At 42.2% G+C, this 108,230-nt stretch carries 104 protein-coding genes, 1 tRNA gene and 1 pseudogene (1 of these 106 cut by a window edge); 18 read left to right on the top strand and 88 right to left on the bottom strand.

Annotated elements, in window-relative coordinates:
- Positions 1-241: 241 nt before the first annotated feature.
- The 11 genes and pseudogenes from HNR53_RS10885 to HNR53_RS10835 all read right to left on the bottom strand — a co-directional run bounded on the left by HNR53_RS10885 (position 242) and on the right by HNR53_RS10835 (position 9,360).
- Positions 242-703, bottom strand: a pseudogene (locus HNR53_RS10885) (YhfM domain-containing protein).
- 75 nt (positions 704-778) lie between these two features.
- Complete coding sequence (locus tag HNR53_RS10880) at positions 779-970, bottom strand: hypothetical protein (protein ID WP_184525795.1); 192 nt, start codon at positions 968-970, stop codon at positions 779-781.
- A 514-nt stretch (positions 971-1,484) separates the two neighbouring features.
- Complete coding sequence (locus HNR53_RS10875; protein ID WP_184525793.1) at positions 1,485-1,904, bottom strand: GtrA family protein; 420 nt, start codon at positions 1,902-1,904, stop codon at positions 1,485-1,487.
- Entirely contained in the window at positions 1,901-2,905 is a 1,005-nt protein-coding gene (locus tag HNR53_RS10870) for a glycosyltransferase family 2 protein (RefSeq protein ID WP_184525791.1), read from the bottom strand. Before HNR53_RS10870 ends, HNR53_RS10875 begins: the two co-directional genes overlap by 4 nt.
- A 49-nt stretch (positions 2,906-2,954) precedes the next feature.
- Positions 2,955-3,653 carry a polysaccharide deacetylase family protein gene (locus HNR53_RS10865; RefSeq protein ID WP_184525789.1) on the bottom strand — a complete coding sequence of 233 codons (699 nt, stop codon included), beginning with the start codon at positions 3,651-3,653 and terminating at the stop codon, positions 2,955-2,957.
- A gap of 1 nt (position 3,654) precedes the next feature.
- Complete coding sequence (locus HNR53_RS10860; protein WP_184525787.1) at positions 3,655-4,857, bottom strand: MGDG synthase family glycosyltransferase; 1,203 nt, start codon at positions 4,855-4,857, stop codon at positions 3,655-3,657.
- 175 nt (positions 4,858-5,032) lie between these two features.
- Positions 5,033-6,274 (bottom strand): serine hydroxymethyltransferase, encoded by a 1,242-nt coding sequence (locus HNR53_RS10855; protein ID WP_184525785.1) that lies wholly within the window; start codon positions 6,272-6,274, stop codon positions 5,033-5,035.
- Positions 6,275-6,794: 520 nt separating this feature from the next.
- On the bottom strand, positions 6,795-7,358 hold the full coding sequence (locus HNR53_RS10850) for a TIGR01440 family protein (protein ID WP_184525783.1): 564 nt from the start codon (positions 7,356-7,358) through the stop codon (positions 6,795-6,797).
- 53 nt (positions 7,359-7,411) lie between these two features.
- A complete protein-coding gene (rpiB, locus tag HNR53_RS10845; protein ID WP_184525781.1) occupies positions 7,412-7,858 on the bottom strand; it encodes a ribose 5-phosphate isomerase B in 447 nt (148 codons plus the stop codon).
- 95 nt (positions 7,859-7,953) lie between these two features.
- Positions 7,954-8,409, bottom strand: coding sequence for a low molecular weight protein arginine phosphatase (locus tag HNR53_RS10840; RefSeq protein ID WP_184525779.1), 456 nt, complete (start codon positions 8,407-8,409; stop codon positions 7,954-7,956).
- Positions 8,410-8,475: 66 nt separating this feature from the next.
- Positions 8,476-9,360: a selenium metabolism-associated LysR family transcriptional regulator gene (locus HNR53_RS10835; protein WP_184525777.1), complete on the bottom strand. Its 885-nt coding sequence runs from the start codon at positions 9,358-9,360 to the stop codon at positions 8,476-8,478.
- A gap of 293 nt (positions 9,361-9,653) precedes the next feature.
- Here HNR53_RS10835 and HNR53_RS10830 point away from each other — a divergent pair, with 293 nt between their 5' ends.
- Positions 9,654-10,538, top strand: coding sequence for a nucleoside hydrolase (locus tag HNR53_RS10830; RefSeq protein ID WP_184525775.1), 885 nt, complete (start codon positions 9,654-9,656; stop codon positions 10,536-10,538).
- 131 nt (positions 10,539-10,669) lie between these two features.
- Entirely contained in the window at positions 10,670-11,437 is a 768-nt protein-coding gene (locus tag HNR53_RS10825) for a methyltransferase domain-containing protein (RefSeq protein WP_272483568.1), read from the top strand.
- 197 nt (positions 11,438-11,634) lie between these two features.
- Here the strand turns inward: HNR53_RS10825 and arsC are convergent, their stop codons facing one another.
- From arsC to HNR53_RS10750, 15 genes are all read right to left on the bottom strand, one after another.
- Positions 11,635-12,060 carry an arsenate reductase (thioredoxin) gene (arsC, locus tag HNR53_RS10820; RefSeq protein WP_184525771.1) on the bottom strand — a complete coding sequence of 142 codons (426 nt, stop codon included), beginning with the start codon at positions 12,058-12,060 and terminating at the stop codon, positions 11,635-11,637.
- Between the two features lie 44 nt (positions 12,061-12,104).
- A complete protein-coding gene (arsB, locus tag HNR53_RS10815) occupies positions 12,105-13,163 on the bottom strand; it encodes an ACR3 family arsenite efflux transporter (RefSeq protein ID WP_184525769.1) in 1,059 nt (352 codons plus the stop codon).
- Positions 13,164-13,189: 26 nt separating this feature from the next.
- Positions 13,190-13,486, bottom strand: coding sequence for an ArsR/SmtB family transcription factor (locus tag HNR53_RS10810; RefSeq protein WP_246439530.1), 297 nt, complete (start codon positions 13,484-13,486; stop codon positions 13,190-13,192).
- A gap of 247 nt (positions 13,487-13,733) precedes the next feature.
- Entirely contained in the window at positions 13,734-14,741 is a 1,008-nt protein-coding gene (locus HNR53_RS10805; protein ID WP_184525767.1) for an aminoglycoside phosphotransferase family protein, read from the bottom strand.
- On the bottom strand, positions 14,710-15,396 hold the full coding sequence (locus tag HNR53_RS10800; protein ID WP_184525765.1) for a TIGR04282 family arsenosugar biosynthesis glycosyltransferase: 687 nt from the start codon (positions 15,394-15,396) through the stop codon (positions 14,710-14,712). The genes HNR53_RS10805 and HNR53_RS10800 overlap by 32 nt, the downstream gene beginning before the upstream one ends.
- Positions 15,396-16,070 carry a TIGR04283 family arsenosugar biosynthesis glycosyltransferase gene (locus HNR53_RS10795; protein ID WP_184525763.1) on the bottom strand — a complete coding sequence of 225 codons (675 nt, stop codon included), beginning with the start codon at positions 16,068-16,070 and terminating at the stop codon, positions 15,396-15,398. Before HNR53_RS10795 ends, HNR53_RS10800 begins: the two co-directional genes overlap by 1 nt.
- A gap of 17 nt (positions 16,071-16,087) precedes the next feature.
- Positions 16,088-17,110: an ABC transporter ATP-binding protein gene (locus HNR53_RS10790; RefSeq protein WP_184525761.1), complete on the bottom strand. Its 1,023-nt coding sequence runs from the start codon at positions 17,108-17,110 to the stop codon at positions 16,088-16,090.
- Complete coding sequence (locus tag HNR53_RS10785; RefSeq protein ID WP_184525759.1) at positions 17,103-17,918, bottom strand: ABC transporter permease; 816 nt, start codon at positions 17,916-17,918, stop codon at positions 17,103-17,105. The genes HNR53_RS10790 and HNR53_RS10785 overlap by 8 nt, the downstream gene beginning before the upstream one ends.
- 4 nt (positions 17,919-17,922) lie before the next feature.
- Positions 17,923-18,795 (bottom strand): ABC transporter permease subunit, encoded by an 873-nt coding sequence (locus HNR53_RS10780; RefSeq protein WP_221452291.1) that lies wholly within the window; start codon positions 18,793-18,795, stop codon positions 17,923-17,925.
- A complete protein-coding gene (locus HNR53_RS10775; RefSeq protein WP_221452290.1) occupies positions 18,788-20,047 on the bottom strand; it encodes an ABC transporter substrate-binding protein in 1,260 nt (419 codons plus the stop codon). The genes HNR53_RS10780 and HNR53_RS10775 overlap by 8 nt, the downstream gene beginning before the upstream one ends.
- Before the next feature lie 116 nt (positions 20,048-20,163).
- Positions 20,164-20,424, bottom strand: coding sequence for a hypothetical protein (locus HNR53_RS23660; protein WP_184525755.1), 261 nt, complete (start codon positions 20,422-20,424; stop codon positions 20,164-20,166).
- A gap of 24 nt (positions 20,425-20,448) precedes the next feature.
- Positions 20,449-20,925, bottom strand: a complete 477-nt coding sequence (locus tag HNR53_RS23655; RefSeq protein WP_184525753.1) for a glycine/sarcosine/betaine reductase selenoprotein B family protein — start codon at positions 20,923-20,925, stop codon at positions 20,449-20,451.
- Positions 20,906-21,919 carry a lysylphosphatidylglycerol synthase transmembrane domain-containing protein gene (locus tag HNR53_RS10760; RefSeq protein WP_343065315.1) on the bottom strand — a complete coding sequence of 338 codons (1,014 nt, stop codon included), beginning with the start codon at positions 21,917-21,919 and terminating at the stop codon, positions 20,906-20,908. The genes HNR53_RS23655 and HNR53_RS10760 overlap by 20 nt, the downstream gene beginning before the upstream one ends.
- Before the next feature lie 129 nt (positions 21,920-22,048).
- Positions 22,049-23,257 carry a TVP38/TMEM64 family protein gene (locus HNR53_RS10755; RefSeq protein ID WP_184525749.1) on the bottom strand — a complete coding sequence of 403 codons (1,209 nt, stop codon included), beginning with the start codon at positions 23,255-23,257 and terminating at the stop codon, positions 22,049-22,051.
- Between the two features lie 68 nt (positions 23,258-23,325).
- The gene (locus HNR53_RS10750) at positions 23,326-24,063 is read right to left on the bottom strand and encodes a YdjY domain-containing protein (RefSeq protein WP_184525747.1); all 738 of its coding nucleotides are present in this window, start codon (positions 24,061-24,063) and stop codon (positions 23,326-23,328) included.
- A gap of 333 nt (positions 24,064-24,396) precedes the next feature.
- On the opposite strand from HNR53_RS10750, the gene HNR53_RS10745 reads away from it, so the two are divergent.
- Positions 24,397-25,167 (top strand): rhodanese-like domain-containing protein, encoded by a 771-nt coding sequence (locus HNR53_RS10745; protein ID WP_184525745.1) that lies wholly within the window; start codon positions 24,397-24,399, stop codon positions 25,165-25,167.
- Positions 25,168-25,415: 248 nt separating this feature from the next.
- The gene (locus tag HNR53_RS10740; RefSeq protein ID WP_184525742.1) at positions 25,416-26,549 is read left to right on the top strand and encodes an SLC13 family permease; all 1,134 of its coding nucleotides are present in this window, start codon (positions 25,416-25,418) and stop codon (positions 26,547-26,549) included.
- A gap of 89 nt (positions 26,550-26,638) precedes the next feature.
- Here the strand turns inward: HNR53_RS10740 and grdD are convergent, their stop codons facing one another.
- The 9 genes from grdD to selA form a co-directional block, all read right to left on the bottom strand.
- Positions 26,639-27,805: a glycine/sarcosine/betaine reductase complex component C subunit alpha gene (grdD, locus tag HNR53_RS10735; RefSeq protein WP_184525740.1), complete on the bottom strand. Its 1,167-nt coding sequence runs from the start codon at positions 27,803-27,805 to the stop codon at positions 26,639-26,641.
- Between the two features lie 11 nt (positions 27,806-27,816).
- The gene (grdC, locus tag HNR53_RS10730; RefSeq protein WP_184525738.1) at positions 27,817-29,349 is read right to left on the bottom strand and encodes a glycine/sarcosine/betaine reductase complex component C subunit beta; all 1,533 of its coding nucleotides are present in this window, start codon (positions 29,347-29,349) and stop codon (positions 27,817-27,819) included.
- Between the two features lie 74 nt (positions 29,350-29,423).
- The gene (gene grdB / locus HNR53_RS10725) at positions 29,424-30,731 is read right to left on the bottom strand and encodes a glycine reductase complex selenoprotein B (protein WP_184525736.1); all 1,308 of its coding nucleotides are present in this window, start codon (positions 30,729-30,731) and stop codon (positions 29,424-29,426) included.
- 21 nt (positions 30,732-30,752) lie between these two features.
- Entirely contained in the window at positions 30,753-31,226 is a 474-nt protein-coding gene (gene grdA / locus HNR53_RS10720) for a glycine/sarcosine/betaine reductase complex selenoprotein A (protein WP_246439526.1), read from the bottom strand.
- A 36-nt stretch (positions 31,227-31,262) separates the two neighbouring features.
- On the bottom strand, positions 31,263-32,558 hold the full coding sequence (locus HNR53_RS10715; RefSeq protein ID WP_425488700.1) for a glycine/sarcosine/betaine reductase component B subunit: 1,296 nt from the start codon (positions 32,556-32,558) through the stop codon (positions 31,263-31,265).
- A gap of 59 nt (positions 32,559-32,617) precedes the next feature.
- Positions 32,618-32,944, bottom strand: a complete 327-nt coding sequence (trxA, locus tag HNR53_RS10710) for a thioredoxin TrxA (RefSeq protein WP_184525734.1) — start codon at positions 32,942-32,944, stop codon at positions 32,618-32,620.
- 31 nt (positions 32,945-32,975) lie between these two features.
- The gene (gene trxB / locus HNR53_RS10705) at positions 32,976-33,914 is read right to left on the bottom strand and encodes a thioredoxin-disulfide reductase (protein WP_184525732.1); all 939 of its coding nucleotides are present in this window, start codon (positions 33,912-33,914) and stop codon (positions 32,976-32,978) included.
- A gap of 378 nt (positions 33,915-34,292) precedes the next feature.
- Positions 34,293-34,685 (bottom strand): GrdX family protein, encoded by a 393-nt coding sequence (locus tag HNR53_RS10700; protein ID WP_184525730.1) that lies wholly within the window; start codon positions 34,683-34,685, stop codon positions 34,293-34,295.
- Between the two features lie 479 nt (positions 34,686-35,164).
- On the bottom strand, positions 35,165-36,574 hold the full coding sequence (gene selA / locus HNR53_RS10695) for an L-seryl-tRNA(Sec) selenium transferase (protein WP_184525728.1): 1,410 nt from the start codon (positions 36,572-36,574) through the stop codon (positions 35,165-35,167).
- 190 nt (positions 36,575-36,764) lie between these two features.
- Here selA and selD point away from each other — a divergent pair, with 190 nt between their 5' ends.
- On the top strand, positions 36,765-37,817 hold the full coding sequence (gene selD / locus HNR53_RS10690; RefSeq protein ID WP_184525726.1) for a selenide, water dikinase SelD: 1,053 nt from the start codon (positions 36,765-36,767) through the stop codon (positions 37,815-37,817).
- A 70-nt stretch (positions 37,818-37,887) separates the two neighbouring features.
- On the opposite strand, the gene selB is transcribed toward selD, so the two are convergent.
- From selB to HNR53_RS10675, 3 genes are all read right to left on the bottom strand, one after another.
- Positions 37,888-39,771, bottom strand: a complete 1,884-nt coding sequence (gene selB, locus HNR53_RS10685; RefSeq protein ID WP_184525724.1) for a selenocysteine-specific translation elongation factor — start codon at positions 39,769-39,771, stop codon at positions 37,888-37,890.
- Between the two features lie 127 nt (positions 39,772-39,898).
- Positions 39,899-39,995, bottom strand: a tRNA-Sec gene (locus HNR53_RS10680).
- Between the two features lie 106 nt (positions 39,996-40,101).
- Complete coding sequence (locus HNR53_RS10675) at positions 40,102-40,302, bottom strand: hypothetical protein (RefSeq protein WP_184525722.1); 201 nt, start codon at positions 40,300-40,302, stop codon at positions 40,102-40,104.
- Between the two features lie 411 nt (positions 40,303-40,713).
- On the opposite strand from HNR53_RS10675, the gene HNR53_RS10670 reads away from it, so the two are divergent.
- The gene (locus HNR53_RS10670) at positions 40,714-41,256 is read left to right on the top strand and encodes a TDE2712 family protein (protein WP_184525720.1); all 543 of its coding nucleotides are present in this window, start codon (positions 40,714-40,716) and stop codon (positions 41,254-41,256) included.
- 100 nt (positions 41,257-41,356) lie between these two features.
- Here the strand turns inward: HNR53_RS10670 and HNR53_RS10665 are convergent, their stop codons facing one another.
- The 12 genes from HNR53_RS10665 to HNR53_RS10610 form a co-directional block, all read right to left on the bottom strand.
- A complete protein-coding gene (locus HNR53_RS10665) occupies positions 41,357-42,820 on the bottom strand; it encodes an aminotransferase class V-fold PLP-dependent enzyme (protein WP_184525718.1) in 1,464 nt (487 codons plus the stop codon).
- Between the two features lie 139 nt (positions 42,821-42,959).
- Positions 42,960-43,409: an OsmC family protein gene (locus HNR53_RS10660; protein ID WP_221452287.1), complete on the bottom strand. Its 450-nt coding sequence runs from the start codon at positions 43,407-43,409 to the stop codon at positions 42,960-42,962.
- A gap of 22 nt (positions 43,410-43,431) precedes the next feature.
- Positions 43,432-44,601, bottom strand: coding sequence for a cobalamin-independent methionine synthase II family protein (locus tag HNR53_RS10655; protein ID WP_184525714.1), 1,170 nt, complete (start codon positions 44,599-44,601; stop codon positions 43,432-43,434).
- Between the two features lie 13 nt (positions 44,602-44,614).
- On the bottom strand, positions 44,615-45,328 hold the full coding sequence (locus HNR53_RS10650; protein WP_184525712.1) for a sulfurtransferase TusA family protein: 714 nt from the start codon (positions 45,326-45,328) through the stop codon (positions 44,615-44,617).
- Positions 45,329-45,452: 124 nt separating this feature from the next.
- Complete coding sequence (locus HNR53_RS10645; protein WP_184525710.1) at positions 45,453-45,815, bottom strand: DsrE family protein; 363 nt, start codon at positions 45,813-45,815, stop codon at positions 45,453-45,455.
- Positions 45,816-45,858: 43 nt separating this feature from the next.
- Positions 45,859-46,098, bottom strand: coding sequence for a sulfurtransferase TusA family protein (locus tag HNR53_RS10640; RefSeq protein ID WP_184525708.1), 240 nt, complete (start codon positions 46,096-46,098; stop codon positions 45,859-45,861).
- Positions 46,099-46,409: 311 nt separating this feature from the next.
- Entirely contained in the window at positions 46,410-48,380 is a 1,971-nt protein-coding gene (locus tag HNR53_RS10635; RefSeq protein ID WP_184525706.1) for a serine hydrolase domain-containing protein, read from the bottom strand.
- Positions 48,381-48,670: 290 nt separating this feature from the next.
- Positions 48,671-49,225: a manganese efflux pump MntP gene (locus HNR53_RS10630; protein WP_184525704.1), complete on the bottom strand. Its 555-nt coding sequence runs from the start codon at positions 49,223-49,225 to the stop codon at positions 48,671-48,673.
- Between the two features lie 154 nt (positions 49,226-49,379).
- Complete coding sequence (locus HNR53_RS10625; protein ID WP_184525702.1) at positions 49,380-50,723, bottom strand: LLM class flavin-dependent oxidoreductase; 1,344 nt, start codon at positions 50,721-50,723, stop codon at positions 49,380-49,382.
- Positions 50,724-50,836: 113 nt separating this feature from the next.
- The gene (locus tag HNR53_RS10620; RefSeq protein WP_184525834.1) at positions 50,837-51,859 is read right to left on the bottom strand and encodes an ABC transporter substrate-binding protein; all 1,023 of its coding nucleotides are present in this window, start codon (positions 51,857-51,859) and stop codon (positions 50,837-50,839) included.
- 48 nt (positions 51,860-51,907) lie between these two features.
- Positions 51,908-52,732 (bottom strand): ABC transporter permease, encoded by an 825-nt coding sequence (locus HNR53_RS10615; protein WP_184525700.1) that lies wholly within the window; start codon positions 52,730-52,732, stop codon positions 51,908-51,910.
- Between the two features lie 21 nt (positions 52,733-52,753).
- Entirely contained in the window at positions 52,754-53,563 is an 810-nt protein-coding gene (locus tag HNR53_RS10610) for an ABC transporter ATP-binding protein (RefSeq protein ID WP_184525698.1), read from the bottom strand.
- Positions 53,564-54,285: 722 nt separating this feature from the next.
- On the opposite strand from HNR53_RS10610, the gene HNR53_RS10605 reads away from it, so the two are divergent.
- Positions 54,286-55,767 carry an amidohydrolase family protein gene (locus HNR53_RS10605; protein ID WP_184525696.1) on the top strand — a complete coding sequence of 494 codons (1,482 nt, stop codon included), beginning with the start codon at positions 54,286-54,288 and terminating at the stop codon, positions 55,765-55,767.
- Positions 55,768-56,036: 269 nt separating this feature from the next.
- On the opposite strand, the gene HNR53_RS10600 is transcribed toward HNR53_RS10605, so the two are convergent.
- From HNR53_RS10600 to HNR53_RS10510, 19 genes are all read right to left on the bottom strand, one after another.
- Positions 56,037-57,080 (bottom strand): L-threonylcarbamoyladenylate synthase, encoded by a 1,044-nt coding sequence (locus tag HNR53_RS10600; protein WP_184525694.1) that lies wholly within the window; start codon positions 57,078-57,080, stop codon positions 56,037-56,039.
- A gap of 291 nt (positions 57,081-57,371) precedes the next feature.
- The gene (spoIIR, locus tag HNR53_RS10595; protein WP_184525692.1) at positions 57,372-58,310 is read right to left on the bottom strand and encodes a stage II sporulation protein R; all 939 of its coding nucleotides are present in this window, start codon (positions 58,308-58,310) and stop codon (positions 57,372-57,374) included.
- Between the two features lie 217 nt (positions 58,311-58,527).
- A complete protein-coding gene (gene prmC, locus HNR53_RS10590) occupies positions 58,528-59,394 on the bottom strand; it encodes a peptide chain release factor N(5)-glutamine methyltransferase (RefSeq protein WP_184525690.1) in 867 nt (288 codons plus the stop codon).
- A gap of 4 nt (positions 59,395-59,398) precedes the next feature.
- Positions 59,399-60,469 (bottom strand): peptide chain release factor 1, encoded by a 1,071-nt coding sequence (gene prfA, locus HNR53_RS10585; protein ID WP_184525688.1) that lies wholly within the window; start codon positions 60,467-60,469, stop codon positions 59,399-59,401.
- Between the two features lie 249 nt (positions 60,470-60,718).
- Positions 60,719-60,919: a 50S ribosomal protein L31 gene (gene rpmE, locus HNR53_RS10580; RefSeq protein ID WP_184525686.1), complete on the bottom strand. Its 201-nt coding sequence runs from the start codon at positions 60,917-60,919 to the stop codon at positions 60,719-60,721.
- Between the two features lie 186 nt (positions 60,920-61,105).
- Positions 61,106-62,371, bottom strand: a complete 1,266-nt coding sequence (gene rho, locus HNR53_RS10575) for a transcription termination factor Rho (protein WP_221452286.1) — start codon at positions 62,369-62,371, stop codon at positions 61,106-61,108.
- 433 nt (positions 62,372-62,804) lie between these two features.
- Positions 62,805-63,773 carry a class II fructose-bisphosphatase gene (glpX, locus tag HNR53_RS10570; protein WP_184525684.1) on the bottom strand — a complete coding sequence of 323 codons (969 nt, stop codon included), beginning with the start codon at positions 63,771-63,773 and terminating at the stop codon, positions 62,805-62,807.
- A 69-nt stretch (positions 63,774-63,842) separates the two neighbouring features.
- Entirely contained in the window at positions 63,843-65,135 is a 1,293-nt protein-coding gene (locus tag HNR53_RS10565) for a UDP-N-acetylglucosamine 1-carboxyvinyltransferase (protein ID WP_184525682.1), read from the bottom strand.
- Between the two features lie 541 nt (positions 65,136-65,676).
- Positions 65,677-66,321, bottom strand: a complete 645-nt coding sequence (gene fsa, locus HNR53_RS10560) for a fructose-6-phosphate aldolase (protein WP_184525680.1) — start codon at positions 66,319-66,321, stop codon at positions 65,677-65,679.
- A gap of 173 nt (positions 66,322-66,494) precedes the next feature.
- On the bottom strand, positions 66,495-67,352 hold the full coding sequence (locus HNR53_RS10555) for a class II fructose-bisphosphate aldolase (protein WP_184525678.1): 858 nt from the start codon (positions 67,350-67,352) through the stop codon (positions 66,495-66,497).
- A gap of 283 nt (positions 67,353-67,635) precedes the next feature.
- Entirely contained in the window at positions 67,636-67,998 is a 363-nt protein-coding gene (locus tag HNR53_RS10550) for a response regulator (RefSeq protein ID WP_184525676.1), read from the bottom strand.
- A 405-nt stretch (positions 67,999-68,403) separates the two neighbouring features.
- Positions 68,404-70,011 carry a CTP synthase gene (gene pyrG / locus HNR53_RS10545; RefSeq protein ID WP_184525673.1) on the bottom strand — a complete coding sequence of 536 codons (1,608 nt, stop codon included), beginning with the start codon at positions 70,009-70,011 and terminating at the stop codon, positions 68,404-68,406.
- A 265-nt stretch (positions 70,012-70,276) separates the two neighbouring features.
- The gene (rpoE, locus tag HNR53_RS10540) at positions 70,277-70,927 is read right to left on the bottom strand and encodes a DNA-directed RNA polymerase subunit delta (protein ID WP_377802114.1); all 651 of its coding nucleotides are present in this window, start codon (positions 70,925-70,927) and stop codon (positions 70,277-70,279) included.
- A 547-nt stretch (positions 70,928-71,474) separates the two neighbouring features.
- Complete coding sequence (locus HNR53_RS10535) at positions 71,475-72,128, bottom strand: TetR/AcrR family transcriptional regulator (protein WP_246439523.1); 654 nt, start codon at positions 72,126-72,128, stop codon at positions 71,475-71,477.
- 160 nt (positions 72,129-72,288) lie between these two features.
- The gene (locus HNR53_RS10530) at positions 72,289-73,428 is read right to left on the bottom strand and encodes an acyl-CoA dehydrogenase (protein WP_184525667.1); all 1,140 of its coding nucleotides are present in this window, start codon (positions 73,426-73,428) and stop codon (positions 72,289-72,291) included.
- 35 nt (positions 73,429-73,463) lie between these two features.
- A complete protein-coding gene (locus tag HNR53_RS10525; protein WP_184525665.1) occupies positions 73,464-74,594 on the bottom strand; it encodes an acyl-CoA dehydrogenase in 1,131 nt (376 codons plus the stop codon).
- A 219-nt stretch (positions 74,595-74,813) separates the two neighbouring features.
- A complete protein-coding gene (locus HNR53_RS10520) occupies positions 74,814-75,665 on the bottom strand; it encodes a 3-hydroxybutyryl-CoA dehydrogenase (RefSeq protein ID WP_184525663.1) in 852 nt (283 codons plus the stop codon).
- Between the two features lie 68 nt (positions 75,666-75,733).
- Positions 75,734-76,918, bottom strand: coding sequence for an acetyl-CoA C-acetyltransferase (locus HNR53_RS10515; RefSeq protein ID WP_184525661.1), 1,185 nt, complete (start codon positions 76,916-76,918; stop codon positions 75,734-75,736).
- A gap of 380 nt (positions 76,919-77,298) precedes the next feature.
- Positions 77,299-79,404, bottom strand: coding sequence for a (Fe-S)-binding protein (locus tag HNR53_RS10510; RefSeq protein WP_184525659.1), 2,106 nt, complete (start codon positions 79,402-79,404; stop codon positions 77,299-77,301).
- A 266-nt stretch (positions 79,405-79,670) separates the two neighbouring features.
- Between HNR53_RS10510 and cls the strand changes: the two genes are divergently transcribed.
- Positions 79,671-80,873 carry a cardiolipin synthase gene (gene cls / locus HNR53_RS10505; protein ID WP_221452285.1) on the top strand — a complete coding sequence of 401 codons (1,203 nt, stop codon included), beginning with the start codon at positions 79,671-79,673 and terminating at the stop codon, positions 80,871-80,873.
- A gap of 106 nt (positions 80,874-80,979) precedes the next feature.
- On the opposite strand, the gene HNR53_RS10500 is transcribed toward cls, so the two are convergent.
- The 4 genes from HNR53_RS10500 to speB all read right to left on the bottom strand — a co-directional run bounded on the left by HNR53_RS10500 (position 80,980) and on the right by speB (position 86,334).
- Positions 80,980-82,680, bottom strand: a complete 1,701-nt coding sequence (locus HNR53_RS10500) for a methyl-accepting chemotaxis protein (protein WP_184525657.1) — start codon at positions 82,678-82,680, stop codon at positions 80,980-80,982.
- A 421-nt stretch (positions 82,681-83,101) separates the two neighbouring features.
- Complete coding sequence (argS, locus tag HNR53_RS10495; protein WP_184525655.1) at positions 83,102-84,772, bottom strand: arginine--tRNA ligase; 1,671 nt, start codon at positions 84,770-84,772, stop codon at positions 83,102-83,104.
- Positions 84,769-85,221, bottom strand: a complete 453-nt coding sequence (locus HNR53_RS10490) for a YwiB family protein (RefSeq protein WP_343065313.1) — start codon at positions 85,219-85,221, stop codon at positions 84,769-84,771. Before HNR53_RS10490 ends, argS begins: the two co-directional genes overlap by 4 nt.
- 237 nt (positions 85,222-85,458) lie before the next feature.
- A complete protein-coding gene (speB, locus tag HNR53_RS10485) occupies positions 85,459-86,334 on the bottom strand; it encodes an agmatinase (protein ID WP_184525652.1) in 876 nt (291 codons plus the stop codon).
- Positions 86,335-86,625: 291 nt separating this feature from the next.
- On the opposite strand from speB, the gene HNR53_RS10480 reads away from it, so the two are divergent.
- Positions 86,626-88,701, top strand: a complete 2,076-nt coding sequence (locus HNR53_RS10480; RefSeq protein WP_184525650.1) for a PBP1A family penicillin-binding protein — start codon at positions 86,626-86,628, stop codon at positions 88,699-88,701.
- Between the two features lie 152 nt (positions 88,702-88,853).
- Here HNR53_RS10480 and HNR53_RS10475 read toward each other — a convergent pair whose 3' ends face one another.
- From HNR53_RS10475 to HNR53_RS10455, 5 genes are all read right to left on the bottom strand, one after another.
- Positions 88,854-89,360 carry a YwhD family protein gene (locus tag HNR53_RS10475; protein ID WP_184525648.1) on the bottom strand — a complete coding sequence of 169 codons (507 nt, stop codon included), beginning with the start codon at positions 89,358-89,360 and terminating at the stop codon, positions 88,854-88,856.
- A gap of 115 nt (positions 89,361-89,475) precedes the next feature.
- Positions 89,476-90,120 (bottom strand): site-2 protease family protein, encoded by a 645-nt coding sequence (locus HNR53_RS10470; RefSeq protein WP_221452299.1) that lies wholly within the window; start codon positions 90,118-90,120, stop codon positions 89,476-89,478.
- Between the two features lie 145 nt (positions 90,121-90,265).
- Entirely contained in the window at positions 90,266-90,778 is a 513-nt protein-coding gene (locus HNR53_RS10465; RefSeq protein WP_184525646.1) for a YwgA family protein, read from the bottom strand.
- A 136-nt stretch (positions 90,779-90,914) separates the two neighbouring features.
- Positions 90,915-92,237 (bottom strand): HD domain-containing protein, encoded by a 1,323-nt coding sequence (locus HNR53_RS10460; RefSeq protein WP_184525644.1) that lies wholly within the window; start codon positions 92,235-92,237, stop codon positions 90,915-90,917.
- A gap of 157 nt (positions 92,238-92,394) precedes the next feature.
- Complete coding sequence (locus HNR53_RS10455) at positions 92,395-92,619, bottom strand: YuzB family protein (protein ID WP_184525642.1); 225 nt, start codon at positions 92,617-92,619, stop codon at positions 92,395-92,397.
- Positions 92,620-93,084: 465 nt separating this feature from the next.
- On the opposite strand from HNR53_RS10455, the gene HNR53_RS10450 reads away from it, so the two are divergent.
- Complete coding sequence (locus tag HNR53_RS10450) at positions 93,085-93,807, top strand: RsfA family transcriptional regulator (RefSeq protein ID WP_184525640.1); 723 nt, start codon at positions 93,085-93,087, stop codon at positions 93,805-93,807.
- 97 nt (positions 93,808-93,904) lie between these two features.
- Here HNR53_RS10450 and lipL read toward each other — a convergent pair whose 3' ends face one another.
- Together lipL and pta are read right to left on the bottom strand one after the other, a co-directional pair.
- On the bottom strand, positions 93,905-94,744 hold the full coding sequence (lipL, locus tag HNR53_RS10445; protein ID WP_184525638.1) for an octanoyl-[GcvH]:protein N-octanoyltransferase: 840 nt from the start codon (positions 94,742-94,744) through the stop codon (positions 93,905-93,907).
- A gap of 139 nt (positions 94,745-94,883) precedes the next feature.
- A complete protein-coding gene (gene pta / locus HNR53_RS10440) occupies positions 94,884-95,861 on the bottom strand; it encodes a phosphate acetyltransferase (RefSeq protein WP_184525636.1) in 978 nt (325 codons plus the stop codon).
- Positions 95,862-96,245: 384 nt separating this feature from the next.
- On the opposite strand from pta, the gene hemQ reads away from it, so the two are divergent.
- Both hemQ and gerQ read left to right on the top strand, forming a co-directional pair.
- On the top strand, positions 96,246-96,989 hold the full coding sequence (gene hemQ / locus HNR53_RS10435; protein ID WP_184525634.1) for a hydrogen peroxide-dependent heme synthase: 744 nt from the start codon (positions 96,246-96,248) through the stop codon (positions 96,987-96,989).
- 261 nt (positions 96,990-97,250) lie between these two features.
- Positions 97,251-97,775, top strand: coding sequence for a spore coat protein GerQ (gerQ, locus tag HNR53_RS10430; protein WP_246439518.1), 525 nt, complete (start codon positions 97,251-97,253; stop codon positions 97,773-97,775).
- Between the two features lie 46 nt (positions 97,776-97,821).
- Here gerQ and HNR53_RS10425 read toward each other — a convergent pair whose 3' ends face one another.
- Complete coding sequence (locus HNR53_RS10425; RefSeq protein ID WP_184525632.1) at positions 97,822-98,193, bottom strand: DUF423 domain-containing protein; 372 nt, start codon at positions 98,191-98,193, stop codon at positions 97,822-97,824.
- A 53-nt stretch (positions 98,194-98,246) separates the two neighbouring features.
- Positions 98,247-98,531 carry a YwdI family protein gene (locus tag HNR53_RS10420; protein WP_184525630.1) on the bottom strand — a complete coding sequence of 95 codons (285 nt, stop codon included), beginning with the start codon at positions 98,529-98,531 and terminating at the stop codon, positions 98,247-98,249.
- A 326-nt stretch (positions 98,532-98,857) separates the two neighbouring features.
- On the opposite strand from HNR53_RS10420, the gene HNR53_RS10415 reads away from it, so the two are divergent.
- Entirely contained in the window at positions 98,858-99,208 is a 351-nt protein-coding gene (locus HNR53_RS10415) for a hypothetical protein (RefSeq protein ID WP_184525628.1), read from the top strand.
- 74 nt (positions 99,209-99,282) lie between these two features.
- Here HNR53_RS10415 and HNR53_RS10410 read toward each other — a convergent pair whose 3' ends face one another.
- The 6 genes from HNR53_RS10410 to HNR53_RS10385 form a co-directional block, all read right to left on the bottom strand.
- On the bottom strand, positions 99,283-100,302 hold the full coding sequence (locus tag HNR53_RS10410) for a thiazole biosynthesis adenylyltransferase ThiF (RefSeq protein WP_184525626.1): 1,020 nt from the start codon (positions 100,300-100,302) through the stop codon (positions 99,283-99,285).
- Positions 100,303-100,382: 80 nt separating this feature from the next.
- The gene (gene moaD / locus HNR53_RS10405; RefSeq protein WP_184525624.1) at positions 100,383-100,616 is read right to left on the bottom strand and encodes a molybdopterin converting factor subunit 1; all 234 of its coding nucleotides are present in this window, start codon (positions 100,614-100,616) and stop codon (positions 100,383-100,385) included.
- Positions 100,609-101,076 carry a molybdenum cofactor biosynthesis protein MoaE gene (locus tag HNR53_RS10400; RefSeq protein WP_184525622.1) on the bottom strand — a complete coding sequence of 156 codons (468 nt, stop codon included), beginning with the start codon at positions 101,074-101,076 and terminating at the stop codon, positions 100,609-100,611. Before HNR53_RS10400 ends, moaD begins: the two co-directional genes overlap by 8 nt.
- Positions 101,077-101,119: 43 nt before the next feature.
- On the bottom strand, positions 101,120-101,725 hold the full coding sequence (gene mobA / locus HNR53_RS10395) for an NTP transferase domain-containing protein (protein WP_184525620.1): 606 nt from the start codon (positions 101,723-101,725) through the stop codon (positions 101,120-101,122).
- A 517-nt stretch (positions 101,726-102,242) separates the two neighbouring features.
- Entirely contained in the window at positions 102,243-102,908 is a 666-nt protein-coding gene (bshB2, locus tag HNR53_RS10390; RefSeq protein ID WP_184525618.1) for a bacillithiol biosynthesis deacetylase BshB2, read from the bottom strand.
- A gap of 32 nt (positions 102,909-102,940) precedes the next feature.
- Positions 102,941-103,288 (bottom strand): YojF family protein, encoded by a 348-nt coding sequence (locus HNR53_RS10385; protein WP_184525616.1) that lies wholly within the window; start codon positions 103,286-103,288, stop codon positions 102,941-102,943.
- A 397-nt stretch (positions 103,289-103,685) separates the two neighbouring features.
- Between HNR53_RS10385 and HNR53_RS23570 the strand changes: the two genes are divergently transcribed.
- The 5 genes from HNR53_RS23570 to HNR53_RS10360 form a co-directional block, all read left to right on the top strand.
- Positions 103,686-104,135 carry a c-type cytochrome gene (locus HNR53_RS23570; RefSeq protein ID WP_184525614.1) on the top strand — a complete coding sequence of 150 codons (450 nt, stop codon included), beginning with the start codon at positions 103,686-103,688 and terminating at the stop codon, positions 104,133-104,135.
- A 96-nt stretch (positions 104,136-104,231) separates the two neighbouring features.
- Positions 104,232-106,100, top strand: a complete 1,869-nt coding sequence (nosZ, locus tag HNR53_RS10375) for a Sec-dependent nitrous-oxide reductase (RefSeq protein ID WP_184525612.1) — start codon at positions 104,232-104,234, stop codon at positions 106,098-106,100.
- A gap of 189 nt (positions 106,101-106,289) precedes the next feature.
- Positions 106,290-106,856, top strand: coding sequence for a hypothetical protein (locus tag HNR53_RS10370; RefSeq protein ID WP_184525610.1), 567 nt, complete (start codon positions 106,290-106,292; stop codon positions 106,854-106,856).
- A complete protein-coding gene (nosD, locus tag HNR53_RS10365) occupies positions 106,853-108,193 on the top strand; it encodes a nitrous oxide reductase family maturation protein NosD (RefSeq protein WP_184525608.1) in 1,341 nt (446 codons plus the stop codon). The genes HNR53_RS10370 and nosD overlap by 4 nt, the downstream gene beginning before the upstream one ends.
- Positions 108,157-108,230, top strand: partial view of an ABC transporter permease gene (locus HNR53_RS10360; protein WP_184525606.1) — the beginning only. Its footprint extends 724 nt past the window's final position; the window shows 74 of its 798 coding nt (coding positions 1-74); its start codon is at positions 108,157-108,159; its stop codon lies beyond the right edge, outside the window. The genes nosD and HNR53_RS10360 overlap by 37 nt, the downstream gene beginning before the upstream one ends.

Below are 108,230 nucleotides of genomic sequence, written 5' to 3'. Positions count from 1 at the left end.
CATTCCCATCCTCCGTTGTAAAGTTAGGATTAATCTTAGATAATCCCCTGTATTTCATGTAAAACACTTATAACAGAACTTGTCGAACGGCGCCCGTTTCTGGAATACACTTAGTAGTTATTCGAAAAGTTTTTTGTTGTCCTTTTTTGCTTAGCGTATCTGCCTATTTTGTAGATACGCGCCGATTCTGGAATACTGAAAACACGAAAAACTGAGATTCTTGGAAAATTTATACAAAGTCTTAATTAAAGCGTGATTCAACTAATTCAATCAATTTTTCTGTCTTCTCTTCTGAAACAGTATAAATGGTGTGCGTATCTTCCGGTTTCATAAATGTACTTCTTTGTCCTTTTTCACCAATCCATAAATACAAACTTTTTTAACCTTCTTTGCCATAAATGACTTCCAAATAAAATTCGGGGTCGACCATATCAACTACGCCAGGTTCTTTTATTGCGCTTGAAAAGATGTTCTGAAGGGCTTTTAGGGATTCTTTATCATCAAAGGTGATTTCATTGAAGCCTTTTGGTTTTGAAATGATGACGCTTTTAAAATCACTATCGATTGACAGTTTTATATCGTTTCCCGATTCAGTTGATGGATTAACAGTGGTTTCAATAGAAATATTTTCTTTAGATTGACAGCCAAAGAGAAGCGAAAAAATAAAAATTAAAAATAATGCCGTAAGACTAACTTTTTTCAAATCATATTGCCTCCCCAAGTTTACTATCACTAATCATTCTAATTAGACAGTCATACCCTTTAATTGTTTCTATGATTACTTGTTATTATCTAAATCACTATCAAGAAGTGATTTTTTATCCTCTTCAATTTCATACTCCTTTTTGATAAATTCACCAACAACAGACTTATTAATACCATCCTTTACAGCAGTTGAAATTACGATATACAGAATAAATAGACCAAAAATCCAAAGAATAATGGAAAAAACCAAGGTACCGAAAGCCAATTTATAATTCCCCCCAATAATCAGTCTTATAGTCTTATATATATTTTACCATTAAAGAGAACAGCATTTTTTAATAATTCTGTCAAACATCAAAACATTACTTTCCTCCGGAAAATCTAGAATTTAAAAGGACGCCTTCTAATTGAAAGCGCCCGATTGCTGAATAAGGTTATAAAGTAACAAACTTACATTTTCTCTGCTTATGAAGTTTAAAATATTCGCGAAATATATTTAATGTAGTTTAAAATAAAAATGTTAGACTAATAAATTTAGTCTAACATTTTTATTTTATATGCATTTTAAATCGATATCCCATGTAATAAAAGCTTTTTTTGGCTACTATTAAGAATAGAATTAGAAACAAGTTCAGGATAATTTCGAAGCACCGAATTACTTAATACTCTTAAAGGATCTTTACGATCAAGTTCAAGTACTTTTCCGTTATAATTTTGAATATTTCCATCGCAAATAGAATATTCCCCATTCCTTATCACATAAATAAACACCGGTCTCATTAAGCCGGTGTTTTTGCTCTCTGCTGCGGAAAAACAATTAATTTTTGCAAAGCGTAATTTAATAAGGTATAAAAACCAGTACTGACCAATATAGCAAGATCTGTTGAAATAGCGGCAGAAAAGATATGAGTATGGTCTAACACTAGCTGGACGGCGTGTTTGCCAATGTAGAATGAAACGAAATAACAGAACAAAATCACCGCCGCGAAGCGAACCAAACTCTGTGACACAGATGCTTTACTTTTAAAGGTAAAACTTCGATTCAAACAATAGCTGACACACGCCCCTATTGTATTTCCGAAAAAGGTGGCCATCCAATAGGAAAGGCCCAGCAAATGATAGAAGAGAAACATAACGGTCAAGCCAATGATCGTATTAGCTACACCAACGATGATAAAGCGGACAAAGGTAAATTTCATTTTCCCACCGTACTCATTAGGATCCCCGGCTGCTGTTCACTTTGTCCATGATTTGAGAAAGCATCCACCTCAATCGCATACCTTGGGCGCCGCTTTACCTCGCGATAGATTTTTCCGATATATTCGCCAATAATCCCCACAGCTAAAAGCTGCAGGCCGCCGACGAACCAGATGGAGATGATGATGGAAGTCCATCCCGATTCTGTATGTCCGGTCAGTTCTTGAAAGAGGGCATACCCGCCAGCCGCCGCGCTAATGATCACAGCCAGAAATCCCAAAAAGGTGACGAAACGAATCGGGGTGATACTGAAAGATGTGATCCCGTCAAAGGCAAATGCCAGCATTTTCTTCAATGGATACTTGGATTCCCCTGCCAATCTTTCTTTTCTATCATAGAAGACTTTGGTAGACTTGAAGCCGACAAGAGGAACGAGTCCCCGCAGAAAAAGATTCGTTTCCTTATATTTAAATAATTCCTCTAATGCCCTTTTGCTCATCAAGCGAAAATCAGCATGATTCGGAACTAAATGAATCCCGATTTTATTCATAAGACGGTAAAACCCCAATGCCGTTGTCCGCTTGAAAAACGTATCCGTTTCCCGCTTATCCCGTACCCCATACACGACATCAAAGCCATCCCAATATTTTTCCACAAACGTACGGATGACCCCGATATCATCCTGAAGGTCGGCATCAATGGAAACGACGCAATCCGATTTTGCTGCAGCTGTTTCAAGTCCTGCTAACAGAGCATTTTGATGTCCTACATTTCTGGCTAATTTCAGCCCTTTCACGAATGGATTTTCCGCCATCTCCTTTTCAATTAAGTCCCATGTCCGATCCTTACTGCCATCATCGACAAAGAGGATTTTACTTTCCCTTGATACGAGGACATCATCGATTAAATTAGTTAAAACCGCCGATAATTGCTTGGTAGTTTCCAGTAACACTTCTTCTTCGTTATAGCATGGAACAACGATTGTTAAGATAGGTCCTTTCATGATAATGACTCTCCCTTATAATCTAAATTCGATTCATTTTCTTTCGATGTCAAAGCCCCTTCTGTAATTCATCTACACGTACAGGGATAAAACCCTTTGTTTTCACTGTCTTCAATACATCCTTTAGCGCATTAATCGTATTTCTTGGCGCATCAAGCTCTGCCCCAGGTGTATCCCCGCAGTCATGCAGGAGGATGATGTCACCGCCTTTTATGCTTGCTAAACGCTGTTTAATCTTTTCACTGCCGCCGGAGGTGCGCCAATCTTCCGCCATGATCGACCAAAGAATCATCTTGTATGGGCCGCTTTTGACAAAATCAAAAAGATTGAGCATCCCCCATGGCGGACGATAATAAACGGGTCTTTCCCCGGTGTTCATTTCAATAATGGCGGCTGTATCCTCCAGCCCTTTGCGAACCTTCCAAGGAGACATAAACCAGTTCGAATGGTGAACATAATTATGAATCCCGATTAAATGGCCTTCTTGATGCATCCGCTGGATTAACTCAGGGTGCTTCTCCGCTTTGGAACCGACCACAAAAAAGGTCGCCTTGACCTCATTTTTCTTCAATAAGTCAAGCAGGATTGGGGTATAAGTCGGGTCCGGTCCATCATCAAACGTAAAGGCAATCTTTGCTGGATCGTCCCCCCGCTTAAAAACCTTTAGCCCTAAACCACGTGACAGAAAATAGGGGATAACGGTGTAGAATAAAATAAAAAAAATGATCATAGCAGTAATGTATCCCATCCTAAATCTTCACCTCTAATTCCTCTCGCTTTTGCACCACTCTTCTATTGCTTGATTTACGTATTTGCCCTCGTTTAGCCGCCCTGTCAATCACTCGCAGGGCATCCTGAGACGATGTTTTCGTTTGATTTTCTTCCATTCTCTGTTTCATCCGTATTAACGGTGCTGAATCGTGGACAAGATTTTCAATCTGCTCCAACAAATCTTTTTCCGACCTCGAAATAAAGGCGAACCCCGAACGATATAAATATTCCGCATTGTCTTCTTCCTGGCCCGGCAGGGAATGATAAATGAGTAATGGCAAGTCCATCACCATTGCCTCTGAAATAGTGACCCCTCCCGGTTTCGTAATCATAAGATCTGAAATCGCCATTAATTCATTAATATTTTCGCAGTATCCTAAAATTCTTACATCATGCTTAGAATCCTTCAATTCCCACTCTAATTGTTTTTTTAGCTTCTTGTTTTTGCCGCAAACGATAAAGATCTGAAGCGGTGCAGAGATAGATTCCAAGGTCTGGAAGGTTGAAAGTCCCTTACTAAAGAAGCCATCTCCCCCGCCCATGATGAGAATCGTAAATACATTTGCATCAAGCTGATATTTATCTAACAGGGCCGCCTTCGGGGTAACTTCCGTAAATCTTTTTCGCACCGGAATTCCAGTGTGCTTGATTTTATTTTCTTCTACTCCTAGGGCAATCAAACGGTCGCGCACTTGTGTGGAACCTACGATATATTGATCGGTATAGGGATAGATCCAATAAGAATGGTCCGTATAATCCGTGATAATCGTAACCGCAGGAATATCAATCAATCCCTGCTCTTTTAACTTCGATATAATTCCGGCAGCGAATGGATAAGTACTAACCACCACTTTTGGCTTTATTTCTTGAATGATCTTAAGCATCGTTTGCATCCCCAATAAAAAGAGCGAATTTAACCTGACAGAAAAGGAATTTTTCACCCGGGTTTTCCGATAGAAAAAGCTGTACACTTGCGGAAACTTATTGATTCCCCTGTTATAAATGTAATGACTGATTGGATAAAGATGGGGATGAATCCACTCCATGATATCAATCGTGACAGGCTCAGCATCAGCAAGAAAAAAGTCCACGGCCTCACTGATGGCATTGGCTACTTGTTTATGTCCTTCCCCAAATGTGGCGGAAAGGATCAGATATTTATCCTTTTCACGGTCATTCATTCCATGTTCCTCCTCCCACCCTAAGCATATCTACACTTTTAATCTATCACCTAATTTTTTCAAACTTCCTATTTTCATCAATTTTTAATGAAACTGACAGGAAATTTTTAAGATGTTTATCCCCATAGAAAAAAGCACGGGATTGCCCCGTGCCTTTACTGTATCTTTCTATATCTTATAGTTCTGGATATAATACGAATTTGCTTGTTAAGTCTGCTACGCGTTTTGCCGCTTCTTGCAGTTTCGCTTCGTCTTCGTGGTTTTTCAATGTGAAACCAATGATCGATGCGATTTCGTCCATTTCTTCTAAACCGAAGCCGCGGGAAGTAACCGCTGCTGTACCGATACGGATACCGCTTGTGACAAATGGTTTTTCCGGATCAAATGGGATCGCATTTTTGTTCACGGTGATGCCCACTTCATCGAGAACATGTTCGGCAACTTTACCAGTTAAACCGACTGCACGAACGTCTACTAATAATAAGTGGTTGTCTGTTCCGCCTGATACAAGGGTAAGACCTTCTTTTTGCAAACCTTCAGCTAAACGTTTTGCATTGGCGATGATATTTTCTGCATAACCCTTGAAGCTGTCTTGAAGGGCTTCACCAAGAGCAATCGCTTTCGCAGAAATGACATGCATTAACGGACCGCCTTGGATTCCAGGGAAAACTGATTTATCGATTGCTTTAGCAAACTCTTCTTTACATAGAATCATCCCGCCGCGTGGTCCGCGTAATGTTTTATGTGTAGTAGTTGTCACAAAGTGTGCATGCGGCACTGGATTTGGATGAAGGCCTGCGGCAACAAGTCCGGCAATGTGAGCCATATCCACCATGAAATAGGCGCCTACTTCATCAGCGATTTCACGGAATTTCGCGAAGTCAATTTGTCGTGGATAAGCACTTGCACCGGCAACGATTAATTTTGGTTTATGTGCGAGGGCTTTCTCACGTACGTCATTATAATCAATACGGTGGTCTTTCTCATCTACCCCGTACTCAACGAAGTTATATTGAATTCCGCTGAAGTTCACATGGCTTCCGTGTGTTAAGTGTCCGCCGTGAGAAAGGTTCATCCCAAGAACGGTATCACCAGGCTTTAATACGGTGAAGTAAACAGCCATGTTCGCTTGTGCACCAGAATGAGGCTGTACGTTTACATGTTCTGCACCGAAGATTTGTTTGGCACGGTCACGTGCTAAATCTTCGACGATATCCACATATTCACAGCCGCCATAATAGCGTTTTCCTGGATAGCCTTCTGCATATTTATTAGTTAAAACAGTGCCTTGTGCTTCCATAACAGCTTCACTAACAAAGTTTTCAGATGCAATTAATTCAATTTTAGAACGCTGACGGCCGATTTCTTTTTGTATAGCTTGAAAAACTTGCTCATCCTGCTGCGCGATGTGTTTCATGTGTTTTTCCTCCCTATTGCTTTCATATTTTTTTATTTGTCAGGCTGTGCCTTATATAAATATTTCACATTTCCGAAAAATCTTTCTCCATTTTAACAGCTTTATTCGTATTTAGAAAGATGTTATTTTTCAGAAAACCCTTTCATTCTGCATTTTTTGACAATTTACTTGTTTAATTCTTCCTATTCCCCTATTTATCGACATTAGTTTTCACATTCATTCCATGATTCATGCGGAGTATAACCTGTTTCAGGATTATTTTTTCCAATGGCTGTGTTAAAGGTCAATGTTGATTTTTTATCCCTAGTTGATTGGAGTGGAAGGCACGAAGACTCCCGCGGGAGAAGCGAGACAGACGAGACCCCGCAGACACGAAGTGTCGAGGAGGCTCGTCGGTCGCCCGCAGAACCGTGCGTGCCTGGAACGGAAATCAACAATCAAGTTTAACAGAGACATTCCAATAAAAAAGGCAGATAAGAAGTGTTCATATCTGCCTTGACTAATCATAGAATATTCATTTTTAATGGCAGCTTTCATTAGCGGCTGTCTTCTTGTAAACAGCGCGTTCGCCGCCAATGAGCTTTGCCCGCGTTTTAGCCATCGTTACATGGGCATTTCCTATCTCTTTAACTGAAGTACGAAGCGGTACCGCCACATGCTTTAAATGCATGCCAATCAAGGTGTCACCGATATCAATTCCAGCATCTGCTTTGATGAATTCGACGACGACCGGGTCTGATAGATGTTCAAACGCATAAGTGGCCATTGCTCCGCCTGCATGGCGAACGGGCACGACCGAGACGATTTCCAGTGCTTGTTTTTCAGCTGTTTCCCTCTCAACGACCAGGGCACGGTTTAAATGCTCGCAGCATTGAAAGGCAAGGGACACACCTGTTTCTTCACGGAATTTCTGCAGCGCGTTAAAGATCATTTCGGCTGCCTCAAGCGTTCCGGATGTCCCTATTTTCTTCCCGCATACTTCACTCGTGCTGCACCCGATAACCAGGGTATCCTTTTTCCCAAGTTCCGCCTGCTGTTGAAATTCAGACAAAATCGATTCAGTTTGTTTGCGCCATTCCTGCATGGTTGGTCATCCCCTTACATAACTTCTTGTCTTATTGTTCCACTAAAAGCCTATTACATATGCTGGTCTTCGTAAGCAGTAATTTTGCCGACGCGGTTTGCATGGCGGCCGCCTTCGAATTCACCCTTCAGCCATGTTTCTGCGATTAAGCGGGCTAATCCAGGTCCAATTACACGCTCGCCCATTGCCAATACATTTGTATCATTATGCTCGCGGGTAACTTTTGCTGTGAACACATCATGGACAAGCGCACAGCGGATTCCTTTTACTTTATTCGCTGCAATACTCATTCCGATGCCTGTACCGCAAATTAAAATACCGCGGTCATATCCGCCGTTGGCTACAGCTTCTGCCACTGGAATCGCGTAATCCGGATAATCGACAGATGTTCCGCATTCACAGCCGAAATCCTTGTATTCAATTCCTAATTCCTCAAGCAATGAAATGATTTCCTTTCGGATATTCACGCCGCCGTGATCTGAACCTATTGCTACTTTCATCTAGATGTCTCCCTCCATTTTTCATTGAACATTTTTATCCACCTTATTTTGACATAATTTGCACCATAATTAAAGATACAAACCATGCCGCTTTTCTACTGTCCGCCTTCCTCTTCGGTTAAAAAGGGAATGATTTTCTCGATCGCTTCCTTCATTTGCAGGAACGTTTTTTTATAAGTTTCAACAGACCCGCCATAAGGGTCGGCAATGTCAGCATGACCATCCATTTCCGCAAATTCTTTCAACGTAAAGGTTTTTTCAATCGCCCGCGGGAATCTTCCAGCAAGCGCCTGCTTATGACCGGTTGTCATCGTCAAGATATAGTCCGCCCAGGCAATTAGCTCTTCATTCAATTTTGTGGATTGGTGATTATGAGGAATTTGATATTCATCCAGTACTTTCATCGCATTAACAGAGGCATTGCCCCCATTTTCTGCATACACCCCGGCAGACTTCACTTCAATTCCGGAAATATTCATATTCCTCAGCATCGCCTCGGCCATCGCGCTCCGGCAAGTATTTCCGGTACAAACAAATAAAATATGATTCATTTTCTCCCCAACCCCCCTTTTAAAAAGTTAATCAGGTTTCTTATACAAATAGATTATATATGAAATCTATATTAAATCTGACACCTGTTTGATAAATTCCTTCGTTAACAACGATTGGGTTCGATTGATATGATAGGTTAAATAAAAATACCGTTCCATTTTAAAATCTTCGAGGGGATACATATGAATATGATTCATTTTTGCATGTTCTTTTGCGGCAATTTCAGACATAATCGCAACACCAATTTCCTCCATCACAAACTGAACCACGCTTTGACTGCTGTCTGCATAGGCAATCACATTTAGCTTTTCTTTCGCGATCCCATACTTCTTCAGATAACGGTCCACCATTGCATTGGTACCAGAATCTGAGTTTCTCATGATAAACGGATACTTGACTACATCTTTACAATAAACCGGTTCTGTTAATTCTAGAGCTAAAGGAGTAATTAATGCTAATTTCTCCTTTACAAGTGGAATAAAACGCAATTTGTCGTTTCCATACTTTTCCCCTAAGATCCCTAAATCTACTGAACCATTCAACACCCTTTCAGCTACACTTTTTGATGATGACTGATCCACATAAAAGGTTACTCCTTTATGTTCTTTCCTAAAGGCTTTCACCATTTTTGGGATGATAAATTGACTTGGAACCGAACTGGCCGCAATACGGATGTTCCCTTTCATACTACTCATACCCTCATTCAAATCGAGTAATGCTTCATCTTTTAAATGTAATAAGCGCACCGCCCATTTATATAAACGCTCACCGTATGGCGTCAGAATGCTTTCACGGCCAACACGGTCAAAAAGAGCGACCCCTAAGGATTTTTCTAGTGAATGAATATGTGAACTAACTGTTGATTGGCTTAAATATATATCTTCCGCTGCTTTTGAAAAACTCTTATGCTCGACGACCTTTGTAAAAATATAAAGTTGATGTAAATCCATTATTTGCCATACACCTCAAAAAATAAGCAGCCTATCCATAAAAGACAGATAAATACTTATTGTAATATAATATAATTGTAAAGAATATTGCCTTTTAATTCAATTTTATTATGCACAGAGACCGGCATTTGCCATCTATAATTATATCTTATTAAATGAATAGGGGGATATTAAATTATATAAAGTGCCTGACCCTAGTCAATCTAGGGAGGGCTTTTTGAACGCCAAGGAATTAAGCATTTAAGTTAAAATATAATATTCTAGAACCGCAATACATAAGTGGAGGGATTTCTTTGAAAAAGGTACTGTATGATTGCGACAACACAATGGGGCTTCCATTCAAAGATGTAGATGACGGGTTAACCCTTATGTACTTAATTGGAAATCGTAACATTGATTTACTCGGTGTCACCACAACATTTGGCAACAGCCATATAGAAGATGTCTTTCAAGCAACGACCAAACTAGTTAACGATCTCAGCATAGGCGATATCCCGCTCAAAAAAGGAGCCGGGAAAGGTTCTGACAGAAAAAGTGAAGCGGCCGCTTTTCTTGTTCAGATGGTCAATCAATATCCTAATGAAATAACGATACTGGCTACCGGTTCGCTTACGAATTTATATGGAGCTTATGAGCTTGATCCGGAATTTTACCAAAAGATTAAAGAAATCGTATTAATGGGAGGATTAACAAAGCCGCTCATCATCAATGGCAGGAATCTGGATGAATTAAACTTTTCCGTTGATAGCGAAGCAAGCTGCAACGTCCTTCATTCCGGGGCAAAAATCACGACGATGACCGGTCATATTTGTCTGCAGGCAGAATTCAGAAGAAAGGAATACGAGAGACTGATGGAAAATAAGGATATTGCTTCTTATGCCTATATTAAGGAACAATCCTATGCCTGGTATGAAAATTTCAAAGAACTTTTTGCCACAGAAGGTTTCTTCAATTGGGATATTGTCTCAGGCGTATATATTACACATCCAGAACTATTTGCAGACAGTTATCAATCCATTATTTCCAGTGAAAGGGATTTACAGAAGGGATTTTTAAGAATCGAAGGCGAGCATGAGAACGGATCGATCATCAATATTCCAACCGAAATCAAAGATACCGATCTTTTCAACGAAATCATTTTCGAAGCATGGAAAAAGGTTAAAATTAAGGGGATTTAAAAACACGTGCCAATACCTTCAAAGGTGTTGGTCTTTTTTTAAAAAGACAGTTTTTAAGTGATAAATGTTGTTTCCATGATTGCTTTGATTATGTTTAATGAAGGGAGAACAACACGAAAGAAGGTTGTTATATGGGCAAACAGCAAACGCTTGAAGACATTCAGCAAGCAATCCGTGTAAAATATGCAAAAGTATCCCATTCATCCAAAGGAATATTTTCTTATCCTACAGGAGAAAAGGGAGCCAATTTCTTAGGCTATGATCTATCTGAATTTACTAATTTGCCTAAAAAACTATTAGAATCATTCTGCGGCGTAGGAAACCCTTTTTCATTAGGACCAATAAAAAAAGGAGATTCTGTCCTGGACATTGGTTGTGGAGCCGGTTTCGATCTTTTCGTAGCAAGTACAAAAGTTGGAGAAAACGGTAAAGTGTACGGAATTGACCTTACTCCTGAAATGGTCATGAAAGCAAAAGAAAACTTACAACAGACCCCCTGCCGAGCCAAAATTCAGGTCGGGAGTTCAGAAGCGATTCCGTTTGATTCGGAAACATTTGATGTGGTCACCTCAAACGGTGTTCTAAATTTATCACCATTAAAGGAAAAAAGTTTTAAGGAAATCTACCGTGTTCTCAAGCCAGGAGGACAACTACAGTTTGCAGATATCATTTTAAAAGAAGAACTCCCTGAAGAAGTAACGGGAAATCTAGATGCCTGGTCAAATTGAATTGGAGGAGCGATCTCAGGTAGAGATCTTGTCATATTGATGGAAAAGGTTGGCTTTACTCAAGTGGAGTTTGTTAGAGAAACCGGTATTTCTACCTCTAGATATACTGTAGGCGGAATAATCCGAGGAAAAAAAGGGAATCCAACTATCAATAGTAAAGATAGTAATTAAGGTAAAAGACGATTCTCCTACTATAAGGTGGGAAGAACCGTCTTTTTTTTCATAGCATCCTTCTTCATTTGTACAAATAAGAGGAGAAGGGCTAAGACTGAGCAGCTTCCCCTCCTTAATATCATTAAATAAGTATTTGCTTATTTTTTCATGTTAAAGAAAACCAAGAGTGTGAACCACCCGGCTATTTGATTGTGTTATTCTCCTGTTTCAGCAAAACGTTTTATTCTTTCTCCAATTTCATCGCGAACGCGCTGGAAGAATGCCCATTTCTCTTCCTCTGTACCCTGCGCTTTTGCCGGGTCGTCAAAGCCCCAGTGTTCGCGTTTTACATGCGGTGGTGTCATTGGACATTTGTCAGCAGCATCCCCGCATAAGGTAACCACTAAATTAGCATTATTAAGAATATCGGACTCAATGATATCGGATGTTTGACTGGAAATATCCATTCCTGCCTCTGCCATGGCTTTTACTGCATTCGAATTTAAACCATGCGCTTCAATACCGGCACTGCGGACATCCCATTCGTTTAGATCTAAATATTTTTTTGCCCAGCCTTCTGCCATTTGGCTTCGGCAAGAATTACCTGTACATAGAAAATAAATCGTTTTTTTATTTTGCATCAAACTCTCACCTTGCCCTTTAGAAATTAGAATAGCTAATTAGCCTATAATTTAATTACTTTAAAATATTTCTTTTGCCATCTTAAGGCTACATTAACTAGAGCTATGAGGACAGGGACCTCGACTAACGGTCCAATAACAGCTGCGAATGCTTCCCCGCTGTTAATCCCAAATACTGCTACAGCTACAGCAATGGCTAATTCAAAGTTGTTACTTGCTGCAGTAAAGGAAAGAGCTGCTGTAACAGGATAAGTAGCACCTGCTTTGCGTGATGCAAAGAAAGAAACGGCAAACATGATTAAGAAGTAAATCAACAATGGAATAGCAATACGGACAACATCCATTGGTAAAGCAATGATTTGATCTCCTTTTAGAGAGAACATCATCACAATCGTAAATAATAAAGCAATCAGTGTGAGTGGTGAAATTTTAGGCAGGAATTCGCCTTCATACCACTGCTTTCCTTTTACCTTAAGACCAATGAAACGTGTTAACATCCCGGTGACAAATGGAATACCTAGATAAATGAGTACACTTTTTGCTATTTCCCACATTGAAATAACAACAGTCAGATTTTCTAATCCGAACACACCGGGAAGAACATTTAAAAAGAAATAAGTAAAAACAGAATAGAATAAGATCTGGAATACAGAGTTAAATGCTACTAATCCAGCCACATATTCACGATCACCACGCGCCAAATCATTCCAGACAATAACCATGGCAATGCAACGAGCCAGCCCAATCATAATCAACCCGGCCATATATTCTGGTTTATCATGTAAAAAGATAATGGCTAAAAAGAACATTAAGAAAGGTCCTAATATCCAGTTCTGAAATAAGGATAGTAAGAGAACCTTCCAATCCTTAAAAACACGCCACATTTCCTCATATTTTACTTTCGCAAGCGGCGGATACATCATTATGATCAAGCCTATGGCAATCGGAATATTTGTCGTTCCTACTGAGAAGGTATCGAGAACCTCTTTAAAATTGGGTGCTACAACCCCAATTAAGATACCTAAAGCCATAGCTGCAAAAATCCACAGTGTTAAATATCGATCTAAAAATGACAGCTTTTTCGTTAAACTTTGATTTGACATCTTCATCACTCCTCGTATTGATGTCACTAACATTGGTGTTTAATAATTGAAATCTCTTCTAAGTGATCAATAATCGTTTGAATATAGGGTGGCAGCACATCATTTAATCGATAATGCTTCCATGTTCCTGACGATCTTTCAACAATAATTTCTGCTTCTTTTAACTTTTTTAATTGTTGACTGACAGCAGGTTGAGAGACATTTAAAACATCGACGAAATCACAAGCACATAGTTCCCCTTTTTTTAGACATGCCAATAGCTTTAAACGATTAGGATCACTTACGGCTTTTAACTGTTTAGCCATCACCTCTAAATGCTCCAAGCAAGGCACCCTCCTTCCTATATAACCATTCACTTATATAATAATATGCTTATATTTTATACGACATGTTATTTATCTTCAATACTTAAGTGAAATATTTCACAAATGGTTTTTAATCTATATTATTACAATGGCTATATCCCAAGCGATATGACTCGATTACTAAACAAGAAAAAATCCTGCTAAACAGGATTTTTAATCAAACATTATTTCACATCCGCAACGGACCCTTTCATGCATCGATCTCCTAAGACAAATGCCAAAAAGGGCTGCATAATTTTTTCATAAAATCTATTTGCAAAAATGACTTTATTTTTGCAAAGGTATCCATGTTCTTGATTTGTTTATTCGGGTCATGATACTCCACGAAGGCGTAGGCACACCATGCGAGGGCCCTTAAATAGAGGTAAGGTGTATATAACTGAACTCTATCACGAATGTTTTGATCCTCACCCTTTAATCCTTCCATATAGGTGCGCAAGAAAAGGTCTTTTTCCTCTTCGCTAAGAAGATAGTCTGTTTTCCACAAGGTAGTAGTCGGGGCGATAAATTGGGTTAAGTCCTGGGCCGGGTCAGAAATGACCGGTTTTTCCCAATCAATCAAATAGGATTTTTCCTTCCCAATAATAAAATTATGGGAATTCACTTCTGTATTATTGATAACGTGCCAAGGTTCATCGATAAAATACTGCTCCTTGCTTCGATTCACCTTGGCCCATTCTAAAAATTGCGCAAAAAAGGTTTTAACTTCGCTGCTGACATGCGGGCTGTCCCAAATATTCGCCAGAAGTCTTTCCCCTTCTTTAATCCGGTCGCTGAAAATACGATCCTCCACTTTAAAGTGGGTGTCATGCTGAACATCCACTGAATGGATCCTTGAAAAAATAGCAGCCGCTTTGGATAAATCTCTCTCATATCGGAGCGGCTCCCCTTCAAGAAATTCCATGATCAGTATCCCATATGGAAAAAAGGATAACGAATCGTCAACAAAAAACACCTTTGGCGTAACGCCTGACGGTTCCAAATATTTAATCGAATCATATTCATATCTTATTTGGTTTTCGTTTTCCATTTGACTGCCGGTGTTTACTCTAAAAACGTATGTATTTGGCGAAGAATCCAAAGTAAAGTTGATATTATATTCGCCTTGAGCAAGGAACCGGACTTCAGTATTTCGATTGATATTCAAATGACCTAAGTTTTGCTTATCATCGATATATTCCTTAATTTGTTCTAGTAATTTGTCTTTCAGCATCCTTACTTCTCCATTCCAAAATCCATTTCATCGTCTGGGAGGTTTTTGTGTTTTCATGCTTTCCCGCAAATGCGAATAAGTCCTCTTTCGTATCAATATCGCGATATTTCGCCCCCAGCCCAACCGTTAAATTCTGCTCGTTTCCAATATCAAAAGTTGCTTCCAATACGGACTTCCCGCCCCATTTTTTCGGGATATGGAATATCCTTTCATGGGCCGTTTTCATGCCAACGAGATAATATCCTCCATCATAAGTGGGTCCTAAAACGATATCATGCTTATCCAATAGCCAGAAAGAGGTTTGGATATCACTCGCTGACAAATCCGGTATGTCTGAACCAATTAAAACCACCTTTTTATAGCCCTTTTGTAAAACTTCATTTATAGCATTAAACATCCTTTCACCCAAATCCTCACCCTTTTGCGGAAAGGACTCTATCGACTCCGGAATAACATGTTCAAGAATGGACAAGGAATCTTTAGGCGTATAGGTCATAAAAAGATCGATACCCTTTAATTCCGTAAAAGTGGTCATCAGATCCTTCAAGAAAGCCATGTGCAACCCGGCACACTCATCGCCTGTCAGCAAATCCATTAACCTTGTTTTTGTTTTTCCCGCTATCGGGATTCTCGTCATTAGTATTAAAGCATCCATTATCTCACATCTCTATAGATTCTATTTAGTTTTTCCGGCGCTGTTCCTAATAAGTAAAGGACCTTGATTTTATGCATCTTGAGCAGAGTTTTTAACTGCCCGTCCCTTTGGAACCGTCTAGCTGAAGTCCCGATTTCTTTATCAATTATTTTCATCCTTCCAAGCCGGTGGATTCTGCGGGAAAACTCCCAATCCTCCATGAGCTCCATATCGCGGAAACCTTCCAGCTTTTCAAAGATATCTCTTCTCATGAAAATACCTTGGTCGCCGAAAATCAATTTAAAATATTTTGCTCTTAGATTAGAGGAATAAGCTAAAAATCTCATAAATCTTGTATCTAAATCGTAGAAGTAAAGCCTAAAGCAGCCCCCGATATAGTTTTCTGCTATTGTCTTTTCAATCGCACAAATACTGTGTAGATGGAGCTCCGAATCAGAATGAACAAACCAAAGAATGTCCCCCTTTGCGACTCTCGCGCCGGCATTCATCTGCTTGGCTCTTCCTTTTGCACTAGTGATGACCCGCGCATAGCGGCTTGCTATTGCCACCGTGTTATCGAGGCTTCCCCCATCGACAACGATCAATTCTTTTTCTCCGGAAAGCTTCATTATATTGCTTAAACACTTTTCGATTGTCTTTTCTTCATTGAGTACTGGGATAATAATGGTTATCAAAACTTCTCTTCCTTCAACTATTCTGCAAATATTATCGGATCACTTAGATGAACTTCAAGGGAGACTTGATCGCCACTGTTATAAAAAGATGCCGATTGGGAGACAACCTTAAGCTCGATTCCAAAAACAACAACAGTATAATACACTCTTTCCCCTGCATATTTTCTTGATACAATCGTTCCTTCAAGATCCATTGTCCCAGCAGGAAAAATCGCGATATCCTCCGGTTTTATCATAAGCTTAGCTTTACTCGCATCTCCTTTAGCTGTATGTATCGTTACGATGTCTGATTGGAAACGCCCATTTTGAATCCTGCCTGGAATAAAATTTTTCTCCCCGAGGAAATGGGCCACTTCTATTGAGTTGGGCTTTTGATACAATTCTTCCGGAGTCCCAAATTGTTTGATTTGGCCATTGAGCATAAAGGCAATTTTATCCGAAGACATTAACGCTTCCTCTTTATCATGCGTCACTAAAATAGTTGTCATGCGCAAATCCCTTTGGATCGCGAAGGTTAACTCCCGAATCTCCTGCCTAAGCTTCGGATCGAGGTTTGAAAAGGGCTCATCAAGCAGCAGGACTTTTGGGCGGACAGCGAGCGCTCTGGCTAATGCTATTCTCTGCTGCTGCCCGCCTGAGAGTTCATGAGGATACTTACGATTCGTTCCCTTTAGTTTTACGAGGTCGAGCATCTCCTCGACCCGTTCCCTTATTTCCTTTCTTGGATACTTTGCCATCTTGAGACCGAAGCCAATGTTTTGCTCCACATTCAAATGCGGGAAAAGAAGGTGGTCCTGAAAGACAATGACCGCCCCTCTTTTTTCCGTTGCCCGCTTTGTAATGTTTTCGTCCCCGATAAAAACAGCCCCATCATCAGGCTGAAGCAGACCCGCAATCACCTTCAATGTCGTCGTTTTTCCGCATCCCGATGGTCCAAGCAGAGAAACGACTGTTCCATCCTCTACTTCAAAATCAATATGATCCAGCACTTTTCTTTTAGCAAAAGATTTTGCTATGTTTTTCACTGTTATTTTAGACATAATGATATTCCCCTAGTTTCCCCTTATAAAATCGACTCGTCAGTTTTTCAATGATCATTAAGAAGATGAAGGCCGTCAGAATAAATACGACACTGTATACCGAGCCAAGCATCCTGTCACCGCTTTGGACAAACGGGAACATCAGCATGGAAAAGGTAATAATTTTCCCTCCGCCGATCAAAAATGTTAAGAAATACTGGCTGAAGGAGACAATAAAAGCCATGCTCCCGGCGGAAATAATCCCCGGCAGGATCATAGGCAGCGTGACATAAACATATGTCTGAATTTTCCCAGCACCTAACACCCGGGCCTGCAGCTCCATTTTTTCCCCCACTAATTCAAAAACAGATTTAAGAATCCTTACCGTATAGGGGATGCATGGGATAAGGTGGATCAATACCACGCCTATCAACGTATTTGCAAGCCCCATGCGTATAAACTGCACATGGATTCCCATCGCAACGGCCACGGTAGGAACAATAATGGGAGCGAAGGTTAGAATCTCAATCAACCTTTTTCCCCTGAATTGATACAAAGCCAGCGCCTTAGCAGCAGGGATGGTAATCACTAAGACCGCCAGCGTAACAATAAAAGATAATCCAAGACTAAAAAGTAAAACCTGGATGCTTTTTGATGAGGGGGCAATAAAATACTCCCAACCCCGCATCCCAAAATCAGAAGGAAAAATTTTCGGCCAAGGCCAATTCCTGGCGAAACTCCATATGATGATCACTGCCAGCGGTAATAATAAAATGCCGAGAAAAAATCCTACTATCCATTTATAGCGTAAGTTTGTTTTATTCTTCATTTCATCACCTTGTGTATTTCATTACCTTTTCAAAAGCTTTGTAATAGAGCCATGTCAGGATGACCGCAATCAGGGTAATCAGCATATTATAAACCATGGCATAAGGTCTGTTCCCGAGGACCGGGTTGCTGTATTCGATAAAGGCCTGTACCGGCAAAGCCTTTGGCTGCGTCGGTCCCAGCAAAAGAGGCAGCTCGTACGCTCCGAAAGAAAAGGCAAAGATAATAATAAATGAGGACAATACAGAAGGCATGATAAGCGGTAATAGTACATAGAAAAACACTTGTTTTTTATTGGCTCCAAGGTTATAAGCTGCATCGGATAATTTTTTTGAGACATGCTTAAGAACCGTATACGTCGTTAGAGCAACAAAGGGAGTTTCCTTCCATATATAAGCGGCGATGATGCCCACTCCGTTTGCCTCATAAAGGAATGAAGGAAACTGGTCTTGACTGTGAATCAAGCCAATTTCAAATAAAACCCTGGGCAGAATCCCTGTTTGAGAAAAGATATTATAGACAAGCAGTGCCGCAACAATATGTGGCACTGCAATAGGGATCCGGTAAAGGTATTCTACCGTGTCTTTATTCCCCTTCATTTGCAGGATGGAATAGGCCAGTAAAATCCCTAAAACAACCGCTATGATGGAGGATACGGTTGCTGTATACAGGCTGAACCTCAATGATGATAGGAAAGCTGAATCGGTTAAGACTTCCCTGTAGTATTTCAGGGTAAAATCAGTTAAGCCAATCACTTTGAAATATCCAAAGCTCTGCAGAAGCCCGAGTATTATGCCTGCGGCGAAAATCCCGATTAAAATCAAAAGCATCGGAGCCAGCAGCAGATAGGGTTGCAGCTTTCCTCGCCAATTATTCACCAGGTATTTCTTCCAGCCAAATTTTTTCGATAATTGGCACTAGATTAGCTGGCATTTCAGGAACTCTATGCTCTGCCAGTACATCCCCAGGTAATGTTGCTTCGCCCAAATCAACGGATGCTATTCTGTCCTTTTCCTCTTGACTAAGCTTCGCTTGGTCTAATACAGGCAGATCCCCCCATGTCGCCGGGTCGTATTTCGTTGCCTGGGACTCAACATTTAAAATATAGTTGATTAACGCAAGAGCTCCCTCTTTATTCGGTGCATTATGCGGGATGGCTAGGAAATGCGTATTTCCAATTGTCCCTTTATCAAAGACAAATGTTTTTGTGGACTGAGGAAACTCGCCTGTTTCAATAGCACCAGAGGCTGAATTTGGATTATAGGACATCGTCAGCCAAACCTCACCATCGGCATACATATTATCAAGCAGCGGAGCTTCAGCTGGATAAGTGACTCCCTTTTTCCACAAATAAGGCTTTAATTCTTTAAAATACTCAATCGCTGGAGCAATGGCCTCCCTTACGACCGCTTCATCCGCCTTCATATCCATGAACTGTTCATATCCTACGATGTCATAGATCATATTTCTTACAAAAGCGGAGCCGGTAAAATCAGGTGGCGCCGGATAGGTAAACTTGCCTGGATTCGCTTTGGCCCATTCTAATAATTGCTGGTGATCGACCGGTGTTTTGTCGATGTGATGACTATCGTAAACCATGACAAATTGTGCTTTACCGTATGGAGCTTCATACCCTTTAACAGGATAACCAAAATCATATTGTACATCGGGTGATTTCTTATCAATATATTTATTGAAATTCGGCAGTTTGTCCGTAAAAGGACCAAACAGCAAATCATTCTTCATCGCCGTAAAGAAGTTTTCTCCATTAATCCATACAACATCAACGCTGCCTTTTTCAACTTTCAATTGCTTTTCGTTCAGCATAATATTTAAGACTTCATCAATATTCATGCCTACACGTTCGACCTTGATATCGTAGTCCTTCTTTACATTTTCCGTCAGGTAGTTGTCAATCCAGGCATTTGTCTTATCGCTGCCGCCCCACCCGTAGAATCTGACAGTAGTCCCTTTAGCATCTTTAAGGATCTGTTCAAAGTCCTTATCCAGTACATCGGCATGTTTAGTTTCTTCAGAGGTATTTTCTTTTGTATTTTTATTAGAAGTACATCCTGCAGCGATTAGCATCACGCACAGCATTAGGACAAACCATATTTTTTTCTTGAACAACACTTCAACATCCTCTCTTAACTATCTTGATAAAAATCTTATAGATTACAATTCGACTTGCATTGGAAATAACCTTCCAGCTGTCCTAACAAAAAAAGAGACGAAAACCTAGTCGGTTAGTTCACCTTGCCAAATCTTCCTTTCCATTTATATGGAAGCTTGATGATCGTCTCGGACTCTTTTATTTCTTTTAAGTATTGGAGGCAGTCTAATAGAATTTGTCTTTGCATCTCTACCTCACCCGCTTTTCCAAAACTGCGCCCTAAAGGAAACTTCGTCTGCAGCGCACGGGAAACGCGAACCTTTCTCGTTAAATTGCCTAAATGGGTAATAGAAATCGCCGGAATTCCCGCCTTTTCAATTCCATATTGAATCAATCCCACGGATTGATGGCATATATATCAGCCAGGGTTCAACAGAACCGCATCCACATGCTCAGATGTCAGCTGCTGCACGATTTTCGGAATCGTTTCTTCAAGCAAAGGTTTAGTATTTGGGATATACCCCATTAATCCATAATGGGTAGGGGCTGCACCACCAATGACACCTTCAGCTGCTAACTCCTTCAATCTTGTAAGCGGAAAAACGCAGTTAATATCCCGGTCTGCATCACTGCGGTCGAAATGGGTATGACTAATCATTAAATCTGTTTCTATACTAGTATGTGGGATAAACCGGACGGTTGGATCCCCTGCTTCCACATCGAAGACCCCTTGTGATTTCAAATGGACCCCGGACGTTGTCACAAGGGCAATGACGGAATCACCGACATCTTTTGCAAATGGAGTAAGCGGGATTTCCCCTTCAATGGGGTGAACCATATTACTCGCTTTCAAGCCCATAACTGATTCAATCACTTTATTGCCGGATAGCTTCATAGCTCGTTTCCCTCCTTTCCATTAGCCAAAATAGACCGCCAATTAAACTGGAGATCGTGACAAGAAAGAAAAATAACAATGAGACCGATAGGGCAATTCCTTCTGGAACGCCAATACTTTGGAAAAATAACACATAACTGGCTTCACGAACACCCAGTCCATTTAAAGAAACAGGAATCATCGTAATCACTGAAATTAACGTGATAATCACAAGCAAGTGCAGGAACGAGACATGAATCCCAAAGCTGCGGAACAATAAATCGTTAATCCATGCCATTCCGACCTGAAAAAGAAATGATAGAAGTAGAATCATTCCCCACCAGCGCCAGCTTTCATTGCGATAATTTTGTGCTCTTTCCCCAATTCCGATAATAGCCTCTTTCACTTTTGCCAGTAATGTACTTAGTTTCCCCTGTGATAATGAGTTTTTTTCAGGTACATTTGCCTTTTTCATAAAAATTTTAAACATAATATACAGCCCTGCTGCAAGTGCGATTAAAATCAATAATGAAATCAAATACGGTCTGGATTGGTCCATAAATAATGCAGAAATGAGAACAATGCCAACAAGGGCAAATCCGGCGGTAATCCGTTCAAATAATACCGATGTTGTCGCTGTGGCCACGCCTGTCTTTTTTCCTAAAAAAATAATTCGAACGACATCTCCGCCGACACTGCCAGGCATAAAGTTATTAAAGAATAAACCGATATAATACAGTTTCCCTAAGTAAGTTAGGGATGCTTGATTGCTGTGATGTTTTTTTTCAGAGGATTGTATCAGCATTTTCCATTTCCAAATACTCGTTGCGACAGTTATCTGAATCGCAAGAAAGGCGAGGATAAAATAAAAAGGAGAGCCTTCTTTCATGATGCGGAAGGCCTCATCCCAATCAATCATCTTAACTATCCAGACCATTAAACCTGCACTGACTATAAATCTGATGAGAAGTTGTAAATAGGATGACTTTACTTTGTTCTCTTGAGACTTTTCCACCTGCCTCACCTTTTCATGTAAAATATTTTGTTCCGTTACTTGAAATAGTGAAATTATGAGCATTTATTATACAATAATGGTGTGATAAAAGTATTTGCATGCTTTTGTCACACCACCTCGTTTTAGTTATTATACCATTTCTTCTTTTATCTCTTTTTCTTCTATCTTACCTTTACGTTGTTGTTTGTCGTTATATACTCTCTTTGCAACACCTATTAGAATCGATAAGGCAAACAAGGTTAATAATCCGACAAACAATTTCTGAGCCCCGCCTGTAAGGGTTCCTCCAACGTATGAATATACGATTGTCGCAGGTAATTGACCGATACCTGTTGCGATGAAGAATGACCAAAATTTCATATTCGTAAGACCGGCAGCATAACTGACAAAATCAAAGGAGACAAATGGTAAAAGCCTGCAGACCATTATTGTACGGTTTCCGTATTTTTCGAAGAAAACATCTACACTTTCCATTGCACCTTTGCTAGTAAGCTTTTCTACAGCATCTCTGCCAAGTACTCTTGCGATATAGAAGCATAGTGCAGCCCCAGCCATGGCAGAAGCCCAAGATAGTATCGCCCCTTGCCACCAGCCAAATATAGCTGCATTTGAAAGAGTAATAAGGAACGCCGGAATGGGTGCAGCAATTGATTGAAGAACCATAAGAGTAAATGACACGACTATCGCCAATTTTCCATATGATCGCAAATATTCAATTACTACTGCTGTATCCAGCTTAGATATCGTACTAAAAGCATGATTTAATCCATTATGAAGAGTAGGAATGGTAAAGTAGCAAATCATAAAAATGGCTATCCCAACAACTGCAATAATTCTTCCAAGTTTTCTTCTTTTCTTAATTTGTGCAATTTCCTCTTCATCCAGCTCTTCCCTTAATTCACTTAGTTTTACTTGTTTTGCTTTTAAAGCTTTTCTTTCTTCCTTCGTATATTCCTTTTGGTACTTTCCTATCGTACTTACAATATATAGGTTCACTAAATTTATGATTATGGCACATACAATGAAAATAGGTTGTATCTCTGATACAGGATTTGTGATGACTAATGCTTCTCTTGTAATATAAAAGAATTGTTGTAATCTTCCCGTTAGTAAAGCTAATAGGATAGCCGCCAGCTCAATATAAAAAAATGAATACTTCCAATCCAGTCTTTTCTTCGCAATAGCGACCATTAGTCCAAAGCCTGTAAAAATATACATGACTAATCCTAGTCCTATCATCATTTCATATGCTACGTTAAAAAACAGCAGCATATTGATAAGGAAACCGAGCGCTATACCTGCAGTAGTGTAGTAAAAGAGCAGCCTTGCTTTTAACATGAACTCCTGACCTCCTGAATGATTCTGTGTGACAAACCCCCCCATACCAATATAAAACTTAAGCTAAATTATTTTGCAATGGAATATACTGTAGCTACATAAGTTCCATCCTCTGGAAGAACATCTTGATTTCCAGTGAACTTCACTTCTTTAGAATTTTCTACTGCACCATTAGTATAAGTAGAGTTGGATATTATACCAACTGGGCAGCTGTCCAGACAAGATATGCATCCAGTATTCTTTTCTAAAGCTCTATCATGATTTCCGCCAAATTTGAAAGCAATTTTATTTCCGTTGCTATCTTTAATCACATCATTCACATTATATTCCTTATCAGCACCATTCCAAGTAACCTTCATTTCAATAGGTGTACCTTCAACATGAGTAGTTGCAGCATTATCAGGAGTCATGTTGTTTCCTGGCTCAGCTCCAATCTCTACAAGCGCATCATAGAAGTCCATTTGATTTCCATATGCAGTAAATACAGATTTAGCTCCATTAGAGCCATCCTTGAATACTGAAGCGTGACGTGTTGTTTCTGTAAAATACTTACCATTTACTTGAGCAAGAACCGTTACAGTACCAGCTTCTTTGTCAACTTTTATCGGATTTTCTAGTGATACACCGCCTACTTGGTCAGGTGCTTTTGCTGTCTTTTCCTGTTTTTGAGAATCAGTTGTTTTTGCTGTCTCTTCCTGTTTTTTCGTATCGGCTGCATTCCCTCCATTGTTGGAGCCGCATCCAGCCAATCCAATCATGAATACAAATAGTACAGCTGCAATGATTGCCTTTTTGGTCAATTTCATTACTTATTCCTCCTTAATTACAATCCACAAGTAGTAAAATTCAGAGCATAAATATTCCGATATTTTAGACATTATGCTACTATAATATTTTACCTAACTTCATTATAATTAAACGATATATGGTTATAAATTCATTTTATCGATAGATTCACTTAAAGTATATTGATTTTATAGATAAGTGGTATAAAACCCTTATTTTATCACATTTACTGCAAAGGTAAAATACCTCTTTTCACAAAACCTTCATATTATATAAATTGATTATCGTTCGATCGTCATGTAAGCTTAGTGGCAGATATTATTTTTTCGCTATAATAAGGAGGCTTTGCTTTTATGAAGAATAAGTTAAAAATCATTTCAGTTTTATCAACTATTGCTTTAGCTGCGATGCTGACAGCTGCTTGCTCTCAGGATGAGGCAAAACCGGCAAATACTGCCACTAAGACAGAAAGCGCTGCAACAGAGACCACGGCCAAAACAGCTGAAATTAAAACGATGACAGGCGAGGAACTAGTTGCGCAAAACTCTGATAAGAAAAAAGATGAAGTGCTCATCATTGATGTTCGTTCAGCAGATGAGTACAAGGCTGGTCACATCCCTAATGCTATTAATATCAATATTGATGAATTTGAAGGCAGATTGGCTGAACTGAAAGATTATAAAGATAAACCGATTATTGCCTACTGTAATTCAGGTAAGAAAAGCGGCCAAGCTGCTGAAATTCTCGTTAACAACGGATTCCAAGATGTGACCAATGCCCAAGGTGTAAAGGAATTCAAGTATGATTTGGTTCAATATGAGGATGTAAGAGGCGAAGCTTTTCAAACCTTAATTGATGAAAACAAGGATATCGTTTTAGTCGATGTACGCCCGGCAAAACAAGTAGAAGAAGAAGGCATGATTGAGGGAGCGATTAATGTTCCTTTTGATGAAGTTGAAGCCTATTTAGACCAACTACCAAAGAGAAAGACCATCGCATTATATTGCAATACAGGTACAAAAAGTGCTGAAGTCGCCAAACACTTAGAAAGTCTTGGTTATGAAAATATCGTTAATTCCATTGAAGGTGTGAAAGAATACCCATTTGAACTAGATTGTTGTTGATTCATCGAGGTTGAGACATAATTGCTTTACGTAATGAGAAAGGTGAAATTGAGCGTACTCCATTTCACCTTTCTCTATTTCTGCTTATCATTCTAGTTTATTCTCAGCTTTTGGCTGTGAATTTCCGTCAATTCACAGCCATTTAACGCTAGACCCATTTCGTTAGAAAAACTTATTCCCAACCTAAAAGGTACATGATAGAATCATATCATTGTTTTTGCCATATCTAAAGTTGCCGGTGGTGGGTCATGAAAGAATCAGTATTTATTCAAAATAAGAAAAAATTCAATATCAATTTTAGTTTTTTGATAAAAGACAAAGTGTTTACCATTTCGCTGCTATTGGCGATAGTAAGCTGCTTCGTTCATCCTCCAAAGTGGGAGTATGTTAATCTTTCTGTACTGGTCAGTTTATTTAATCTTATGCTTGCTATTAAAGCGCTGGAGGAACTCAGAGTACTAGACAAAATCGCGATTAGCATAGTAAGCAGATGTGATAATAGCAGATCTGTTTCAGCCATTCTCATTTTCTTATGCTTTTTTAGCTCAATGTTTGTCACAAACGATGTGGCGTTACTGACCTTTGTACCACTGACTCTTGTTATCAGCAGAAGGACTAATACGCCCATGATGGAGACGATCATCCTGCAAACCATAGCGGCAAATATCGGCAGCAGCTTTACACCTATGGGAAATCCACAAAATTTATTTATCTATTCTCATTATGGTTTAAAACCGATGGCCTTTTTTATAACTGTTTCTTCTTTCGTAGTTCTAGGGATCGTATCTCTTTATTTTTTAATTCACAGGCTTCACAAAAAGCAGTTGAAAGTGGAGCTGGCTCCGATACAAGTTGAGGATCGAAAAGCAGTAACGATTTGGGGTCTAGTTTTGGCAGTCAGCATTGCATCTATTTTTGGCATCATAAGTTATCCAATTGCGTTCATGGTTACATTGATGACCGTATTTCTTATCAATAAAAAATTATTGATCCAAATCGATTATCTCTTACTGCTAACTTTTATTTGCTTTTTTATTTTTATCGGAAACATTTCGCATACGAATGCTGTACAGGCATTTGCCAGCGCAAGTCTAAACGACTCAAGTTCCGTCTATTTCAGTTCCATATTACTTAGCCAATTGATTAGTAATGTCCCTGCCTCAATCCTTCTTGCAGAATTTACAACCGATTGGAAACCATTGTTATTGGGAGTGAATATCGGGGGACTAGGAACACTCATCGCTTCAATGGCCAGCGTCATCTCCTACAAGCTATATGTTCAGGTAAAACCTGAAGAGACAAAGAAATATATACTAACATTCAGTATCTACAACTTTTCTTTTTTAGCATTTTTTATTTTTATCCAGTATCTTATTATATAGGAAATAGACCGCACCTTACCAGGTAACGATCTAACTTAACTAATATTCGAAAAAGGGCAATGATTAGTCCCCATTGCCTTTTTCGAGGTTTATGACATATAACCTGCTGCAGTTAAAATTTCTTTCGCTTTGTCCGCTTCATCATCAGCGATAAGAACGATAGGACCCGTACATCCCATTCCGCTTTCTGAGTATACGCCTTTTTTCCAAAGTTCTTTTACTGCATCTTCAAGTTCAAGAATATCAATACCAGCAATTGAGGATGTTACAACCTTCTTAGGAGGCGCAACAACTTCTTCTGAACTAGTTTCCTTCTTTTCACTTGCTTGCGTTAGTTTTGCAAGAACATCCTTAAGTCCTGCTTTGTATAGCTTAGCGAATTCATTCTTGGAAACCTCAATGATATTATTTTGCGCACATGTTGCACTGTATCTTAATGCTTCACAAATAACCGGCGCACCAGACGCTCTTGAAATAATATTGATTAGTCTTCCATATCCTTCGCCAACTCCTGGGCCATATCCATAGCCTGAAGCTTCATAGCTTCCTCCTGTAGTATAGGACGAGAACATCTTCATCAGAATGTTTCCTGTTAATGAATCAGTAATCATAACATCAGGTGTTCCTGTAAGAAGGTCATTTCCTCTCATAACAGCCCCGCCATCTGCTCTAACAGATTCAGTAAAGTTCACTTCATAACCCTTTGCGATAAGGTCTTTAAGTGCTCTTTCAACCTGTCTTGCTCCATCAACATTCAGAATACCTACAGTTGGGTTTTCAATTCCACAAGCTTTGGCCGTAATGATCCCGTAAATGGCATTCTTCACCATACCCTCAACCCGGTGAGTGGATGAAGTTCCTGTAGTTGTAGCAAGAATCATCTCCTTGCCTTTTGCCGGAGTAATGACTCTGCCCACTGTTGAAACACCGATTGGGAAGTTATAGTGCATTGTAACGCAGCCTTGAATTTCATTTGCATCAAGGAGTTTTTCCATTACCTTATGAGCTTCGTCTTCACTGCTTACTTCGTAAACAGTAAGCTTCGTATCAACCTTTGGTCCAATTAATACGACTTCGAAGTCTCTGTATTTGTTTGATGCCATTTCAGCAGCCTTGACAAGTTCCTCAACTCCATGCTCACTTCCAAGAGTTGTTAAACCTACTTTCACTCTGCTGCCAAAGCTTCCACTCTCCATAGCATCTGCTATTTCACTAAATACTTGACCAATAAGATTATTAACGTTGTCCTTTGACATGCTATCACCCCTTACTTCTGAAGTAGGTAGGAAGCAAAATCCTTCATAGCCTCTGCAACCATGCTCTTTACTTCATCTTTAGAAACTGCGCCGGCCTCTTCTACTAATCCAGTATTCTTTTCAATTATTAATGAGCAGCCATCAAATAGGTTTGTCATTCTACCAAGGAATAAGCTACCTTTTCCGATAACCATTAATCTGTTAATTGCTCCTTCAAGAATTTGCTCTCTGGCAAATCCTACTGATGGAACACCTGATGGAATATGACCTTGTGTTGGTGCAAATCCCACGTATCCTGCTTGCTTAAAGAATTCAGGAAGCTTAGCTTTTTCTAATTGCCCCTTCTTAACTGCAAGAGCACCGATCATCTTGTAGTTAGCTGTTGGAACGTCTCCAGCACCAGCTGGTTCTGTAGCTTCAGGGTTTTGCATTTCTGAAGAATAGACATCGATATCTGTAAATGAAAGTCCAGCTGCATCAAGTGGTTTCGCAACAAGAGCCTCCATAACAGCCTGTGGTGATGCACCGGCACCTACTGTATGTCTTCCGATAGCGTCTGTTCTGATAATTGGGTTCACTCCATCATTTTCAGAAATAAGAACGGCGAATCCGCCGATTACGTCTTCGATGATTGGCATGTCTTTCTTGACGTGGTCCTTACCGTTCATGGCAAGTTTAGCTGAAGCTCCACCTGCGATGACAAGAACATTCTTGTATATTCCAGACTTTACAAGCCCTGCAGCGCTTACAAGGGAATGTGAAGGTGCAGCACAGAAACCTCTAAGGTCTGAACCAGTAGCATTCGTTAATCCAAGTATTTCTCCGATAGACTTCGCGAAGTTACCGCCGCCTCTTTGGTTCATATCTCCACAAGCTTCTTCTGAACACTCGATAATATATTCGATCTCATCCTTGTTAATGTCATACTTGTCTAATAAATGTAATCCTGCAAGGATACCTGAAGCTTTAACAACAAGGTTTTCTGTCATGATATGTGAAGTTAAGTTCTTATCGAACTCATGTGCTCTCTTGATACATCCTACTAGCTCACCATTTTGATAAAGCGGCTCAGCATGTTGTGTATTAACTGCTGTTTCAATGTCAGCCATTTCATAACCTTCACCAAGTTTTGCTGTAAGGTCCTTTAAAAGCGGGTGTGCTTCAAATTGAGTCTTAACGTTAGCCATATATCCTTTTTCAATTAAAACAAGGTCAAATGCATCTGATACTTTTATCAGACCATAAAACTCTTCTTGAGGCATGATTTCGCCATATTTCCCAAATCTTGAGGCATTTTCAATTTTCTTTTCAAACCATGGCTTTGGCATAGCTGCAAGTTCTAAAGGAGTAACATTACCGATATAAACTTGATTAGCCGGATAAGCGACAGAATCTTCAAACGAGCGAATATGCTCTGGTAATTTCTTTAGGTATTCTGAATCTGGGTGTGTTTCTCTTTCAAGCGTTTGCGTTGAGCCGTTATGAATGATCATATCAGGGGAATTAACAAGGACATAACTTGCTCCTTTAATTACTGGAAACATATGGGCACCTCCAAAAATATATACCATCAATAAAGGAGGTGGAGTTTTCCACCCCCTTTTTTTGGGTTAAACTATTATTTTACTTCAAATACTGTTTGATCTTCCACTGGAGTTTCAAGGGCTTTAAGAGCTGTTTCAACAAGCTTTCTTCTTAATGCCTTTTCCTCTTCTTTTGGAAGACTTGGGTTTCCAAGTGGGTGTGGAATAGCGATTGTCGGAACGATTCTGTTTGCTCCAACAGTCAATGAAATTGGAACAATTGTACACATGTGAACAATTGGTAGTCCCGCTCTTTCAATTTCTTTTAACATAGATGCACCGCATCTTGTACAAGTACCTCAGGTGGAAGTCATAATAACAGCCTGAACTCCGTCCGCTATTAAACGCTTCGCGATTTCTTGACCATATTTCTTAGAGCTTAAAACAGCTGTACCGTTACCGGTTGTTGAATAGAAGTATCTATGAAGACTGCCGATCTTTCCTTCTTTTTCCATGTCTCTTAATACGTCAACAGGAATAACTCTATCTGGGTCATCGTTAGCGTATACTGGGTCATGGCCGCCGTGAGCTGTTTGGTGAGTTTCACCAGTAAGATCCATTAAGCCTTCGATATCATATTCGCCAAATTTTTGCGCGTTAGAAGCTTCGATGTGATCAGGGTTACCTTTTGGAACGATACCGCCTGATGTCACGATAGCTACTTTTGCTTTTGTGATATCAGCAACTGGTGCTGCTGGTGCTACATTATCGAATACAGGCATCTTGAATTCTGTTACGAAATCTTCACCCTTAATCTTTTTAACGAGCATATCAACTGCTCTCTTTGAGCCTCTTTCAGTTGCGAAGTAGTTCTTTCTGATCCCTCTTTCGATGTAACCTTCTTCAGCTGGTGATCCTACTGTCTCACCCTTAGCAAGCTTTAATGCTAGAGCTGCCATCTTTGGAGCTGCGTCTCTGATACCCGCTGCATTGTTCTTTGTAGAAATTAAGTAAAGGTCCTTCTTGAACATATCAGCGCCTGGATTTTCAATGTACATCCCTGATACGACTGGTATGTTAAGATGTTCCTGAACTAATTTACCTACTGCACCGCAGGCTGTACCATATCTTCCTGCGTTGAATGCAGGTCCTGCGATAAATACGTCAGGGTTAAATGATTTAACCATATCAAGTATTTCTTGTTCAGCTTGTTCTTGGTGTTCAGCAAAGTATGAGTCACCACAAATGATCGTTCCAATGATTTCAGCTTCACCCTTGAAACTCTTATTGATTGCTGCTCCTGGTCCTACAATACCTTCTCTTCTTTCAGGAGCAATGTGAGCCATTTCTTCACCACCAATTTGGCCGAAGAACTGATTTATATAATGTACTACACGTATCATTTGTTCTTTCCTCCTGGCGGATTAGTCGTTAAACTTTGTATATTCTTTTCTGACGTTTCCAACTTCTTCTTTGATGGCATCTACATCAAGAACCATTTCCATCATCCCGCATTGTTCTTCATATACAGACTCATCAAATTCAGCCTTCAATTCGTCCTCAACTACATGGTATACTCTAAGGCCTAGTTCAACACTCGCTAAAGGTCCTGCAAATGTTGGGTCTCCCGCTGTTACAGTTTCAGCTGAAAGTCCTGCTGATTCAGCTTCTGCTCCACCAAGAATAACTACTACATTTTCTGCACCTAATTTATCAACTGTATCTTTAACTCTTTGTTGGATCTCCAGATCCATTGCGCCTGCGGCAGTTCAAACGAAGCATTCTGTTGAAGCAAATACAATTTCTGCTCCTGCACTTTTTGCACATTCCTCAATAGCTGGTCCCGGAATTCCGTCTCTGTCTCCGATAGCGATAACATGTCTACCTTTTAAAATCATGATAAAAAACCTCCTAATATCTTAAATTTCTATGAATTAGAATCCTTGAGCTGTTAAATAGTTGAAACCAACTTCACTTGTAGCACCGGTGATAACTTGGATTTCAGCTTCGATTGATCCGTCGGCTCTTAATGATCCGTCGAATCCACCTGAAAGGATATCAACAACTTCCGGGTGCCCGATTACTTTCTTCATCGGCGGAAGAACAATAATTTCGTTTGCATTTCCTCCCGTAACGACTGCGTCACCCTTTGGAGTTGAGTCAGCAAGTGATTGAGATGCTCCATCTCTTCCAGCGTACTCATCTGTTATAAGAACAGTCTTTACTCCCTTTGCAGTAATCTTGTTACAGTTCATAACAAGGTCAGCATCCGGATTACCAAACCCTTCTTCTGAAATGATAACGGCATCTGCTCCAAGGAACTCAACAAGCTTAGCTGTCATGTTTGATGATCTTTCCTTATCGGCCAGGTATACGTTTTCATTTGTAATGACTACGCCAAGGAAGTTAAAGTCCTTGCCATGTCTTTCGTACAGGTCAGTGATGACCGGGTGATTCATATGAACATATGATGGGTTCTTATCGCAAGCTGAAACGCAGTTTCCACTAACTACAGCTCCATCAAATGCTTCAGTTGGGTATAAAAATGTTGGGATGATTTTCTTAGCATCTACACCATACACATATGTGTCATGAAGCAGACCTTGAGTCTGAAGCATGTATACATAAACAACCTTTGGTAATTCTGGGTATTCCTTAGCCTGCTCAAGTAATGGCTTAGTTTCATAAGTCTTTACTTCGTCTGGTTCAACGCTTGCCCCAGCTTTTCCAAGATAAACAGCTGTCTTGTATCCAATCATTCTGACTGCTTCTTCATGTTCGTGCTGTTGAGCTCCCTCAACTGGTTCACAGATCATAACGACATTATGAGTCTTTGAGAATGGAGTGAATTTCGCTCCCTCTCCTGACATATCTACGATACCTTCTTGGAAACCAACGATTTTACCAGTTGTAACAACAGCAGCTCCCTTTAATACATGAGTTCTGCCTGATCCAACTTGTTCTACACCTGAAATAAATCCAGGGAATATTCCACCTTTTCCTTCAACCTTGACTCTTGGCTCGATAACGTCTTTAACAGGGATGATTCTTACTTCATCTCCCGGATGAACGATATCAATATCGATTGAAGCTAATCTTTCGTCGCCGCCAACTTCTTTAAGCAGTTCTTCCTTATTTACATAGAGGACGCCGTTTTCTACCTTAGTATCTGGTCCAAATTGTACATCCTTAATAAAAATATTTCCTAATTCAAGGCGCAAAGCCTTCACCACCCTAAGCTAATTTATATAAAGGCAAAGCCCTTATAACGTTATAAATTGCTGCTAAATTATTTGTAGAATCTCTTAATCATTTCTTCAACATCAGCTACTGAAGAAATTTTGTCCGGTGTTAGAGCCTCAGCCTTTTCTCCATTTACATAGACAATCATTGTTGGCAGGCCAAGTACCTTTTGAGCGATGGCAAGTCTTCTATTGCCGCTTGTATTTAAACTTGTAAACTTAATTTTATCGCCATAGGTTTCTTCTAATTTATGAACATCCGGCATCATAGCGATACAAGTTGTACATTTGTCGCCCCAGTAATCAACGAATACTGGTTTTTCAGTGTAATTTGTTACTTCAGCTTCAAAATTATCTTTAGTTAGTTCTAACATTATGAGCCCTCCTGATTTTAGAAATTATTTATTATGCATGAACCAAAGCTGTTTCATGTTCAGCAATATATTTTTCTGCAGCGATTGAAGCCATTGCTCCGTCTGCAGCTGCTGTTATAACTTGTCTTAAAGACTTAACCCTTACATCCCCTGCGGCGAAAACTCCTGGTACGTTTGTTCTCATATCTTCATCCGTTGGAATGTAACCGCCTTCAAGTTCAACTTGGCCCTTGAAAGCTTCTGTGATTGGGTCAAGTCCGACGAATACGAATACACCATTTACATCAAGGGTTGATGTTTCTCCCGTTTTAACATTCTTGATTTCAAGACCTTCAAGCATTTCATCACCATTCGCTTTAACGGGAACTGAATCCCAAACAAATTTAATTTTCGGATTGTTAAATGCCTTTTCTTGAAGCGATTTTGCTGCTCTTAGCGAATCTCTTCTATGAACAATTGTGACTGAGTCAGCAAACTTTGTTAGATAAATCGCTTCATCAATAGCTGAATCCCCGCCGCCAATAACAGCAACATCTAATTCTTCAAAGAAGTCAGCGTCGCATGTTGCACAGTATGAAACTCCTTTTGCTCTTAGCTCCATCTCATTTTCAAAACCGGCAAGTCTTGGTTCTGCACCTGTTGCGATGATGATAGTTCTTCCTTGGTATTGAGCATTCTTACCGTTAAGTACTTTGATATCTCCTGAGAAATCAACGGAAACGATATCATCTTTTACAAATTCTGTTCCAAACTCTGATGCCTGTTCATGCATTCTTTCTGTCAGAGATGGGCCTGTACAATCAGGGATTGAGCCTGGGTAATTTTCCAGTTCAGAAGTGGTGGCCGTTTGTCCGCCAAACTTCGACTTTTCGATTACAAGAACTTCCAATTTTGCTCTGGAACCATATAGTCCTGCTGAAAGTCCTGCAGGACCCCCGCCTACGATAACGATGTCGTAAATCTTTGACATTTAAATTCCTCCTCGCATATAGTTAGATTCCTCGTTTGAGGTAATTTTTACGTGACTTATTATTGCTAACCTTTTTTACAAAATCATAGTATCATTAATTCTTTACTTTGTTCACAACTTCACAAATAGTTCATTTTTACTTTGCTCACTATTTCACAAATTGTCCATTGTTTTAAATTCATTAGAACGTGCTCAATAATTCACAAATTGTTCATTTTTAAAACCAAGCCCAAAGTGCTCAGTAGTTCACAAATTGTTCATTTTTAAAATTGAGCCAAACGTGCTCAACGGTTCACAAATTGTTCATTTTTAAAATCCGTTTATAGATAAAACGGATTCGCTTGATGCCTGGTTTATTGCGTATTGACTAGAAACTTCTTAAATGTTGAAAGCTTGGTAAATCAAATCAAAATCGATTACTCGATAATCCTCATAAACCCTATCAATAATGTCTTTAGACCACTTTCTTGGAGGCTTATTACTGATTAGTCTTTCCGAGGTCTCGATACTGTTTTCCATTAAATTCAAGGAATCCAGATTAACACTGTTATCGGCTTTAAGTGATATAGCTATAGTCTTATATGGTGTTTCGTTTGGCTTAATACTACCCATAAGAGGATGCGTTAAGAGCCTATGGCCTTTGTGAACATAATCTCTAGCCATTTTCATTACATCCATTAATGAACCTTCTACAAATACTACATCAGATGTTTTTTCAAAACCTTCTTTTGAAAGTACATTATTCGTAATAATGATTGCCTTTTCCCTCAATTTATACACCTCTTATAAGCCCATTTTCATAAAACTTTAACCTTTCAAAGAATGTCACGCACAAGTATTAAAAGCGCTTTCATTCAATCAAAAAAAATATACTCTTTTGGGCGTTCTAGAAGGGAAGTCTTATGAAATAATAAATTTCATCTTCTAACCTCTTGTCATCCCTTTCATCAAAGTTATATTGAAATACCTTATTACTCTGTCAGTATAAAGCTTGCTAAATAGGCTGTCAATGTCTTCCACTAAAGTTAAATCATTCAGATTATTTGAGCATGATCAACAATTCCTACTCCAACTAATAGGTCAGTTTCAGGATAAGTTTTACTGAAATAGTAAATCAGAAAATATACTGTATTTATTAGTTTAACAATATTTATATATTAATATATCAATTTTAAGTGAGAATTTGTCGAGGCATCACGGTGAAAAAAATTTAGAAAGCACCTTCGCCAGTGCTTCCTCCTCATTAAGCTTTATTCTATCGATGCTAATACCTTAATCATTATTTCTTCTTCTTCGATATTCACCGTTCTTAAATCCAGCTGGAACTCATCCCTTTGGATTCGTACAATGATGGAAGGCGTGTATTGCGTCCTTAAGATCTTTGCCAAATTTTCTGCGGATAGAACATGGTGCTTTAATGCAACCACAAATGATGGCAATAATACTTCAGGCATGGTTCCCCCTCCAACCTGGCTTGTTCCTTCCATGATGTTGATAGAATAAGAATTACAGGCTGCATTAAGTTTTTCCTTGAATTCCTCTGAGCGCCGCTGCAATTCTGCTTTACTTTTTAATAAATCTCCAATGACTGGGACTTTGCGGAGTTCATCTTTTCCTTTGAGATAATGCATTAGTGTTCCCTCTAATGCCGCAAGAGTCATTTTATCTACCCTTAAAACACGGGCTAGCTGGTGTTTTTTGAGTTTAGCAATTAACTCTTTTTTACCGGCAATGATTCCTGCCTGTGGCCCGCCTAAAAGTTTATCACCACTAAAAGAAACAAGATCAGCACCCATCTTCAGAACTTCGCCAACAACCGGCTCATCACCAATACCATGCTGGCGAAAATCATATAAAACACCACTGCCTAAATCTTCATAAAAAATAACTTGTTCATGTTGCTTAGCTAAGTCTACTAATTCTTTTGTTTCAACGGATTCAGTAAATCCTTGTATTTTAAAATTACTGGTATGTACTTTTAAGATCATTCGTGTCTCTTCGTTGATGGCACGTTCATAATCATAAAAATGTGTTTTATTCGTGGTACCCACTTCAATAAGCTTTGCTCCGCTTTCTTCCATAATCGAAGAAATGCGGAAAGAACCGCCTATTTCAACTAATTGTCCTCTGGAAACAATCACTTCTTTATTAGCTGCAAATGCGCGAAGAATGAAATAGACTGCTGCAGCATTATTATTAACGACCATTGCGGCCTCTGCACCTGTAATCCTTTTAATGAGCTCTTCCGCATGACTATGTCTGGAGCCGCGCTCCCCTTCTTCTAATTTATATTCTAAATTGGAATATTGCGAGGCAACTTTTGTGACATGTTCAATCGTCTGCTCGCTTAAACGTGCTCTGCCTAAATTTGTATGTAAAATGGTACCCGTCGCATTAATGACATTTTTCAATGTGTACTGAAATTGCTCTTGAATGACCTTTTCCGAGCGGTTAAAAATTTCTGTTATAAATAATTCATTTCCAGGCTCGATTCCAGACCATTGGTTTTGCAAAAGCATTTCCCTTATATCATTTAATACATTTGCCAAAATGGCTGTCATGTTTGTCTGATCAATCCCATATTGATTCATTAACACGGAAAACCTTTCATGCTTCTGCAGTTCATGAATGGGCGGCAGATATTTCAATAATTGTCTCATTAAGTTCCCTCCGAAATAAGATAAAATACCCACTTATTATACCATTTCCCAAACCCTTGAATCCCATGTATACAATAAACCTTTTTCAGGAATCCGTGCAATAGGAATGGTTCCTTTGGAGCAAATTTCATATATTAGTCATGTACATTTAAAGAGAAAAACTTGTATACTATGGTTGGAGGTGTGTTTTATGAATGAGCAAGAAAAAGTTCGTCTTACTTCATTTTCAACAAAGGCTGGTTGAGGCTGTAAAATCGGGCCCGAAGACCTAGCGCAAGTTTTGCGCTTATTACCTGAACAAGAAAGAGTTCCTGAATTACTGGTTGGACATGAAACATCAGATGATGCAGGTGTATATAAATTAACAGATTCGATTGCGTTAATCCAGACGATTGATTACTTTACTCCTGTTGTGGATGATCCATATACGTTTGGTCAAATTGCCGTCGCAAATGCATTGAGCGACGTATATGCAATGGGAGGTAAACCATTAACAGCGTTAAATATGGTGGGCTACCCGGTGAAAAAATTAGGCGGAGAAATTTTAGCTGAAATTTTACGCGGTGGTTCTGATAAGATAAAAGAATCCGGGGCAATATTAGTGGGCGGACACTCGATTGATGATCAAGAACCAAAATACGGTTTGTCCGTAACAGGGATTGTCCATCCGGATAAAGTTTGGCGAAATGTTGGTGCCAAACCCGGCGATGTACTCGTCATAACTAAACCAATCGGTGTCGGTATTCTCACAACCGGAATCAAACGGAGTGCCGTAACAGAAGAACAGGAAAAAATGGTTATCGAAACGATGGCCACGTTAAATAAGAAAGCAGCAGAAGTTTTAAGTGACTTTTCACCTAATGCCGTTACCGATGTGACTGGTTTTGGACTTCTTGGACATGGCAGTGAAATGGCAAGCGGGAGTCATGTAACCTTACGTTTTGATTATAATAAAGTCCCTATTCTTGATGGTACACTAAAACTGGCACAAGATGGTGTTGTTCCCGGAGGTTCTAAATCAAATCATAAATGGCTTGAAAAAGATGTGGAATACCACAACATTGCCCCTGAAGAACAAATCATCCTTTGTGATGCGATTACATCAGGTGGTTTATTAGCCGCCATGAATCCAACTGATGCTGAAAAATATGTCCAAGCATTGAAAAACGAAGGACATGATTCCTGGATCATTGGTGAAGTAATCGAGAAACAAGACAAATTAATTATTGTGAACAAAGAATAGGTATCAAGACAAAAGGCATTTGGGAATAGGAATATTCCCAAATGCCTTTTCGCTTTTGTTCCAATAGAGTTCATGAATGAAGGACGCGATAATCTTCCACTCGTCGCGTTATTTTATTTTTATCTAAGTATTCGAGGATAATCAAAGAATATTTGCGATTAGATCCAATCATATCACGAAATTCGGCGAGCGTCATTTTGCCATTTCCCTTTATGAACTCTGTCACTTTTTCTACTGCAGTATCATAATAGTCTTTATAAATAACCGTTTCAGGATCAAGGCGAATAATCGTTTTGCCTACAAGTGAATCGATTATTTCTTTTCGTTCTTTATGTTCACCAATAAGTTCCGCTTCACTTGGCGGAGTGAAACCGGATTGTTTCAAGCTTTGCTCGATTTCCTCTTTTTCCTGCAATTGAGCTCTGTTATAGGTTACAGTAAATTCACTTAAAGAAATGGTATCATGATGATTCTTAATCAACTTTTCCTCAGCCAGCATTTGTAAAAGCCGATCAAAATCTTTTCCTTTTAGATCTGGTGCAATTCGAGAGCGCAATTCTTCTTTTATGATGCCTGTTCGGAGACTATAAGTTTTGTGAAAATGTTCCAGTATCGCTGCCATCTCTTTTTTAAACTGTTCATACTTCAATGGATGCATATACTGCTGATTGACTGGCAGCAATTGTTTGCTGCTTACCATGTCAGCCATAGTCTCGTTAATTTCTGTTTGAGAAATGCCTAAATAGCTGACTACTTCTTCTTTAGAAGTTAGTAATTCCTCTTTTCTAACAACAAAATCATCAATCATTTCATTTGTTGAACCTTTTGCACGTGTCTCAAGTGTTTGTATGATTTCCTCATTAAAACGGCGATGTTTTGTTGGTGTCGTATCTAAAATGCTTCCTCCCCCAATGACGTGCATAGGGGAATAGGACCGAATAATAAATTTATCGCCCCTCTTGGCCACAATTTCTTCCTCAAGCCGCAGCTGTAAAAAAGCTTCTTCACCTGGCTCGACTATTTTAACGCCGATCGGAACTGTGCGGCAAAGGATCTCTCTTGTTCCTATATGAAGGCGCAGCCGATTCCAAAGTTTAAGCGGCTCCTCTGCATGTGGTAATAGATGTGCTTGTACATCAATCATCCACGTTCTTTGCACAGATTCGGGTACAGCCAGAGTGTCCCCTCTTGAGACATCGTTCACATGTACGTTTGCTAAATTTAACGCTACTCTCATTCCGGCTACAGCCTCATCAACATTTTGTTCGTGAACTTGGATATTTCTTATTTTTGTACGCAGTTCCTTTGGATATATCACTAATTCGTCATTTATGCGTAACGCACCTTCGATCAGCGTCCCGGTCACAATCGTTCCAAAACCTTTGAGCGAAAAGACGCGGTCAATATGCATTCTTGGTGGAACAAGTGAGCTTGCGCGTTCAATCGTTTGGCTGACATGATCAATCTCTGCAATCAATTCATTGATTCCCATGCCGGATAATGAATCAACTTTATAGATTGGAGCATCTTCAAGCAGCGTTCCGTGTAATTGCTCTTTAATATCTTCTTCTACTAATTCCACTAATTCTTGATCAACGGTATTTGCTTTTGTCAGCACAATAATATAATTTTTGATTCCTAGTATTTGCAAAATATCCATATGCTCTTTTGTTTGCGGCATTATGCCCTCTCCGGCATCAATGACTAGGAGTATTAATTGAATACCAGACAGACCAGCCATCATGTTTTTAATAAATTTCTCATGACCTGGAACATCAACAATGCCGGCGCGTTTCCCGCTTGGCAGATCCATATAGGCAAAACCTAAATTAATCGAAAGGCCGCGTGTTTTCTCTTCCGCCGTTGTATCTGTTTCCATCCCAGTCATTGCTTTAATTAAGGTTGTCTTCCCATGATCGACGTGCCCTGCTGTTCCTATTACGAAATGGTCCATTTGATATACACCTTCCAATTTTTCATTCTACTCATCTTTTAATGGATTTAGATTCATAATAACTAAAAAAGACCCGTTTTTAGGGTCTTTTTTTATAGGCTCTGCTAAGCCTTAAGATAGGAAAGTTTGGCGGGAATGTGTGGGAATCGAACCCACCTAAGTAGCTACTAACTCCTCATGCTAGTTTTGAAGACTAGAGGGAACACCAGAACCCATCCACTCCCATGTGAACAGTATCACATAAATAGAAAAACCTGTCAATAAATTATTCTAATAACATTTATAAGAAGGATCCTGGCAGATAAAATCGTCATTATGATGATGAATTGACTACCAACTTGATTGATTAGCTTTCTTCCTTCTCAGCAGCTCCTTGCGCAATTCCTTCATCGAAATGGGTTTCCCCCCATTTTCCTCTTTAAGCTTCTCGATTTTATATCTTCCACATTGCATTTTTAAACATTCACCTTGGGCATCAGGGTTTGTCTTCCGGAACATTTCTAAGCAGTAACATTTTTCAGTAGTTTCCACGGTTTCTCCACCCGCTTCTTTTGAATTCATCTTTAGAATATCACTGATATCGGAGTAGATCTAGTGATACCAATGTGAACTTTTTATGTAATTTTCCCTCTAATGTTTTAGATATGATATATTAAAAAAGTACATATTAAGTTTTTTAGAATATTATTTTAGAATAAGGCTGTGTTAAAGGTCAATGTTGATTTATTGTCCCTTGTTGATTGGAGTGGAAGGCACGAAGACTCCCGCGGGAGAAGCGAGACAGACGAGACCCCGCAGACACGAAGTGTCGAGGAGGCTCGTCGGTCGCCCGCAGGAAAGCGAAGTGCCTGGAACGGAAATCAACAATCAAGTTTAACAGAGCCTAGAATAAAAAAATTGTATTTCGATTTATATTAAAGTTATATGGAGGGATAAGCAAAAATGGTCCAGAGAATTAAATTAAATCTTGAAGAAATCGAGTCGATGCTATATTTTTGGCAGGCTTCAAATGATAAGGAAAAGGTGGCCGAATCATTTCTTCACGAAGTAGCAGCCATGAAAGGAATAACAGCTTCCTACGATGATGAGTTTAATGCGGAATCAGTTCGCAAGGTTTTAAGTGCCATTACAAATAGAGAAATTCTATCACAAAAGACACAGAAAGAAGCTCGTTTTTGGAATAATAACATGTGGATGATGGAAGATTTGAGCTATACAGATACTATGGTAAAGCCGCTTAAACTGCTTAATATTGATGATATGGCGGAAGACGTAAAGAATGCTGAAGGCAGTTCAAGGTATGAAGAACTTGAAGTAAGATTCTCACCGCTTCATATGGATGAATATATCATAAAGGGAAACAGGCTAATCATAAACTTCTTTAGAGTGATGCCATCAGCTGAAGATGGTGAAAGCGCAACCATTGGCGGAAAGCAAATAAAAGAATTTATAAAAGAAAAACTTGAAGAGTTATTAAAAAAATAATTGAAAAACATCGGTGTTATCCCTTGCTAAGCCGTATATGCGAAAAAAACACGGTATACGGCTAGCTGTGATGCGTATCGTTCTTTCCGTTCATTCGGGCTTACACAAAATCAAACCAACCTTCATAATTGATATCACATTCATTCTTATGCTGATATTCATTCAAATCCGGCAGATACGTATAATCTGCTTTGTATGTGTTCATATTGGAAGTTATATCATTTATGGCATGGGCTATATATAGTACTTCTTTTTCCGTCATCGTTGGATGAAGGGAAAGTCGTACCCACCCTGGCTTTGCATAATAATTTCCTTTGTTCATTTCGTCTTTAATAGATTGTGATCGTTGTTTATCAAGACCGAACAAATAATGTCCATACGTTCCGGCACATGAACAGCCGCCTCTTACTTGAATACCGTGTACATCATTTAAAAGCTTTACCAACAGTTGATGATGAAGGTTGTCCACGTAAAATGACAGGATAGGAAGGCGGTCTTTTTTATCTTTTTCCAATAAAATAATCTGTTTATTTTGCTTTAATTGCTTGAACAGTAACTGCAGCCATTTTTTATCTTGTTCGCATATATTCTCTATCCCCATCTCTTCCTTCAAACGGATCACTAATGCTGTGCGGATCGCTTGTAAGAATCCCGGTGTCCCGCCATCTTCTCTTTCTTCCAAATTAGCTATATATGATTTTTCACCCCAAGGAGTTGTCCAATTGACCGTTCCCCCGCCTGGGCGATCAGGCGTTTTTGTTTGCAGGGCTTTCTTAGAAACAATCGCAACACCCATTGTCCCTGGACCGCCTAAAAACTTATGAGGCGAAAAGAATATTCCATCTAAGTATTGCATCGCACTTTTAGGATGCATGTCCATTTTCACATAAGGAGCTGATGCAGAAAAATCAACGAAACATATTCCTCCGTATTTATGCATCACTTCTGCCAACTTATAGTAAGGTGTTACAATTCCCGTTACATTCGAACATGCCGTAAATGAACCAATTTTTAATGGTCGATCTTCATACCGTTTCATCATCTTCTCGAGCATGAGCGGAGAAACATCTCCATTCTCATCCGGTGGAACAATGACGACATCAGCCAATGTTTCTTCCCAAGAAATTTGATTAGAATGGTGTTCCATATGAGTAATGAAGATGACTGGTTTGGCTAAATCCTTTAGTCCGTGCAAACTTTGATAGTTTTCATGAAGAGTTAATCCTAGTAATCTCTGGATTTTACGGATTGCTCCCGTCATCCCGGTTCCTTCAAAAAGGAGAATATCATTTTCGTCAGCATGTACATGTTTTTTGATGATGTTCTTGGCTTCAAGGTAAGCCCATGTCATACTTTTTCCTGTAATATTCGTTTCTGTATGTGTATTCGCTGCATAGGGACCAAATTGATCGAAAATTTTTTCTTCGATGGGTCTATATAGTCTTCCGCTAGCGGTCCAATCTGCGTAAAGGATTTTTTTTCTGCCATAAGGGGTATGAAAAAATTGTTCATTCCCAATCGTATTTTTTCTAAAGAATTGAAAGTGTTTCTCTAAATCATTCATTTCTTTTCACCTCAACCCTCTTCCAACCAAAAATACCTTGAAATTCATAGAATGGTCTTCCTCTGGCTGCTGCATGCATTATTTCTTTAAAAAAATACCGGATCCCGTATGTTACATTCGAGATCCGATCATGTCCTATTTAAACTGCAGCCGCTGCCTTTGCTTTCACCCATTGATTTTCAACGGGAATTCCAGCGTCTTTAATGGTTCTAAAGATCGGACAGCGCAGATCAACAGCAGCCTGCATTTCATTAATTCTCTCTTGAGATTCTGATGTTTCAATGGCTGCTTTAATGACTACTTTTTCGAAATATGGTTTTACTTCCAAATTCCCCATTAGACCGCTAGGATCAATTTCACCTTCTACATCAAATGAGATTCCTTGAAGATCAAAGTTCATTTCTTTGGCAATGATTTGTGCCATTACGTTTTCACAGCCAATAAGTGATGCTAAAAAAGCTGAAAGTGGATCAATTGCAGAATCCTTTCCAGCCATTGTTTCGGGTTCATCAATAGCAATTTTATGCTTTCCTGCCACTGAATCGGTTCTCATTCCATTTCCGATTCCTTCTACTTTTACTGTCAACATTTCATTCACACCTCCAAAAATTTTACACTCTTACCGTTTCGCGTAGTTTTTTTGCCGCCTCAACCATGACTTTTAATTTTTCAAAAGCAATTTCATCACTGTTCATTGGACGCTGTGCAAAGGTTCCGAAACCACAATCCGGATTTAACAGGATCTTTTCATCAGGTAAGATTTTTCTTACTTCTTCTACACGTGCAATAATATCTTCAACAGATTCCACATTTACCGTTCTAGGATTGATCACACCAAAACCTAATGATTTGCTGCCAATGTTCTTAACAGCATCAATTTCTCCTGCCCGTGGTGTTGCATATTCTAAAGCCAGCTGGTCAACATTTACTTTTTCCAGATAAGGTGTTAATGGAAAATATGGGCCGCGCAGTAAGATATCATCATCTGTGCTCCAGTTTCCGCGGCAAATGTGAACACCAATCGTTGTGCCTCTTCCAAGCATGCCAGCGGTCACTTGATTGATTAAGCTTAAGGCAAACGCTAACTCTTCTTCCGCATCTGCTTTTGCTGTTAATGCGCCGCACATGAAGGTTCTATTTGCATTCTTTTTCGTAAATACCACTTCGGTTAAGACAGGCTCATCAAATTGAACAAATTCAACACCCGCTGCAATTAGATCCTCCAATTCCTCGCGCAATACTTTAACAATATCGACAGCCAAATCCTCTTTTGTTGGATAAGCATCAGTAGATAGTCCTTCTACCCACATCGATCTTGTTAATAAATAGGGTCCAGGTATCGTCACTTTCACCGCTTTGTCTGTATGTTTTTTTAAAAATAAAAAGTCATTTAATGCGAGCGGTTTTTTGCGGCTGATTTTGCCTGTCGCTGCAGGATTGGACATGGAAAAGGCTGGTACATCTAATGTCCCTAAGATTTCTTCAAAACTAGATTTATCTTCTACATACTCTAGTAACTCAGAAACACTTAGCATGCGGACATTATGCAAATGCTCTGCAACAAAGGAGATATAATTATCCCTGCGCTGTTCACCGTCGCAAACAATATCAATGCCTGCTTCCTCTTGCCATTTCAAGATCTGCAACGTTGCTTTATCGGCAACAGCTTGAAATTCTTCATCCGTAATGCGGCCTGCGCGTTTATCACGCATGGCACTTTGTACTTCTTTCGCGCGCGGCCAACTGCCAATGACAGTCGTGGGGAATGTTGGTAGCGTCATTTAGAAAACCTCCCTAAAATACAATGGAAAACTGTATATCGATATTCATTGTTTGCTTTAGCGTTTGGTAAATCGGAGACCGTTGCAGCGTGTTTTCCCACAGTTTTTCTAACTCTTCCTCCGGCTGTGGCGAGGAGACATAAAAGGTTCCCTTCATTTCCTGGATTTTCGGACTTCCTCCATCTTCCAATTCCAAATGATACAGAACATTTTCCAATCCTGCTTTAATCGAGACTTCCAGTTGGTCAATTTCGATATTTCTTCGTGAGGCTTGCGCCTTAAAACCAACGGCCAAATCGGATGCCAGCGCTCCAAGAAAGTAATCAATTGCGCTAGGAGCATCCACTTTAGAACCAAAATCAGCAGGCTGTCCGACAATAAAAGTATGATTCCTAGAATGAACTTTAGCGGTTAAAGAGCGTTCAGCCTGAACACGAACATTCCATTTATATCCTTTTGCCGCTTCTAAGTCAGAGGCCAACTCTCCTTGCTGCGAACCTTTGCGGACAAAATATCTTGTCGTATTGTCCCCTGGCTCTGAACCTAGAAATGCGTGATCCACCATCCTGCACCAGGCAGGTAAATCGTCAGCAACCGTCCGCTCACGGCTGCGCACTTCTAATATTTCTCCATTTGATAAAGGATCCATTGCTTTTTTGATGATTAACAATAAACCGGAACCACAATCTAAATCGCCGCCATCGCAAACTGCTTTTGGATTCTCCATAAAATCACCTTTTTCACTTTGTTAATCTTTTCACATAATGATATAGAGCATCATTTTTTACTCCCCTTTCAATTAATAAAAGGGGAGTAAAGTTAATGCATTATTTAATCCTGTTATAAATTTCTTAATAAGTGATGGAAGCAGCGCCTTGACTTAAGAATTCAACAATTTTAGCTCCGCCAACAATGACAGCGCCTTCAATCAAATTCTCTTCGTTCAAATTACGTTTTTTAAAACATGGACTGCATACCCAAAGAGTTCCGCCTGCTTCAACAAATTGGTCCATAAGTTGTTTTAATGGGGCAAATCCCTCTTCATGAATATCATCTGCATAACCTTTTGATGCCAAGTATGCACCTTCAACATTTAAAAAGACAGCAGTATCTTGACCTGATGCAACAGCTGCATTGGCCACAACGAAGCCAACTGTCGCTTTATCTGGATCGTTTTTTGCATTTGTTAAACTTACTAAGAATTTACCTGCCATTTTTATATCCTCCTATTAATCCTTTAATATGTAAAAGGCAAAATCAGCCTTTTTTAATAAAGTAATGACTAATATTTCCATCATCGATTCGTTCCAACAAATGATTATTTTGCAATCGGCACCACGCTGGAAGATCTTCACGTGCGCCTGGATCATAAGAGATAACCTCGATAATCTCGCCCCTATTCATTTTTCTCATGGTTAGAAACAAATTCATAATTAATTCGCCGCAACCCGTTGGACCTGCATCATATGTCATAACTGGTGAATATTGCTGCCCCATTTTTTCGTTCCCTTCATCATTTGCTTTTCTTCATCACTTTGTATCTCCCATACTCTTAAAGTATAAACTAATATTATTCTGATATAAGATTATTTTATCGATACTTCTGATTAATATCCATTGATTTTTTAGATACTAATACCAGAAACATGAATCTACCAACGTTTTCTATATTTCCAAATAGATTCCTAACTTCCTTCATTCACAAAACATTAACATTTTTCCCTATACACCTATATTGCCACTTAACAATACTTAGCGGTGCGTTACAAACTAAATGAATCCTCCTATACCAAAGGCCTTTTTCCATATCAAGTTGCGCTATAAAACTGCCAATAAACCATAAGGATAATCAGAAACAGCGTCATCGCCGCCGAGAATCCATACCAGAATTTCTGTCCTTTCATTAACTCCGCTTTCCGTCCTTTCACGGCCAATATTCCAACACAAATGACACTCAGGGCGGTTAATCCATAGTTTAGGATAATGTGAGGCACCATTTCGGAATAGGAAGCAAAAGGATTGATCATCAATCGAAGGAACATAAGAACATTATTCAGCACGATAGCAGTTCCTGATAAAATAATTCCGCTGTTCCACCGCTGATGTGATTCAGCCGGGATTTTTCTCCTTTTCCTGATGATTCCCCGCACCAAAATCACAAATGGAGCAATGATGAAATAGACAAAGCTCAGAAGCAATAGGCCGACACCTATAATGAGATAAGGGGTTGTTTTCCCTTTTCCAACCGGCAGCAGATCCGTTATTGACATCGATATTTGAGTTGGCTCCCTATCCTTTACATGAACATATATTGGGCTCATCGCATCAAGCATGACATGGCCCTCTGTTTTTTGGTACACGTAAGGACTTGTTTGCACATATTTGCCTTCCATCCCCATCCCGCTTATTTGAACTTCCCGCTCATTCAGCGCTTCCACTTTAAAAGACAGCAGATCGAAATAAATATTCATAAATCCGCCGTATCCTCTGCGTGCCATGGTATAGGTCCCTTCCACTTCTGCAGGATCGGGCAGCTTTTCAGCTGAAGCAGAAATCTCTTTCTCACCAACAAGTTTTTTCGTCAAACCGTAGCAAAGATCGGCTTCTCCCGACTGATTCGTCAGCACAATTACAGCAAAGTTCTCCTCTGGCACGATATGAAGGTTACTCGAGAAGGCTGCGGTATTGCCTCCGTGAGTCAGACCGCGCTTCTTCCCTTGATACTCCCAAAATCCATGGGCAATGCCGGGAATGTTCTCATTCGCTGTATAACTTTGTGCAAGCATTTCATGTAATGTACTTTCTTTTTGAAAAAGCGGCGATTCCTCCCCCGGCTGCGGCATGAACGCAGAAGCGAAATTGGCCAAATCAACCACCGGACCATTGGCCGATCCGGCTGGATACATCGAAACATAGAACCACATTAATTCTTTGAATTGAGACGGCTCTGTATACGTATAGCCTGCCGCCTTATTATCAATCAGTTCCGGTTTATCGCTCCATGTCGGATGGATGGACGAATCCTTACTGCCAATTTTTTCAAGGATATTCCCTTGCACATATTGATAAAATTCCTGCCCCGTCATCCTTTCAACAATAAACCCCGCCAGCGCCGTGCCAAAATTGGAATAGGCAACGACCTCACCCGGCTTATACACCTGCTCTGGCTCGGAAAGCTTCAATCCCTCCTCCAAAGACTTTACTTTGTCTGGCTTATCATATCCTAAATCAAAAACATACTCTTCAAACCCGGCATTATGATGCATCAAATGCAGCATCGTGATTGGTTCATCATATTTCAGCTTTGTTAAAAAACCTTCAGGTAAATACGTGCGGATATCTTCATTTAAATCTATTTTCCCCTGCTCGACCAGCTGCATGACGGATGTCCAAACAAACAGTTTGCTGACGGATCCCCATTCAAATACCGTAGTCTCTGGATTCACTTCTATTTTTCTCTCGATATCAGCATAGCCATATCCCTTCGATAAGACAATTTGGTTGTCCTTCAGCACAACAATCGCGGCTCCTGGAACGGTTTTTCCAATATAATCGTCTACATACCCATCAACGAATCCCTCCACTTCAGAAAGCGGAATTCCTGATGGGGTTGTTTTTTCATTAGCCCTGTTTCCTGTTTCCAGATGCTGCGTTTCTCCTGTTTCAACAGCCGCATTTGTTTCCTCTGCAGCAATAGAAGCGGCAGGGAAAAAGGAAAACAACAAAACAATTAGACAAAGAATAATGGAAACATGTTTCTTTTTCGTATAACGGTTCATGCGAGCACCTCCTCATTATGACAATTCTATTTTCTTTTATGCATCTTCCAATTTTACCCAATAGCCCTTTCGTTTTAAGTGTAGTCCATTATTCAAGGTGAAACTATTAAAAATTATGAAATTTTTGTAAATTCTGAGGCATAATAGGCAATACCCGCTGCTGCAAAACCTATCGAACATAGAAAAAACACCTATTGGTCAGGTGTTTAAATGAGATTATTTTCTGGCTCTGTTAAACTTGTTTGTTTATTTCCGTTCAGAGGCACACATCGACCTTTAACAAAGCCTATTTAAAAAGGAATTAATAGTTTTAGGCTGAAGAGAAAGAGGATTGCTCCACCCAATGCTTCACTGTATTTCCCCAGCAGGCCCTGGACTCTTTGTCCGATTAACAGGCCGAGCCACGCCAAAAGAGTCGCCCCAACTCCAAAGATAATCAGGACAACCATCGTTTTCGCTCCAAATATACCGAGGGTTAAGCCAACGGAAAAGCTGTCGAGACTAACACTCAGGGCAAAAAAAAGCAGACCCAATCCCGTCGGTGTAATCAAGGATTCTTGTTGCTGCGAAAGGCTTGACCAGATCATTTGCACGCCTAAAATCAGCAGCAATGCTCCGCCTATGTATGTGGCAATTTCGCCAAACTGCGCCGATAAAAAGCGGCCCGTGATAATCCCGAGGAGCGGCATAATAATATGAAAAATCCCTATCGTAATCCCAATGTTAAGAACCTGCCTTAAACGCAGCTTATACATGCCCATCCCCAGACTGACAGAAAAGGCGTCCATCCCTAGGGCAAAGGCCATAATGACGATCGTTACAAATTCTCCGATGATTGACGGCATTCCATTCCCACTCCCCCTCGCTTACAGCATATGCATGTCCTCACAAGGATAGAAGCAGAATAAAATAGACAAAATAGTGCCTGAACTTCCAATAAAAAAAGACATTTGTCCACTGGGGGTGAACAAATGTCCTTTTTTGGTGCCAGGCACCAAATTATTGCACATCTATTTGTTTCGCTTTTCTATTCGGATTAACCGGTACAGAGAGTCCCAAGTTTTCTCGTAACGTGTTTCCCTCATATTCAGTCCGGAATAGACCGCGGTGCTGTAGTTCAGGAATGACTAATTCAACAATTTCGTTGAAACCTTGCGGAAAATGCGGAGCCATGATATTAAAGCCATCTGCTGCATCATTTAAGAACCACTCTTCTAGCTTGTCGGCAATTTGTGCAGGTGTTCCAACGATTTCCCTGTGACCGCGGCCACCCGAAATATGCTCATATATTTCACGTATGGATTGCAAATTTTCCCGTTCAGCAAGGTCGCGAATGATGTTATAGCGTATACGCGGATTCGTTTCATCATCAAACTCAGCAACATCCGGCAGCGGTTTGTCTACATCATATCCGGTTAAATCTATGTTCGTAAAGGCTGATAAATAGGCTAATCCTACTTCAGGAGTAATATAGCTGTTCAACTCCCGCTGTTTGGCCCAAGCCTCTTCCTCTGTTTTTGCCACGGTTATAAATACCCCCGGCATAATTTTCAAATCCTCCGGCTTCCGTCCGTATTTTGCCAGGCGCCCTTTTACATCAAGGTAGAAGGCTTGTGCGTCTTCAAGTGTCTGCCAGGCTGTAAAAATAACTTCCGCTGTTTTTGCTGCAAGTTCCTTTCCTGCTTCAGATGAACCTGCTTGCACAATTACCGGATGTCCTTGCGGTGTCGATGGTGAATCGGGCGTGCCATGTACTTTAAACCATACTCCATCATGATCGACTGGATGTACTTTTTCCAAATCTAAAAACTTACCTTTTTCCTTATCGATGACAAGTGCTTCATCTTCAATAGAAAACCATAGTTTCTTGACAACATCTACAAACTCTTCTGCCCGTTCATAACGGAAGGCATGCTGCAAGTGTTTTTCTTTGCCAAAAAGCAATGATTCATTATCATTAGCAGATGTCACAACATTCCAAGCTGCCCGCCCTTTTGACAGATGGTCAATCGCGCTGAATTTACGTGCAACATGGAACGGTTCATTATACGTTGTCGTCAGCGTTGCGGTAAAACCGATATTTTTCGTAACGGCTTGCAGCGCCGAAATAATGATCACAGGATCAAGCTTCAATCCTGATGAGCCGTTCTCTGAAACAGGCTGGCCAAATACATCCGCAAAAAACACCATATCAAATTTTGCCCGCTCTGCTGTTTGAGCCAATTCAGTTAAATAATCTAAATCAAATACGCGGCCGGCACCTGAAGAAGGGTGACGCCAGCTTGCGACATGATGCCCCGGAAGATTGAAAAATGCTCCTAATTTCATTTGTCCCTTTGCCATATTCATCGCTCCTATTTCTCATATTGACTTAATGAGATTAAACTCAAATATTCGAGACCAGCGAAATTTTCCAAGAAAAATTGCTGGTCAAATTTCATGTCGTCACAGTGACTTTATTTCGAAAATGGGTTAAATTCATTTGTGTAAAGGTCTTCCGCTTCTATTTGACCCTCTTTTAATTCACCGCTTTTTACTAACCAATCAATCCAGATTTGAAATTCCTTGTCTTTTATTTGTCCGCCTTCTTCTGCGATACCCGGGCTTTTAAAGAATTTAAGATTAGCTGTCGGCTCGTTTCCTTGACGGGCAGAGACGATTTTTTCATATCGGGCAATAACTTCTTCTCTTGGTGTTGTACGTGCCCACTCAATAGCTTTTGCTGTTCCTTCCACAAAGGTCTTTACCGTGTTCGGGTTCTCTTTTATATATTTCTCAGTAAAGAAGAACTCGCCAGCAGTAAATTCTCCCCCGAATATATCAATATCCGTGAAGATTTCTGTAATTCCTCCCCTTTCAATCGCCAGTTCCTTTGATAGACCGCCTACTATAACTACATCTACTTGTTTCATCCGCAGCCCTTGTTCCAAATTAGACAGTGGAAGTGTCACTAAGGTTACTTGTTCAATTTCTTTTTCCGTCAAGCCGTTTTGGCGTAAATAATCTTTTAAAACAAATTCTGCATGCGCACCTAAAATGTTTACACCTACCTTTTTGCCGATAAAATCTTTAGCAGACTTAATCGGACTGCCTTCAAGGACAAATGCACCGTGATACGTATTTTTATCACTGCCGTAAGAACCAACAACGGATTTTATTTTTATATTTTTCGCATACGATTTTATAATGGCTCCATTAAAGGCCGAACCAAAATCTGTTTCGCCTGTGGCTGTCAGCTGGATACTTTCTGGACCGCCAGCCATATTACTAACCTTTTCCAGTTTCAGATCCTCTAAATAACCTAAGTCGGCCGCTAATTCCGGGTAAATGACACTGCCCACCGTGCTTTGGTATTGCAGTACTTTGTCTTCTGCACTTTTTTCTATTGCGTTAGATGCTTTATCATTTGCGCAGCCGGCTAAGATGCTTCCTGCCAATGCTGTTACGATTAGAAAATGGGCAAATCTGACTTTTTTCATCATGTATATCTCCTTATTGTCTTCATGACTGTATTTTTTGATAGACTCCTATCCATTTACTTGCTGCTTCCATTTTGATAGCTTCCGCTCGGTTGAGGTTAATCCTTGATTAATGAGCAGCCCTAATAATGAAATGGTGAGAATACCTGCGTACATTTGTGGAATCAAGAAATTATATTGGGCATACGTGATTAAATATCCGAGACCTTCTTTGGCCCCAACCATTTCCGCAGCAATTAATACAAGAATCGCTCCAGTTCCTGCCATACGAATCCCCGTAAAAATAGTCGGCACTGAGGCAGGTAAAATAACTTTGTAAAATAGTTTGAATGAAGAGATATTCATGGAACGTGCCGATTTAATCAGTAATGGATCCACGCTTCCGACAGCAGCAATGGTATTTAACAAGATCGGCCATGTGCAAGCAAACAATACAATAGAGATTTTCGATGTTTCACCAATTCCCAGCAATAAGATAAATACGGGCAGTAATGCTAACGCGGCCGTATTACGGAATAACTCTAAAACCGGATTCAACAGGTCTCTTGCTAATGGATACCAGCCGATTAATAAACCTAGTGGAATAGCAATCACAAGCGCCAGCACAAATCCACTGATGGAACGAATAATACTTGCTTTAAAATGGGCAAACAGTTCTCCAGATACTGCCATATCCCACCATGCACGCACTACGTCCGTAAAGGGCGGGAAAAACGCAGCATCGACTAAGCCGGCACGAGGAGCAATTTCCCATAGTAAAAACAAGGCAATGATGACAATGGATTGTTTGATCACTTGTGTAAATCTAGAAAGATTGAATAGCTTTGATTTTTCCGTAGATAATGTTATTTCTGCAGGTTTAACTGTTGTCATATAAAATGACCTCCTCTCCTATTAGATATTGGCACCTAGGTATTCAGGCTCGTGCAATAAACTCCAAACTTCACGGCGTATTTTTACATATTCAGGATTTGAGCGAAGATCTGCGTCTTCTAAACGTGATTTTAATGGTACATTCACAATTTGTTTCACCGTTCCCGGTCCCGCCGTCAATACAACCACACGCTCTCCCAGGTAGATAGCTTCATCGATACTGTGTGTAATGAAGATAATTGTTTTCTTTGTTTTTTCCCAAATGCGAAGCAATTCACTTTGCAGCGTTTCACGTGTTTGTGCGTCCAATGCTGCAAATGGCTCATCCATGAGTAAGACATCCGGATTGAATGCCAAGCTTCTGGCGATCGCAATACGCTGCTTCATGCCGCCAGATAATTCATGAGGATAACGATCGGCAAAATTCTGCAGTCCGACTAAATTTAAATACTCATTAGCTTTTTCTTTCCATTCACGCTTTGGTATCCCTTTGGCCTCTAAACCGAATTCGATATTGCCGCGCGCCGTTTTCCAAGGAAACAGCGCATATTGTTGAAATACAATCCCACGGTCCAGACCGGGACCCTTTATTTCTTTGCCATCAATTAATATCCGTCCGCGGGTAGCCGTCGTTAAACCGCCCAGCAAATCCAATAGTGTAGATTTCCCGCATCCGCTTGGCCCTACTAATGTAATAAACTCACTTTCCCGCACTTTGAAACTTAGATCCTTTACCGCGGTAAATTCGTTAAATGCCCCTTTCTTTTTTGGATCACGGACCGAAAAGGTTTTTGTGATCCGCTCGAAACTAATTTTTTCAGCAGATGTCATTTAGCTACACCCCTTTTTATATTTTATTATTCAAATCGGATTAGTGTGTTTTATTGTTTAAAAACCCGGCAGTTACTGGGGCTTAAGCATCCCTGCCTATGTTCCTTCCAATGAACAGGATGTTTCAGTATTAAACTTTAGACCCCTATTTCACAACAAAAAAGGCCCCTATTTCACAAACATCCGCGCGAACGAATGTCTGATTTTTGAAATAAGGGCCTTTAGTTGTCTAATCAGCCTGTGCCTAATTCATATTAAATTTATAGACTTACTTTATCATAAAAAAACTAATTGTCAATAATATTTGTATAATTTTAAAATTTCTTATATTTACTGGATTCATATCTCCATTTTACATAGAGCCATTTTACGTATAAAGAATAAATACCATACCATACCATAAAATACCAATAATTTTTATAAAACCTAGTTGACAACTATTAAAAGTGTGTTTAAGATAATAGTCAACCAAATATATATTTCCAATTTTCAGCCAACTAGTCAACTAGAGGTTCCTTATTTCTGAGCGGGAAAAAAACCGCAGGAAAAGGAACCTTTTTTATTTCAGTTTATCAAAAGAGGGAGGAATGAAGGGGCAGTAAAAACTATAGCGGTTCAAAACCTTTCTTTAATGGAAAGGGAAATAAGTGAATTTCAGTTTCAAAGGTATTCGCAGAAATCGTTAGGAGTATTTATTTTAGTACGAGGAAGGGGATTATATAATGAGTTCAATTATTCTGCCAAAAACAAAAAGCCGTTCTGCTTTATTAAGAGAAAAATTAGGGTACCCAATCGTGGATACAGATTTCCATACCGAAGAATTTGGTCCGGCGTTTATAGATGTTTTGAAAAAGGTAGGGGGCGCGGAAATAGCCGCCAAGTATGTAGCTGCCATTTCCGGAACCGGACGTGCCCAATGGCTCAATATTTCTGATGAGGAGAAGAAGGAATTCCGCATTTCCCGTACACCTTGGTGGACACGCCCGGCACATAATACGTTAGATTTAGCAACGATTTCTATTCCTTCCCTCACATACAAACGTTTGGATGAGTTTGGGATTGATTTTGCTATCGTATATCCTAATTTGACGTTATTTGCCCCAAGTATCCCGGATGATGAGCTCCGCCGGGCGGTTGTAAGAGCTGCGAATATCTACAGTGCTGAAGTATATCGGGAGTACAGTGACCGACTTTCTCCGGTAGCAGTTATTCCGATGCATACCCCTGAGGAAGCAATTGAGGAGCTGGAGTATGCCGTCAATGTGCTGGGATTGAAAGCAGCGATGATTGCCGGACATGTGAAACGGCCTATTCCGGGGATTGTTAAAAAATATCCTGAATTAGAAAAAGAAGCGTTCTATATTGATACTTACGGAATTGACAGTCCATATGACTATGATCCTTTCTGGGCGAAGGCTGTAGAATTAAAGGTATCCCTATCAACGCATGTTTCAGGACAAGGCTTAGATACGCGCCGTTCCATTTCAAATTATATGTATAATCATATTGGCCATTTTGCCGCTGCCTCTGAAGCACTGGCCAAATCCTTATTCTTTGGAGGAGTTACAAGCCGATTCCCAAGTCTGAAATTTGCTTTCCTTGAAGGAGGAGTAAGCTGGGGAGCGAGCCTTTACCCTGATTTGATTTGGCACTGGCAGCGCCGGAATAAAGCAGCTGTGGAACAATACAATCCGGAAAATATCGATAAAGAACTGCTATATGCTCTTTATGAAGAGTACGGCGGCGACCATGTAAAAGGAAGATTGGATCAACTGCATCTAGGAGCCAATTATCTGATTAACAATACGGTTGTACCTCTTGAATTACGTGATGAATTTGCGGACATTGGAATTGAAAAAGCTGAAGACATACGCGATTTATTCGTACCTAATTTCTATTTCGGAATTGAGGCCGATGATCCGACCATTCATACAGCTTTTGACCGTAAAGGATTGCCATTTGAAACTCCTTTACGCGCTTTCCTTTCTTCTGATGCAGGACATTGGGATGTACGGAATATTGCGGACGCACTTGCAGATTCCTATGAATTAGTGGAAAAAGGTGTTATATCTGCGTCAGATTATAAAGATTTTGTCTTCACTAATCCGGTAAGCCTGTACGCTGGCTCTAACCCTGACTTCTTTAAGGGAACAGTAGTTGAAAAACAAGTAGATGCTCTGTTAAAGGAAAAAGGCGGCCAATGATCAGATAAACTAAACAGCTGTAAAGAGAAAATAAAGCCTGTCTTCGCTTGAATAAGCGTGATAAACCCAAGGATGCCAAATGTGGGCATTCTTGGGTTTTTGCCTTTTTTCAGACATTTACGGCCATCTGCTTCAATATCCGGCATGTTTGCAGGCAAACAGAGAGGTCACCTCGGACATCCGCGGCAATTATCATTGGCCGCTCCATGTAATTCTGGTTCTAACAAAAGGCCGGTTCTAATCCGGTACAACTTGGTATCCATCAAGTGCTATTTTTTCAATACGCGCTGGCCGGCTGCCTTCATTAAGCGGTTCATGATCGCGTTTCCGACGCCTTCATTTGGGAACATTTCGCTGTAGATGACGTCTACATCCGCTTTGTTGAAGCTGCGCAGCGCTTCGTAAATCGAGCTGGCCACCGTTTCAAGCTGTGCTCGTTCACCGCAGGCGAAGATATAATCGGCATCGTAAAAGGCGGCGTTTTCCTTCGTTGTTAAGACACCAATCTTTAAGCCTGCTTTTTTCCCTTCATTAATAAACTCCTGCAGTTCCTCTCTGCTTCCGTCTACGAGATAGAGCGGAGCATCGGGGGCATAATGGCGGTATTTCATCCCCGGAGATTTCGGTTTTTCGGACGTGTCCGTCAGGGCGGGGTCTACGCGCACTTCACCTATTACCTCTTCCAGCTGTTCCTTTGTCACTCCGCCCGGACGCAAGATGACCGGGACCTCTGATGTGCAATCGATGACTGTTGATTCCACCCCGACTCCTGTCGTTCCGCCATCAACAATCGCGGCAATTTTTCCTGCTAAGTCTTCCTTCACATGCAGGGCGCTCGTCGGGCTCGGTCTGCCTGACTGATTGGCACTCGGTGCGGCAATCGGCAGACCTGACTTTTTGATAATCGCTAGGGCAACCGGATGAGCCGGCATCCGTACACCGACTGTATCCAAGCCTGCTGTGGCACCGTCAGATAATGAGCCTTTTTGATAAGGGAAAATAATCGTCAGCGGTCCCGGCCAAAAATGGTCCATCAGCTTCTCTGCTGTTGCCGGAACTTGCACCACAAATTCATGCAGCTGACTCTTTGCGGCGATATGGATAATTAACGGATTGTCGCTCGGTCTGCCTTTGGCGGCGAATATTTTCCTAATGGCATCATCACTTTTCGCATTTCCTCCAAGACCATAAACTGTCTCAGTAGGAAAAGCAACAACTTCATTTTTAGTTAAAAGATCAGCAGCTTGTGCGATTTGTGGATAATTTTCCATATTATCCACATTTTTATCCACTGACCAATAAGTAGTATCCATATTTTTCACCTTCAAGATTTCTTTTATTCATATATTGATAGCGCTGATTTCCTTTGAAAGTATAAAAGAGTTTGTGGGATAACTCAAGTTTTTATCCACAAATTGTGGATAAAAAGAGCCGTTTTGTGGATAATTTTGTGGATATTAACAACAATTTGTGACTATTGTAAAAAAATATCGAGTTATCCACAGCATAGCAGGACACACACTGCGGCTTGTACAGATAGGTCACCCGGCATTCTCTATTTTACATAGAAAAGAAGACGCCGTTTATCGTCCGTCTTCTTCTCATTAGCCAAAGATTTTATCCCATACTTCTTTTATAAAAAATTTCACTTCTACTTTGTCCTCTTCAGCAGCAAAAATGGGTTCCCGCTTTTTTGCAACAGTCTCCGGCTGTCCCTTTTCCTCTGCTTTCCCTTCTGTTTCAGGTTCTGCAGCTGATTCAACCGGTTCTTCCTTGTTTCCCTCTGAAGCTGTTTCAGTTTCAACAGGATTTACTGTCTGCGTCCCAGCATTTTCTGCCCGCTTTTTCGAAGTTTCTTCTGTTTCAGTCTGTTCTTCTGTTTCAGCCGCTTCTACTTTTTTTACCTTTTCCGCTTTGCCTGATTCTGATTCCGATTCCGATGCTTTAGATGCCACAGCTTTGTCCTTTTTCTCCGCCTTATCGTTTTCCTTTGCTTCAGCCTTCTCTGCTGTTTCTTCCTCATTAAAACCCTGGCTGACGGCAACACCGTTTGAAAAGTCTAAGAAACAAAGCGGCGGAAATAGAACGCACCACCAATTGGCGCCGACGCCTTCACCCAACGTAATGAGAATCGCTTCATATTTGCCGGCAGGATATAAAAATTCGCCGTAAAGCTTGGTCGGAAATTCAACCTGGCCAAACTCAACCTTCACATCCTGATCTGAATTCTGCTCCGCAACAACCTTTTCAGCAATCTTTTCAATTTCAGGAAGACCGCTTTTTATAACCTCTCTCGCTTCCTCTTTTGACGTTAATTCAGAGACCCATCTTGTAATTTCTTTATTCACTTCATCTCTGACCAATCTTTTCAACGCCTGATCCTCGGCGCTGTCACTGTTGGCGAGAATGCGCAGGCGGATAGCATCACTAGGGATCACGACAGCGTCATTTGCTGTTACTGCATTTTTGGGAATATAGAGGCTTAAAATAGTACCAAGCGATAATAATAATAAATAAATGATGGCAAGATATTTTCTTTTCATATTTGACACCGTCCCTTCACTAACCCATTGTGGACAGGAAGGACAAGTTTTAAACTAGCAAAAAAAAAATAGTTTAGCAGAGTGGTTTGGCGATGCGAAATGCTTTTATGCCAAAAAGCAGTCCCCGGAAGATGATTCACCCGCTTCAGGAAACTGCATTCAAACATTGTCCACCCTACACAAACAACTGTCCACTTTCGGTGCCAGGCACCAACGATCAGGCACCGCCGATTTCGGCAAATACCATGCGATCCTTGCCGTTGATGTCATAGACAGTTTCGATTTTGGCGCCTGGGAAGTGGTCTTTAAGCAGATCCATGACGGCTTTGCTTTGCCCGGCACCTACTTCAAAGCCGACGAGGGCTTTTGCCTCGAGCACGAGCGGCAGCTCTTCCATAAAGCGGCGGTAGAGGTCTAGACCGTCTGCACCGGCAAATAAGGCCGAATGCGGTTCGTGCTCTGTCACGACGACAGACATTCCCTCCATATCTCCCAGCGGAATATAAGGCGGGTTCGAGATCACGACAGCAAATTTCTGCCCGTTTGCGATAAAAGGCTGCAATAAGTCACCACAGACAAACTCCACCTCCGCTCCAAGGCTTGCGGCATTGCCCGCCGCGGTTTTGAGTGCCTCAGGTGAAATATCGCTGGCTGTTACCTGCAAATCTGGACGCTCTAATTTCAGGGAAACCGCAATCGCACCGCTGCCTGTACCCACATCAAGAACAGCAAGACCCTCAGCCCCGTCGGCAAATAATTTCTTCATTCGCTCCAACGTACCAAGTACAAGCTCTTCTGTTTCCGGCCTTGGGATCAGCACATGTTCGTTCACCTGGAACCTCCGCCCGTAGAACTCCTCAAAGCCGATAATGTATTGCACTGGCTTCCCTCCGGCATGAAGGGCAACAGCTTCGCGAAACCGTGCTTCCGTCACCAAATCCAGCTCATCACGTAAGTCTGCCAGCATCTGGGAGCGGCTCTTTTTTAAGTAAAAACAAAGCAGCAATTCTGCGGCATTTTCATCACGATCGTTTTCTGTTAAAAAAGAAGAAGCCCTTTTGAGAGCTTCATAAATCTTACTCATAATCTTAATCCTCGATACTTTCCAATTTACTTGACTGTTCTTCCATAATCAGAGCACCAATGATTTCATCAAGCTTCCCTTGCAGGATTTGGTCAAGCTTTTGAATGGTTAAGCCGATGCGGTGATCGGTCACGCGGTTTTGCGGGAAGTTGTATGTACGGATCCGTTCAGAACGGTCCCCTGTTCCAACCGCTGATTTCCGCTGTTGATCATACTCGGCCTGTGCTTCACGCTGGAATTTATCATAGACACGGGCACGCAGAACCTTCATCGCCTTTTCTTTATTTTTAATCTGCGATTTTTCATCCTGACACGATACAACCGTGCCTGTTGGAATGTGGGTCAAACGGACAGCAGACATCGTTGTATTAACACTTTGCCCCCCCGGACCGCTTGAAGCAAAGGTATCGACACGAATATCTTTATCGTGAATTTCAATTTCCACTTCTTCTGTTTCCGGTAGACAGGCCACTGTCGCGGTTGATGTATGAATTCGGCCGCCGGACTCTGTTTCCGGTACACGCTGTACGCGGTGGGCACCATTTTCGAATTTCAGCTTCGAATATGCCCCCTGACCGTTAATCATAAAGATCATTTCTTTATAGCCGCCAACGCCGGTTGTACTTGCCTCAATGACATCAGTTTTCCAGCCCTGTGCTTCAGCGTACTTACTGTACATCCGGTACAGATCGCCGGCAAAAAGGGCTGCTTCGTCACCGCCTGCTGCACCGCGGATTTCCATAATCACGTTTTTATCATCATTCGGGTCTTTCGGAATTAAGAGCACCTTCATACGGGCTTCCAGTGCTTCGATTCTGTCATCGAGTTCGGATACTTCCTCCTTGACCATATCGCGCATTTCCGGTTCAAGTTTATCCTCGAGCATTTCTTTCGCTTCTTTTAACTGTTCGCGCGCTTCTTTATATTCGCGGTACGCTTGGACAGTTTCTTGTATATCTGACTGCTCCTTCGAATAATCACGGAGCTTCTTCGGATCATTTACAACAGAAGGATCGCTCAACAGCTCATTTAATTTCTCATAGCGATCTTCAACAGCTTGAAGACGATCAAACACAGTCCTTCACCTCTTTTTCCAACTGTCAGGAGCCGCTGGGTGGGTTTTAAAGTCCTTTTACAAAAATTACCCAGGTCCATAACATTCTAATTATAGTATAGGCTTAAATCCGCGTCAAAACCCTTTCAAAGGGTTGAAGCAGAGAATTAATTGGCGGGTTTATATAAACTTCAAAGAAAATTTCCCCTCATTTTAACATTAAAAAACAGGCAAGAAGGAAACTTGCCTGTTTGATCGCTTAAGTTCAGCTTATTTAAGACCGTATTTTTTGTTGAAACGATCAACACGTCCGCCTGCTTCAGCGAATTTTTGACGTCCTGTGTAGAATGGGTGGCATTCTGAACAAGTTTCAACGCGAATGTTTTCTTTCACGGATCCTGTATCAAAAGTATTGCCACAAGCACATGTCACCACTGCTTTTTTATAATTTGGATGAATTCCTGCTTTCATTCCTGTCAACTCCTTCCGCCCTGAATCTTTCGAAACAGAGTTATATAGTACACGTAAAATAAATTACGCATATTCTTACTCGAAACACACTGTTGTTATTATAGCAAGGACTATTTACAATTGCAACATGGAAATGATCCCTGTGATTCATTCTTTTGGAGACGATTGGCTTTCGCCCGCCCTATTTTATGACCGCTTTGCCTTCACTTCATCACGCAAATTCGCAAAGAATTCTTCATTTGATTTTGTCTGCTTCAGCTTACGCAGGAATTTCTCCGCAAAGTCAGGCGCATCGGACATTGATTTGCGGATCGCCCATAATAAATCCAGCTGCTCCTTCGGGATAAGAAGCTCTTCCTTCCGCGTTCCGGAACGGCGGATATCGATGGCAGGGAAAATCCTTCTTTCGGCAAGAGCACGGTCCAGATGCAGCTCCATGTTGCCTGTCCCTTTAAATTCTTCGTAAATGACATCATCCATCCGCGAGCCTGTATCAACCAGCGCCGTTGCAAGAATCGTTAAGCTGCCGCCCTCTTCAATATTACGGGCCGCCCCGAAGAAACGCTTCGGACGGTGGAAGGCCGCAGGGTCAATCCCCCCTGATAACGTACGTCCGCTTGGCGGAATAACCAGGTTGTATGCCCGTGCCAGACGAGTGATACTATCCATTAAAATGACAACATCGCGTTTATGCTCGACAAGACGCATCGCTCTCTCCAATACAAGCTCGGCCACTTTAATATGGTTTTCCGGCACCTCATCGAACGTCGAACTGACCACATCACCATGAACGGAACGCTCAATATCCGTTACCTCTTCCGGACGTTCATCAATCAACAGAACGATCAGCTCGGCCTCCGGATGATTCGTCGTCACGCTGTTGGCAATCTCCTTAATCAGCATCGTTTTACCCGCTTTTGGCGGTGCCACGATAAGTCCCCGCTGACCAAAACCGACGGGTGCGACGACATCCATAATTCTTGTGGAAATACTTTTTGGAGTTGTTTCCAGCTTCATTTGACGGTTTGGGTACAACGGCGTTAAGCCTGGGAAGTGAACCCGTTCCTTCGCTGTTTCCGGATCATCGCCATTCACCGCTTCAACTTGAAGGAGACCGAAATAACGTTCATTTTCTTTTGGAGGACGTACTTTCCCTGACACTTTGTCACCGTTGCGCAAATCAAAACGGCGGATTTGTGATGCTGAAATATAAATATCCTCTGAGCTTGGGGAATAATTAATCGGTCTTAGGAAGCCGAACCCTTCTGATTGGATAATTTCGAGTACGCCTTCCATGAAGAAATACCCTTCCTGCTCTGCACGCGCCTTTAAGATGGCGAAAATTAATTCTTTTTTCGTTAATTTACTGTAATAGGAAACTTTATATTCACGTGCTAATTCATAAAGCTCCTTTAATTTCATATTTTCTAAGCTTGAAATATTTAATCCCATGATTACACCACTCTTTTGATTTTTCGATTATTCCCTCCACGAGCAGAACCTTGAGTTTGTTAGGTAAGAGGTAAAAGGGAAGAATTTATTGATTAAGAGGCTTTTTACTAAATACCAGCGGCATTAAACCAGTTATCCCCTGAACGGTTTCTTAGGATGAACTAGTCTGTAAAAAGTTGAAGAAATGTTTCTTAATGTGAGTCTTAAGTAAGAGAAGAGACAAAATCATTTACAATTTTACACTCAAAAGTAAAAATGAAGCAATATGTTTTTTTGCAGAAGGGAGTATTTTTTGGATTGTTCTGCAGCCGCACACCAGTCCTGCAGATTTCTCTCTCTAGTCTGAAGTGAAAGTATAGCCATTGAAGGCCGAGAGCGGTTTTGTCTTTATGAAAAAAGACCAGCCGCCCCCGCCCATGTAACTCAAGGCTGTTTAGATTTTATTTGTTACCCAATGAGGCTTCTTGCTTAATGTATGTGTTCCTTCGATGAAACGTACAGTTCCGGATAATGCTCTCATAACAACAGAATGAGTTGTTGCGATTTTACCTTGGTAATTGACTCCGCGGAGCAGCTCGCCATCTGTAATGCCTGTTGCAGCAAAAATCGCATCGTCGCCTTTCACTAAATCTTCCATCAATAAAACTTTATTGACATCCAAGCCCATTTTCTGACAGCGTTCAAGCTCAGCGTCATTTTGCGGAAGCAATTTACCTTGGATTTCACCGCCAAGGCATTTTAATGCTACTGCTGCCAGCACGCCTTCAGGTGCGCCGCCGGAACCTAATAACAGGTCAACCCCGGTATGGCCGAATGCCGTATTGATTGCTCCGGCTACATCACCGTTATCAATTAATTTAATCCGGGCACCTGCTTCACGGATTTGATGAATAATTTCCTGATGGCGTTCGCGGTTCAGGATCGTTACAACGACATCTTCAATATCTTTATTCTTTGCTTTTGCTACTGCTTTTAAGTTGTCAATGACTGGCGCATTGATATCAATCACACCAACCGCTTCCGGTCCAACAGCGATTTTGTCCATATACATATCTGGTGCATGAAGGAGATTTCCTTTGTCGGCAATCGCCAATACAGCCAGTGCATTCCAGCCGCCTGCTGCCAATGTTTCGGTGCCTTCAACCGGATCAACAGCTACATCGACAAGCGGTCCATCGCCTGTACCAAGCTCTTCACCGATATAAAGCATCGGTGCTTCGTCCATTTCACCCTCACCGATGACTACCGTGCCGCGCATTGGCACAGTATTAAATACTTCACGCATCGCAGTTGTTGCGGCATCATCCGCTTCGTCCTTTTTGCCGCGTCCCATCCAGCGGGCTGATGATAACGCCGCACCCTCTGTCACACGTACTAATTCCATTGATAAACTTCGTTCCATTGTTCGTACCTCCAAAATATCCATTCAAATATGCTTTACTATTCTACTGCCTAATCAAACATTTTTCCATTAGGCATTTTTCATTTGGTCCATTTCCTCGGTGGTTAAGGACTCACGCCAGATGGTTGCACCTAGTCCATTTAGTTTTTCCACGATATGGCTGTAGCCTCTCTCAATGTGCTCGAGACCCGTTACTTCTGTGACCCCTTCAGCCATCAGACCGGCAATAACAAGGGCTGCTCCGGCACGTAAATCGCTTGCCTTTACTTTTGCCCCCTGCAGCTGTACCGGACCGTGAATTACTGCAGAGCGGCCCTCTACTTTAATATCAGCACTCATTCTGCGCAGCTCGTCAATATGTTTAAAACGGGCCCCGTAGATCGTATCTGTGACGATGCTCGTTCCCTCAGATTTGGTTAACAAAGAGGTGAACGGCTGCTGCAGATCAGTTGGGAAACCCGGATAGACCAAGGTCTTAATATCAACTGCTTTTAATTTTCGTCCTTCTTGTGAACCGACAAATACTTGATCATCATTGATCTCAATATTGACACCCATTTCACGAAGCTTGGCGATTAAAGATTCTAAATGCTGCGGAATGACATTATCAATTAACACGCCCTGCCCGGCAGCGGCTCCAAGAATAATATACGTACCGGCCTCAATGCGATCCGGAATTATCGTATGGCGGCAGCCATGCAGATTTTCCACGCCATCAATCCGGATAACATCTGTTCCGGCACCTTTGATTTTTGCCCCCATATTGGATAATAATGTAGCGACATCAATAATCTCCGGCTCTTTGGCGGCATTTTCAATAATCGTCCGCCCTTTTGCCCGGACGGCTGCCAGCATAATATTAATCGTGGCTCCGACGCTGACAACATCTAAATAAATCCTTGCGCCACGCAATTCATCGGCACGAAGATAAATCGCACCCTGCTCATTCGTTACACTTGCTCCCAGTGCTTCGAACCCTTTAATATGCTGATCAATCGGTCTCGGTCCAAGATGGCAGCCCCCCGGAAGGCCGATCACTGCTTTTTTAAAACGGCCCAGCATCGCACCCATTAAATAATAGGAAGCACGCAGCATTTTGACTTTGCCATTTGGCAGCGGCATGGAAATCATGGAAGAGGGATCAACGGTCATATCGTTTTGATCGAAGTGAACCTTCCCTCCTACTTCCTCCAGCAGTCCTTTTAATATCTGGACATCAGAAATATCGGGCAGTCCTTCGATTGTGACAGGAGACTCGGCTAGAATTGTCGCGGGAATCAAGGCCACTGCACTATTTTTGGCTCCGCTTATTCGAACTGTACCCTTTAATGGATAACCGCCTGCAATCATTAATTTTTCCATTGTAAACTCCCTTCCAAGCCTTTTTACATGAATACATATCCTTCAGCCTTCTCCTTTGTGCGGGCAAAGTCAAATGATTTCTTTAAAAACAGCTGAATAATGGTTGTCCTTTTTTCAAACTCTATTCAATAGAATTCTTTGTTAAAACCTATCGTCCTTGTTTGGAAAAGACTTTGGTGCACACGTCCATTAAAGCAGTGCTGCCGAGAAAATAGCCGCATACACCAAAGTCCATTAGAAAGACAGAGGCCAAAACAAAAAAACACTAAACTGCCGTTTACTGCCATCCCCACACATTCCTCCTCTATTTTACACAAAAACAGAAGCCGCATGTACTCACTGGAAATATTTAACCCTGCTTTACCTGCATAATTCATAAAAAAGTTGGATTTTTAATAGGAAGAGAATGGTGGATTGAGCCGGCGGTCCGGGGAAACTGCACCAGAACCGCCCGGCCAAACATATAAGAAAGTATAAGGTTTCTGAACTTTGACAGTGTCCAGCTCCAGCGCCTAGCGGCTAGTGTACTTCCGCTTTTCTATTAGGAAAGCTTCTTCCAGTCTGATAAGAAGGCTTCGATGCCTTTGTCTGTTAATGGGTGTTTAAACAATTGCTGAATGACTTTGTATGGAATCGTTGCGATATGTGCCCCTTTTAATGCCGCTGCTGTCACATGCTGCGGATGTCTAATCGAAGCAGCAATGATTTCCGTTTCAATGTCATGAATCGCAAAAATATCTGCGATGGTTGAAATTAATTCTAAGCCGTCATGGCCGATATCATCTAATCTGCCAAGGAATGGAGAAACATAGGTGGCTCCCGCTCTTGCAGCAAGCAATGCCTGGTTCGCACTGAAAATCAACGTTACATTTGTTTTAATTCCTTCCTTTGACAGTGCCGAAACGGCCTTCATTCCATCCGGTGTCATGGGAATTTTCACTGTAATATTCGGTGCAATCGCAGCTAATTCCTTTCCTTCACGAATCATGCCTTCAGCATCGAGAGCGATAACCTCGGCACTTACAGATCCCGGAACAAGAGTCGTAATCTCACGAAGGCGGTCATGAAAGGAAATATTTTTTTCTTTTGCCACCAGCGATGGGTTCGTCGTTACACCTGCAATAATCCCAAGCTCATAGGCTTCTTTAATTTCGTCCATATTTGCAGTATCGATAAAAAACTTCATCCCTATACCCCTCTCAATTAAAAAAATAATCGTTCACGATATAAATCATGCCCAAAAGGCGAATCTTTCATTTATTTCTTCCGCACTGCATTTTCGTCAGTTCAGATATCCGGTCTAGGCTGCCGTTATGTATATGCAGTGAAACCGCTCTTCTTTAAGAGCGGTTTTTCAAATCAGGCTTTGCCGTTTGAACCAAATTCACGTATTTTTCCGATCACCGTTTGTTTGATTGTTTCACGTGCAGGTCCCAAATATTTACGCGGATCGTACATTTCAGGATTAGCCGCTAACACTTCACGAACGGTTTTGGCCGAAGCAATTTGGTTTTCTGTATTTACATTAATTTTTGCCGTACCTAAAGAAATGGCTTTTTGGATATCCTTTGTTGGAATTCCTGTTCCGCCATGGAGTACAAGCGGTACACCAGTAAGATTTCCGATTTCCTCCATTTCCTTGTATCCCAGTTTAGGCTCACCTTTGTAAGGTCCATGGACAGAACCTAATGCCGGTGCCAGGCAGTCAATCCCTGTTCTCTTTACTAATTCTTCACATTCTTTAGCGTCAGCATAAATGATACCTTCCCCAATGACATCATCTTCCTGTCCGCCGACTGTACCAAGCTCAGCTTCTACTGAAACTCCCTTGGCATGAGCATATTCAACAACACTGGCTGTTAATTCTACATTTTCTGCAAATGGGTGATGTGAGCCATCAATCATCACAGATGTAAAGCCTGCATCAATTGCTTCCTTACATTTATCAAAGCTGGATCCATGGTCTAAATGAATCGCAACTGGAACGGTAATTTTATAATCCTCAAGCAAGCCTTCTACTAATTTGACCACGGTTTTAAATCCGCCGATATAACGGCCTGCTCCCTCAGAAACGCCTAAAATAACAGGAGAATTTTCTTCCTGTGATGCCTGAAGGATAGCTTGCGTAAACTCCAGATTATTTATATTAAACTGCCCAACGGCATATCCTTCAGCTTTTGCTTTTTTCAGCATGTCTGACATTGAAACTAAAGGCATAACGGTCCCCCCTCTAAATGATGAATCACAACAATCAAATGATTTCGTAATGTCTGATTAAGATGATCTATTTTTTCCATTTGTAATCATACCAAACTAGTATAGGAAATGCTATCCATACTGATGTATTTTTTACATTCAGAGATTGTTAACCCAAAAATTTTGTCTTGATCATGCTTTAGGTGTACACGAGAAAGACCGCGTACACCCATGACATGTTCCGTAATAATAGTAAAATATGATAAATGTGATCCCTAATTTAAGCGAAAAGTAAAGACTGCAATTATTCAGATACGTATTTTTTTACCGCCTGGCGGATGTCATCAATATCAAACGGTTTAGCAAAGTGGGTCAACGCACCAAGATCTTTCGCTTCTTGAATCATATCGAGCTCCCCGTAAGCGGTCATAATAATGACTTTAATATTTTGATCAATGACCTTCAGCCTTTTCAAGATTTCGATTCCATCCATGCCCGGAATTTTCATATCCAGCAAGACGAGATCAGGCAGACCTTCTTGCACCATTTCCAGTGCTTGGAAACCGTTTGCAGCCTGGTATGTATCATAGCCTTCCTTTTGTAAAACTTCATTCAACAGAATCCTGATTCCCAGTTGATCATCTACTATTAGAATCTTTTCTTTCATAGAGCCACCTCTTTCCTTCTGTAATAAGCGCACCAATCCCGCTCGACGTCTAATAGGGAAAACAAATATTTGTATACACAAGTATAATTATTTGTAATTTCTACTTCCCCACTCCTATTTCCTTCTTTTTTACTGAAAAAGATACTATTGTAAACTATTGGAAGTCGCTTTACAACGATCATTTTTCCCTATAAAAAACCATTCCCGCCTACATAATAGTCTATTTTCCAACAAAAATCACTACCATAACCAATATTAAATAGCAAAAAGTTTCCTCGAATTAGAAAATTCAGTCCCCTCATAGGGCGTTGATCGAGCTAAAACGGAGGCAATGGGCAAAAATAAGCCGCCCTGAGCTGGGATTGTTCCCATTCAGGCCGGCCAATTGGTTTTCAAATGATAAAATTACATTTTCCCGCTGCACTTTAAAGATGCATGAATAAATTCACGGAATAGCGGCTGCGGACGGTTCGGTCTGGAGACAAATTCCGGGTGGAATTGCGATGCAACAAACCAAGGGTGATCCTTTAATTCAACCACTTCAACAAGACGGCCGTCAGGGCTGGTTCCTGAGAAGACAAACCCTGCCTCTTCCATCGTTGGGCGGTATTGGTTATTGAATTCATAACGATGACGGTGGCGTTCATATACCACTTCATCCTGGTAGGCTTCATAGGCCAGCGTATCTTCCTTCAGCTTACATGGATACAGACCTAAACGAAGGGTACCGCCCATATCCTCGATATCCTTTTGTTCCGGCAGCAAGTCAATGATGGCGTGTTCTGTTTCTGGTTTAATTTCAGATGAATGTGCATCTTTTAATCCAAGAACATTACGGGCAAATTCAATCGAAGCCAACTGCATTCCCAAACAGATGCCAAGGAACGGTTTCTTTTGTTCACGTACATAGCGGATCGCTTCAATTTTCCCTTCAATCCCGCGGTCACCGAAGCCGCCTGGTACAAGAACACCGTCCACTTCAGCTAACAGCTCATTCACATTTTCAGCCGTAACGTTTTCGGAATTAATCCATTTGATTTCAATATCAGAATCAAAGGCATAGCCGGCATGTTTTAATGCTTCGACAACGGAAAGATAAGCGTCTTGTAATTCTACATATTTCCCAACAAGACCAATCTTGGTTTTCTTGCTCAAGTTACGTACCTTTTCAAGAAGATTTGTCCATTCTGTCATGTCTGCTTCCTTGCAGTCTAATTGCAGGTGTTCACAGACAATTTGGTCCATTTTTTGCGCCTGCAGCGCTAACGGAATCGCAAGTAAATGGTCCGCATCCTGACATTCAATGACGGCTTCTTTATCAATGTCACAGAAAAGGGCAATTTTGTCCTTTTGATCCTGTGTCAGCGGCATTTCTGTACGAGGTACGATGATATTAGGCTGAATTCCAAGACTGCGAAGCTCCTTCACACTGTGCTGTGTCGGTTTTGTTTTCATTTCACCTGCTGCTTTAATGTAAGGAACAAGCGTACAGTGAATGTACATCACATTGCGGGAACCGACATCACTTTTCACCTGGCGGATTGCCTCTAAAAACGGTAATGACTCGATATCCCCAACGGTTCCCCCAATTTCTGTAATCACGACATCCGCATTGGTTTCTTTACCGGCACGGAAGAGACGATCTTTAATTTCATTTGTAATATGCGGAATAACCTGTACGGTTCCGCCTAAATAATCGCCGCGGCGTTCTTTGCGCAATACAGCTGAATATACTTTACCAGTTGTCACGTTGCTGTATTTATTTAAGTTAATGTCGATAAACCGCTCATAGTGACCTAAGTCCAAGTCTGTTTCTGCACCGTCATCCGTTACGAATACTTCTCCGTGCTGATATGGACTCATCGTTCCTGGATCCACGTTAATGTATGGATCAAACTTTTGAATCGTTACGCTGATGCCGCGGTTTTTTAATAACCGTCCCAATGATGCTGCGGTAATCCCTTTCCCAAGTGAAGATACAACTCCGCCTGTTACAAAAATATACTTTGTCATTTTCAAAAATCCCCCTCCATTACAGTTTGTACATATTTGAGCCTATTTAAAGACAGTTTATGTGATTTATTGAATCTTTACGGGAGCGCCCAAGTATTGAGCGTGCCTGGTGTTTCGACAAATTTCTTCCTGCAAAAAAACAAAAACGCCCCTCTTACTTTCAATCAAGTAAGGGAGCGCTGCTTTTATGATTATTACTCGAATCTCTTAAAGAGCCCAAAAAGTATTCTACAAGTACAATATGAAAAAGTCAAGATGATTATCGTTAATCCTTGTCATCCTCTAAATCATCAAAGTCCTCTTCTTCGTCATCAAGATCCTGTTCTTCTTCATCCATTTCAAATTCATCATCGTCGAGGTCCTCGACTAGATCATCATCGATTTCCTCGTCCAAATCTTCATCAACTAGATCATCATCGATTAAATCATCATCATCCTCATCTGCTTCTTCCAGATCATCATCTAGCAGATCATCGTCATCTAGTTCATCGTCATCGTCATCTAATAAATCTTCATCATCATCGTCGAAATCATCGAATGCTTCCTCTTCCAGTTCTTCGATTTCATCAAAGCCATCCAGCTCGTCGACCACTTTCTTTGCCTTTTTCTTCTTCTTCGCTTTTACAGGGTTTACAATTTCTTCAATGACCTGGTCAACTGGGTACCAGACTCTTAAGCCCCATTGGTTTTCACCAACGCATAAGAAACGTCCATCTATATTTAAGTCCGTATAAAATTGGGCAATTCTTGTTCGTACTTGTTCCTCTGACAATTCTAGTGTTTGCGCCAATTCATCCATTAATTGTTTAAAAGAAATAGCCTGCTTTTTTTCTACTAAAAGTTCATAAGCAACTTCGATTAAGGACATTTCCTGTATTTCTTCTTTTGAGAATTGAGTTAAACTCAAAATCCGCACTTCCTTTCTATCATACACTCCTGGTACGGGAAGTAGTGGAAGGTTGGTGAATTTATGTAAGAATATTCCATCTCCACCGCGTAAAGTACCAAAAAATGCTTATATGTCTCAGAATACATATTCTTCATTATAAACAAATTACTGGTGTTTATGCTAGACCTTGCTGCCGATTCAGGCATATTTTTCTCATTAGCGTACTTTTCTTATCCTGCGAAGGCTTTTGGGAGCATTTGGGCGTGAAAGGAATTTTTTTGCCCTGAGGAAAAAATAGATGGAGAAAAGAAGGAAGGGGATAGCCCCGAGATTTCGTACATATAAATAATGGGCAATAGTCACAGCCCCTGCCCAGCCTATTAATTTGATAAGGATTTGCCTCAAGCTTCTCACTTCCTGAAAACATATTGCCAAGGGTCTGACCCCTGGCTAAATGCTAAAGATCAGCTTGTAAGAAGCCGACCCATTGATCTTGTACTCTTCATTACCGGAAAATCCCGTTCTCATATGAATGATTATACTACAAACCACTCATCATTTCTTTTTAAAAGGATCAATTCAACTGATTGCTTTTTTCCACTTGCAGCCCTTCGAGGAAAAAGGATGTCTGCAACTCAATGTATTCCTCAAGCGTATACATTTTTCCCAATACCCAGCGGCGGAAACCCCACATCTGTCCCTGGACGTAAATATTGTGTGCCGCCATTTTAATTTGTGCCTCGTTTAATTTCAGCTCTTTATTTTCCACACAGCGTTCAAGCATTTTCCGGAACAATTCAACTAAGAGTAATTCTTTTTCAAGGACATAGGCAAGTGCATCCTTTGTCAGTGATTTCAATTCCTGATACATGATTAAGACTTCATCCTGCATCTCGTCCATCACCCGGAAAAAATGCGCAATCGCATGCCTAACCCCTTCAATTGAACCAAGCTCTGTATCGATAATGATTTGCAGCCGGTCGCTTACCTGATCATAAATCCGGTCACAGACGAGATAGAGAACGTCTTCCTTTGTCCGGATATATTCATACAGCGTCCCGATGCTGAAGCCCGATGCCCGGGCAATCTCCCTTGTTGTCATACGGTGGTAGCCCTTTTCTTTAATGAGGGCTACTGCACCATTTATGATTTGGTCACGTCTTTTTTGAATTAAGCGTTCATCTTTTACGGAAGCCTGCACCTCGCGTTTTCTCCTTGTTTTTACCAACCCACTAAACCCCCACATCTGTTAAAAAATGAAAGAGTGCCTGTGTGTCTTTCATAAAGGGTGATGCTGCTGACCTGTCTCCTTCATACTCCATCCTGACATTTCAGTCTCCCTTAGACTTTGACCCAGGCACTTAAATCCGCGGCATCCTTGCCGGGTGTTATTTTGTTAGCATCCGGGAAATAACGAGACGCTGAATTTCCTGTGTTCCTTCATAAATTTGTGTAATTTTGGCATCGCGCATGAAGCGTTCAACCGGATATTCCTTTGTATAACCGTAGCCGCCGAAGATTTGCACCGCTTCAGTAGTCACCTTCATCGCTGCGTCACCGGCAAACAGCTTGGACATGGCGGATTCCTTTCCATATGGAAGTCCTTCAGATTCCAGCCATGCAGCCTGGTACGTTAATAGTCTGGCCGCTTCAACACTTGTTGCCATATCCGCCAGCTTGAAACCAATTCCCTGCTGCGCGGCAATCGGCTTGCCGAATTGGACGCGTTCCTTAGCGTAATCAACCGCAGCATCTAAAGCACCTTGGGCAATACCGACAGCCTGTGCGGCAATTCCATTGCGCCCGCCATCCAATGTCATCATGGCAATTTTAAAACCCTGGCCAACTTCCCCTAATACATTTTCAGCAGGAACGTGGCAGTTGTCAAAAATAATTTCTGTTGTCGGTGAGGAACGAATGCCCATTTTCTTTTCTTTTTTCCCTACAGAGAAGCCAGGGAAGTCTTTTTCGACGATAAATGCCGTCGTCCCTTTGCCCTTCATGTCCGGATCCGTCACGGCAAAAACGATATAGATATCCGCCTCGCCGCCATTTGTAATAAAGATTTTCGCGCCGTTCAGTACGTAGTGGTCCCCTTCAAGGCGTGCTGTTGTTTTCATACCGCCCGCATCAGAACCGCTGCCGGGCTCAGTTAAGCCATAGGCCCCAAGCTTCTCGCCAAGTGCCATTGGTTTCAGATACTTTTGCTTTTGCTCTTCTGTACCGAATTTATACACCGGCCAGCCTGCGAGTGACGTATGCGCCGAAAGCGTAACAGCCGTTGAGGCGCAGACACGCGCTAATTCTTCTACTGTAATGCAGTAAGCGAGGAAGTCGCTGCCGATGCCGCCGTATTCTTCCGGCCACGGAATCCCCATTAAGCCCAGCTCTGCCATTTTCGTAAAAATCTCCCGGTCAAAGCGCTCTGCTTCATCCCGCTCTGCTGCAGTCGGTGCTACTTCATTTTCAGCAAAATCGCGGACCATTTTTCTAATCATCTCATGTTCTTCTGATAATTTAAAGTTCATTGCTTTTTCCTTCTTTCGATCATTATTGTGGTTTTTTAAAGTTGTTTGCTGATGACAATGCGCTGGATTTCGCTGGTTCCCTCGTATATTTCGGTGATTTTGGCATCACGGAAGTAGCGCTCGACAGGGTAATCCTCTGTATAGCCGTAACCGCCAAACACTTGGATTGCTTCGGTTGTGACCTCAACGGCCGTTTTGGAGGCGAACAGCTTGGCGATGGAGGCCTCCTTACGGGCAGCAAGACCTCTTTCTTTTAAATCGGCAGCACGATAGATTAATAGTTTCGCAGCTTCAATGCTTGTTGCCATATCAGCCAATTTGAAGGATATTGCCTGGTGTGCGGCAATCGGTATAGCAAATTGTTTTCGCTCCTTTGCATATTGCACCGCGGCATCGAAGGCCGCCTCGGCAATTCCAAGTGCTTGGGCGGCAATGCCGATCCGTCCGGTTTCGAGGTTTGATAACGCGATGCCGAAGCCTTCACCTTCATGGCCGAGCCTGTTTTCTGCCGGAATCAGCATATCTTCGAAGCTGAGCTGTAACGTCCGTGAGCCGCGAAGCCCCATTTTATGTTCATCCTTGCCGAAAATGAGACCGGGTGTATTTTTTTCAACAATAAATGCCGTTATGCCTTTTGTGCCAAGCTTCGCATCTGTCACGGCAAAGACGAGATAAACATCTGCCTCGCCGCCGTTTGTGATAAAGACCTTTGAGCCGTTTAGGATGTAGGTGTCTCCTTTTTTCACAGCCTTTGTTTTAATATTGGCGGCATCCGAACCTGCCTGCGGCTCAGTCAGGCAAAAGGCGCCTAAGTATTCGCCTGCGGCCAGCTTTGGGATGTATTTATTTTTCTGTGCCTCACTTCCGAAACGGAGAATCGGAAACGTGCCGACGGACGTGTGTACGGATAGGATCACGCCGAGGGCGGCACTGACTTTTGACAGCTCTTCAATGGCAATCAGATAGGAAGTCAAATCCATTCCTGCACCGCCGTATGTTTCTGGAATCGGAATGCCCATGAGACCAAGACTTCCCATCTTCTTCAAAATCTCCCGGGGGAATTCCCCTTTTTCCATGTTTGGCACAAATGGTGCTGCCACATCGCGGGCGAAATCCCGCACCATTTTTCGCATCATTTCCTGTTCTTTGGAAAATTGCAGGTTCATGATGCCCCCTCCTTTTTCACAGGTGTCTATACTTTCGATGTTGCATGGACTTTTGCAGGCTGGGTTTTGATTTCATTCAGCTTGGTCTTGTCGAATTTTGGAAAAATCGATATTCCGCTGAAAGTTGACGATATCTTGGCTAAAGTTGACGATATCTTGGCTAAAGTTGACGATATATCGAAAAGCGGCCGATACCTTGCACCGGACTTTCCCGTCTAATTAGCTATACTCGTAAAACCCGCGCCCGGTTTTCCTCCCGAGCCAGCCTGCTTTTACATATTTACGCAGCAGCGGGCACGGACGGTATTTGTCCTCACCAAGTCCTTCATGAAGAATTTCCATGATCGATAGGCATGTGTCGAGTCCGATGAAATCAGCCAGCGTCAGCGGCCCCATTGGATGATTCATGCCCAGCTTCATCACTTCATCAATTCCCTCTTTCGTGGCAATCCCTTCTTGAAGGGCAAAGATCGCTTCATTGATCATCGGCAGAAGAATACGGTTTGCAACAAAACCAGGGGCATCATTCACCTCTACCGGCACTTTATGCAAAGCTAAAGCCACTGCCTCAACGGATTGGTACACTTCATCTGCAGTTGCCAGTCCGCGGATAATTTCCACCAGCTTCATCACCGGAACGGGGTTCATAAAATGCATGCCAATGACCTTCTCCGGACGCTTTGTCACCGCCCCAATCTCCGTAATCGGCAGGGATGAAGTATTGCTGGCAAGAATCGTATGCGGCGGTGCGATTTCATCCAGTTGTTTGAAAATCCCTGTTTTGATTTCCATATTTTCTACAGCAGCCTCGATCACGAGGTCGGCCGCAGCCGCATCTGCAAGGCTGGTGGACAGGGTGATGCGGGAAATCACGCCCTCCATGTCTTCTGCCGTGATTTTCCCCTTCGCAGCCTGGCGTTCCAGATTCTTGCTGATTCCGGCCATACCCCGCTGGGCAAATTCCTCCTTTATATCATTTAAAGTCACGTTAAACCCTGCCTGTGCACAAACTTGGGCAATCCCGGATCCCATTTGACCCGCTCCGATCACCATAATTTTCTTTATTTCCATTTCTTCTCCTCCATTTATCTATATAGACCTGACGCCTTCATTTGCTGTAACGGTGGACCACTGCGGGTCTAGCCCTTCACTTCAATCATAATGGCGTCGCCTTGACCGCCGCCGCTGCAGATCGCCGCTATGCCGACCCCGCCGCCGCGCCGCTTTAATTCGTGCATCAGTGTAATAATGAGTCTGGCTCCGCTGGCTCCTATCGGGTGACCAAGTGCCACGGCGCCGCCATTCACATTTACCTTTGCTAAATCCAGCCCTGCTACTTCGGCACTGACCAGCGAAACAGCAGCAAAGGCTTCATTAATCTCGATCAAGTCAATTTCTTCTAGCTTCCGGCCCGTTTTCTTTAAAATCTCTTGAATCACGAGACCCGGAGTTTTAGGAAAATCTTTCGCTTCGACAGCGATGGCAGCATGACCGAGAATAGCAGCGTAAGGCTTAATGTTTTCCCGCAAGGCCCTGTCCTCGCTCATCAGCACCAACGCACCCGCGCCGTCATTGACTCCCGGTGCATTGCCGGCTGTAATCGTCCCATCATTGCTAAAAACAGGCTTTAATGCCGCCAGCTGCTCCAAGGATGTATCTTTCCTTGGTGCTTCATCCTGTTCAATCAGCATTGAGCCTCCTTTACGCTGAGGAACAGCAACGGGTACGATTTCCTCAGCAAAGCTCCCCCCTTCCATCGCCTCAATAGCTCTTTTGTGGCTGCGAAACGCCCATTCATCCTGTCTTTCCCGGCTGATGCGCAAATCCTTTGCCGCTTGATTTCCGTAGATGCCCATATGGACCCCGGAGAAGCTGCAAGTCAATCCGTCATGGACCATTAAATCGGTCACAACTGACTGCCCCATCCTTAAGCCCCACCTGGCATTGCTGAGCAGATAGGGTGCCTGGCTCATTGACTCCATGCCGCCAGCAGCAATGATTTCCTCATCACCGGAACGGATAATCTGATCAGCGAGCGTCACACTGCGCATGCCTGATGCACAAACCTTGTTAATCGTCTCTGTCTTGACTTCCCACGGCAATCCTGCCAGTCTTGCCGCCTGCCGTGATGGAATCTGCCCCTGTCCGCCCTGGAGTACACACCCCATGATGACCTCATCCACCATTTCCGGGGAAATCCCCGCTCTCTTTATCGCTTCCTTCAGCACAATGGCTCCCAAATCGGACGCGGTTAACTCCTTTAAACCGCCGCCGAATTTTCCAAAAGGGGTTCTTACCCCGCTTACAATCACTGTTTTTTTCATCAGGAATTTTCCTCCTTTGCTTGAAATAGATCTTTTTGGAACATTTCATCTCATTACGAAGAGAGTCGGTCATGATGAATGAGGGTCTTTTGCGGTACTGCACAATGTGAGGTCAGTGCGGTTACACCGGGTTCCTTCACTGCTCTGAACGTCCGTTCAATCGGAAGGCAAACAGCAGCTGTCATTGTAAAAAATAATCCTCCGGGAACAATGGGAACAATGGTCATGTTGCGATGTTGATGGGTTATGTAATTCTTTCCTCTAATATTATTGTATGAGAAGGATTCATGACCAATAACCTGCCTAATTTAGAATAGGATAATGACACAGGGTGTGCAGCCTGAAAGACTGTGCACCCATTCAACCGCTGTATTTCATCCTTACGATACAGCTTTTTCACCTAAAACAGCCTTTTCTAACAATTCGGCAACGTCATATGTTTTAACACGGTCTTCCACTTCTTTTGCTTTCGTTCCATCGGAAAGCATCGTTAAACAATATGGACACCCGGAGCTGATCACGGTTGGCTGTACAGCTAAGGCCTGCTCAGTCCGTGCCACATTAATGCGGGTTCCTGTGTCTTCTTCCATCCACATCAGGCCGCCACCGGCTCCGCAGCACATACCCGTTTCACGGTTCCGCTCCATTTCCACCAGCTTCACGCCCGGAATCGATTGTAAAATTTCCCGCGGCGGCGCGTAAACTTCATTGTAACGTCCTAAATAGCAGGAATCATGGAACGTAATCGTTTCATTGACCGCATACTTCGGCTGCAGGCGCCCTTCGCGCACAAGAAGAGCCAACAGTTCCGTATGATGGAAAACTTCCGCCTCAAGGCCGAAATCAGGGTATTCATTTTTAAAGGTGTTATAGGCATGAGGGTCAATCGTGACAATTTTCTTCACGCCGGCTTTTTCAAACTCAGTGATATTGTTAACTACTAAATCTTGGAATAAAAATTCATTTCCTAAACGGCGCGGTGTATCACCGGAGTTCTTTTCCTTGTTCCCGAGAATGGCAAACTTCACGCCGGCTTCATTTAACAATTTGGCAAAGGATTGGGCAATCTTTTGGCTGCGATTATCAAAGGCACCCATCGAACTCACCCAGAATAAATATTCAAATTCCTCTCCTGCTTTGGAGACTTCCTTCACTGTCGGCACATGGACATCTTCCCTGGCATCACGCCAGTTTTCTTTTTCCTTGCGGTTTAAGCCCCATGGATTTCCCTGACGTTCAATATTCGTCATCGCGCGCTGTGCATCGGAATCGAGCTTTCCTTCTGTTAAAACAAGAAAACGGCGCAGGTCGATAATTTTCTCCACATGTTCATTCATGACCGGGCATTGGTCCTCACAGTTGCGGCATGTAGTACAAGCCCAGATTTCCTCTTCTGTAATGACATCGCCAATCAAGCTCGGGTTGTATGCAAGCCCTGCCGCAGCTTCATCTGCTCCCTCGCTTGCCGAGGCTAAAGCCAATTGATTCCCTTCTGTTTTGGCAAAAGCAAACGTTGGCACCCATGGCTGCTTCCCGGTTACCACGGCACCGTGGTTTGTTAAATGATCACGCAGCTTCAAGATTAAATCCATTGGCGACAGCATTTTTCCTGTTCCGCTAGCCGGACACATGCTGGTACAGCGGCCGCACTCCACGCAGGCATATAAATCAATCAGCTGATGCTGCGTAAAGTCGGAAATCCGGCCGACACCGTACGATTCCTGGGTTTCATCTTCAAAATCGATTTTTGTGAGCTTGCCCGGTTTTTCTAATTTGTTAAAATAAACATTCGCCGGTCCGGCAATTAAATGGGCATGTTTCGATTGCGGCACATAGACTAGGAATGTTAACAGGATCAGCAAATGGACCCACCAAGCCGTATAAAAGAAGGTTACAGCCGCTGTCTTTCCGATCCAGATAAAGACGATGGAAAGTAAAGAAGCGACAGGTTCTGACCAAGTTGGATCCTCTAAATGCCAAATTCTCCCCATTCCGTTTCCCAGCAGGACGGAAAGCATTAATCCTCCGATAAAAATAAGAACAAGTCCGGATTTAAAGTTTCTTTTTAGGCGGACAAGCTTTTCAATGTAGCGTCGGTGAAAGGCCATCAGGACAGCCGCTAAGATGATGAGCGCAACAAGTTCCTGAAAAAAGGTAAAAGCAGGATAAAGAGGACCTAACGGCAGGTGGACACCAGGCTTAATGCCTTTTATAATAAAATCAATCGCCCCAAATTGAACAAGAATAAAACCATAGAAAAACATGATATGCATAATACCGCTTTTTTTGTCCTTCAGTAATTTCTTCTGTCCAAAAACATTGACCCAAATTTTGTTGAGCCGCCTCTTTACATCGTTATCGAACTCCACCTTCTTCCCTAGTTTTATGTACTGAATCCGGGTTTTAATTAAGTACACAAATAAGCTGGTTGCGTAAGCGGTTACAATTAGAAAAGCGGCTAGATTTAACCACAATAGCAGATTCATTTCAGGTTCAACCTCCATTCCATTTATTTTTTTATTTTTTCTAACAAAACTAAATTTTCTGACTTATATATATATCTTTATTATATACTGAACGCCCGTTCAGTCAACTAATTTCTTCCGCTTTTACAAATATTTCTGAAAATTTTTACGATAAGTTCATGTTTCATTAAAATACCTCCCCTGCCCTCTCTCGCATCCCATCTGACATAGGAATTTACCTGACCGTACATACTAATAAATGGACACAATCGAGGAGGAAATCGCCATTGAATACGCTCGCCATTGTTATATCTATTCTTATCCTGCTTGTCATTTGGCTTCTGCTTGATTTTCTTTTAGGCAGAAGAAAGCATCTGCGCACGTTTAAGCCGCAATTCTTTCCAATCCGGGAAAGTGATATCAATATGTTTGCCGCCGGTCCGGCATTATTTCACGATTATTTTTCCGAGTTAAAGGCGGCGAAAAGGCACATCCACATCTCGTTTTATATCGTTCACGATGATGATATCAGCTTACAGTTTTTTGATATTTTGCAGAAAAAGGCACAAGAAGGCGTCGAGGTTCGCTTAATGGTGGACCGCCTTGGGGCGAAAAAGGTGACAAAGCAAATGATCGAAAGGCTGGAGAAGTCCGGGGCTCAGTTTGTTTTCTCCCAAGAGATTAAGCCCCCGTTTCTCTTTTATTCCCTCCAGGTTCGGAATCACCGGAAAATTACGGTCATCGACGGAAAAACCGGCTATCTCGGCGGTTTTAATATCGGAAAAGAATACATTGATCTCGACCCAAAGCTGACCCCATGGCGGGACTATCATCTTAAATTCAAGGGGGAGGGTGTTCAGGATTTACAGACCTGTTTCCTGCGCGATTGGCAGCGGGATGCAAAGCTTCATATACACGATATGAGCCCTTATTTTCCGCCATTGGAAAAGGGGCAGTACAGTCATAAAATTTTTCCTACCGAAGGGATTCACCTTGAAAGTACCTTTTCCGATTTGATTCACGATGCCAAGCACTCGATTCGCATCGGTACGCCTTATTTTATTCCGGGAAAAAGGGTTTTCCGCGATCTGCAGAATGCGGTAAAAAGAGGGGTGAAGCTGGAAATACTCGTACCGGCGATGTCCGACCATCCTCTTGTTAAGGAGGCATCCTACCATTATTTACGCACTCTGATCCGCTTAGGCGCCTATGTTTATCAGTATCAAAAGGGCTTTTATCATGCAAAAGTAATGGTCATTGATGAGGAAATCTGCGATGTTGGCACAGCCAATTTTGATAAAAGAAGCTTTTATTTAAATCTGGAAATCAATTGCTTTACGTACGACAGAAATTATATTGAACAGGTTCTTGCTGTGTTCAAACAAGACCAGTCCGACAGCACGGCCGTCTCGTTGAACTCTCTGAAAAGCTATAATCCGTGGCAGCTTACGAAGGAGCTCGTCGCCCGCTCGGTCTCTTTGTTCCTGTAGGATGGCACGTGATCTGACAAACACCAAAAAAGGGATGACAAAGGGTCAGGCGCCGCCATACAAACGGCACTGCCTGACACCTTTATCGGACAGACTAATGATTCCTTTATACTTTAAATTTGTTAATCAGATGCTGCAGCTCCTCTGCCATTTTGGCCAGGTAGCTCGCTGAGGCTGAAATTTCTTCCGTTGATGCCAGCTGTTCCTCAGTAGAAGAAGATACCTTTTGGGCGCTTGATGACGATTCTTCTGCCACTTCGGTAATAAACTGCATCGCTTCAACCATTTGTGTTGCTCCTTCGGCCATTTGCTGCGATGCGCTTGAAACCTCTTGAATTTGTGCCGTAACATCCTCAATAGAATGCTGAATTTGCGTAAAGGAATTACCTGCATTATCGACGATTCCAATCCCTTCTAGCACTGCCTTAGAAGCATATTCCATTGATTTAATCGCTTTATTCGTTTCATCCTTTGTTGCAGCAAGTAATTCAGAGATTTCTTTAGCGGACTCTGCCGACTGCTCGGCCAGCTTCCGGACCTCATCCGCTACCACCGCAAAGCCGCGTCCATTTTCACCGGCCCTTGCTGCTTCAATGGCTGCATTTAAGGCCAGAAGGTTGGTCTGGTCGGCAATGCCTGTGATCACCCCGGTGATGTGGCTGATTTCGTTGGAGCGCTCCCCGAGCCCAATAATGACTTCCGATAGTCCCTTTACCGTATCATTTATCGACTTCATTTGCTGTGCTGCCGTTTGAATCGCATTTTCTCCCTCTGAAGCCTTTTCCGAGGTTTCTACAGCTGCCGCCGAAACACTCTGGGCACTGTTTGCTATTTGCTGGACGCCAATCGACATTTCATGAACCGTTTGATAGGTCTCCTCAATACTTTGTACTTGTTTTTCAACACTTGAAGCCATTTGATACATCGTTTGCGTAATTTGCTCTGATGCATGGCTTGACTGATCTGCGCTTGCTGTCAACTGCTCGGAGGAGGACGCAACCTGCCCCGCACTGGTATTAACTTGATTAATCACGTCGCGGAGATTCGCTTTCATCATATTGAGTGTATTCGCTAAATCGCCAATCTCGTCATTATTTTTTATCAAAACATCGGATGCCGCAAGATTTCCATCGGCAATTTGCTTCGAATAATCGATGAGATCGGTAATCGACTTTGTTTTTCTTCTAATCATCCAAATCGTAATGACGCATGCTGCCGCCATTGGCAAAATGCCAAAAAGGAAGCTGCCCCACACAGATGCCAACGTTCTTTCGCTGACAATTTTCGCATTAAAGTCAATCGCATTGATGGCGATGATTTCCTTGCTCGAGTCATGATCTTTAAAAATCGGTGCATATCCTGTCAGGCGCTTCATGCCGCCAAATTCATAAATCTCGGAATAATGCGGATGCTTTGTTTCCTTCATCATTTCGATGACTTCTTTATCTACATAAAACGGATCGCCTGCTTTAAACCCTTGCTCTTTCAGGTTATCATCTGCAGCGATAATCTTACCGTCCAAAGAGATAATATATTGGTCTTCAAAAATCCGCTTATGCTCCGTTGTCCAATCCAACGTATTTTCTACACTGCTTAATAGCCCCTTGTTCCCTTTGATAAGGGCTTCGATATCAGCCGGATTCACTAATCCTGTCGTGATATTGGCACAGCCCACCGCTTCAATCCCAGCTGCTTCATAGGTCTTTCGATAGCTTGACCAGTAATTTGACAAGGAAGTGATTATCATCGAAATGAAAATAACGAATACAATAATAATTCCTAACTGCCACGTAATACTCTTTTTCATTGTTATCCTCCCTTATTTATCCCCTTTACGGACTAATTACCCTGATGTAAACCGTTCCGCAATTTAAATTTGATTCTATTATACTAAACGATTATGAAAATAGTAATAACTTCATATATAAAAAAAGGGGAATTCGAATCATTTTATTTTTTCGTCTTATCACAACAGGACTTTAGTTTAGGGATAGCAGATTGAGGCTTTATAAAAGACCTTTTTTTCGTTCATCTTCAATTTTGTTCTTCATAGCGCCGATGAAAGACCTTTTTCCGGTGTCCCCACTGAATTTTGTCCTTCAGAGCGCCGATGAAAGACCTTTTCCACTTAATTCAGGGCTTTATTGCCCGGGTAATCAAAAATTTCCCCTTCGCTCCTTCCATTCCCGCTAAGATCAAAAAAGCCCCACAAAGGGGGCTTTTTAGCATTACATTTTTTCCGGAGCAGAGACACCGATTAACGCAAGGGCATTTTTCAGCGTAATTTGTACCGTTTTAATTAAAGCGAGACGGGCTTTTGTTTTCTCAGGCTGCTCCTCGTCGAGAACCTTCTCCGCGTTGTAGAAGCTGTGGAACGCAGAAGCCAGTTCAAAAATATAGTTCGTGATGCGGTGCGGTGTTCTCTTTTGTGCAGCTTCACCAATTGCCTGCGGGAATTCACCTAATTTCTTCAGGACATCGATTTCTTTTTCCGCACCGATATAAGAGAAATCAGCCTGACCATCAACTGTCAGATCCTTCTCTTCTGCCTGACGCAGGATGCTTGAGATCCGGGCATGGGCATATTGCGCATAATAAACCGGATTTTCATTTGACTGCGATACCGCCAAATCAAGGTCAAAATCCATATGCGTATCCGCACTTCTCATGGCAAAGAAATAACGGGTGGCATCAAGACCGACCTCATCGACTAAATCCCTCATTGTCACTGCCTTACCTGTCCGCTTGCTCATCTTCATTTTTTCGCCGTTTTTGTATAAGTGAACAAGCTGAATGATTTCCACCTCAAGGGTATCGGCCCCATAGCCTAATGCCTGAATCGCCGCCTTCATCCGTGGAATATAACCATGGTGGTCAGCACCCCAAATATTAATTAATTTTTCAAAACCACGCTCTAGCTTATCGCGGTGGTACGCAATATCCGGCGTTAAATACGTATAAGATCCATCCTGCTTAATCAGGACACGGTTTTTATCATCGCCAAAATCCATGGAGCGGAACCATGTGGCACCATCCTCCTCGAAGATATAGCCGTTAGTTCTTAAAGCGGCTAAAGCATCATCGATTTTGCCGTTTTTGTATAAAGAAGTTTCAGAATACCACACATCAAAGCCAACACGGAAATCCTCTAAATCGCGCTTTAGCTTTGCCAGCTCCTGTTTCATTCCGTATTCACGGCACTCTGCGAGGCGTTCCTCTTCGCCCATATTGGCCAGCTTGTCGCCTGCTTCTTCAGCCAGCTGCTTCCCAATTCCGATAATATCCTCGCCGTGGTAGCCGTCCTCCGGCATCGGCTTATCCATGCCTAAGGCCTGGAAGTAACGCGCTTCAACAGAAAGCGCAAGGTTATTAATTTGGTTTCCGGCATCGTTAATATAGTATTCACGGGAAACATCATAACCCGCTTTGGCTAGAATATTGCATAGGGAGTCACCGACAGCGGCACCGCGCGCATGACCCAAGTGAAGGTCGCCCGTTGGATTGGCCGAGACAAATTCAATCTGAACCTTCTGTCCGCCGCCAACCGTCGTTTCGCCGTATTTGTCTCCAGCTTCTAAAATCGCTGGGATTAAATCAGTTAAATAGCTGTTATTCATATAAAAATTAATAAACCCCGGTCCAGCCACTTCAATTTTTTCAATCGAAGCTTTTGATTTATCAAAATTGGCCACCAGCTCTTCAGCAATCATTTTCGGCGCCTTTTTTGCCACTCTTGCCAGCTGCATCGCCATATTCGTGGAATAATCCCCGTTTGCCTTGTCTTTTGGCATTTCCAAAATGACATCAGGAATCTGCTCCATCGCTGCTAGTCCAGCCTTCACAACCGCAGCCGCAATTTCCTCCCTTAATTTACCTTTTACCTGCTCGACAATATTCATTTTTTTTCCTCCTCAAAAGTAATCAGCAAATGATATGTACCGGCATATGAGCCCTGCATTTTCAAATCATACAAAATGTCAATTTCACCTTGTCTTCTACTCTCGTTAAACTGATGATGGATTCTGCTCGTCTTCGTTCCCATTTCCATCGTTCCGTAAGGTGTTTCGTAGCTGCCGGTCAATTGTTTATTTTTCTGAAAGGGCAGGCGCATCTTAACGGCTCCATTGCGTAAAATAGAACCTTCCCCTTCAGCTATTTTCACCGTTGTTTGAACGCTCCCTTCCTCCATCGCTTCATCGTAGCGGAGAAAAATAGAGCTCGTCTTGCGAATATACTCGCCAAATGTAATCAGCTCGTACGTTTCCTGATCCTGACCGTTACGGATCGTCGTTTTTACCGATATTTTAACAGGCATCTGCCCTGCTGTAGAGTAAAGCAACGGCCGCACCCCTTTTCCTGCCCAATAACCATATTCTTTGGTACGTCTTTATTAATAAATAAATCAATATAACCTTATCAGTATAAATTTTTTACTGCCGCGTTTCAAGCAGTACCCGGTGCCAGGCACCAAAAAAAGACAAATGTCCATTTTCGGTGCCTGGCACGCGAAATGGACATTTGTCTCCCCTGAAGGGACACGCACGCTCATTGCTTGCTCAAGCGCCGGTCTCATCGGTATCCTGCTTTATTTTGCCGCGAAGCCAAGAAGCATTTCGCGGAGCAGCTTGCTTGCGGTGTTGACGGTTTGTTCAGAGTGGTCGTAAATAGGAGCAACTTCGACAAGGTCAGCTCCGACAACGTTGACCTCAGAGCGAGCGATTTCATGAATCGCCGCCAGCAGTTCTCTGGATGTAATACCGCCGCAATCGACAGTACCTGTGCCCGGTGCATGAGCAGGGTCCAGGACGTCAATGTCAATGGTGACATAAACAGGACGACCGGCAAGTTGAGGCAGCACCTCCTGCAGCGGTTTATGGACATCAAATTTGAAAATGCTCATACCTACTTCTTTCGCCCATTCAAATTCCTCTTTCATGCCGGAACGGATGCCGAAGGAGTAAACATTTTTCGGTCCGATTAAGTTGGCAGCTTTGCGAATCGGTGTCGAATGGGACAATTCTTCGCCTTCAAAATGCTCCCGTAAATCGGTATGGGCATCCATATGGATGATGGCTAGATTAGGGTATTTTTTGTACATTGCCTTAATAACCGGCCAGGTCACTAAATGCTCGCCGCCCATGCCAAGTGGAAACTTGCCGTCAGCGAGAATTTTATCTAAAAATTCCTCTATCAAATCCAGGCTCTTCTGCGCATTCCCAAACGGAAGCGGAATATCCCCGGCATCAAAATAGTTATAATCGGCTAAATCCTTATCTAAATATGGGCTGTATTCCTCAATTCCAATGGAAACCTCACGAATACGGCCAGGACCGAAACGTGAACCCGGGCGGTAGCTGACCGTCCAATCCATCGGCATGCCGTAAATCACAATCGGGCTCTCCTCATAAACCGGATGGCTCTTAATAAAAACATTACCAGAATATGCTTCATCAAAACGCATGATTATTCCCCCCTATTTTTAATCAAAAAGCGGCAGACCCCCGCCCCTTTGAAGTAAAGATTATTTTGCATCGTCTTATTTTTTGTCAATCTTACTATTTCCTTATTCCCTTTTAACCAAACAACAGAAAAATTATAGTAGAATGAGCAGTAAATGAAAAGTAAAAGTTGGTTGGCATTTCCCTAAATGTTTAAAATGCCAATTTTTCCCCCATAATGATCTTGTCTGTTTTATGAAGTGAAAAAGCAAATCATGAGCAATACGACAACAAAATTTTCGGGGGTGAGGATAGTGGAAATTGTAACGAATCAGCGGTTCCGCAAAACAGTGAAATATCTTCGGGCCTTGATCATTATGGGCCTGATTGCCTTTTCTATCATGGTACTATTTTTAATTGGAATCATAACATACGCAAAAATACTCGGACCGCCGCTGCTCACCGTCCCGCAGTCAACACTGATTTATGCTGATGACGGCACCATTATCGGGGAAAGCCACAGCGGGCAAAAGCGGTACTGGGTCAACCTGGACGAAATCAGCCCCTACTTGGTCGACGCGGCCATTGCGATTGAGGACCGGAATTTTTATGAACATCACGGCTTTGATTACAAACGGATTGGCGGTGCTGTCCTCGCTGATATTAAAGCGATGGCAAAGGTCCAGGGAGCAAGTACAATCAGTCAGCAGTATGCGCGCAACCTCTACCTTGAGCACGATAAGACGTGGAAGCGGAAGCTGAACGAAGCCTTCTATACGATTCGCCTTGAGCTGAACTATTCGAAAGAGGAGATCCTCGAAGGCTATTTAAATACGATTTATTACGGCTATGGCGCTTACGGAGTCCAGGCCGCAAGCCAGTTTTATTTTGGCAAAGATGCCTCCGGGCTGACACTGGCCGAGGCCTCCATGCTTGCGGGGATTCCGAAGGGACCGAGCATCTACTCTCCGCTCGCTTCTATGGAAAAAGCAAGGCAGCGGCAGCAGATTATTTTAACTGCTATGGAGAAAAACGGGACGGCCAGCAAAGAGGATGCTGCACAGGCGGAAAAGGAAGAGCTGACCATTATTGGCAAGCACCCGCATAATATGCTGGTCACAGCCCCCTATTTTCAAGATGCCGTAAGACAGGCGTTAAAGTATGATCTGCAGCTTGATGAACGCACCATTGAGCTTGGCGGGCTAAAGGTGTACACCACCCTCGATCTCCGGCAGCAGGAAATGGCGGAAAAAACGATGGCCTCACTCATCGATAAGGAGTCAGACATTCAAGTCGGGTTGATCGCGATGGATCCGAAAACCGGGCATGTAAAGGCGATGATAGGCGGACGGGATTATGAGGAAAGTCCATTTAACCGGGCCATCCAGGCTGTGCGCCAGCCAGGTTCAACGATGAAGCCGCTCCTTTACTATGCCGCGCTTGAACAGGGCTTTACCCCGTCAACCGAGATGCGCAGCGAGGAAACGACCTTCTTTTTTGATGATCATCGGACTCAATATACACCGCATAATTTTAATAATAAATATGCGAATGATGATATTACAATGGCCCAGGCCCTTGCGGTATCAGACAACGTCTATGCGGTTAAAACCCATCTGTTTCTCGGGGAGGACACACTGGTAAAGACCGCCAAGCGCTTCGGAATTCAGTCAAAAATGGAACAGGTCCCATCCCTTGCCCTTGGAACATCCGGGGTGAAGGTGATTGAAATGGCCAACGCCTACAGCCTGCTGGCTAACGGCGGGAAAAAGGTACACCCGATCATGATTAAACGGGTTGAAAACCATAAAGGTGAAGTGATCTATGAAAGTGAGAACAAGCCAGAAGCAGTACTGCGGCCGGATTTAGCCTTTGTCATGACCCATATGATGACAGGCATGTTTGATAAAAAATTAAATGGCTACGCCACTGTGACAGGCAGCACAATCGCGGGCGAGATGACCCGGACTTATGCCGGAAAATCGGGCTCCACCAATTCCGACAGCTGGATGATCGGCTATTCGCCGCGCCTCGTCTCAGCAGTCTGGACGGGATATGATAACGGAAGGACCATTGAGCTGATCAGCGATAAAACGTATGCCAAAAACATCTGGGTTCAGTTTATGGAGAAAGCCTTAGCCGGGACCAGTGCCAAGTCCTTCAAAGCGCCAAAAGGAACCATCGGAGTCTACGTCAATCCGGAAAACGGCAAACTAGCTACCGACGACTGCCCGGTCAAACGCTTTACCTACTTTGCCAAAGGTACCGAACCGACAGAGTACTGCACCGACCACCTGACAGACGAAGACGGCAGCAACGCGAAAACAAAGAAAAAGAACGGAGACAAACAGCAAAACCCATGGTACAAAAAAATTCTTCCGTGGACCTAACTTGGTGCCAGGCACCGCAAAAAGACAAATGTCTTTTTTGCGTGCCTGGCACCAAAAATGGACATCCGTCCGCTCACAATGGACAAATGGGATTTTCCCGATTAGACTAGCATGCATGAAAAAAAAGCTTAGGCTCCGGCCTAAGCTTTTTTTCATGCATACAAATCGTTTTTCAGCTGCTCGTCTGATCGTTCCCACATGCCCTCGTCATGCTTTTGCAAAAACCCGCGCAAAATCTCCTTTGATGCAGCATCCATATGGTCCACGATAATATGGCGTTTGATTGATTTATCCATCCGGTTTACATGCTCCGGCAGCGATTTATAGCCGCGGCGCGCCTCGCGGTCAACCGTCATCTCACAAGCCGTTACACCCGCATAATAGGCACCGCCCTCGCCGCGGTCCACCGTGACCCAAACAAGCCAAAACGGTTTTCCATTCGGAACCTCTTCTTTATTCGGCAGGAACTTAATTCCCTTTTCCACTGCACTGCGGGCATGCATCGCCCCGATATCAATAAACGCCTCGCCGCCCTCAATATCAACAAACACCGGCGACACATGATCGAGACTCAAAGCCCCCTTGCCAAACCCCTTATGTCCATCTGCCGGTTCGTTTTTAATAATATTAAACTCCATTTTCTTCTTTTTTTGATCCATTTCATGTTACCCCTTTCTTTTTTGAAAAAAATCCCCCTATTGTCGTACAGTTTCGCTTCCCCTTCGAATGGGTTCCGAACCCAGAGGATTCATGCCCCCCACTTTATTTTTCAGGCTAGAAAAATAAACCATAGAAAAAGTCATTGAGACCCGTAACCACCCACGGCAGCACGACGCTAAAAAGCGGCTGAAATGTATAGCGGTCGAGCGGAGTAATAAAGAGAATCAAGAAAATCAACAATCCATATTGTTCATACTGTGTCATCTTTGCCCGCACATCCACCGGTGCGAGATCCTCGACAATACGGTACCCGTCAAGCGGCGGCAGCGGCAGCAGATTAAAGATAAACAATACGACATTTAACTGAATAAAGACATCGAGAAAATCAGGAACGAACCTCGGCAACGCCATTGTGAGCCCGCCCGCAGCCAGACCATACCAAAGGAGATAAGCAAGCGAAGCCAGCACTAAATTACTGAACGGCCCGGCAAACGACACAGTCACCCCGGCAAGCCGCGGCTTCTTAAAGAAAAAGCGGTTCACAGGCACAGGCCGAGCCCAGCCAAAGCCGGCAATAAAAATCAGGATCGTCCCAATCGGGTCCAAATGCCGCGCTGGGTTTAATGTGAGCCGTCCTTGATTTTTCGCCGTTTGATCGCCAAATTTCCACGCCGTAAAGGCATGAGCAAACTCATGAACACTGAAAGCAATGATAAGCGTTATCGCTACATAGGGCAATTTCTCCAATGGATAGGCCATATATTGGTCAATTGGATTTTCCAAGCCGCACAACTCCCTTTACCTGCTCTTTTGTTAAAGTATACATCATCACCCAGTTAAAGTGAAAAATGAAGCCGCACCTCTCACTTGAAGGATGCGGCTTTCTTTTTGGCTAATCAAGGTGTCACTGTGAAACTTCTGTCTTCGCTTTAAGTTCTGCTATATATTGATAGGCGCTGTCGACTTCTTCGACCGTATAGCGCTGCTTGCTTTTTAAAGTAAATACCTTTTCCTGGACCTCTTCTTTTGGCAGATTATCAAAAAATAATACCGTCGAGACAAGTTCAAGAAACCTTGCATTTTGGCTGTTCATATCGGTAAAGCATTCTTGAATACGGGGGATCTCCGGCTGATTTTCTGCTAAAAATTCCGTTCCGCCCTCTGTTAAGGTGTAACGATATTGAAAATACCCGCCCTTTTTCTCCTTCACTTCCTCTAAAAAGCCCATATTGCATAATTCCTCGACCCGGACGGTCAGCTCCTCAGAATACGGACCATAGAAGTGAAATTGAAATTTTTCACAGAAAGGAAAGGATAATTTTTTCGCGATAAAAATCATTTTCTGCAGTTTCTTTCTTCCGATCACTTCACCGGAAACGGCAATCGCCTGCATCAGTTTAGCATGATCTTTTAACAAAATGGTTCATCTCCTACTACATAATTACAATGTTCGCTGGTTCGTTATCGTAAGGAGTCTAATTGCTTACCTATTCCACCTTAACAGCGAACTATCCTTCTTATGTGCTGATACATCCGCTGATAAAAGTTTCGCCTTATTTCGACTCATCATTGGCATTCTCTATCTCAAGCAGCATGCGGATTTTTTGCTTCGTCTCCTTGTGTGTGCTATCGTCACGAAGAAAATCCATTGGATAATATAATTTATGATCCGTCCGTCTTTTTCCCGAAATAGCATCGACAATCTCCGACTCCCTTGACAGCTCACGGATTTCATTATTTCTCATCAGCAGCTGGATCGGCATCCGTTCCTCTTCTTCGCCGGGACGGTAAAAATCATAGGGCAAATCAGATGAGGAATCGACGACAAGATAATACTCCGGGTCGATTTCAGCCTTTTCAAAAAGCTTATACAGCTCAGTCAACTTTTTATATTCCTTTGCCGGATCAAATTCAACATATTTAAATAGATTCCGATTCATAAAGCGGGCGCAAAGATCCCTTAAAACAGGGTCATCTTCCTCCTGCCACATTTGGAAATAATAGAGAATAATCGATTCATCGAGCTTGATATAATCCTCTAATGTAATGTCCTCTTTGAAAACCGAATAAAAATGGACAGGATTCGATTTAAAGGAATAATGCCGCTCATATAAAAATTTGGCCCGGTGCAGGATTTTCGTTAAAATCACCTCGGCGCTGCGGGTAACCGGGTGAAAATAGACCTGCCAGTACATCTGATAGCGGCTCATGATATAATCTTCCACGGCATGCATTCCGCTTTTCTTAATGACAATTTGGTCTTCTTTCGGGCGCATGACGCGCAAAATCCGCTCCATGTCAAAATGACCGTAGCTTACCCCGGTAAAATAAGCATCGCGCTGCAGATAATCCATCCGATCGGCATCAATTTGACTGGAAATCAAGCTAACAACTAATTTATTTTTATATGTTTTCGCAATTACCTCGGCCACTTTTTTCGGAAAATCAGGGGCTGCTTTTCTTAAAACCTGATTCACCTCTGTATCTCCTAAAATAATGGCCTGGGTAAAATATTCATGGTCAAGCTGAAATACTTTTTCAAAGGAATGAGAAAACGGTCCGTGTCCCAAATCATGGAGCAGGGCCGCGCTAAGGGAAAGCAGACGCTCATCATGGTTCCATCCCGCACGGCCTGCAAACACATCATCGACGATCCGGCGGACAATTTCATAAACGCCGAGTGAATGATTAAAGCGGCTGTGTTCAGCCCCGTGGAAGGTTAAATACGTGGTTCCGAGCTGTTTGATGCGGCGTAAGCGCTGGAATTCCTTCGTTCCAATCAGATCCCAAATAACGCGGTCCCGCACATGGACATAGCGGTGAACCGGGTCCTTGAATACCTTTTCCTCAAGCAGCTTTTCCTCTGCATATGCCATCTCTTCCCTTCCTTTCTTAAAACTCTATCGAGTGTTCCCCGTTCAATAAACATTCACTATACATTATAACGTTTTCTCTCTGTTTATTCTCTACCGTTTTCTACAAATTTCGCCAAAGGAAAAGAAAAATTCCCCAAAGACAAAGTCTAAGGCGAATTTATTTTTTCAGCTTTTTATTTATTTTTTCTTCCAGCTCTGCTTCTGACATCGCAGCAACTGGACGGTTATTTACAAACACAAAGGTTTTCTTTCTGCCTGGTCCGCAATATGATTGACAGCCTATTTCTATTTTGGCTTCAGGGTCAATTTTTTTCAGCATTGGAATCAATGTCTTTAAATGAACTCCCTGACAATCGTCGCAGACACGAAATTCATTGCACATATTCGTCTACAACCCTTTCTATTATATGAAAAATGTTATTCTGCATTCGCTGCAAATCCGATCCTATTTTATGATTTTTCACTAAATGGTATTTTACAGCTTATGCCCGCGTATTGCAAGGTGCTAAGTTACACCATGGATCCTGATTTCACCTTTCCTGGATCATTATAGGGTGATAATATCCTGTTCATTCCACATCCGCGCAAGCGAAAAAATAGGGAGGATTTACAAAATCTACTATCCTTTCAATCATCCTTGTATAAGATGCCTAGATATTGGACAACATGAAACTAACGAATTTCACAAAGAGGCTTGTATTTTATATAACTGCCGCCTTTGGTACATACACCGTGCACCTTTTCCTTGGAATCGGCTTTTTCACACAGTGTACATCAAGGGTTTTTCAATTATAGGCAAAATACAGCCTTAAAAAATAGTTAAATCAAAAATTAGGGAGTTGAAAAGATGAAAATTCGTCAAGATGCTTGGACAGATGAAAATGATTTGTTGCTTGCTGAAACGGTTCTTCGTCATGTGAGAGAAGGAAGTACGCAGTTAAATGCGTTTGAAGAAGTAGGTGACAAGCTTAATAGAACATCTGCGGCATGCGGATTCCGTTGGAATGCTGTTGTCCGCCATAATTATGAAAAAGCGCTGCAATTAGCGAAAAAACAAAGAAAACAAAGACACAGGATACTAGGCAAGGAACAAAGCGGGAAGAAAAAACTATTATACTCACCGCCGGAGCCAAGTTTTGCAGAGATTGAGACGGTGGATCATCTGGAAATTCCGGCAGAGGTTTTTCAGCATGAGATGTCAGAAGAACTGACAAATATACCTGAACAGCCTGTTGCAGGCACACAAGCCGAGACAGGCGCTAAGCTGAACTTGAGTACCGTCATCGCTTATTTACAAAGCATCAATCATTCTAATCTTCATGCTGAGATTTTAAAAAGCGAGAATGAAAGATTAAAACGTGAAATCGCCGATCTAAAGAGTCAAAATGAGGAACTTCGGAACAAACTTGGTAATATCGAGGAAAATGCTACAAGTATGCAGGAAGATTACGAGACATTAATGAAGATCATGAACAAGGCTCGTAAATTAGCATTATTCGAAGAAGAAGAGCGATCGACGACCAAATTTAAAATGGATCGTAACGGCAACCTGGAAAAGGTCGCTGAATAATAGTACAACGGGATCGGTCTCCTATTAAGACAGACTGCTTCCTGCGTATCACACAAAAAGCCGCAGCTGTCATGCTGCGGCTTTTCTTTTCCACCCTTTACTCCTCCATGAACTTCTCATTCCGCTCCAGCACCCGATCATAGTAACTCTCAAACAGCGGCATCTCCATAGCCGAAAGCGACGCGGTATAAATGTGCCCCGATTTTGCCTTCATTGTCCGGAGGAAGCGGAGTATCACATCCTGAATATTCAAGGGTATTTGCAAGAGCTCAGACAGGGAAGCCATCACCCCTGGGACAATACGGGGATAGATGAATTTCGTCTCAGCGGTTTTTGTACTTTTCTCGTAAAATTGTCTGATTAGCTCAGCACGCTCACTGCCGCTGCCATTGACGCAAAGATAGATCTGCACCGCTACCCCTTTGCGAAGCCGGCGCTGCGAAATTCCGGCAAATTTTTTTCCCTGAATGCTCAGATCATAGCTTCCCGGACAGTAAGAGCCCACAATCTCCCTGGCATCAATTTCCAAGGCGAAATCAGCGAACATTTCCTGAATAAGACGCCACATCGCGTCATATCCGCGGTTAATATCAATACCCTTGATGTTTTCCGAGAAAACAAGGGTCAGATTCAGCACCTCGTCATCAAGAACGACCGCTAACCCGCCGGAGTTCCTTACTATAACGTCATAACCCTGTTCTTTTAAAAAAAGCATTCCTTCCTGCAAAAAAGGAAGCTTTGTGTCCTGTATTCCAAGTACTACCGTCTTCTGGTGCACCCAGACACGCGCTGTCGCCGGTGCTGTACCGCTCCCGACCGAAGCGCAGAGCGTATCATCCATGCCGAATGAGTTTAGGGCGCTCATGTATCGGCCTGACACAGACTGGTCAATGACCCGCCATCTATCCTGAACTATAATGTCCTCAGTTGCTGTCATGAAAGTTTCTCCTTATTATCACTTTGTCCTCATTATAGCATTTTCGTGTTTTGAAAAAGAAGGACACCCGGAAGCGGCAGATCAAAAGAGCCGTCCCAAAAGCACAAAACCCCTTTTGAGACGACTCTTTATAGTTGATTTAGTCAGCGATTGCTTGTGTAGCCGTAATTAACGCTAATTTATAAACATCCTCCGCATTACATCCGCGGGAAAGGTCGTTTACAGGAGCATTAAGTCCTTGCAGGATCGGTCCGACTGCATCAAAGTTTCCTAAACGCTGGGCAATTTTGTAACCGATGTTTCCAGCTTCAAGGCTCGGGAAGACAAATACAGTAGCCTGTCCTTTAATGACTGAATCCGGTGCTTTCTTTTCGGCAACAGATGGAACGAATGCTGCATCAAATTGTAATTCACCGTCAACCACTAATTGCGGATCGCGTTTCTTTGCTTCTTCAACTGCGGCAATCACCTTTTCTGTTTCAGGTGATTTTGCCGAACCTTTCGTTGAAAAGCTCAACATCGCCACACGCGGGTCGATATCAAACATTTTGGCTGTTTTCGCACTTTCAATTGCCGTTTCCGCTAAGTCATTGCTGTCTGGAACAATGTTTACCGCGCAGTCAGCAAATACATATCTTTCCTCTTCACGTACCATAACAAATGCGCCGGAAACCTTGCTGACACCCGGCTTTGTTTTAATAACTTGCAATGCCGGGCGAATCGTATCAGCAGTAGAGTGCGCAGCACCGCTGACAAGACCGTCTGCTTTGTTTGTATAAATCAGCATCGTCCCAAAATAATTTTCATCTAATAAAAGCTTGCGGGCCGCCTCTTCTGTCGCTTTTCCTTTACGGCGTTCAACAAATGCTGCAACAAGCTCATCCATTGCCGCATATGTTGCCGGATCATATATTTCAAGAGAATCACTGGAAAGATTTAATTCCTTTGCTTTTGCTTCTACCTGTTCAATATTGCCAATAACGATCGGCTGAACCACTTTATCCTCTGCTAAACGAACAGCAGCTGTTAACACCCGTTCATCCAATCCTTCTGGAAAAACAATTTTAATATTTTTACCGGACAATTTCTGCTTTAGTCCTGAAAATAAATCACTCATGATATGACCCCCTATAAAATGATACTTCCATCAGCACCAGTTCCCCACTGATGGTCAATCGCTTTGTGTGTAATGAATATTTTCCTTTACTAGGATACTCTTCCAACGCAAAAATTCAAGCAATTGGGCAAGGAATCTACCCTATTTCAAAATGTTCCACTATTGTCATATTTTTAAATAATCACACATTTATGGCGATAAATTACTTTATTACTATGTCCCGTTTTTTTAGAAATATTCTCCTAGCACCATTGTAACGGCTTTCCTTATGACTTTTGGCAAAATTATGGTATAGTATTTTGTGGTAATGGCTTGTTTTAGCTTGACAACCATTAAGATGCAAAATGCAAATGGAAGTTAAATACGCAGCAAGGGGTGTTATGTATGAGCGAAGCAGCAAAAACATTAGATGGATGGTATTGTTTGCATGATTTCCGTACCGTTGATTGGACAACCTGGAAGATGCTTTCAAGCGAGGAAAGAGAAGAAGCTATTAATGAATTCCAAGGTCTGGTAGACAAATGGAATACAACTCAGGAAGAGAAAAAAGGCAGCCATGCTCTTTATACAATCGTTGGTCAAAAGGCAGATTTTATGATGATGATTCTCCGCCCTACAATGGAGGAATTAAATGAGATTGAAACTGAATTTAATAAATCAAAACTAGCCGAGTTTACGATCCCGGCTCATTCTTATGTATCTGTCGTTGAGCTTAGCAACTATCTGCCGTCTGACGAAGATCCATACCAAAATCCGCAGATTCAGTCGCGTTTGTATCCTATTCTGCCACAGGCGAATTATGTTTGCTTCTATCCGATGGACAAACGCCGCCAGGGAAATGATAACTGGTACATGCTTCCAATGGAAGAGCGCAGATCTTTAATGCGCAGCCATGGCATGATCGGCCGCCAATATGCTGGTAAGGTGAAACAAATCATCACCGGCTCTGTTGGTTTCGATGACTTTGAATGGGGCGTCACCCTGTTTGCAGACGATGTACTGCAATTTAAAAAGCTTGTTTATGAAATGCGCTTTGATGAGGTAAGTGCACGTTACGGAGAATTCGGTTCTTTCTTTGTCGGCAATCTTCTTCAAGAAGAACGTATCCGTCCTTTCCTTACAGTTTAAATGAAATTATAAGAGACTGGCAATGTCAGTCTCTTTTTTTTTGGTATAATCAGGTCCCCATGACCATATCCATAGGTTAGTGAGTAATTTATTTGATTTTTTTCTTCAGGCTCGCCCAGAGAGATTTTTTATCATAACTCAATGATAATTAGGGAACATCTTTGATGATACTTTTTTACCTGAGCCAGATGTGCTGATGAATGCTTTTCGCTTTTTTACACAGTCCAAATTTAAGGGGATTAATGATTAGGAGGGAATGGAATGAGTCAATCAGGTTATGGGCAATATGGCGGTTATCAGCCATACTCATCCTATGGATATTCAAAGGCGCCGGCGCCGTATTATGGAGGTCCCGCAGCACAAATGCCGGCAGGAGGATATCCTCCGCTTGGAACTGGAGCGGGAGGAATGCCGCCTGCTGGAACTGGCGGTTTTCCGCCTGTTGGTGCTGCAACAGGCGGCGGTGCTGCTCCGACAACCGGGGTGGATGTTCCGGGAATGCTGCCAACGGAACAGTCCTATATCGAAAACATCCTGCGCTTAAATAAAGGAAAGCTGGTTAATGTCTATACTACCTTTGAAAATAACAAAGAATGGAATGCGAAAATCTTTCGAGGATTGATTGAAGCCGCCGGGCGCGATCATTTAATTATCAGTGACCCGCAGTCAGGTGCAAGATACTTAATCCCAATGGTTTATCTTGATTATGTCCAGTTTGACGAGGAAATTGAATATGAATATCCGTTTGGTTCATCACCGGGATTAGCGACATATCCGCCGCGATGACAGCCAATGAAAAAGGCGCTTGATCCGCGGATCAAACGCCTTTTTATTACAAATATTTCTTCGCTGCAATCACCATGAACAGCCATGAAAGGATAAATGATACCCCGCCAAGTGGTGTAATGGCTCCTAATATACTGATCTTCGTTACAGCTAATACATACAGACTGCCGGAAAACAAGATAATTCCAATGAACATTAACCAGCCTGACCACTTAAGCAGACTGCTATGCGGCAATTTCCCGGCAAGAATCCCGGCAGCTAACAGCCCGACAGAATGCAGCATTTGATAAGTAACAGCTTTTCCCCAGACATCGATATAATACGCTTCAAGCCTTCCCTCTAAAATATGGGCACCAAATGCACCTAAAGCAACCGACAGCATCGCATTAATGGCTCCCAGCATAATAAAAACTCTCATAATCTTCTCTCCCCTTTTCCTTGTCCTATATATTTTTTCAATCAACAGTTCTTCTAAAAATCAAATATCGATTCCCCGTTGGCTTCATCTTCCATCACCATGCGTTCCTGACGCGGCATCATTTGCGGTGCTTTTTGCGGCACGAATGATTGCTGCAAGGGCTTGTTAACAGTAACCGTTTCAACACTTTTCACAGCTGGTGATTCATCTAAAATCAATTCACAAATGGCCTTCATCGCCTGTGCTCTTTCGCGAATTTTCGCAGTTGAACCGGCTCTTTTCGCCGCTTCCAGCTCTGCACCAATTTTATCTAGGAGCTTGTTTACTGAAATATCCATATTAACCCCCGCTCTAACCTTTCTCTTCCCTTTTACTCTTTTCTATTTTACATGAGTCAACCGGCGAAATACAGCGGAAACGCCTCGATAGCCTGACAAACAAATCGTTTTTCACATAATAACCGACACCCCACGCTATGTTTCACGTGAAACAAATTTATCAAATCCGGCACAATTTGCAAAAATGGAGGATCAAGTCCCGAAGAAAGCAGAGACAGCAAGCATTTTGTCCTATTTGTGCTTCATGTTATATGCACCATGTCCGTTATGTGAGATAATATTCTTAAGAATTGGAATATTTTAAAAGTGGGAGAGGGGATGAATAGATGAAGAATATTTTTAAGGAATTGTTTCAGTCCAACCGCATTTCTCAAACTGAGCAATACGGAGTTGTGATCATTACAGAAAATCCGGAGAAAGATTCCGTGCTATATCAAGAGGAATTGCGTGCGATGATGCGCTATCATCACGTCGTTAAATATCATGAAATAAGTGCTGAGGAAATCCGGAATATCGCTCCTCATCTTCCATTGGACAAACTCCCGGCTTTTGCCCTTATCCGTGAAGGAATCTACCGCAGCGAATCGCTGAAATCCCGGCTTGAAGATACAATCGTTTGTTCTGCAAAAACCGGCGAGATCATTGTCATGATTGAGTTATTAGGACAGCAAAAATAAGAATAAACACAGTCAAATATCTTAGTAAGCAAAAAAAGGAATCCATGGATTCCTTTTTTCTGCGTACAGGGACGTCAGCCCAATATCCGGTTATAGATCGTTTTCGCGGCGGTCATATCCTTCGTCCCGTGGATCAGAGCCCGTCCGTCCTTGAAAATCACTATGCGCTCGGCACCTGTTTCAACAGACAGCAAATAGGGATTTCCTTTTACTCCGAAGCCCGCAGACACAAGCTGGTTTGCTAAGTCTTCTAACTGAATCTCCACCGTCTTTGGCGGCCGTACCTGAACGGTGTTCCGCCCGCAGAGAACTGTTGACTTCGTCAGATTCTCCGCTTCTAAATAAGGATAGGTTGGCTGGGTTCCGCATGATAGGCAGCCTTCATCCTTTGCTTTAGACATCTTGATGCTGGAATATTGATTCCGCCATAGATCGAAGCTGACAAACGAAGTCCGGACTGCGTCCCAATCCTCAACAAGGATTTTCATTGCCTCTGCCGTTTGGTGTGCCGTAACCATGCCGACTGCCGGTGAAATAATACCCGCAGTATCACAGGTCAGCCCCTGCATGGGGATCGCTTTTAAGAGGCAGTTTAAGCAAGGCGTTTTCCCGGGGATAATGGTAAAGCTCATGCCGTAGCTTCCGACACAGGCCCCGTACACCCAGGGGATCTTATATTTTTGTGAAATATCGTTTATCGCCATTCTTGTCTCAAAATTATCGGTCGCATCGATAATCAAATCAACGCCATTAATAAGCTCCTCCAGCCTTTGCGGATTGGCATCACCGATAACAGAAATAATTTCAACATCAGAGTTAATTTCCCTTAAGCGCTTTTCTGCTGCTGCCGCCTTCGGAAGCTTTTCTTTCACATCGCTCTCCGTATAGAGCTGCTGCCGCTGCAGGTTGCTTTCCTCAATATAATCCCGATCGACAATCGTCAGCTTGCCGACCCCTGCCCTTGTCAGCATTTCCGCATTTCCTGATCCCAGTGCCCCTGCCCCGATAATCAAACAATGCTTAGCGCTGATTTTTTTCTGTCCTTCTTTCCCAATAGGGGTAAATAAAATCTGCCGAGAATATCGTTCAGACATCTTCCTGCTTCACCTTCTCCGTTCTGAGCAAAATGATTCGTCAGCCGGTATTTTAAACCAGCCATTTTCAGTATTTCGCCTCAGCCGCCACTGACAGGAGGAATAAAGGCAATCGTATCGCCTTCCTGGATCACTTCACTGTCTGTCGCAAATTCTTCATTAATCGCGACCATCACAGTCTCCAATTTTTGCAGACCATAGGTTTCTGAAACGATCTGCTTCACTTCGGCAACGGATTTGCCGCTGACATCCATTTCTACACTGTCCTGACCGACTGCGTCACGCAAATGGGCAAAAAACAAAATTTTACTCATTTAAATCACCCTCCTCTGGCTTTCCTGAAGGATAGGCCACTGTTTCCAGCTGGTTTCCTACCCATTCCTCGCCATCTTCCCAATGCTCTTTCTTCCAAATCGGGACGATTTCCTTAATCCTTTCAATCGCATAACGGTTTGCTTCATAAGCATCGGCGCGGTGCGGCGTTGATACGGCAATCACAACGGCAATATCGGTAATATCCAGCCTGCCGACCCGGTGGGTAATGGCGACGCAGGCATCCGCCCACTTTGCCTCGATTTCCCGGCCTATCTGCTCCAGCTTTTTCACGGCCATTTCCTCATATGCTTCATAAATCAGATAGAGGGTCCTTTTCCCGTGTGTCAGTTCTCTGACCGTGCCGATAAAGGTGGTAATGGCCCCGGCTTCACGCTGCACTACTTTATCGATGACCTGCTGTGTATTTATCGGTTCCTTCGATATTTCAAAAAATTTCATGATTAAAACCTCCGCTGGATTTTTCCCTTCATGGGGAAAATCCTCATTCCCCACAATTATTATTAATGAAATGAATAGCTCTTTGATAATGCTCCCTATTATTCATATTAAAAAAGTACTGCTCCTCATTCGGCAATCCGAGGCTCGCCAATACATCCTTGGTTATTATTTTAGCCTCAACCTTTTTCAAAAAGCGCCACATTCCTAATTCCCTTTTCTCCAGTGACTTCCTTACTTCCGCTAACACTTCCCTGCGGTAGGCCGCAAACAGCGGATGGCTTGTTTCATCTATCTGCGGCACGGCCGCTTGGCTTTCATCAAGACAGGCCAGCAGATAACGGCCCAGTTCGACAGAGATAAAAGGCATATCGCAGGCGACAATTAGATTGTATTCCGTTTTAGATGCCGTCAAGCCTGCCTCCACACCGGCGAGTGGACCCATTTCCCTCCAATGATCCCCAATCATCGGTACCTGTAAAAACTCGTAATCTGCATATGTATTGGTGACGAGCAGCACCTCATCAGTGATGTCCCCAAGTTTTTCGACAATCCCTTCAATCACTTTTCTCCCATTGAGATCAAGTAGTGCCTTGTTTGTCCCCATTCTGCTGGATTTTCCGCCCGCAAGTATGATTCCCGTTGTTTTCACCGTTCAAGCACCTCTTAGTCCGTACTCTGTAACACCGCTAAGCCAAATCCCTTTTTCTGTGCAATAAAGTATAGCTGAATCAACGGCAGATTTTTTTCGGTATCGCGCTCATTTATTTTAAGATATATACAAACTTTAGTATATCCTTTACCGATACTCAGTAACTTAAATCACTCCTAAAAGATAAATTTTAGGCTCTGTTAAACTTGGTTGTTGATTTCCGTTCCAAGCACTTCGCTTTCCGCTCATCTACGCCTGAGCCTCCTCGCCACTTCGTGCCTGCGGGGTCTCGTCTATCTCGCTGTTCCCGCAGGACATTGAATAAGCTTCCTCGAATCCGCCCACGCACGATGAAAATGCGCTAGCATTTTCGGAGGAGTCTTCGTGCCTTCCACTCCAATCAACAAAGTCCTCCAAAATCAACATTGACCTTTAACACAGCCAAATTTTAAAAAGGAACGGAACGAAAAAAACAGCCGCCCCGCATAGGGGACCGCTATTTTTTCATGACCGCACACTATTTGCTTGGATATGTCCAAAAACGCTCATGATGGACCCGTTCTACCGCCTCAAGGTCACCTTGCTCGTATTTCTTCACAACCCCTGTAATTAACGTCGCTTGTGATTGATGGGACGTAAGGGACGCTATTTTTATATGGGCAAACTGGCTGACATCATGATGGATATCCGGCTGACCGATTGCATCCTCGCAATGGTTTGCGAATGCAACCAAATGCAGCTTAGGACGCTCGCTTAGTGCAAGCCGTTCTACCGCTTTCACAACCACCGCACCGCAGGCATCATGGTCCGGGTGTACGGCATATCCCGGATAGAAGGAAATAATTAACGAAGGCTTTACTTCATTGATAATCGCCGTAATATCGCTAATAAGCTTTTCTTCATCTTCAAATTCAATTGTTTTATCCCGGTACCCCAGCATGCGGAGATCCTGCACGCCAATCGCTTTGGCAGAATTCTGCAGCTCCTCTTTGCGGATGAACGGCAGCGTCTCACGCGTTGCAAACGGCGGGGAGCCCATGTGGCGCCCCATTTCGCCCAACGTTAAACAGGCATATGTAACCGGTGTACCATTTGCAATATGGGCCGCCATTGTGCCGGAGACCCCAAATGCCTCATCATCAGGATGGGGAAAGACAACTAATACATGCCGTTCTTTTTCCATTCCATTAACTCCTCTTCTTTATTAAATTCCTGTTATTCAAACGGTGTTCTGCTAATCTCGAGGCAGACCGCGAGCTTTCCTTGATAGTCATGACCCGCTAATAATAAGCGCTCTTTCGCATCAACCTCAAAATGTGTAATTCCCTCGGCATAAATCCAGCCAAGCGGCATTTTTAAACCGATACGAAACGGACCCGTGCCGGTAATTTTTCCTCTCTCAACCTGCACAAGTGCATTGCGAATATAAGCCCCTGAGGAAAAGAAGGTTTCATCATGATGCGAAGCATAGGCCCCGTTTGTTGTTTCAAGATGAATGTACACATTCTGATTGATAAAGCGATCCAGCTCCTTTTGTACCGCTTGTGGCGTTACAGACTCCATTTTTATTCAGCCCCCTTCCATATCATGATCCATTTCAAAACCCAAATACAAAAAACGATATGTATATCTTACTAAAAAAGAATCGGAAAAGCGAAAAGCAAGGCTTCTAACAATAAAATGTACTGTCAAAAGCCATTTAGCTTTAACAAAGAATACACACGGATTTCATAAACGAATAAATACCTTTTGCATAATTCAAATAATGCTATCCCTATATATAGGGATTTACCCACCATTTGCAGAAATGGCTGAATTTCCAGCCCCAAATTATATCACAAAAACGTCACAATTCCCCTTGAAAGCTGTGATTTAAATCATAGGTGATCCAAAGTATCCGATCTACTATTAAAGAGGTATTTTAAATATAACTTAACACAATGCCTGAGGGGGGAAAAAGGTGAACAAACACATCATTACATTTGTCGTTAGTCTCTTTCTTGGTTTTGCCATCGGTGCTTTAGGGTTTAATCTTGTTGGCGCTACCGATGAAAAAGCTTCAGAGACAGCAGCAGATCCAGGAAAAACTGAAAGCGCTTCAAAAGAAGGCGCTGATGCAGCAAAGACCGAACAAGCAACTGCTACTGCTTCAGGAGAGGACACTATTTTTCAGAAAAAAGGCTGTCTTAGCTGTCACTCGATCAGCAAGCTTGACTTAGCAGGGGGTGCCACAGGTCCTGACCTTTCACAAGCCTATGTCAATGTTGAAGGAAAACATGGCAAACCAATCAATGAATTCCTGAAACAACCTACTTCAGCCGTAATGTCCGGCGTTATTGGCGGCAATCCGTTAACGGATGAAGAAATTAACGAAGTAGTCGAAATGCTAAAACAGGCTTCCGAAAAATAATCCAGTCTCTAGTCGTTCCATATCATGTGAAGTTTTTCCATATTAGCAGGTGACCTGATCATCTGCCCTAAATACCTGATACTAGGAGGGTTATAAATGAATAAATGGATTCCACCTGTTGCAGGTTTAGCAGCCGGAATTCTCGCTGCTACTCTTGTGTTTGGCGGCGGCGGTCCGAGAACAGAGCAAACTGCAACAAGTACGGCGAAAAACACGAACGCAGAAAAGGTTTATGTTCCATTCGGCGAAAAAGATGAATACTATTTAATGGCTTCCGGCGGACACTCCGGGCAAATGTTTGTTTACGGGGTTCCATCAATGCGTAAAATCCGGACCATCCCTGTTTTCTCGCCAGATTCAGCAACAGGCTATGGCTATGATGAACATTCAAAGAAAATGTTAGGCGATTTTACATGGGGTGACCTGCACCACCCGGCTATTTCTGAAACAAAAGGCGAATATGACGGTAAATACTTATTTGCCACAGACGTCGCTAACAGCCGTGCAGCCGTTGTAAACTTAGAAACTTTCACAACAAGAGATATCATTAATGTTCCTAACACGAGCGGACCTCACTGTGCGGCCTTCGTTACCGAGAACACTGAATATATGTTCCTGCCAACCCGCTTTGCTGTTCCAATCGGCAGTGAATATGCAAGCTTGGATGATTACAGCGAGAAATACCGCGGCGTAATGTCAGCCGTAACGTTTGATCAAGAAAAAGAAAAATTAAATGTCGCTTACCAAGTAGCTCTTCCGCCATGGTCTTATGACTTATCTGACGCTGGTAAAGGCATGTCAAGCGACTGGGCTGTTATGACAACCTACAACACAGAAGAAGCAACAACGAACCTGGAAATCAATGCATCACAGGCTGACCGCGACTATATCGTTCTCTTCAACTGGAAAGAGCTTGAAAAGATGATTCAAGACGGTAAGTACGATGAAGTAACAGGACAAAAAATGATCTTCCCTGAAAAACATAAAGGCGGTATTTACCTTGTACCAGTAGCAAAATCTCCGCACGGAGTTGACGTTACACCAGATGGCACACGCTTTATCGCTTCAGGTAAACTGGCACCTGCAATGACTGTATTCTCTTTCGAAAAAGCATTTGAAGCCGTTAAAAAAGGTGACTTCGAAGGCGAACGCAATGGAATTCCTGTGCTGAAATATGAATCTGTTATGGAAAGAGAAGTAAACCCTGAAAATGCCCTTGGACCGCTGCACACTCAATTTGATGATAAAGGCATGGCCCTTACAACGATGTTCATCTCTTCTGAAATTGTGAAATGGGATCCAAACACAGGTGAAACGTTAGACCGCGTGGCTGTTCAATATTCACCAGGACACGCAGCAGCTGCTGAAGGGGATACCGCTTCTCCAGATGGTAAATACATCGTTGCTCTGAACAAACTGGCAAAAGACACCTATCTATCTGTTGGACCATCACACCCAGAGTCGATGCAGTTAATCGATTTAGCGGGCAAGAAGATGGAAGTGATTCAATCTGCACCAGTTGACCCAGAACCGCACTACGCACAAATGATTAAAGCAGACAAGATTAAGACGATTTCTGTCTATGATATTGATAAGAAAAATCCTGATGCCATCTCCAGTAATGAAGATGCCAGAATTGAACGCAAAGGGAATGAAGTTCACGTCTATGGTACAGCAATGCGTTCTAAATTTACCTTTGACGCTAAAGCAAAACGCCCTGACGTCATTGAAGTAAATCAAGGCGATAAAGTATATATTCACTTAACCAATATCGACCTTGACCAGGATATTACCCATGGCTTCGGCATTAATAAGTATGACTTGAATATGGAAGTTCAGCCAGGACAAACGAATACCCTTGTCTTTACGGCAGATAAAGCTGGTACATTCCCGCTATACTGCACAAACTTCTGCTCAGCCTTACACCAAGAAATGTCAGGTTATCTGCTGGTCAAACCTAAATAATAAGGATTATAGATGTGAGGGTATCATATTGAATATGGTACCCTTCCCTCTATTACAATCAGGCTTGGTTAAACAATGCTGTTGACCCCTACTGAGACTACTAGCGATCAACATTAATCTTTAACACGGCCTTCTAAAAAAGGAAACTAGCATCCTGTTTTAACATAAACAAAGAAAGGCGTGTTCACAATGAAAGGAAAAAAACTCTCAGCCTTTTCATCCATTATGCTCGTGACAGCAGCACTGCTTATCGTCGTTTCGATATTCTTTCCCTGGTGGCGGATGGAGTTCTTTGCCCCGCAGTATCCGGAAGGATTAAATATTATCGTTTACCCTGACAGACTTGAAGGACAGCTTGATAATATCAATGCCTTGAATCATTATATCGGCATGGCAGAATTCGGCGAGGAAAATTTCCCTGAGCTGCAGTATCTTCCCTATTTAATCGGCGGATTGGCACTGCTCGTCTTAATCGGTGCGATTATTCGCAAAAAAGGCTATCTCTACTTTTTAATTGGCTTATGTATCGTTGGCGGGTCTGCCGGAGTCTGGGATTTGCACCACGCGCTAAAACAATTTGGCACAAACCTTGATCCAACAGCACCGATTGAAATGGATCCGTTTGTTCCTCCCATTATTGGGGAGAATATTATTGCCAACTTTACCACCCACAGCATTCTTGGAATCGGAACCTATTTTGTCATTGCGGCATTCATTTTACTATTAATTCCTTTATGGAAGGAACGGAAACAATGAAAAAACACATGCTCTTATTTTTCATCACAGCAATGATCGTATTCGCCTCACCAAATAAGAATATGGCTGCAGACAATGTACAGTCCATGATTGATTCCCTCGAGGAAGGTGCGGTCTTGCAGCTTGAAGATAAGACGTATGAAGGAAATATTGTGATCGACAAGCCGATGACGCTCATCGGCAGCAAGAAAACTGTCATCAAAGGAGACGGGACGGGAAATGTCATTTCCGTCCGCGCCCCCGGGGTGACCCTGAAAAACTTCACCGTCACACACGGCAGCATGAACCGCAACACATCCGAGGAATTTGCTGCGGTGAAGGTTTACAGCAACAACAACATCATTGACGGATTAACCATCAGCGATTCTTTCCACGGTGTTTATTTAAGCCAGGCCCATCACAATCTCCTGCAAAACGTGACCGTAACCGGCATGGGCAAAGGAATCATAGCCGAGCAAGGAAATGGGCTGCATATTTATTATGCAAATGATAACACATTGAAAAATAACACCATTAAAGAAACCAGGGATGGTATGTTCTTTGATCATGCAGACGGAAATATCAGCGACCATAATCATATCAGTGAGACACGCTATGGACTGCATTATATGTATTCCAACAAAAATACGTTTAAACACAATACTTTTACCTTTAATACCGGCGGTGCCGCGATTATGCAATCGAATGAATTAACCTTGTCAGACAATGAGTTTATTTTTAACTACGGATATAAATCATTCGGTCTCTTGCTCCTGTCATCCAATGATTCAACCATTGAAAATAACCTTTTCTTTTTAAACCAGAGGGGTCTCTATATTGATCAAGCAACGAGGGATCTCTATAAAAACAATCAGATTATAAAAAATCAAGTCGGTGTTGAGCTTTGGGCCAGCTCCAATGAACAAATCTTTACCTTAAATCAGATTGAGGAAAATACAATTCCTGTTGCCACACTCGGAGGCCAGGGACGTAACAGCTGGCACCTTAATGAGAAAGGAAATCAATGGGGAAGCACCTTTCCTTTAACCGATTTGGATGCGAATGGCATTGGCGACCAGCCCGTTACCTATTACTCCTCCTTAAACAAATTAATAGAGGAGCAGGAATTAACCTATTTATTTTTAAAAAGCCCGGCGATTGGCGTCTATGAAAAAATGAATGAACTATTTAACAATGAGGAAGCTATCTTCGAGGACCCTTATCCGCTGCCATCTGTTTCAGAGAAAACACAGGGCTGGATCTGGCTGGCGGCAGCAATAGTTGCCGCAGGTTTTATTTTACTAAAAGGGAGACATGTACTATGTTCTATATTTGGAAGGAATGGAAGGAGAACATAAGAGGAAAGGGATTGTGGTTTTTCTTAAGTATAATTAT

It is taken from the genome of Bacillus benzoevorans (assembly GCF_014207535.1).
GTDB classification, from domain to species: domain Bacteria; phylum Bacillota; class Bacilli; order Bacillales; family Cytobacillaceae; genus Bacillus_BD; species Bacillus_BD benzoevorans.
This window is presented reverse-complemented; position numbering and strand designations above follow the sequence as displayed.

Excerpts from the sequence above, each read along its gene's own strand:
- grdC (WP_184525738.1), bottom strand. The coding sequence starts at position 29,349 with ATGTTTCCAGTAATTAAAGGAGCAAGTTATGTCCTTGTTAATTCCCCT.
- HNR53_RS10665 (WP_184525718.1), bottom strand. The coding sequence starts at position 42,820 with ATGAATGATTTAGAGAAACACTTTCAATTCTTTAGAAAAAATACGATT.
- HNR53_RS10785 (WP_184525759.1), bottom strand. The coding sequence starts at position 17,918 with ATGAAGAATAAAACAAACTTACGCTATAAATGGATAGTAGGATTTTTT.
- nosD (WP_184525608.1), top strand. The coding sequence starts at position 106,853 with ATGAAAAAACACATGCTCTTATTTTTCATCACAGCAATGATCGTATTC.
- HNR53_RS10420 (WP_184525630.1), bottom strand. The coding sequence starts at position 98,531 with ATGGATATTTCAGTAAACAAGCTCCTAGATAAAATTGGTGCAGAGCTG.
- HNR53_RS10610 (WP_184525698.1), bottom strand. The coding sequence starts at position 53,563 with ATGACATCTGCTGAAAAAATTAGTTTCGAGCGGATCACAAAAACCTTT.
- HNR53_RS10755 (WP_184525749.1), bottom strand. The coding sequence starts at position 23,257 with ATGTTAAAAGCAAGGCTGCTCTTTTACTACACTACTGCAGGTATAGCG.
- HNR53_RS10460 (WP_184525644.1), bottom strand. The coding sequence starts at position 92,237 with ATGGCATATGCAGAGGAAAAGCTGCTTGAGGAAAAGGTATTCAAGGAC.
- pyrG (WP_184525673.1), bottom strand. The coding sequence starts at position 70,011 with ATGACAAAGTATATTTTTGTAACAGGCGGAGTTGTATCTTCACTTGGG.
- HNR53_RS10550 (WP_184525676.1), bottom strand. The coding sequence starts at position 67,998 with ATGAAAGAAAAGATTCTAATAGTAGATGATCAACTGGGAATCAGGATT.
- HNR53_RS10620 (WP_184525834.1), bottom strand. The coding sequence starts at position 51,859 with ATGAAAAAAGTCAGATTTGCCCATTTTCTAATCGTAACAGCATTGGCA.
- HNR53_RS10655 (WP_184525714.1), bottom strand. The coding sequence starts at position 44,601 with ATGACGCTACCAACATTCCCCACGACTGTCATTGGCAGTTGGCCGCGC.
- HNR53_RS10745 (WP_184525745.1), top strand. The coding sequence starts at position 24,397 with ATGAAGAATAAGTTAAAAATCATTTCAGTTTTATCAACTATTGCTTTA.
- HNR53_RS10515 (WP_184525661.1), bottom strand. The coding sequence starts at position 76,918 with ATGAAAAAAACAGTGATTGTAAGCGGGGTAAGAACCCCTTTTGGAAAA.
- HNR53_RS10400 (WP_184525622.1), bottom strand. The coding sequence starts at position 101,076 with ATGAAATTTTTTGAAATATCGAAGGAACCGATAAATACACAGCAGGTC.
- HNR53_RS10450 (WP_184525640.1), top strand. The coding sequence starts at position 93,085 with ATGAAAATTCGTCAAGATGCTTGGACAGATGAAAATGATTTGTTGCTT.
- HNR53_RS10565 (WP_184525682.1), bottom strand. The coding sequence starts at position 65,135 with ATGGAAAAATTAATGATTGCAGGCGGTTATCCATTAAAGGGTACAGTT.
- HNR53_RS10865 (WP_184525789.1), bottom strand. The coding sequence starts at position 3,653 with ATGGGATACATTACTGCTATGATCATTTTTTTTATTTTATTCTACACC.
- HNR53_RS10790 (WP_184525761.1), bottom strand. The coding sequence starts at position 17,110 with ATGTCTAAAATAACAGTGAAAAACATAGCAAAATCTTTTGCTAAAAGA.
- HNR53_RS10615 (WP_184525700.1), bottom strand. The coding sequence starts at position 52,732 with ATGACAACAGTTAAACCTGCAGAAATAACATTATCTACGGAAAAATCA.
- HNR53_RS10870 (WP_184525791.1), bottom strand. The coding sequence starts at position 2,905 with ATGAAAGGACCTATCTTAACAATCGTTGTTCCATGCTATAACGAAGAA.
- speB (WP_184525652.1), bottom strand. The coding sequence starts at position 86,334 with ATGCGTTTTGATGAAGCATATTCTGGTAATGTTTTTATTAAGAGCCAT.
- HNR53_RS23655 (WP_184525753.1), bottom strand. The coding sequence starts at position 20,925 with ATGAAGCTATCCGGCAATAAAGTGATTGAATCAGTTATGGGCTTGAAA.
- HNR53_RS10425 (WP_184525632.1), bottom strand. The coding sequence starts at position 98,193 with ATGAGAGTTTTTATTATGCTGGGAGCCATTAATGCGATGCTGTCGGTT.
- gerQ (WP_246439518.1), top strand. The coding sequence starts at position 97,251 with ATGAGTCAATCAGGTTATGGGCAATATGGCGGTTATCAGCCATACTCA.
- grdD (WP_184525740.1), bottom strand. The coding sequence starts at position 27,805 with ATGTCAAAGGACAACGTTAATAATCTTATTGGTCAAGTATTTAGTGAA.
- pta (WP_184525636.1), bottom strand. The coding sequence starts at position 95,861 with ATGAGTGATTTATTTTCAGGACTAAAGCAGAAATTGTCCGGTAAAAAT.
- rho (WP_221452286.1), bottom strand. The coding sequence starts at position 62,371 with ATGGGATTAAATATTTCAAGCTTAGAAAATATGAAATTAAAGGAGCTT.
- nosZ (WP_184525612.1), top strand. The coding sequence starts at position 104,232 with ATGAATAAATGGATTCCACCTGTTGCAGGTTTAGCAGCCGGAATTCTC.
- HNR53_RS10370 (WP_184525610.1), top strand. The coding sequence starts at position 106,290 with ATGAAAGGAAAAAAACTCTCAGCCTTTTCATCCATTATGCTCGTGACA.
- HNR53_RS10800 (WP_184525765.1), bottom strand. The coding sequence starts at position 15,396 with ATGGATGCTTTAATACTAATGACGAGAATCCCGATAGCGGGAAAAACA.
- HNR53_RS10475 (WP_184525648.1), bottom strand. The coding sequence starts at position 89,360 with ATGGATCAAAAAAAGAAGAAAATGGAGTTTAATATTATTAAAAACGAA.
- HNR53_RS10385 (WP_184525616.1), bottom strand. The coding sequence starts at position 103,288 with ATGGAGTCTGTAACGCCACAAGCGGTACAAAAGGAGCTGGATCGCTTT.
- selB (WP_184525724.1), bottom strand. The coding sequence starts at position 39,771 with ATGGACCATTTCGTAATAGGAACAGCAGGGCACGTCGATCATGGGAAG.
- HNR53_RS10660 (WP_221452287.1), bottom strand. The coding sequence starts at position 43,409 with ATGTTGACAGTAAAAGTAGAAGGAATCGGAAATGGAATGAGAACCGAT.
- selA (WP_184525728.1), bottom strand. The coding sequence starts at position 36,574 with ATGAGACAATTATTGAAATATCTGCCGCCCATTCATGAACTGCAGAAG.
- HNR53_RS10525 (WP_184525665.1), bottom strand. The coding sequence starts at position 74,594 with ATGAACCTGCAATTTTCCAAAGAACAGGAAATGATGCGAAAAATGGTG.
- fsa (WP_184525680.1), bottom strand. The coding sequence starts at position 66,321 with ATGAAGTTTTTTATCGATACTGCAAATATGGACGAAATTAAAGAAGCC.
- HNR53_RS10850 (WP_184525783.1), bottom strand. The coding sequence starts at position 7,358 with ATGCAGGAATGGCGCAAACAAACTGAATCGATTTTGTCTGAATTTCAA.
- HNR53_RS10470 (WP_221452299.1), bottom strand. The coding sequence starts at position 90,120 with ATGGCCTATCCATTGGAGAAATTGCCCTATGTAGCGATAACGCTTATC.
- prmC (WP_184525690.1), bottom strand. The coding sequence starts at position 59,394 with ATGAGTAAGATTTATGAAGCTCTCAAAAGGGCTTCTTCTTTTTTAACA.
- HNR53_RS10805 (WP_184525767.1), bottom strand. The coding sequence starts at position 14,741 with ATGCTGAAAGACAAATTACTAGAACAAATTAAGGAATATATCGATGAT.
- HNR53_RS10600 (WP_184525694.1), bottom strand. The coding sequence starts at position 57,080 with ATGGATACTACTTATTGGTCAGTGGATAAAAATGTGGATAATATGGAA.
- rpiB (WP_184525781.1), bottom strand. The coding sequence starts at position 7,858 with ATGAAAGTAGCAATAGGTTCAGATCACGGCGGCGTGAATATCCGAAAG.
- glpX (WP_184525684.1), bottom strand. The coding sequence starts at position 63,773 with ATGGAACGAAGTTTATCAATGGAATTAGTACGTGTGACAGAGGGTGCG.
- HNR53_RS10635 (WP_184525706.1), bottom strand. The coding sequence starts at position 48,380 with ATGAACCGTTATACGAAAAAGAAACATGTTTCCATTATTCTTTGTCTA.
- HNR53_RS10670 (WP_184525720.1), top strand. The coding sequence starts at position 40,714 with ATGGTCCAGAGAATTAAATTAAATCTTGAAGAAATCGAGTCGATGCTA.
- spoIIR (WP_184525692.1), bottom strand. The coding sequence starts at position 58,310 with ATGAAAAGAAAATATCTTGCCATCATTTATTTATTATTATTATCGCTT.
- HNR53_RS10625 (WP_184525702.1), bottom strand. The coding sequence starts at position 50,723 with ATGGCAAAGGGACAAATGAAATTAGGAGCATTTTTCAATCTTCCGGGG.
- lipL (WP_184525638.1), bottom strand. The coding sequence starts at position 94,744 with ATGACAGCAACTGAGGACATTATAGTTCAGGATAGATGGCGGGTCATT.
- HNR53_RS10855 (WP_184525785.1), bottom strand. The coding sequence starts at position 6,274 with ATGAAACACATCGCGCAGCAGGATGAGCAAGTTTTTCAAGCTATACAA.
- arsB (WP_184525769.1), bottom strand. The coding sequence starts at position 13,163 with ATGTCAAATCAAAGTTTAACGAAAAAGCTGTCATTTTTAGATCGATAT.
- HNR53_RS10840 (WP_184525779.1), bottom strand. The coding sequence starts at position 8,409 with ATGAATCATATTTTATTTGTTTGTACCGGAAATACTTGCCGGAGCGCG.
- hemQ (WP_184525634.1), top strand. The coding sequence starts at position 96,246 with ATGAGCGAAGCAGCAAAAACATTAGATGGATGGTATTGTTTGCATGAT.
- HNR53_RS10500 (WP_184525657.1), bottom strand. The coding sequence starts at position 82,680 with ATGAAAAAGAGTATTACGTGGCAGTTAGGAATTATTATTGTATTCGTT.
- trxA (WP_184525734.1), bottom strand. The coding sequence starts at position 32,944 with ATGTTAGAACTAACTAAAGATAATTTTGAAGCTGAAGTAACAAATTAC.
- HNR53_RS10455 (WP_184525642.1), bottom strand. The coding sequence starts at position 92,619 with ATGTGCAATGAATTTCGTGTCTGCGACGATTGTCAGGGAGTTCATTTA.
- HNR53_RS10555 (WP_184525678.1), bottom strand. The coding sequence starts at position 67,352 with ATGCCTTTAGTTTCAATGTCAGACATGCTGAAAAAAGCAAAAGCTGAA.
- HNR53_RS10835 (WP_184525777.1), bottom strand. The coding sequence starts at position 9,360 with ATGGATTTACATCAACTTTATATTTTTACAAAGGTCGTCGAGCATAAG.
- HNR53_RS10520 (WP_184525663.1), bottom strand. The coding sequence starts at position 75,665 with ATGGAAATAAAGAAAATTATGGTGATCGGAGCGGGTCAAATGGGATCC.
- HNR53_RS10875 (WP_184525793.1), bottom strand. The coding sequence starts at position 1,904 with ATGAAATTTACCTTTGTCCGCTTTATCATCGTTGGTGTAGCTAATACG.
- HNR53_RS10740 (WP_184525742.1), top strand. The coding sequence starts at position 25,416 with ATGAAAGAATCAGTATTTATTCAAAATAAGAAAAAATTCAATATCAAT.
- HNR53_RS10650 (WP_184525712.1), bottom strand. The coding sequence starts at position 45,328 with ATGGAGAATCCAAAAGCAGTTTGCGATGGCGGCGATTTAGATTGTGGT.
- HNR53_RS10415 (WP_184525628.1), top strand. The coding sequence starts at position 98,858 with ATGAAGAATATTTTTAAGGAATTGTTTCAGTCCAACCGCATTTCTCAA.
- HNR53_RS10410 (WP_184525626.1), bottom strand. The coding sequence starts at position 100,302 with ATGTCTGAACGATATTCTCGGCAGATTTTATTTACCCCTATTGGGAAA.
- HNR53_RS10640 (WP_184525708.1), bottom strand. The coding sequence starts at position 46,098 with ATGGGGCAGCAATATTCACCAGTTATGACATATGATGCAGGTCCAACG.
- HNR53_RS10750 (WP_184525747.1), bottom strand. The coding sequence starts at position 24,063 with ATGAAATTGACCAAAAAGGCAATCATTGCAGCTGTACTATTTGTATTC.
- moaD (WP_184525624.1), bottom strand. The coding sequence starts at position 100,616 with ATGAGTAAAATTTTGTTTTTTGCCCATTTGCGTGACGCAGTCGGTCAG.
- rpmE (WP_184525686.1), bottom strand. The coding sequence starts at position 60,919 with ATGAAAGCAGGAATTCATCCAAATTATAAAAAAGCAGTGGTGACATGT.
- HNR53_RS10630 (WP_184525704.1), bottom strand. The coding sequence starts at position 49,225 with ATGCCGTCAATCATCGGAGAATTTGTAACGATCGTCATTATGGCCTTT.
- HNR53_RS10860 (WP_184525787.1), bottom strand. The coding sequence starts at position 4,857 with ATGAATGACCGTGAAAAGGATAAATATCTGATCCTTTCCGCCACATTT.
- argS (WP_184525655.1), bottom strand. The coding sequence starts at position 84,772 with ATGAATATTGTCGAGCAGGTAAAAGGTAAATTAAGGGAGGAAATTGCG.
- arsC (WP_184525771.1), bottom strand. The coding sequence starts at position 12,060 with ATGCAAAATAAAAAAACGATTTATTTTCTATGTACAGGTAATTCTTGC.
- HNR53_RS10530 (WP_184525667.1), bottom strand. The coding sequence starts at position 73,428 with ATGAACTTTAAATTATCAGAAGAACATGAGATGATTAGAAAAATGGTC.
- bshB2 (WP_184525618.1), bottom strand. The coding sequence starts at position 102,908 with ATGGAAAAAGAACGGCATGTATTAGTTGTCTTTCCCCATCCTGATGAT.
- HNR53_RS10605 (WP_184525696.1), top strand. The coding sequence starts at position 54,286 with ATGAGTTCAATTATTCTGCCAAAAACAAAAAGCCGTTCTGCTTTATTA.
- HNR53_RS10645 (WP_184525710.1), bottom strand. The coding sequence starts at position 45,815 with ATGGCAGGTAAATTCTTAGTAAGTTTAACAAATGCAAAAAACGATCCA.
- HNR53_RS10510 (WP_184525659.1), bottom strand. The coding sequence starts at position 79,404 with ATGAATCTGCTATTGTGGTTAAATCTAGCCGCTTTTCTAATTGTAACC.
- trxB (WP_184525732.1), bottom strand. The coding sequence starts at position 33,914 with ATGTCAAAGATTTACGACATCGTTATCGTAGGCGGGGGTCCTGCAGGA.